Source organism: Amaricoccus solimangrovi (assembly GCF_006385685.1).
In the GTDB taxonomy this organism is placed as follows: Bacteria; Pseudomonadota; Alphaproteobacteria; order Rhodobacterales; family Rhodobacteraceae; genus Amaricoccus; species Amaricoccus solimangrovi.
Genome location: NZ_VFRP01000002.1, coordinates 110,209 through 219,756, shown reverse-complemented (window position 1 = coordinate 219,756; position 109,548 = coordinate 110,209). Strand labels below are relative to the sequence as shown.

Below are 109,548 nucleotides of genomic sequence, written 5' to 3'. Positions count from 1 at the left end.
GCTGCCTCTCCGTCGCCGACGACATGGACGTGCAGGTGATGATCCACACCGACACGCTCAACGAATCGGGCTTCGTCGAGGACACGATCGCCGCCTTCAAGGGCCGCACCATCCACGCCTTCCACACCGAGGGCGCGGGCGGCGGCCACGCGCCCGACATCCTGAAGGTCGCGGGCCTGCCGAACGTCATCCCGTCGAGCACCAACCCGACCCGGCCCTACACCGTGAACACGCTCGAGGAACACCTCGACATGCTCATGGTCTGCCACCATCTCGACAAGTCGATCCCCGAGGACGTGGCCTTCGCCGAGAGCCGGATCCGGAAGGAGACGATCGCGGCCGAGGACATCCTGCACGACATGGGCGCGCTCTCGATCATCTCGTCGGACAGCCAGGCGATGGGACGCATCGGCGAGGTGATCATCCGCACCTGGCAGACCGCGCACAAGATGAAGACCCAGCGCGGGCGCCTCCCCGAGGAGACCGGCGACAACGACAACGCCCGCGTGAAGCGCTACGTCGCGAAATACACGATCAACCCGGCGATCGCGCATGGCGTCAGCCGCGACATCGGCTCGATCGAGCCCGGCAAGCGCGCCGATCTCGTGCTCTGGTCGCCGGCCTTCTTCGGCGTGAAGCCGGAGATGGTGCTGATGGGCGGCGTGATCGTCGTGGCGCAGATGGGCGATCCGAACGCCTCGATCCCGACGCCGCAGCCGGTCTATACCCGGCCGATGTGGGGCGCGATGGGCCGCTCGGTCGAGCGCAACGCGGTCATCTTCACCTCCGCCGCCGCCGCGGCCTCGGACCTGCGCGGCAGGCTCGGCCTCGCGAAGGAGATGCTCCCGGTCGAGAACACGCGCGGCGGCATCGGCAAGGCGGCGATGAAGCTCAACGACGCCTGCCCGGTGCTCGAGATCGACCCCGAGACCTACGAGGTCCGCGCCGACGGCGAATTGCTGACCTGCGAGCCGGCGCGCGAACTGCCGATGGCGCAGCGCTACTTCCTGTTCTGAGCCGGGCGTTCCGAAGGGCGGCGCGGGATCAGCCGCCCAGCGTCCGGTCCTGCTCGCCGAACCAGGCGAGGGCGGATCCGAACTGGTCCGGCTGATAGTCGGGCCAGTATTCGTCGCGCACGTAGATGTCGGCGTAGACGGACTGGACCGGAAGGAAGCCGCTCAGCCTCCGGCCGCCGCCCCAGCGCACGACGAGGTCGATCCGCGACACCGCGGCCGACTTCAGCCCGCCGTCGGCGAGCCCGGCGAGATCCCATTCCCAGCCGTAGTTGACGAGGAGATTGACCTTCATCCCGTCGCCCTGGCGCGTCAGGAAGCATCTCAGCTCCTCGGGAAACTGGGCGGACTCGGGATCCCCCACCACGAGCAGCGCGGCGCCCCGCCGCGAGACCTCGTTCGCGAAGGCGACGCAGGCGGCCCGGAACGCGCGGGACTGCGCGCTCGGGCGGCGGGTATTGTCCTGGGTGAAGCCGTAGATCGAGGCTTCCGGGATCCCGATCCTGCGGCATTCCTCGAAGAGGTGGAGGCCGGGCTCGATGCCATGGGCGTACCCCTCCTCCCGGGCGAGCCCCCGTCCATTGGCCCAGCGTCGGTTTCCATCGGGAATGATCCCGATATGCGTGGGGATCCGAGCTTTCGCCATGGTGAGCCTTCCGTTTCCAGCCCCGTCCAACCCGGCCCTCCCGGAAAGGTTCCCTCGCCCGCTCCGCCTCCGGGCCGATGGCCTGGGATGCCACGATGCCGCCATCGCGCATGCCGGCTATGCGCGATGTTGCGTTGCAGCGAGGGCGCGGACGCGCCATCTTCCGGGTCAAGGGAGGAAATCTCACCTGCCAATCAGGAGGTTTCCAAATGGCATACGAAATCACGTCTTCCGCCGCGCTCCGGCCCGGCATCCTCGCCCGGCTGGGCGACGGCCTCTTCGACGCGCTCGTCAGGATCGCGGAACGCTCCTCGCTCGCGGCCCGCGCCCGGCTCGCCGCGCGGCTCCATGAGAAGAGCGACGCGGAACTCGCGGAACTCGGCATCGACCGTGACCGGATCGCCCATTTCGCCTTCGGCGGCTACGCGATGCTCTGACACGACGGGGGAGCGAAGGGGCTCCGCCCCCTTCCCCCGGCCGAAGCCGCGCGTTTCCCCGTTCCCCGGCGTCGCGGTCCCGCCTATGCTCGAGTCGGTTTCAACGAAGACACCACAGGGGGACATCATGATCCGTCTTCGCATTTCCGCCGGCCGGGGCCTCTCGGCGGGGGCGGCGCTGCTCGCGCTCGGCCTCGTCGCCGGATGCCAGGACCAGCCGGCCGAGCTCGGGGCCGCCGCGCCGGAACAGCCGCAGGGCGGCGGAGCCGCGGCGACGATGGGCCCCGACTTCTGCGAGACGACACCGACCGATCCGACGCTCCAGAACGAATGGGATCGGATGTGCATGCCGAACCGGTAGCAGAGACGCGCTCCGGCGCACGTTTTTGTGCGTGCGCCGAAGTAGTCGCCCTCTCGACCGCGCTCGCTTCCGCTGGAATAATTGCCCGGTCTTTTCCGGAGGGGAATTGAGGATGCGATCCTTTCGATTGGTACTTCTCGGCTGCGTCGCCGCGACCGGCCTCGCGGCCTGCGCGCAGATCACGCCGGTGACCGACGCGGACCGGCAGACGCCGAACAGGGGCGGTTCCGCCGGCCAGATGGGGCCGGGCTACTGCCAGACGCTGCCCGCGGATGTGAGCGACCGCATGCAGTGGAACCAGCTCTGCTTCCCCAACGACTAGGCGCGCTGCCCGCGGGGGTAACGATGATGCCTCGCGGGCTCTCGACCCGGCGGCGGAAGGTTGCGATAGTGCCCCGGTCCCGTCCCAGCCTTCCGGAGCGCGAACAGCCCGCATGACCCGCCAGATCACCCGCCGCGTCGAGCGCGGCCTCGGCCCGCTGCCCGATGCCGACCGCGTCACGCTCGACTACGAGGGCCGCTTCCTGCGCCGCAGGACGCTCGCCACCGCCTCCGGCGCGAGCCTGCTCGTCGACCTCGCCGAGACCGTGTCGCTCGAGGCCGGCGACGCCTTCGTGACCGAGGACGGCGCGCGGATCGCGATCGAGGCCGCGGCCGAGCCGCTGGTCGAGGTCCGGACGGTCCCGGGCGGGCTGGCGCGGCTCGCCTGGCACATCGGCAACCGCCACACGCCGGCCGAGATCGCCGCCGACCACCTGCTGATCCGCCGCGACCACGTGCTCGAGGCGATGCTGACCCGGCTCGGCGCGCGGCTGACGCCGGTGCTCGCGCCCTTCCGGCCGGAGGGCGGCGCCTATGGCACCGGGCGGACCCATGGCCACCACCACGGCGGCGCGACCGACGATCCGCGCGGGACGGGCCACGGCCCCCGCGCCCATGCCTGAGAGCGCGATGGCCGATCCCGCGCCCGACGCGACGCGCGCCCTGCCCGATCCGGCGCAGATCCTCGCGAGCTGGTTCTCGCCCGCCTATCCGGTCGGCGCCTACAGCTATTCGCACGGGCTCGAATGGGCGGTGGAGGCGGGCGAGGTCATGGGCCGCGCCGGTCTCGCCGACTGGGTCGCGGACCTGCTCCGCCACGGCGCGGGCTGGAGCGACGCGGTGCTGCTCGCCGCGACCTTCCGCGCCGGGGATCCCGCCCCGCTCGCCGCGCTGGCCGAGGCGCTGGCGCCCTCCTCGGAGCGGCTCCTGGAGACGATGGCGCAGGGCGGCGCCTTCGCACGGACCACGGCGGCGGTCTGGGGGATCGCGCTGCCGCCGATGGCCTATCCCGTCGCCGTCGGCCGCGCCGCGCGGCTGCTCGGCCTGCCGCTCCGCCCGGCGCTGACGCTCTACCTCCAGGGCTTCGCCGCGAACATCGTCTCGGCCGGCGTCCGGCTCGTCCCGCTCGGCCAGACCGACGGGCAGCGGATCACGGCGGACCTGATGCCGCTCTGCGCGGAACTCGCCGCGCGGGCGGAAGGCGCGTCGCTCGACGAGATCGGCGGCTCGGCGCTCCGCGCCGATCTCGCCGCGATGCTGCACGAAACCCAGTACACGAGGCTCTACCGCTCATGACCGCTCCCGCGAAATCCCCCCACGGCCCGCTCCGCGTCGGCATCGGCGGCCCGGTGGGCGCCGGCAAGACCGCGCTGATGGACCAGCTCTGCAAGCGGATGCGCGACAAGTGGTCCGTCGCGGCGATCACCAACGACATCTACACCCGCGAGGACGCCGAATTCCTGATGCGGAGCCAGGCGCTGCCGCTCGAACGCATCGTGGGCGTCGAGACCGGCGGCTGCCCGCATACCGCGATCCGCGAGGACGCCTCGATCAACCTCGCCGCCGTCGACGACCTGGTGAAGCGCTTTCCCGATCTCGACGTGATCCTGATCGAATCGGGCGGCGACAATCTCTCCGCGACCTTCTCGCCGGAACTCGCGGACATCACGCTCTACGTGATCGACGTCTGCGCGGGCGACAAGATCCCGCGCAAGGGCGGGCCGGGCGTCACCCGCTCCGACCTGCTCATCATCAACAAGACCGACCTCGCGCCCCATGTCGGCGCCAGCCTGGAGGTGATGGAGCGCGACTCCCGCCGGATGCGCGGCGAGCGGCCGTTCCAGTTCTGCGAGATCAGGAACGGCGTCGGCGTGCCCGAGGTGATCGCCTTCATCGAGACCGCCGGCGGCCTCGGCGTCGGCGTCTCCGCCCCGGCGGAGTGAGCGCGGGCGGCTGGATCGCCCCGCCGCGCCCCGAGGCCCGGCCCGGCCCGGCCCGCGGCGCTAGAACGCCTTGAAGGTCAGCGTCGTCAGGCTGCGGTCGATATGGGGGATGTCGAGGATCCTGTCGTTGATGTAGCGGCCCACATCCTCGCCCTCGGGGATGTAGACCTTCATCAGCAGGTCGTATTCGCCCGAGGTCGAATACAGTTCGGAGACGAACTCGCGATCGTAGATGGCATCGGCGACCTCGTAGGTCCGGCCGGGGGCGCAGCGCAGCTGAATGAAGACCAGGGTCATCGAAGCTCTCCTCTCGGCGCCAAACTGCCGGGCCGGGAGGAGGAGTGCAATCGGGATTTCGCCGCTCAGCGCGGGCGTTCGACGCAGAGGCTCACCCGCCCGGTGCCGACGAGCCCGTCGCCGGTCAGCAGCACCTCGACCGGCGCGGGATGGCTGATGAAGCCGAGCGGGCTCGCGGTCGGGCCGTAGGCGCCGCTCTGGTGCACCGCGATCAGGTCGTCCTCCGCGAGCGGCGGCAGCCGCGCCCCGCGCGCCAGCCTGTCGATCGAGGTGCAGAGCGGGCCGGAGATGTCCACTTCCTCCGCCGGCCCCGCGCCGCCGACGACATGCATCCGGTAGTTCCGGGCGATCACCATGCCGAAATGGCCCGAGGCCGGCAGGTGGTCGTTCATGCCCCCGTCGCAGATCGCGAGGCTCCGCCCGCGCGAGCGTTTCACCGCGACGACGCGCGTCAGAAAATACCCCGCCTCGCCCACCAGATAGCGCCCGAGTTCCAGCGCCAGCCGCGTCTCCGCGAAGCGTGGCTTCGCGCGCAGCGCGTCGAGCGCGGGCACGATGCCGGCCGCGACCGCGCCGAGGTCGAGCGGCGCGTCCCCTTCGTGATAGGGAATGCCGAGCCCGGAGCCGAAGACGAGCCGCCGCGGCGCGAGATCGTGGCGCGCGCAGACCCGCTCGAAGATGTCGAGAAAGATCGCGTAGTTCTCGACGATCGCCTCGGCGCGCAGGCATTGCGTGCCGGAATAGATGTGCAGCCCCGCGAGGCGCAGGTTCGGCAGCGCCGCGATCGCGGGCAGCGTCGTGTCGATCTCCTCGACATCGACGCCGAAGGGGCTGGGCCGCCCGGCCATGTGATCGCCGAAGCCCTTCGGCACGCGGTCGGGCGAGATCCGGATCATCACGTCCTGCCGCCGCCCGAGCGCGCCCGCGATGGCATTCGCGCGCCGCGCCTCGCCCGCGGATTCGAGGATGAGTTCGCCGAGCCCGCCCGCGATCGCCTCGCGCAACTCGCCGTCGCGCTTGCCGGGCCCGGTGAAGCTCGCCCGGTCCGGCGCCCAGCCGGCGTTGCGCGCCCGGTGGAACTCCCCGATCGAGGAGACGTCGAGAAAGTCGATCCGCTCGCGCAGCCAGCCGAGCAGCGCCGGGTTCGGATTGGCCTTGACCGCGTAGCTGAGCGCGAACCGCCCGCCGAAGGCGGCGCGGAGCTCCGCGATCCGCGCCTCGATGGCCCGCGTGTCGTAGAGGAACTGCGGCGTGCCGAACCGGCTCGCCGAGCGCGCGAGCATCCGGTCGAACGGCTCGAGCCCGGACGCGGGGAGATCGCCGCCGTCCATCACGCGGCGGCCGCGTTGGCGAAGGCGACGATGCGGCCGGGCGTGTCGAAATTCTCGAGCGTCACCTGATCGGCGCGGACCTGGATCGCCGCCTGTTCCTCGACGAAGGCGATGAGGTTCATCATCGCCACGGAATCGAGCGCGCCGCTGGTGAAGAGCGCGCTCTCGGGCGTCACCTCGCCCTCGACGCGGAGCGCGTCCCTCAGGAACAGGATCAGTCGGTCGGCGGTCAGGCTCATCGGTCCGGTTCTCCCGTGACGGTGGATCGGAGGGGTGGGTCAGAGGGTCGGGTGGCGCGGCGTGTCGGCGGCGCTGCGCCTGATCACCTCGGGCCGGGCGAGCTTGCCGCTCGACGTGCGGGGCATCGCCTCGGGCCAGACATGGACGCGTCTCGGCACCATGTAGCCGGGCATCACCGCGCGGCAGTGCGCCATCAGCCCGGCGAGTTCGAATCCGGGCAGCGGCGTCACCGCGACATGGACGGCCTGGCCCAGATGGTCGTCCGCGACGCCGAAGGCGACCGCGTCGCCCACCATTCCCGAGCGGCAGACCAGATCCTCGACCTCGTCGGGGCTGAGGCGGAAGCCGCTCGTCTTGATCATCGCGTCGTCGCGCGAGACGAACCAGAGATCGCCGTCCTCGTCGACGCGCACCGTGTCGCCGCTGTGGACGACCGGCTCGTCCCCGATCAGCGCGCGCAGCGCCGGGCAGGGCCGGATCCGCTCCGCCGTCAGATCGGGCCGGCCCCAGTAGCCGAGGCTGACGAGCGGCCCGCGGTGAACGAGCTCGCCCTGCTCGCCCGGGCCGGCGAGGCGCCCGTCCTTCGTGATGACATGGACCTCGTTGCCCGGGATCGCCCGGCCGATGGCGCCCATCTTCGCCGCGAAGCGTTTCGGCGAGAGGAAGGTCGAGCGGAAGGCCTCCGTCAGCCCGTACATCAGGTAGATGTCCGCGCCGGGAAAGACCTCCGGCATGCGGTCGAGGATGTTGAGCGGGATCTTCCCGCCGGAATTGGTCACCCGGCGCAGCGCCGGGAAGGCGCGCGGCGCGTCGCCCAGCAGGCGCACGATCTGGCCCCAGAGCGGCGGCACCGCGGCCACGCCGGTCACCTCCTCGCGCGCCATCGTCGCCACCACCTCCGCCGCGAGCGGCACCGGCTGATGCACCACCGTGCCCCCGAGAAGCAGCATGGTGGTGAGCTGGTTCAGCCCGTAGTCGAAACTGTAGGGCAGGACGCCGAGCAGCCGTTCCTCCGCGCCGAGGCGCAGGTAGCGCGCGACCGAGCGCGCGCCGGCGAGGATGTTGCGATGGCTCAGCATCACCCCCTTCGGCCGCCCGGTCGAGCCGGAGGTATAGATGAGCATCGCAAGCTCGCTCTCGAGCCGCCGGACTTCCGGCCCCACGCAGCCCGGCGGCAGATCGGCCCAGCCGTCGAACCCGGGAAGCCGCGGCGCCTCCCCGTGGACGAGCACGCGCATCACCGATCCCGGCAGCCCCTGGCGGGCGAGCCCCGCCGCGGCGCGCGGCTCCACGATCATCACCCGCGCGCCGCAATCCCCGGCGACGAAGGCGAGCTGCTCGGCCGTCCATTGCGTGTTCACGTTGACGACGACGCCGCCGACCTTCGCGACCGCGAGCATGGCCGCGACCTCCGCCCGGCTCTTGCGCAGATGGACGATGACGCGCTCGCCCGGCGGCAGCCGCCAGGCCTTGAGATAACCGGCGAGCCGGTCGACCTCGGCGGCGAGCGCGCCATAGGTGATCCGCGCGTCGGGATCGACGAGCGCGACCTTCTCCGCCCGGTCGGGCAGGTTGTCGGCGAAGAGCTGGTAGAGCGTGGCGCTGAGGGCGTTCTTCATGCGAGGGCGGTGATGAGGGGGAGAAGGAGCGGCGAGAGGCCGGCGAGCGCGGCGGCGGGCGTTCGGAACGGAGTCAACCGGGGGTAGATCCGGGCCGGCGAGCCGACGACGACGCAATCGTCGGGCACATCGGTCGTGACGGCGGTGTTCGCGGCGATCCGCACGCGGTCCCCGATGCGAATCGCGCCGAGCACGGTCGAATTGACGCCGATGAAGACGTCGTCGCCGATCACCGGCGCGCCCTCGCCCATGTTGGTGCCGATCGTGACGTTGTGCATGACGCCGAGCCGCTTGCCGATCACCGCGTCGGGATGGATCGAAAGCGAGCCTTCGGCATGGACGATATGGAACCCCTCGCCCAGCGTCACCTGGGGCGGGATCCATATCTTGGTGATATTGCAGACGAAAATCGCGAGAAGCCCGTAGCTCTTGCTCGCGAGCCAGCGCGCCGGCCGCGTGGCGCGGGCGCGGCCCCAGCGGCCGTAGCGGTAGAGGGCGAGGGAAACGAAGGCGGGATCGGCGAGCGAACGCCCGTGACGCCGGTAGTCGGCCTTGATCTCGGAGAATGGCATTCGTCGTTTCCCGCGCCGGACGTCGCTTCGTCCACGAGAGCGGTGATCGCAGGGCGGCGTTAAAGGAGCGTTACAGACCCCGTCGCCGCGCGATCACGTCGAGCGTCGCCTCGACCTCGGCGGGCGGAACGTGGAACCCCCCGCTCCCGCCCGCGCCGAGGATGAGGGCGAAGCCCTGCCCGCGCCGGTCGGTCACGATCTTCAGGACCGAGGTCACCCGGTCCGGCGGCTGCAGCGTCAGCAGCGTCGCCTCCGGATCCATCGCCACCAGCCCGTGGCAGAGATGGCTGCCCTCGACCCCGGCGATGACGCGCGCGCCGGCGCAGGCCGCGATCAGCCCCCGCGCGTCGTGGGCGAGCGGATCGACGATGGCGAAGCCGTGCCGGTCCCGCAGCCGCGTCGCGATTTCCGCCTCGTTGATCAGGAGCCGCCGGTCGCCGCTCTCGCCCCGCGTCAGGAACACCCCCGGCCGGGGCGGCGCGTCGATCCCGGCGCGGAGCCGCGCGCTCATCCGCTCCGCCCGCGCCCGGCGGTCGGCGTTGTTGGCCTGGTCGTCGAGCAGGATCAGCTCGTCGAACCGGCGACGTGCGAAGCGGCGGGGGCTCTGGCCGAGCAGGTGTTCGTAGTCGCGCGCGTGGCCCGTCGGCGCGGGCGCGGTCGCGACGGGCGGGCCGAAGCATTCCGCGAGCGCGTAGGCGAGGCAATCGTCGGTGAGCCAGTTCCCGAACCAGCGGTTGCCGGCCCAGCTCTCGTAGAGCACGCCGCTGGCATGCTCCTCCGGGACCGGAGGCAGCAGCCGCGCCTTCGCCTCGGGGCGCAGATGGCGCCGGGCGCTCCCGGCGTAGAGCACGCCGTCGACGAGATCGACGCCGCGCAGCGCATGGCCGAGCGTCGGCCCCTCCCGGGTCTCGAACCCGCCCCGCAGGTGTCGGACCACCTCCGGGGCCGTGCCGAAGCGGGTGGCCCGGATCCGCTCGATCTGGCCCTCCAGGAACAGCGCGGGCGGCACGAAGCGGGTCTCGGGCGGCGCGATCTCCCAGCGCTCGCGCGCCAGCGCCTCGATCCCGCTCCCCCCGCCGACCAGCCGCCTCACGAGCCCCATCGCCGGCCGCCAGGACAACATCGCGCACCCTCCGTCTCCGATCCGAGCCGCCGACACTGGCGCCGGAAGCTTGCGGAATGCTTGACGGCCCCGGTCAGTCGTCCCCCTCCGGATGGTAGCAGGCGCTCAGGTGGTCCGCGCGGCCGGGCGCGGAGTCGCGCGGCGGGAAGGCGGTCAGGCAGATGTCGCTCCGCCGCGGGCAGCGGGCATGGAACGGGCAGCCCGGCGGCGGGTGGTAGGGATCGGGCAGTTCCGCCTCCCCCTCCTCCGGCGGCGCCACCGCCCGGCCCGGCGCCGGGACCGAGGCGAGCAGCAGCCGGGTATAGGGATGCCGCGGCCGGGCGAAGACATCCGCCACCCGGCCGATCTCGACCAGATGGCCGAAATACATCACCGCCACCCGGTCGCTCACGCTCTCGATCACGGCGAGGTCGTGGCTGATGAAGACATAGGTCAGGCCGAAACGCTCGCGCAGCCCGTCGAGGATGTTGAGCACCTGCGCCTGGACCGAGACATCGAGCGCGGAGACCGGCTCGTCGAGCACGATCAGGTCCGGCTCGGCGGCGAGGGCGCGGGCGATCCCGATCCGCTGCGCCTGCCCGCCGGAGAATTCGTGCGGATAGCGGTCGAGATGTTCGGGCGCGAGATTGACCGCCTCCATCAGGTCCGCGAGCCGCCTCCCGCGCGCCGCGCCGTCGAGGCCGCGCAGGTGGCGGAGCGGCGCCTCGAGGATGGCGCGGATCGTCCTGCGCGGATTGAGCGAGGCCACCGGATCCTGGAACACGTACTGGATCCGCCGCGCCAGCGCGCGCGGATCGCGCCGCGCCTCCGCGACGAGGTCGCGCCCGTCGAGCGTGATCCGCCCCGCCGTCGGCCGGTCGAGCCCGACGATCATCCGCGCGAGCGTGGACTTGCCGCAGCCCGACTCGCCGACGATGCCGAGCGTCTCGCCCCGCCGCAGGTCGAGCGTCACCTCACGCACCGCGTGCACCCCGGGCCGCGCGCGGCCGAAAAGCGTGCGCCCGCCGCCGAAGACCCGCTCCAGCCGGTCGATATCGAGGAAGGCCGCGCCGCTCACGCCCGCTCTCCCGGCGCGAGCGGGTGAAGGCAGCGCACCGCCCGTCCCCCGCCCCGGCCCCCGAGCGCGATCTCGCCCGCGCGGCAGTCCGCCGTCGCCCGCGGGCAGCGCGGCGCGAAGGCGCAGCCCTCGGGCAGCCGGTTCGCCGGCGGCGGCCGGCCCGGGATCGCGTCGAGCCGCCGGTGAGGCGCGCCGAGCACCGGAACGCAGGCGATGAGCCGCGCGGTATAGGGATGCGCCGGAGCCTCGAGAATCGCCCGCGTCGGCCCTTCCTCCACCACGCGGCCCGCGTACATGACCGCGACCCGGTCGCAGATCGTCGAGACAACGCCGAAATCATGGGTGATGAACAGGACCGCCGCGTCGCGCTCGCGCCGGAGCCGCTCGATCAGCGCGAGGATGCGCGCCTGCACCGTGACGTCGAGCGCGGTGGTCGGCTCGTCCGCGATCATCACCTCGGGATCGTTGGCGAGCGCCATGGCGACGCAGACCCGCTGGCGCATCCCGCCGGAAAGCTCGTGCGGATAGGCCCGCGCCCGCTCGGCCGGGTTCGGGATCCGGACCAGCCCGAGCAGTTCCTCCGCCCGCGCCTCGGCCGCGCGGCGGGTGAGCGGCGCATGGGCGCGGATCGCCTCGACGAGCTGCGCCCCCACGGTGAGGAGCGGATGCAGCGTCGAGAGCGGATCCTGGAACACATGCGCGACGGCCGCGCCGCGCAGCCGCCGGATCGCCTCGTCCGGCATGCCGAAGAGATCCTCGCCGTCGAGCAGCGCGGCGCCGCCCGCGATCCGGCCCGGCGGCGTCGGCACCAGCCCCATGATCGACATCGCCGTGACCGACTTGCCCGAGCCCGATTCCCCGACGAGGCCGAGGCATTCCCCCCGGCCGAGCTTCAGATCGACGCCGCCCGCGGCCCGGTGGACCTCGCCGCCGATCTCGAACTCGGTCTCGAGCCCCCGGACGTCGAGCACCGCCGCCGGGTCGGGCGTCAGGGCGGGCACCCGGCGCCGCGCGACCTTGGTCCGCGCCACCGGCCGCGTCAGAGCGCCCGATCTCAGCCGCGGGTCGAGCACGTCGCGCAGCCCGTCGCCCGCGAGGTTGATGCCCATCACGAGCGCGAAGATCATGAGCCCCGGCACCATCGCCACATGCGGCGCGGTGAAGAGCACGGCCCGCCCCTCCCCCAGCATCGAGCCGAGATCGGCCCGGGGCGGCTGCGCGCCGAGGCCGAGGAAGGAGAGCCCCGCGGTCTCGAGGATCATCCAGCCGATCGTGGTCGAGATGGTGACGACGATGACCGGCATCACGTTCGGGAGGATCTCCCCGAACAGGATCCCGGCGTGCGACCGGCCCGAGAGCCGCGCCGCCGCGACGAAGTCGCGCCGCGCGAGGCCGAGCGTCACGCCCCGGATGTTGCGCGCGAAGAAGGGTATGTTGACGAGCGCGATCGCGTAGAGCGCGTTCAGGAGCCCGGGGCCGAGCACCGCGACGATCGCGAGCGCGAGCAGGATGTAGGGAAAGGCCATCACCATGTCGACGCCCCGCATCAGCAGCCCGTCCACCCGGCCGCCCGCGTAGCCGGCGACGAGGCCGACGAGCGAGCCCGCGACCGCCGCGATCAACGTCGCGGAGAGGCCGACCGCGAGGCTGACGCGCGTGCCCCAGACGAGTCGCGAGAGGATGTCGCGGCCGAGCGCGTCGGTTCCGAGCGGGTGGCCCGGCGCGAGCGGCCGCGCCAGCCGCTCCGCCGGCGCGGTCAGGTCCGGATCCGGCAGCGGGAGAAGCGGCGCGGCGAGCGCCGCGACCACGATGAGGCCGAGGACGAGGAGCCCGGCCGCGGCCAGCCGGTTGGCGAGCAGGAGCCGCCAGAACCCCGGCCGCCCGCCGGTCCGCGCCGGGGCGGCGGTCGCGCCGGCCATCAGCGCAGCCTCGGATCGATGAGGGTCTGGGCGATGTCGGCGGCGAGGTTGAAGAGCACATAGGCCGCCGCGACCACCAGCACGCCCCCCTGCGCGAGCAGGATGTCGCGCGTCGCGATCGCATTGACGAGCATCGAGCCGATGCCCGGCCACTGGAACACCGTCTCGACATAGACCGCGCCGCCGAGCACGAAACCCGCCTGGATGCCGATCACCGGGATGACCGGGACGAGCGCGGCGCGGAACGCGTGGACCCGGATCACCCGCCGCTCGCGCAGCCCCTTGGCGCGGGCGGTGCGGATGTAGTCCTGGCGCAGCACCTCGAGCATCGCGGTCCGCGTCAGCCGCGCGATGACGCCGGTCGCGACGACGGCGAGCGTGAGCGCGGGCAGGACGAGGTGCCAGGCGAGATCCTTCAGATCGCCGCCGCCGTAGATCGCGTACATTCCGCTCGCCGGGAACCAGCGCAGCCGCACGGCGAACACGAGGATCAGCAGCAGGCCGAGGAAGAAGGAGGGCGTCGAGATCCCGATCAGCACGGCGAAGGTGACGGCCCGGTCCGTCCAGCCGAACTGCCGCGCCGCCGATACGACCCCGGCGAGAAGCCCCAGCAGCGAGGCGAGGACGAGCGCCGTCCCCGCGAGAACGAGCGTCGCCTGGAACCGCTCCAGCACCTCGTCGAGCACCGGCCGGTTCAGCGCGTAGGACCGGCCGAGATCCCCGTGGAGGATGTTGCCGAGCCAGATCAGGTACCGCCGCGGCGGCGGCTGGTCGAGGCCGAGGTCGCGGTTGAGCGCCGCGACGTTCTCGGGCGTCGCATAGGCGCCGAGGATCGCGGTCGCCGGATCGCCCGGGATCATCGCCATGATCAGGAAGACGATGACCGAGAGGCCGATCAGCACCGGTATCGCGGCCGCGAGCCGCTTCAGGACATGGAGGCCCATGCGCGCTCCCTTGGGCTGGACCCCGGCCGCGCGGGCCGGGGCGGCTGGCGCGTCAGGGTTTCGACACGTCGTGAAGCAGCAGGAAGAAGGAAGGTTCCAGCGCGAAACCCTCGACCGCCGCCGAGGTCACCGCGCTCTGCTTCCAGTTCGCGACGAAGAGCCAGGGCGCGTCGTCATGCACGATCCGGTCCACCTGACGGTAGAGCGCGCCGCGCGCCTCCTGGTCCGTCGCGCGCCGCGCCTCCGCGAGCAGCCGGTCCACCTCCGGGTTGGAATAGTAGCCGGAATTGAACCCGCCCTCCGCCGGCATCGCCTCGCTCCGGAGCGCGAGATAGGGCAGCGTGTCGGGATCGTTGGTCATCCAGGCCATCTCGGCCATGTCCGCCTGCCCCTCGAGCCCGCCGTTCACCTTGCCGAGGAAGGTGTTCCACTCGTAGGTCTCGATCTTCGCGGGCATGCCGACCGCCTTCAGATCCGCCTGGATCGCCGTTCCCATCGCCACCGGGTCGAGCATGCCCGAACCGCCGTCCGCGACGTAGAAGGTCACTTCCGACCCGTCGTAGCCCGCCTCCGCGAGCAGCGCCTTCGCCTTCTCCGGATCGTGGGGATAGGGCTCCACACCCGGATCATGCGCGAAGGCGAAGGCGGGCGGGATCGGCCCGGCGGCGACATCGGCCGTGCCCTGGAGCACGTTCGCGACCAGCCCCTGCTTGTCGACCGCGTAGTTCACCGCCTGGCGCGCCGCCTTGCTCGCGAAGGGCCCCTCCTTCGTGTTCAGGATCAGGAACCACAGATGCGGCCCGGCCTGCTCGTAGACCTTGACGTTGGGATCGTCGCGGAACTGGGCGAGCCCGTCCGGCGGCACCTCGACCATCACGTCGAGCCCGCCCGACATCATCTCCGCGAGCCGGGTATTGGCATCGGTGATCGGCCGGAAGATCGCCGCCTCCAGCTTCGGCGCGCCGTCCCAGTAATCCTCGTTCCGGCTGACGACGACGCGGTTGTTCGCCTGCCATTCCTCGAACCGGAACGGGCCGGTGCCGCTCGGGTGCCGGCCGAAATCCTTGCCGTATTCCTTCACCGCCGCCGGCGAGACGATGAGCCCGGTCGGATAGGCGAGGTTGGAGAGAAGCGGCGCGTAGGGTTCGGAGAGACGGAACTGCACCGTCAGCGGATCGACGACCGTCACCTCCGCGACCGAGGAGAAGAAGAAGGCGAGTGGAAAGGGCCCCGTATCGTGATAGGGGTGATCCTCGCGCAGCATCCGGTCGAAGTTGAACTTCACCGCCTCCGCGTCGAAGGCGGAACCGTCGTGGAACGTGACCCCGTCGCGCAGGTGGAACGTATAGGTCTTCGCGTCGTCGGAAATCTCCCAGCTTTCGGCCAGCGCCGGCTCGACCTCGAGCGTGCCGGGCCGGTAGCGCACCAGGCCGTCGTAGAGATTGACGAGGATCCGGAAGTCGTTGGAGGCGGTCGCGGCGTGCGGATCGAGCGACTTCGGCTCGGCGATCTGCCCGACGACGAGCACGTTCGGCGGCGTCTGGGCCAGCGCCGGCGCCGCGGCGGCGAGCGCCGACAGGACGGCCGAGGCGACCGCGGCCAGGATCATTCGCATCTTTTCCTCCCTTGACGCGGTTCAGGAGGGCGGCCGCCGCGAACGGAGCCGGCCGCCCGCCCCCCACACTAGGGACTGAGCCCGTCGCGTCCACCCCGGGCGCGGAGGTTTCGCCCGGAGGGCGCGGAAAGGAGGGGCCGCCGCGCCCGCGCCGCGATCAGCCGCGGCGTTCGATCACCGCGATCAGGTCGCCGACGCAGGAAAGCTCCGCGATGTCGCGGGCGCTGAACTTGATCCCGAACTCGTCCTCGATCGCGTAGATCAGTTCGATATGGCTGACCGAATCCCAGGCCGCCACGTCGTCCGCGGTCATTTCGCGGGTCAGCACGATGGCTTCGTCGCCGAAGGTGGATCGGAAGACCTCGGTCAGGCGCTCGACGACATCGGACACCGGGCAATACCCCTCAAGCTTCGGTCCAGTTGATTTCGATCGGAACCTCCGGCCGCGTCAAGGGCTCGGCCGGACCCGCCCAGCGGACCGTTCCGTCCGGGGCGCGTTCGATCTCCGCGAGGCCGAGCCGCGCGTAGAGTTCCGCGACCATGCCGTTGCGCCCGGTCGGGACATGAACCCCCTCGATCCGGGAGCAGCCCGCCGCGAGCGCGATCCGCGCGAGCTCGCCCACCACGGCGTCCTCGACGCCCCGGCCGAGCACGCGGCAGCTCATCAGGAGCGTGTCGATCTCGAGCACGCGCCCGGCGGGATCGTCGCGCTCGATCCCGATCGCGACCGCGATCAGCCCGTGATCGGCGAAGCGGTCGCGGAGCCGCGCCCAGATCCCGTGCGCCCCCGGCCGGCCGAGCAGGCGTTCGAGCTCGGCGGCGTTCCGGCGCCGGGTCGTCAGGTTGAACTGGTTGGTCTTGTTGATGAGCTGGACCACGCGGCTCATGTTGAGCGGATCGACACGGCCGAAGCTCGCCCGCATGTCGAGGCTCGCCTGATAGTCCGCGAGGGAGCCCGCCGAGGCCCTGAGCGTCAGCGCCTCGGCCCGCGCGCGATACTGCTCGGCGCGGGCGCGGTCGCTCGCGGTGAAGGCCGAGGGTTCGAAATACGGATACTGCTCGATCGCGCGGCGGTAGCCGGTCGGATCCTCGGGCAGGATCGGCACGTCGACCTCCGGCAGCGCGCGGCGGACCTCGGCCCGCTCGTAGGGGTTGTCGTCGAAGAAGGCGAGCGAATCGAGGCCGAGGTCGAGCCGGGCGGCCACGCTCCGCAGATTGTCCGATTTCGGCTGCCAGTTCACGACGAAGGCGGCGAAATCCTCCTCCCGGAGCACCATCTCGGGATGCTCCCGGAACGCCGCGCGCGCCACCGCCTCGTCGTTCTTGGAACAGGCCGCGAGCAGGATGCCGCGCCCGCGCAGCTCCTTCAGCGCGAGCTGGAAATCGGCGTAGGCCTCGCCAATGGCATTGCCGCCGAGCGTTATGCCCTCGACGCCGTCGTCGCCGATCACCCCGCCCCAGAGCGTGTTGTCGAGATCGAGCACCAGGCACCGCCGCGAGAAGCCGATCCGCGCCGCCAGCACCGCCGCGGTGTGCCGGGCGAGCAGCGGCAGCGCGTCCGGCCCGTAGGGCATCTTGGCCATGTACCAGCCCCGGTCGTCGAACCAGGCCTCCGCGCCGAGCCGCCCGGCCAGCGCCTGCACGTTCAGGAAGCCCACGTCCTCCGTGGTCGCGCGCTCGGCGAGCAGGCGGTTGACGCGCGCGACGATGGTCCGCCGCGCCCCGGCGAGGCCGGCGGCGTAATGCCCGAGCGGGTCTCCGCCCGAGGTGGCGAAACCGTGCTGGATGATGATCGGCGCGGAGCGCGCGCGCAGCGCCTGCCAGACCGCCGACCAGCGCGCCACCGCCGCCTCGGCATCGGCCTCCGGCGCGTCGGAAAAGGGCTTCAGCCCCAGCGCGCGCTGATCGGGCGCGAGCACGACCGCCTCGGGCTCCCAGGCGTGGAGCGCGGAGCCGGGATCGAGCGTCGCGTTGAAATACTGGCCGAAATCGGGCTCGTATATCTCGAGCGCGAGGCCGAGGCGGGCCGCGGCGAGGCGCAGCATCGCGCCGAAGGCGCTGGTGGTCCAGGTGCCGACCAGCGCGACCCGGAGCCGCCGGCGCACGCGCGGCCAGGTCTCGGGCGGGCAGCGGTCGAGGATCCGGGCCGCGCTGGCCCATGTCCGGAAGCTCGGCGCGGTATCGACGACGGGCATGAGCCAGGCCGCCGCCTCCTCGGGCCGGCCCGCCTCGAGATGCGCGCGCGCGAGGCGCACGCAGAGCCCGCCGCGCGGGATCTCGCTCAGGAGCGCCGCCTCCTCGTAGACGGAGGCCGCCTCGTCGAAGCGCCGCGCGGCGAGGAAACGGTTGCCGGTCTCCTTGAGGGCGGCGAGGGCGGGACGTGGCGCGACCATGCCTCAGCCGCCTCCCGCGGCGCGTTCCGCCCGGCGGGGCGGCGGGGCCATGATCCGGACCGGCGGCGCCGCGACGATGCTGCCGGCGGGCACGTCGCGCATCACGACCGCGTTCGCGGCGATCCTGACGTCGTCCCCGATCCGCGCCGCGCCCGCGACGATCGCTCCGGCGCCGACCTCGACCCGGTCGCCGAGCACCGGCACGCTGCCGGGGCCGCGGCTTCCGGCGAAGCCGATCGTCACGCCCTGGCGGATGACGCAGTCGTCGCCGAGCCGGGCGCGGGCATGGATGACGATGCCGCCCTGGTTCACGATCTTCAGCCGCCGCCCGACGCGCGACGAGGCGGGAAGCGCGATTCCGAAGCAGTTGCGGATGAAATAGACCGGCACCGAGAGCAGGCGGCGGATGATCGCGCGCGGCAGCCACGGCCGGCCATTGGCCCAGACCCCGATCCGGTAGAAGGCGACCGCGAGAAATCCCGGCTTCAGCGCCGTGACCTCGAGCGTGGTCGAATGAGTCGCGTAATCCTCGCGGAGATAGCCCCAGAGCTCGGCGAGCGTGCCGATCACGGGCAACGCGCGCGCGCCCGGGCCATCCGTCCCCCGTCTCTCCCCGCCCTCGGTCATCGACACCCGCTCGAACCGTCCCGATGCCCACAATTGGCGCCACGCGGCGCGAAAGCAAGGGAGCGGCCGATGGGAACGGCGCGGCCTCGGCGGGCGCGGCCGGCGAAACCCGTTGGGAATCCGCGCCGCCGGATGGCCCCGGCGGGACCGGACACGGAGTCTTGAATGATCGGAAAATGGAGGCGACGACCGGAATCGAACCGGTGTGGACGGATTTGCAATCCGCTGCGTCACCACTCCGCCACGTCGCCAACCGGCGGAAGCTATTTCACTTTTCGGAACGTGGCGCAAGGGCGCGATCGATGTTTTGCACATTGTTTTGCACATTCTCGATTCGGCCCGGATTCGTTCCATGGGTAGAGCGCCGGATTAGAAGTCCGCGCATATTTCGTGCGAAGTCAGTAGCTTAACCGTCCGAGAGTATCAGGACATAGCGTGATCGAAGGGAGAATCTGATACCATGGATCAAGGATGGAAATGCCCGGCTTGCGGCGCCGGAAATGCGCCTTGGGTCGCCCAGTGCCCTTGCGCCAAGGCCAAGGGCGCATCCGACGATTGGAAGGCATGGAAGGGCGAAGGGCCCCCTCCGCGCTATTGGTTCGTAACGGATCCGAGCACCGGCTCTCTGACGAAGGTCTATCGATCCTATGATGACTATGTCGGCTAACCCCGCCTAGGCATCAGGACAGCGACAGGGGGAGACCCGATGGACGATACGCGGACCAAGCTGGAGGTGGCGCTGGCGAAACCCCTACCGGGCGATGACGCGCCGATCGACATGGACGAGTTTGACCCGTGGGAGGATGTGATTCACGGCATCTACGGCGGCTACTCCTCGGAGAGCGACGCCATGATGATCGCGGCGCTCAAGGCTGTCCGCGACAAGACGCAGGCGGAGTTCATGGATCAATGGGGTTTCGCCGGGGAGTTCGCGCTTTACGTTCTGGCTGGGCACGGCCTCACCGAATATGGCACGTCTCCGCGCTACGCTTGGCCCTCTCCCGAGATCGCGGGCCTTTGGGATCAGATCATCGCGAAGTGGGAGGCATTCTCGGCAATCAGATGGCCCGCCTGACCCTAGCCCCTCCCCCGCGCCTGTGCTAAGGTGCGGGGGCGCGGAAGGCGGATAAGCTCCGCAGTAGGACTGGTGGGGGCAGGCGTCCGGAAGCCGTTCAATCCGTTGAGGCGAAAGCGACCTTGGCGGCTAAGTGGAAGCCCTCAGAGCCGGAGTAGCGCCCGGCCCGCGCATCACCCCTCGGTACTACCGAGGGTCATTCACACCGCCACCGCTCCACCCGCCACCCAGGCCTGACCTCGCGCGCGATCTCCGGCTGGGCGAGCATGCACGCGAGCATCGACGGCGCCGGATAGCGGTGCTCCTCGCACAGCAGGCCGGCGCAGAGGGTGAGGATCAGGGTCACGCGATCGTCCCTTCATCCTGCGACGGCAGGATCCAGAGCCGCACGTTGTCGACCAGCGCCGTGTCGTCGCGGATGCCGGTCACGCCATCCCACACGAATGTGAAGGTGAGCGTCCCGGCAGTCTCCGGCCGGAAGATGTGCATCCCGTAATACCAGTCGGTGAGGTTGCCCGCGCCGGGGGTGAGCGTCAGGTTGGTGGCGATGTTCTGCGCGTCGGCCGCGACAGAGGGGAACACCGTCGCCGTCCCCGCCGTGACGCGGATGCGGGGCTGCATGGTCCCCGCCGAGCCGAAGGTGGCCCCGACCTGCTTGTAGGCGAGCGCCGTCGTGATGCAGAGGAATTTGCCGACCAGGTGCTTCGGAATGTCGAAGGTCAGCGAGAAATTGGCCGTGCCCGACGAGCCCGTGCCGGTCAGCGCGAGCGCGCTCGTCCCGGAGATGAACTCCCCCGCCGTGCTCGAGATCGCCGCGGTGCAGACGTTGAGCGTGAGGCCCGCCGTTGAAGTCCCGTCGATCAGTTCCTTGACCAGCCGCAGGCCGTCGATGTCGATCGGGAGCCGGCCCTTGGTGAACGGCGTGTCGATGAACAGCTTCCAGTCGGTGAGCGAGAAGGCGTTCGAGTCGTTCGACCGCAGCGGCGGCATGCACGGGAGGGAGATCATCCCCTCGGTCTGCGTGGTGGCGATCCACTTCGATGCCTCGGCCGCGAAGGTCGCGCCGGTCGTGAACGGGATCTGATCGGCCTTCGGCGCATAGACCGTGCCGCTGTCGGTCACGAGGAACCCGCCATGCGAGACGAGCAGGCCGGCGGTAAACGCGGTCGTCGGCGCCTTGTCGACGGTGGCGAGCGCGCCGAGCTGCGACGTGCCGAGCGCGCTGAACTTCACCGCGCCGCCTCGGGGGGCGGAGATCCGCGCGCCGTCGTAGGCGGCCAGGAGGAAGGTGGCCTTCCGCCCCATCAGCTTCGAGCACGCGCCGATGTACATCTCGATGGCGCCCTGCGCGGCGATCGCCGGGCCGAGGCTCGCGTTGTTGACGCCGCCGGCATGGGTCAGGCCCGGGTTCTCGAAATAGCCGTTCGTCACGGTGATGACCGCCGGCACATAGTCGGTCGAGTAATTCGCCGCCATGATCAGGCCCTTGTGCCCGGTCTGGATGCGGCACATGTCGAGCGCGGCGTGGCCTTCCTCCCAGCCCGGCCCGCCGACGATGTAGAGCGAATACCCCGTCGCCGCGCTCATCTCGCATTGGGTGAAATGGTGGAAGCACCGCATCTCGACGCTATGGCTGTCCACGTCGATGATCGAGGCCGAGCCATCGCGATTGCCGGCGCGGCGGAAGATGCAGCCGATGGAGCGCCCGTTGGCATACTCCATGATGAGGCCATTCCGCTTCTTCGCGCCGTAGACGAAAAGCCCCTGCCCGAAATACCGGAGCGTGTCGCCCTCGACGCCGCCGCCGACCTGAAGCAGGATCTCGGCGGTGTAGTCCGACATGATCGAGAAGTCGCGAAGGTTGGTCCCGGTCCCGTCCGCCAGCACGCCCGCCGACGCGCCGGAGCACCAGAGCCCGGACTGCGCGTTGCCCGTGCCGATGATGGCCCGGCCGGCCGGGTTGATCGGGCCGGCGATGTTCGGCCAGCCGTCGAGATAGAGGTCGTACCCGGCGTCGAGAGCCGCCTGAAGCTTGTCCGTGGAATCGGCCGCGCTCACCGCCGCCGCCTGCGTCCGCGCGACCTCGCACCCGAGTTGCGAGGCCGAGACCATGCCATTCGGGTTGCGGACCGGGTTCAGGAGCAGGTTCGGCATGGCGAGGATGCCCGCCGGAGCCGCCGCATAGAAGAACGGCCCGCCGCGCAGCATCTGCCCTTCCGCGACCGCGACGGTATCGCCCGGGGCACTGGCGGCGAGCAGCGCGGCGGGGGTGTCGAAGGTGGTATCCTTCAGCCGATCCACATCCGCGATCGCGCCGTTGATCTTGGCCCGGATGTCCCCGCCGCCCTCGTCGTTTGCAAAGCTGCGGTCGGTCATCCATCGCTCCAGTTCGAGGTATCGTGCCAGGGGGAGTGATCGGACCAGAAGCCGATCGCGATCAGGTCGCCCGCGATGACGGTGAGGGGGTCAGTCTCGCGCACCGTCACGCCGTCCGCTCCGGTCGCTGTGACCTCCAGCGTGATCGCGGCGCCGAACAGCGCATCGGGGATGACCCACGACGCAGGCTTGTCGATCTCGGCGCCATCCGCGAGCCAGCGGAACGCGAGATCGGTCACGCTCCAGAGGCCGAGGTTCGCGCTGATCGTGCCGCCGACGCTGGGCGCCCCGAGGATGCCGGGCGTATAGGGCGTGCTGGGCGCGACGAGGCAGGCCGGCAGCTGCGGCCCCGCCTGCCCGCCGCCCGCCTCCGCGCCCCAAAGCAGGATCTTGCCCGGCCCCTCCGGCCCGCTCGGCAGGCCCTGCCGCAGGTAGCGCGCGAGCCGGTGCGCCGGGACCGGGCGGCCCCAATAGCCGTGCGGCTTCGCGGCGATCATTTCCCCGCGCCCTTCATCCGCGAGATTTCCTCGGCGCGTCGCGCGCTGCCAAGCGAACTCCCGAAATAGAAGTAGATGACCGCTGCCGAGAAGCCGCCGAACTGCCCCAGGATGTACATGGCCGTCGACGAAGGCTCCTTGCCCTCGGGCGTGACCTTGAAGATGTAGACGCTGAGGGCGACGGTGATCGCCAGGACGAGAGGCGCGAGAGCGGCTCGCATCCAGTCATCTACCCCTCGCGTCGCCCGCGCGTCCTGCACATCCGCGGTGGCAATCCGCGCCAGTTCCTCGGCGCTGTCCGCCGCCCGCGCCTCGCGCCGCTCGTCGACCTTCGCCATCTCGACCTCGAGCGCGCGCATCTGCGCCAGCGCCTCCGGGTCCGCCTCGAGCGCGTCGCGGATGACCTCCGGCGAGGCCTCGGCCGCGCCGATGCGCTTGGCGATCTCCTGCCCAGTCGCGAGCACCGCGCCCGGCGCGCCACCTACCAGCGCGCCCCCCACCGCCGACAGGCCGATGCCCCTCAGTTCCTCGCCCAGGTCCTGCCAGTTCATGCCTGCCCTCCGGGGATGGCGCCCAGCCACGCCAGCGCGCCCGGCGGGGCGCTGTTGATCCACGCCGCCCAGGCGCTCGCCTGCGCGTCTCCGGCGGGCTCCGGGGCCTGCGCCGGCTCCGGGCCATCCTCGGGCCAGCCAGCCGCCTCCAGCGCCCCCTCGAACGCCTCCGCGAGCCGCGCGACCTCGGCGGCCCTGTCGGTTCCGTTGATGATCCTGCGGTCGTCCTCGTAGCCGGGGATGCGCTCGGCATCCTCGAGGCTGATCCCGGTGAACCAGCCCTCTTCCATGCCGGAGAAAAGGATCGCGACGGCCGGCCCCATCTGCAGGGCGAGGTCGGGGGTCTGGACGAGCGGCAAGCCGAGCTCGCGCCCGGCGCGGGCGTAGTTGCCCCGCCCGGTCAGCTGCACCAGCCCGCGCCCGAGGAAGGTGTACCCGTCCGCCGGGCCGTTCCCGAGGCGCCCGGAATAGACCCGGTTCGCCAGCGCGCGCGGGTTCCTCACGAATGGCGTCGCGTCGCGGTCGGATTTGAACCGCGCCGGCCAGACTGCCCGGATCCGCTCCGCGCTCGTGTAGTAGAGATTCTCGCGCTTCGGCTTCATGTCGGCGCCGCATTCCCAGCGCGCCGTCGCGAGGATGTAGGCGAGATGCCGCAGCTTGGTCCCGCGCTTCTCCGCCTCGTCGAGGATCGCGTCGCACGTCACCACCGCCGGCGCGGGGATCGCCCGTCCGAACACCGGGCCGCCGCGCAGCGCGTCGAAGAAGGCCTTGCGGTTCATCTCTCGCGCGCCCTGCTTTCCTCGATGGACTTCCGCAGGTCGCGCACGTCAGCGCCGATGCCGGTCAGCTGCGCGCCGAGGCCCTGCAGCTGGGCCGAGACGCCGGCATACTGGTTCTCGGTCGCGCGCACCCGCGCCTCGAGGCCCTCGCGCGCGGCGCGGCCTGCCTTGACCGCCTCGTCGATGTATCGCTGGGTGTCGACCTGGCGCTGGTCCGCGCGCTCCTTGCCCTCGGCCTGCTCGGTCTGGATGGCGGCCGCGCGCTGCTCGAGCGCATCGACCCGGTAATAGAGCTTCGCACCCAGGGCGATGATGGAAACGAGGGCGATGACCGTCCCGACTGTCAGCCGGCGCTCGATCGTCCAGCCGCCGACGTGCCAATCCTGATCGGGGGGCGATTCAATGCGAGATTGCGTCAAGGGGGCTTATCCGGTGCTCACCCCGCGAGGGGAGATCGCGCGCCGCGCTGTCACCGGCTGCATCGGGCGCCGTAGCCCGCGCCGCTGATCCGCGCGGCGCACCCGTAGACCACCGGCGTCGCCGCCGGTCCCTTACCCTTATACCGCGAACCGCCTATCGCGGCAAGCGAAGGGCGGCCGAAGCCGCCCCCTGAGGCTCAGAGCAGGAAGCTATCCGCCCCGTAATCCGCCGCATGCACATCCGCGCCGTCGAGCAGCGCGATCGTCATCTCCGCGCGCCCCGTGTCGAGATGCACGAGCGTGGTGGTCTTGCCCACGTCCTCCAGCCAGACGCGCCCGGTGCCGTGCCAGTCGTCGGGGCCGGCGAACTGCCACTCCTGCGAGCCGGAGCGGTAGCGGTTCGCATCCGCGCCGGAGAGGTCGATCACGTCCTCGCCGATGTGGAAGTCCGCGATCCGGTCGCGCTCGCCGCTCCGGACGTAGCCGAACACGAACTCGTCCTCGCCGCCGTTGCCGGTCAGGTGGTCGTTGCTCTGTCCGCCGATCAGGCGGTCCGCGCCGTCCGAGCCGATGAGCGTGTCCGCGCCCTGGTTGCCGGTGAGGACGTTCCCGTCTCCGCCGGTGACGCTCATCCGGTCATTGCCAGCGCCGCCCTCCAGAGAGGCCAGCCCCGATTCAGTCGTGATGATCTCGACGCTGATCCGGTCGGCCCCTTCGCCGCCAGAGACGAGCACGTCCGCCGTCCGCCCCTCGGCCCGGCCGGAGATCTCATCGTCCCCGTCCCCGCCGTAGAGCGTGAGGTAGGCCCCGCCGCCATGGGCGTTGACCTCGCCGCGCATCACGTCGTCGCCGTTCCAGCCGTTGATGACGCAATCGAGGTAGTTCCCCGGCGCGGCATCGACCCACTCGAACGAGGCCGAGAGATGGTCGTTTCCGGCGCCGCCGAGGACAGATCCGGGGATGGCTACGCCGTCCTCCCCCGGGCCGTCGATCCGAAAGAACATGAAGATCGTATCGTCGCCGTCGCCGCCTCTGATCACTTGGCCCGGGTCGAGAGCCAGAATGTCGTCGTCGCCGTCGGTCCCGTCGAACTCGTTATACGAGCCGGTAATCGTGAACATGGATTCCACCCCAATCATTCAGGGGTAGAATTGTCCCGTGGCGACATGGGGTTGGTCAAGCGCCTTAGCTGGTGAAGTAGCTCGCCGGGACCTCCGTCACGGTCGATTTCCCTTCGACTATGGCAACCGCGCAATCGGCCATCGAAAACCAGGGGAGCAGGCCGTAGAGGTAGCTCGAGCCCAGCACGCGCTCGGTCCACGTCCAGTTCTTCGAATTCGAGCCGTCGCCGCCGTTGCGCGTGTCGTGCGCGAAATCGAGCCATCCGACCTTGTCGCGGGTGATCTCGCGGGTGAAGGCGTTCGCCACCTTCAGGCGGGCGGCGGATTCGATGACCTTGGGGTCGGTGCGCGACATGGCCCCGGAGACGAGCCCGGCGAGCAGCGCGTAGATGCCCGCGCGCCACGGCGAGGCGGCGTATTCCATCGACGAGCGCGGCCCCTCGGCGTCGACCCCGTCCATGTCGTCGTGCATGCCGGTCTGGCCGTCTCCGGCCGTCAGGGCGTTGAGCGCGCCCGTCGCCGTGCCCTTGATCTTTCCCCGGCCGTTGAAATCGCCCTTGTTCGGCTGGACCGGGTTCTGACACTTCTGCCCGAAGCAGTAATCGAGCTCGCGGCAGGTGATGCCGACCAGATCGGTGAGCGCCAGGCCGCCGCTGTCCCACTTCGCGCAGCGGTTCGCGATCTGCGCGTAGGTCGGGGCCGCCTTGCCGTTGTTCGGCCGCGTCGGGGCAAAGCTCTTGGCCGCGTTCGTCAGGCCGGCGTTGTTCAGTTCGTCGTAGAAGGCCTGCACCTTGGCGGTCGTGTTGACCGATTTCAGCACGTCGTCGCCGGCCTTTCCGCCGCCGAAGAAGCAGGCGCCGATGGTGACGAGCCAGCGCGGCGGGCATCGGAAGTTCGCCCGGCTGGTGAAGTTGGTCGGATTCGCATAGCCGAGCATGTCGCCCCAGGTGGCGCTGTCGTCGTCCCGCGCGACCACGGCGCCGGCGATCATCTGCGCCTTGACGAGCAGCGTAACCTTGTTCTTCTCGGCGCTGGTCAGGTCGCCCCACTGGTTCGGATCGTAGCGCGCGAACACCGCGGCGGCCGTGAACGCGATCTCGTGCTGGGCGCCATAGGATGCGACCGCCGGCGGGCAGGCCGACCCGACGAGGCAGGAGCGCAGCCACTTGAGCGCGAGCGCACGGAGGTTCGCATCCCCCGCCAGCGCGGCGTAGCCCGCCACGGGGCCGATGGAGCCTCGCGTCCCGATCCCCGTCGAAGAATCGTAGGCGGTGCGCGTCGAGGCAAACCCGGAGGTATCCCGGTAGAACGAGTTCCGCGCCTGGTTCGTCCCCGTCCCCGTCGCGAACGGCACCGGAAACGACGTCGCCGCCGGCGTGCTCAGCCCGACGATGTCGAACGGCGTCTTTGACCCCGCGAGGCGCATCTGGCCGCTGCTGTCATGCACCCACCAGAGACGCGGATAGGCCTTGCCCCCGACCGGGCGCTTGCCGGTGGTGTAGTAGGTCAGGCTCGCGGTGACGGCCACGCCATCCGCGCTCGGCGCCGGTTCTTCCCCGCTCATGATCTCGCGGCGCAGCGTGAAATCGCCCGAGGCCGTCGTCGCGGTCACGGTGATGTCGGCCGTCGTCGTCATCTTGAGGTGGCCGCTCTCGCCGCCGAAGCCCTGCGCGGTCGCGACGGCGGGATCGGTGACTTCCGAGACCGCCCACTTCGCATCCGGCACGTCGGCGGGCCAGGTCAGCCCGGAGGCGTCCTCGCTGCCCTTGATCTCGACCGCCGCCACGAACTGCACGCCGGAGCCCGCCGTGGTGACGGTGTGCGGCACGTCGTCGGCCGCCGCCCACGCCGTCGCCGGGGCCGCCGTCGAGCGCGAGATGGTCTTGCGGATGCCGTTGGTCGACTGCACGACCAGCGTCGCGTCGGGCCGCAGCCCGGGCGCCTGCGCGGTCTGCGCGGTCGCGTGAAAGGCGATGTCGAGCACGATGGAGTTCGCGCCCTCGAGCGTGAGCCCCGGGTGGTCGAGGTTGAGCCCGCCAGACTGCCAGGTAAGCGCCGACGGCGTGCCCTCGAGCGTGTTCGCGCCGATCGGGTCCGACCAGTCGACGCCATCGATCGAGATGTAGGTCGGGCGCCCGTCGCCCCAATCCCCGAGCGCGCCGTCGGCGCCATCGCTGGCGCAGCGCCGCCACGCGATGGCCTGCGACTGGCCCGAGCTCGTCGCGTTGATCAGCACGTTCCAGAGGTATTGCCCGGAGAAGGAGCCCGAGAGATCCGGCACCGAGAAGCCGCCCGCGCTGTTGAAGCGCACCGCGGCGAGGATCATGGAATCGGTAGCGTAGTCGGTGAAGTCGGCCGACCCGGCGGTATTCGAGCCGCCGACCGCGCGCACGGAGGGAACGGCGGCGGTTCCGACCGCCGTCACCGCGAGGTTGAAGCTGTCGGACACGGAGCCCCCCGAATTGGTCGCGGTGACGGTGACGGCGGTGGAGGCCAGCGCCTCGGAGACGTTGATGCTCAGGGTCTGCTCGTCGGCGTTGTAGGTGACGAGATCCGCGCCCCCGGAATCCTTCGGCCCGGCGACGGAGACGGTGTAACCCGAGCCCGAGAACACGCCCGAAATGTCGACGCTCTCGTAGGATCCGCTCTCCTGCGAAAGCGTCTGGTCCGAGATCGACCCGCCGAGCGTCGGAGCGGCGTAGGTGATCGACACGTCGGCCGTCACATAGGAGGTCGTCCCGGTGGCGTTGGTCGCCTTGACCCGGCAGGCGAGCTTGGTCAGGTCGTCGTCCGGGACCGGGGTATAGCTGCTCGCCGTCGCGCCGGGGATCACGACGCGATCCCGGAGCCACTCATAGGTGTAGCCGGTCGGGCTGTTCGTCCAGGTGCCGTTGCTGACGGCGTGCGCCGTCCCGATCTTGCCGAGCGCGGCGCTGGTGATGGCGGGGGCAGTGACGACCGCCGGGGCGCCCGAGGGGATCAGGCCTTGCACCGTGAACGACTTCTGCTCGCTCGCCTGATGCCAGATCGAGCCACCGGCCTCGCGATAGAGCAGGATGGCGAACTGCGTCTCCCCGACAGCCGCCCCGGTGGCGCCGAGGATGTTGCCGCCGGGCGCGATCGCCACCGCCGCTGCCTGAATCGCGGAGAGGTTCGCGGGCGCATAGGTCAGCGGCCCGAGATAGACGAAGGCCTCCATGTCCGCCGGGATGACCCGGGACACGTCGAGCGTGGCGCGCGGCAGGCCGACGACCGAGCCCGAGATCGTGCCGTCGCGCTCCTCGGCCAGCGTCCAGTCGTCGCCCGGGACGAAATAGCTGTCATCCTGATCGACCGCCACCGTCGAGGCCGCGCTGGCCGCGCCGACGCCCGCGCTCGAAACCGCGGCGACGCGGACATAGGCGTTCCACGACGCGACCGCCCATTGCCAGATCTCGGGGTAGAGCGCGGGGGTGAAGGACAGCGAATAGGGCATCGGCTGGCTCGCCGGGATCTCGACGACGAGCCCCGCGCCGTCGACCATGATCCGGTAGGCCGTGACCGGCTGCGACGAGGCCGGGGCCGCGAAGATGTTCACGTCGATCCGCTGGCCTTCCTCGAACTGCATCGGCGCCGAGAAGTTCGTCCCCGAGACCATCTGCGCGGGGAGGGCCGGGTTCGGCGTATCGACCACGGCCGAGGCGAGCACGGTGCGGCCGTCGTCCGAGACGAGGGAGAAATGGAATTCCGACCCGAGGCCCATGCCCCCGGTGTTCACCTGCAGGATCGCGTAGCCCTCGGCGGCCTTCACCAGATCGACCGGGAGCCCTTCGCCATCGTCGAGCGCGGTCCGCACCGCCTCGCCGCTCACGGTCATCCCGTTGGCCGCGTCGAGCGCGTCCTGCGCCGTCACCTTCGCGTCGTTCGCGACCGACTTCGCCGCGTTCACGTCGGCCAGCGTGGCCTTCTCGAGCAGCTGATCCGCCAGCGCGTCTATGGCCTCGATCGGGAGCCGATCCGACCCGGTGAGCTTGACCAGAGCCGCGCGGATCACCGCGCCGAGTTCGGAAAGCTGGACGATCTCGCTCATCAGGCCCCCACGGAAAGAACGATCGCGACCTGATCCGCCCCGTCGTAGACCTGGGCGCCGGCGGCGAAGACGAAGTAGATGGACGGGTCGCCCGCGACCGGGACCATGACCGGCGCGGACCACGGGCCGGGGCCTAGGTCGCTCACCGCGCGGACCGAGATCGGCAGCACCTGCCCGGCGTCGACGAGCGGGACCAGCACGAGGTATTCGCCCGGAACCGTCGCGCCGAGCGAGAAGGCCTCGCCGCCGTAGGTCCATTCCAGATCGATGATCCGGCCCTTGCCGTCGCCGTAGCGCGCCACGTCGCCCGCGTCCGGCAGGGCGTCGATGCGGATCGTGACCTCGCCGGGGCCGCTCACAGCGCCGGCCTCCCGACCGCGTGGAGCATGGCCGCCGTGACCTGGTTCCCCGCCACGAAATTGGGCGCGCCGAGCACGCGGCTGATGTAGACCTCCACCGTATCGGGATCGACCCAGCGCGAGCGGATGATGCCGAGCGCCGTCGTCTCGACACCGATCAGGGTCGACCCGGTGTTCGCGTCGAGCGAAACCGTCACCTGCGGCCGCTCGGAGAAGCCCTTCATCATGTTCCAGGTGAACACCAGGGAGCCCGCCGAGTTGAACTCGAACACGGCATTGCGGTGCCAGCAGTTCAGCGAGCCGGGCGTGCGCGTGTAGCTCTGGTACGAGCTGTTCGAGCCGGTCTCGTAGTCCCGCTCCCACGCCGACCACTGGCCGCCCTGCAGCGTCCGCCGCCACGGCGACGAGTTGGTCGTTTCGAGCGGGTAGTAGGTCTGATGGATGAAGGAGAAGCCGCGCACGGTCTGGCAGATCCCGCGCCCGGCGCCCGGCGGAACCCCCACCGTCGCGGCGTTCGCGGCCGAGACCAGCTGCCAGCCGGTCGGGATGTTCACGTCGTCGAGCGCCCCCGCGGTGCCCTTCTCCGGCACGGTCGAGCCGAGGCCGAAGGCGCCGACCGCCATCAGAGCGCCCGGCGTCTCGTCGGTGGCCGAGGCCTGCTTCGTGATCCCGAGCGCCGCGCGCGCGACGGAGGGGTCGAGCAGGTCGGTGAGGTTGTTCGCCGCGAGCAGCGCGCCCGGGTTGTCGGCCAGCGTCTCGCGCGTCGTCGAGTTGATCCGGTCCGCGTCGTAGACGATGGCGCCGTTCTGGTCCTTCACGACCATCCGGTAGGGGCCGGACAGGAACACCTCGCAGGAGCCGGCCGCGTCGAGTGTGGCCGGGTTCGGCCCGACGACGGTCCCGGCCTGGTCCGCGTAGACGGTGCGGAGCGTGGTGGTCTGCGCGGCGTAGAACGTGACGGTCCCGAAGCTGACCGGGCGGCCGGTCGCCGGGTTGAGCGCGACGAATCGCGGGGAGCTCAGGCGGGGAAGATTGAGATCAGCCACGGCCGGGGGCGGTGCTCCACTCGGGAGGCGCGCATCGCGCTTTCACCGGCTTTGGCGGGCCGTTGCCGAATTTATACCCGTTCGCAGCCCGCGCGGCAAGCTTGCAAGGCGGGCGGGTCCGGCCGCATAATGTCCGGCATGCGCGCAGCCATCCCCCTCGTCATCGTCGGAAACATCGGCTTCATGCTCGTGCTCGCGCGCGGGCTGAAAGGCCTCCTCGCGGATTACGGCTATGTCGGGATGGCCCTCGGCACCGTCGCGGTCATCGTCGGCTGTTTCAGCCTCGCCATGCTCGCGGACAGCCGGGTGAAGGACATGCGCGAGATGCTCGACCGGATCGAGCGCAAGCACCGCGTCAACCTCTGGGACGAGCGCGCCCGCCTCAATCGGTGACGGCGAGCTCGTTCCGGCCCGTGACCCAGGCGCCGGTCCCGAGCGCCTCCACCACCGCCCCCGCGATCTTCGCCGCCTCGGCGCTCTTGACCGGCTGGCCCTGCAGCAGCTTGTCGATGCCGTCGATCGCGATCCGCGCGCGCTGGCCCTTGACCTGCGTCAAGGCGCGCGCGAGGTCGCGGAAAACCGCGCTCTGGCGCGCCGCCTGCGCCTCCGGGGTCTGCCCGGTCATCAGCTGCGCCAGCCGCTTCACCGCCTCCAGCGGCCGCCCCTGCAGCAGCGTCCCGACCGCGCCGGGCGCCGTGCTGTCCTTGATCGATTCCTGCACCGACTGCCGCACCGCGGTATCGCTGTTCCGCGAGAGGTTCGCGCCGAGCTCGAACGCCGTCGATGCCGCGTCGAGCCGGGCCGCGAGGTGATCGGCCTCGGTCTTGCCGAGGATGAGCGCCAGCTTCTCCCGGGCCGCGCGCGACGAGAGATCCTTCACCGCCTTGATCGCCTCGCCGTTCTCGGTGCCGGGCTGGCTCATGATTCGGCGGACGTTGCCGAGCGCGTCGTCGATGCTCTGGCGGACCGACTGCTTCATGGTCTCGCGCTCGATCCTCGGCGCGCCATGGAGGGCTTCCTCGACGTCCTGCCAGCGCGTGCTTGGCCGCAGCACCATCGCGCCGAAGTCGCCGGCCTCCTTGATGCCGATCTCGGTCCCGGCCGCGTCGAGCGCCTTCGCATATTCCGGGTTCGCCTCGCGCACCGCCGCGCGGATCCTGCCCGCGAGCTTGCCGAAGATGCGGCCCTCGTTCGTGTTCCCGCCGAGCGCGCCCTTGCCGTCTCCCTTCTTCGCCACGTCGTTGAGCGCCCGGGTGATGTAGTCGAGTTCGATGGTGCTCGGCAGTTCGGAGAGCGTCGTTTCCTCCCGGAAGGCCGGGCCACCCCATGCGCCGGGCAGGTTGTCCGGCGTTCCGCCATAGGGGCCGGGCAGGTTCCCGCGGTTCCCGACCACGGCCGGCAGGTTGCCCGGGTTGCCGCCGGCGCGCGCCGCCACGGGCGCGGCGTCATCCACCGGCACGCGCGAGATCTTCGCCAGGATCTGCTTCTTGATGTCGTCGGGAATGTCCGGGTCCATCTCGATCAGGCCCCACGCCTTCCTGAGGTAGCTGCCCGGGACGCGGCTCATCAGCGCCTCGATCTTCTGGCCGGCGCCGGTCGTGTAGTCGATCGGCGTCCGGTACGCCGTGTCATAGAGCGCCTGCAGGTCAGCCTTCGGGCGCGGGAGTGTCGTGGCCGGAAACGCCTGGTCGAGCGCCGAGCGCACATCCGAGGCGCCCTGCGCCATGCGCCGGTCGATGGCGGTCTGCATGATCCGCGTGGCGTCGCCCCCGGACGCCGCGACGGCCTTCCCCATGGCCTGCGTCGCCGGTCCGGCCTCGACGAGCATCGCATCTTCGCCGCCGCGCGCGAGCCGCCGGATGGCCGCCTGCGGGTTCTCCGATGCGAGGCCCGCCTTGACCGCCTTCGCCGCGTCGTCGGAGATGCCGAGGATCTCCGCGATTCCCTTGACGTCGGTCCCCTTGAGCCGCTCGATCAGCGCCGCGCCGCCCTTGGCGAGCAGCGGGCCGGCCGCGCCGAGAGCCCCGCCGAGCGCGCCACCCACGGCCCCGCCGCGCATCGCCGTCTCGCCGCGCGTGTCGCCCTCGCCCGCGCCATAGCCGGAGACCGCGCCCTCGACCGCGCCGCCGACCGCGCCCGCGATGCCGCCCGCCGCCATGAGCGCGCCCGTGCCGCCGCCGAGCGCCGTTGCGACGCCGCCAGCGGCGGGGAGGGCCGCCGGGATGGCCGCCGCCGCGCCCACGAGACCGCCCCCCAGCCGCAGCCCCGCGCTCTGTACCGGGTGCTCGCGGTCCATCGCCGCCTGCACGTCGCGGACGTGCTGCTTCCGGTCCTCGCCGCCGATCGCGCCCACGGCCTCGTCCAGATACTCCCCGACGAAGGGGAAGCCCTGCACGAACTTCGCCGCCCGTGCCATGACCGGCTCCTGGCCGATCAGGTTCTGGTCCGCGCTGCTCTGGATGCCCGCCAGCGCCTGCGCGTTCGCGTCGCTCGGGCTGGGCGAGCGCAGGCCGGCCGCGCGCATCCGCTCACCACCCGGCGCCGAGGATCGGCCGAGCGCCTGATCGGCAACCTGCCGGATCGTCTCGGCGCTGGTGCCGGCCGGGAAGGTGATCGTGGCCCCGTTCGGCAGGGAAACGGTGATGTCGCCCATTACATGCGGTCCAGCGAGCCGGTTTCCGGGTTGTAGCGGTAGGCGCCGGGGTCGAGCGGCGCGGCCCCTCCGCCCGCGTCTGGCGCGCCCTGCGCCGGCCCGGTCGGCGCCAGCGGGTTCTCGACCTGCATCATCGCCGCGCGGCCCTCGGAGGGCGTCATCTCGCGGTTGGCGACGGCGTTCGCGATCGCCACCATCCGGGCATCATACTGGTTGATCTTCCGCATGGTCGCGATGATCTGCTGGTTCCCGCCGGGCTGGTTGATGATGCGCGGGATGCTCGCCTTGAACAGCGCCAGATCGGCGTCGGACATGGTGCCGGAGCCCGGCGCGCGCTGGCCCGGCACCATCTGGTTGATCAGCGCCTGCGCGGCCTGGATGTCGGAGAGCCCATCGGTCGGGATGCCCCACTCGCCCGCCATCTGCTTGAGCGCCGCGCCGCCGCCGGTCGGAACGTTCGCCAGCGTCTGCTCCAGAATGTCGATCTGTCGCCCGGTCCGCATGACCGCGGGGGCGCTCTCCATGATCGCGGCGATGTTCGTCCCGGCGCCCTCGTCGAGCTTCTTGTAGAAGGCCCCGGTCCCGCTCGGGTCCTCGCCCGTGTTCACGTTGATGTTCGTCGGCTGGTTCTTCTGGTTCAGGTAGCCCATGAAGCCCGGGTCGGACAGGCCAGCCTGGTAGTTCTGCATGTCCGCGGTCGGCTTCGGCGCCTCGGCCGGCGTGAACGTCTTGAGCAGTTCCCCGAGCATGGACTTCTGCGCCTCGGTCAGGTTCGGGTCCGCCGCCATCGCCATCAGCTGCGCGACGCGCGGGTTACTCATCGGATCGCCCGCGCCGGCCTGCGCGTCCCGCGCGCCCATGGCGAGGTAGTCGGAGAGCCGCGTCCCGTTCGCGTCGGCCGGATCGTACTGCCCGCCCGACTGGAGGAACTGCGCGAGGCCGCCCTGGCCGCCGAGGTGCGCGACGTTGATCAGGCCCTGTTCCGTCACCGGCACGCCGCCGATCTCCTGCCCGATGAAGCGGTCGAAGCCCCGGTCGCGGATGCCGCGCTTGATGTCGTCGACGTGCCACTGCTCGACGCGCTGCTGGGCGTCGGGCGAGGCCGTGAACTGCTCCGGCGTCATGTCCGCCGGGATCACGCCCGCGCGCTTGGCGTCCTCGAGGCGCCCGATGCTGAACTGCCCCCGGCCGAAGTGCCCGACGCCGCCCGAGCCCGGGACGTTGTTCCGCGCCGAGAAGCTTCCGCCGCTCTCGCTGCCGGCGAGCCCCGCCCCGAGCGGGCTCTGGCTGTCCACCGCGCCGATGATGCGCGGGTCGAGCCCCTTCGGGTTCGCGCTCGGCTGGATGGCACCCTGCGCGCCGCGCGGGTCGACCTGCTGCGGCGCGAAGGCCTCGCGCATCGCCGCCTGCGCCTGATCTGAGCGGCCCTGCGACAGGATGCTGTCGGTGTCCATCGCGCGGGCGAGCATGAAGTCGACGGTGCGCGGGTCGAACTGCTCCGGCAGCTTGTCGCCGCCGTCCAGGTTCTCGCGCGCCATCGCATAGCGCGCCGCCGCCTCGCCCTGATCGCCAGCCGCCTTGACCCACGCCATGGCCTTGCCGACCATCTCCGTCTGCTGGCGCATCTGCTCGACCTCGGCGTCGCGGCCCGCCTTCATGCGCGCGTCGCGGAACTCGGCCAGCGCCGCCGCTTCCTTCGGGTCCATCGTCGCCAGCGTCGCCAGCGATCCCGCGTCGCCCGACCACGCACCGGCCCGGGCCCCGCGCAACCGCTGCTCGTCCGCCAGCGCGCGGGAGCGGTCCTGCTGCGCCAGAGCCCGGTCCTGCTGCTTCCACTCCCGCTCCTGCGCGGCGTTCGCGGCGTCGATCTGCGCCTGCTGCAGCTGGTTGCCGTAGATCTGCTGCCGGAGCCGGGCGGTCTCGGCGTTGTCGATGCCCTCGTAGACCTGTGCGAGGTTGAACATTTCAGCCGGCTCCGTTCCACCAGTTCGAGATCGTGTTACCGATGTTGCCCGTCGAGTACGGGCTACCCGCCCCGCCGCCCTGCGATTCCGGCCGGGCCGACCACGCGGCCCAGTTCCCGGCGGCCCCATCGATCGTGCCGCCGATGTTGCCCCAGGCGTCGGCCGTCGCCTTGCCGGTGAGCAGCGCCGCATTGGCCTGCGCGTCGCCCTGCCGGCCATAGGCATTCGCGATCACGCTGGCGCCGTTCTGGATGGCCCCGTTCGCCGCGTTCGCGACGTTGAGCGCGCCCTGCGCCCGCGCGGCGCCCACGTCGCCGGCCCGCTGCGCCTTCACGTCCCCGCGATAGGTCGCCGCCGTCGAGAGCAGGTTGCCGCGCGTCGTCGCCTGCGTCGCCCGCGCCTGCCCGATCTGCGCCGCCGTGGTCGCGTTGTAGCCGGCGCGCTCCATTCGCCCGGCCGCGTGCGCGTCCCCGATGGCCGTCGTCTCGCCCGCGATCCGGTCGCCGTAGCCCGCGCGGATGGCGTTCGTGTCCCCCGCCGCCTGCTGGCCCCGATCCGCCACCGTCATCAGGTTGTTGAACTGGTTCTGCCGGTCGCTCTGCTCGCGCTGGTAGGCCGCCGCGTATTCCGTGCTCGCGAGGCCGGAGTTGAAATCGGTGAGCGCGGCCAGCTGCTGGCCGCTGAGGCTCGACCCGCGCGCCGCCGCCGAGCGTTCCAGCGCCTGCGCGCCCTGCTCCTTGCGGAACTCGTAGGAGGGATCGGCCTTGAAGTTCCAGCCGTCCATCGAGAAGTCGCCGCCCTTGAGCCCGGACGATACCGACTTGATCGCCTTCGCCCCAGCGTCGCGCCACGGCGCGAGCTCGGCCGTGCTCTGGTCCAGCATCTGCTGGAACATGTCGCGGTTCTTGCCGGCCGCGTAGACCTTCGACCCCTCGGCCTTCTTCGACCCGAAGACCATCGAATCGCGGGCATCCTTCGCCGCGCCCACCGTGGCCTCGGCGGCCTTGTAGTTGCCGCGCAGGAGCGCGTCTTCCGAGGCCAGCGACGCCTTCAGCCGCGAGCGCGCGCCGGTCTTGGCCGCCTTCGTGAGCGCGTTGGTCGCCTTGGTGTTGTACCGCTTCGCGTAGTCGATCGACCGCTCGGTCGCCTTGTCCTGCGCCTCGATCGTGCGGTCGGTGGCGTAGACCTGCGCCGACGCGGCGTCCTTGCCGGCGTTCTCGGTGGCCTTCGCCTGCCGGTTGCCGACGATGACGTTTCCGATGGTCGAGACCGCGGTTGCGACAAATGCCATCAGTCGGCCCCCTCTGCCGTCAGAAGCGCCAGTTCCGCCCGCTCGCGCTGCGAGAGCCAGGCGTCGGTGCGGTCGGTGTAGCGGTCCTCCAGCACCTCGACGTCGGTCTCGTCGTCGGGGTTCGGCAGGATGTTCATCCAGACGGTTTCCTCGAGCACCAGCGCGATCTTCCGGCCTGGCGGCGAGACGAACCGGAACGGCGCGGCGATCTCGCGGCGCACGCCGTCGCCGTCCACGACCGCGATCCTGCCCTTGAGCATGATGTTGAGCGTCGGCCCCCGGTGCGCATGGCCGATCACCAGCGCGCCGGCCGGCATCGTGATCTCGCGCAGGTAGAGGCCCGGCGGGAAATCGTGCGTGGTCGGGATCTCGACCTGCGGCATCTCGAGCAGCGCCGCCTCGGCCGCGTCGAGATCGGCGGCGAGGGTCGCGAGGTCGTTCATGGCTCCCACCCTTCCGGCAGCGCGCCGCTGTCGATCAGCGCCGCCACCAGCGCCGCGAGATAATCCGCGGTCGCGACCTCCGCCTCCGCCTGCCGGCGCATCCAGGCGAGCATCGTCGGGCTCGGCGTGCCGTCCTTGCGGGCGATCACCTCGACGGGTCCGGGCGTGCGGGGCTTTGCCATCGTCACATCTCCAGGTGCATCTGCGCGAGGATCGCGCGGCGGAACGGGTCGGAGATCGTGAAGCGGAAGCGCCAGTCGCGCCGCGCCCCGAGCTTGCGCCAGATCACCCGGCGGACGTAATCGCCCGTCTTGCCGATGCTCATCGGGCGGCGCGTGCTCCAGGCCTTGCCGCCGTCGCCGCTCACCTCCATCACCACCTCGTATTCCGCGCCGAGCGGCGAAAGGCCGGTGTCCATCTCGATCTGCACCGAGCCGATCGCCACATAGGCTCGCTGCCCGTGGATCGGCATCGAGACCACCTGCGCGATCAGCGGTTCGCCCGCGTCCTCGAACAGGTCCAGCGACTGTTCGAGGATCCGCCCGTCATCGGCCCCGACGAAGTGCTTGCCCCACGCCTCGGCATGACAGCGGCCGATCGCGCAGCCGCGCGAGTAGTTCGCGCGCTGGTGCCAGAAGCCGGTCGCGAGGTCATAGGCGAGCGTGAGGTTGCCGACGGTCAGGACGTAGAAGGTATGCCCCTCGTCGGTGTAGCAGTAGGCCCGCGCGCTCGCCCAATCGGCCTTCCGCTCCTTCAGAACGGCCTCGACCTGATCGTCGCTCACGCGCGACGGGCTCATCCCCTGCGCCATCCAGACCGTGCCCCCGGCGGTGAGCCAGAAGACGATGCCGTCGGTCTGCGCGGCGGCGGCGGCCGTGGCGCAGCCCTGCTCGATCGTGCTCCCGGGCACCCGCGCGAAGGGTGAGCCCACCGGGTTCGCGGCGTTGTACCAGATCTCGGTCGTCGTCTCCCCGAAGATGAACAGGGAATCCCCGGCCGCGAGCACGCCGACAGCATCGTCGGGCGATTTCTCGGCCTCCCCGAAGTCGAGCCCGCTGAATGTGCGCGAGCGGATGCCGGAGTTGAACACCTGCCCGGTGTCCGAGCGGTTCAGGATCAGGTAGCCGTCGAGACAGGTCACGCTGTCGGCGGCGTAGAAGGCCGTGGCGGTCGGGTAGACCGGATCGAGCCCGGCCGCGCTGATCCAGATCGCCCGGGCGCGCGAGCCATCGACGGCGATGAAGTCGATGCCGTTGGTCGCAATGCTGACCGGCTCTTGCATCACCCAGGAGCCGAGCCGCGTCACCGTGCCGGCGCTGCTGACCATGTAGACGGCATGCTCGCCCACGACGACGAGGCGGTCGTCCTTGTTCGAGTAGGCCATGGCGAGGATCTTGCCCTCGACCGTCTCGACGCCGGCATCGTTCGAGTATCGCAGCGTCGCGAAGTCCTTCGCGCCCGGAGCGCCGACGAGCACGATGTCGGCCTTCGCCCCGACCGGCGCGGACTGCGCGAAGAAGTTCACGAGGGAGCCCCCGCTCGCGATCGAGATCCGGCCGCGCGCGAAGTTGACGGCGAGGGGAACCGGCGTCGCCATCAGGGGCCGGTCCGGATGTCGTAGCCCCGGCGCCGGCCGGTCAGCACCGGGTCGAGCACCAGGTCGCGCGGCTGGGTGTTGTTGATCTTGATCAGCGCCTTCGCCCGCTCGGCCTGCGCCGCGATGATCGGGTCGAGCACCAGGCCCGCATACTCGGGCGCAAGATGCACCGCGAGGTTGTAGACGATGGCCGCGAGGTAGCCCGGCGGGAAGTCGATAGAGGTCTGGATGCCGGTCATCGTGAAGCCGCTCGGGGAGAGCTTCTCCGGCGCCGCGGTTTCGCTGTAGGCCCGGTCGAAGTTGTCGAGCGCCGCCGCGTCGAACGGCTTCCGGCTTGTCACCAGAACGGCCGGCTCCAGCGGATAGGCGTTGAGTTCGACGAGGTAGAAAAGGCTGTCCTGCGAGCCCACCCACGCCGTCGGACAGCCTTCCTCGACCGTCGGCTGGTCGCGCAGCGCATTCGCGGAAAGCTGGGGGATGAAGCGCGTCCGGTCGTCGTCGGAGAGCATGCGGATCTGCTCGACCCGCGTCGGGCGCGACGTGTCCCAATCGCCTCCCGTGCCCATGGAATAGAACGCCTGCCCGGCGGTGAGGTCGAACCGCTCCGTGACGGTGAACGGGACCAGCAGCGCCTCGAGGCTCCAGGTGTCGAGCATCATCCGCAGGGCCGAAAGCGCCTCGGCGTGCTCGTCGGCGCTGGCCTGCTCGCCAATCCCGACGATGCCGAGCTTCCGGAGGCTCTGGTCGATGATGCTCTTGACGCTCGTCGCCACGCGGGCCTCCGGTTATGAGATGCGGCCGGCCCCGGAGGCCGACCGCGAGAGGGCCGAGGCCCCGGGGTGGAAACCCTTACGAGGACGCGCCGAGAATGCGCCGGGTGAGCTCGGGATAGAGGTTCTTTACCCCCCACAGCACATCGATGCGGTAGACCTCGCGGTAGTTCGTGATGTCGTACTGCGCGGTCATGGCCAGCGAGAGGCCGCTCTCCTCGTCGCGGACGCGCTGCTTGACCGGCGCCGACTGCGGCAGGGCGAGATCGACGATCGCCACCGAAACCGCGTCCTTGTGGATCAGGAAGTTCTGGCGGTAGGTCGAGCCACCGGTGCCCACGACAGTGATCGTCGCGCCGTCGCCCGGCGCCGCGCTCACGTTCTGGTAGGCGGCGAGGCTGACGGTGTTCCCCTCGGCGTCGACGTCGGTCAGCGTGCCGTCGTTGATCGCGGGCGAGATCGGGATGGTGGCCGGGCCGGTGGAGGCGCCGGAGTTCACATCCGCGGTCACGACGAACTGCTGCAGCTGCCCGGTCGACTGGTAGGTCTGCGGGTTGATCGAGTAGACGCCATCGATCGTGATCACGTCGCCGGCCTTCAGGATGCCGGTGATCGAGTTCGTCCAGCCGTCGGTCGCCAGCGAGGCGCCGGTCTGGCCCGCGCCGTTGGTCACGGGCGAGCCCGAGGCGGTGCCGACGGTGTGCGTCGGGATCTGCGCCGTCTCGAACAGCTTGTAGTTCGCCACCTGGCCGAGATAGGCCCGCTCGATCGCCTTGGTGACGAGCGTGTCGGCGGAAACCTGCGTCAGCGCCTTACGGTGCGCGGCGGCGTCGAGCGTGTTCAGGACGATGTTCGTCATCCCGTCGTCGGGGTGGCCGGTCAGCGTCTGGAAGGCGCGCGCGTCGATGATCTCGTTGTAGGTCGTGCCGTTGCCGGGCGTGCCGTTCGTGAAGAACGTCGACTTGGCGAGTTCCTGGTAGATCGAGAGGTCGACGGTGTGCGCGATCTGGACGATGCCGGACTTCAGGTAGCGTTCGGAGAACTCCTGAATCGCCAGAGTGCGGTCGTTCACGGTGAATTCGAGGCCGAAATGCTGCTGCCGGTCGACCTTCATCGCGACGGTCTGATCAACCATCGGCTGCTTGACCAGCACGCGGCCCGACGCGGACTTGGCGCGGTACGGCTTCTCCACGCTGATCGTGTCGCCCAGCTTCTTGTCGAAGTACCGCTCCTTCGAGCGGTTCACCAGCTGCAGGCCGACGAGTTCGTTCTTCAGGAGGCGGAGGGCTTCCTTCGCGATGACGTCATCGGTCAGGAGGATGTTGTTGTTGCCGTTCAGGTTGGGCATTGCGGAGTTCCACGGGATCGGGAAAGCGCGCTCGCGCGTTACCGGCCGTTCGGGCGCCGTGGCCCGCCGCGCTTGCAACCGAGCGCGGCCCCGTGGAAGTCCGAGGGCGAAACGGGCGCCCTCGTGCTCAGGAATATAGCAGGATCAGGCGGCTGCGATCAAGCGTTGAGGCTGACGGCCACCCTCACCACATCGACAGCCCGCGCCGCTTGTCCTCGGCGTTCCGGCGGGCCTCGAAATCGGCGTAGCTGGCCTTGTCGAGCGGCACCTCGCCGGTTCCGGTCCCGCGCACCGGGTCGATCGGCGCGGGCGCGCTGCTCTGGCGCTTGACGAACTTCCCGCTGGCGTCGCGCTCGGGCTCGGCCTTCGCCTCGGGCTCCGGCTCGGCCTTCTTCGGCTTCGGCGCCTCGGCCGCGAGAGCCCGGAGAGCGCGGCGGCGCGCGCGGGGCGGCATGTTCGCCACGTCCTCGCGGTCCTCCGGCGTGAGGTCGAGCCAGGCGCGCATGGCGGCCGGCGCGGCCTCGTCGAGATCCGCCATGGCCATGACCATCTGTTCGCCCAGGAACGCCTCCTCGGCCGGGATCTCGGCCAGCCGCTGCCAGAGCTTGCCATCGACCGAATCCGCCGCCTCGCGCAGATCCGCGATGGCCTCGGCCAGATCCGCGTTCGGCCGTGCCGAAAGCTTCCGCTCGCCCTCGTCCATCGCCTTCTTCGCCGCCTGGTACTCCGCGACCGTCTCGAAATCGTTCGGGTCGAGCCCGCCGTTGCGCTGGCGCCGGAGCTGCTCGATCATCCCCTTCGCGGTCTCGTACTTCTCCGCGAACTCGTCGCGCTCGCGGGCCGCGTCGCTCACCTTGCGCTTCTCGCGCGCGAGGCGCTTGCGAACCCACTCCGGGAGGCGCCCTTCCTCGTCGTCGGCCTTGGCGCCGTCGTCTCCCTTTGCCTCGGCTTCGCCGCCTTCCGCCGCTTCGGCCGCCGGCTTCTCGGCCTCGGGCGCCTCGGCCGGCTGCTGCTGATCGGGAAGGCTCCCGTCCTCGACCACGAAGCCGGCGGTCTCATCCTGCTGTTCCTGCTCGTTGCTCATGCTGGTATCTGTCCTGTGAGGGGTGGTGGTGCGGCCCGAAGGCCGCGCCAGAGGCTCAGGCGGCCGCGAGACGCTCGCGGAGCAGGTAGCCCTCGAACGCCCAGATCTTGTTCCGGGCGTTGTCGCGCGCGATCTTCCGGCCGATCTCCTCGTCGAAGTTCTCCGGCGACGCGGCCGCGCTCTCGCCCGTGACGATGAACCCGTTGCGCAAGGTCAGCGCGCAGACGGTCAAGGTCGTGCCAGGGAAGACATGGTACTGCTCGCCCGCGATCGCGGCATCGATCATCGCGGGGTTGAGGCGCGGGGCGTTGAGGCCCTTCGCCTGAATCTCGGCTTCGATCTTGGCTTCATCATCGGACATGGTGCGTTCCTCTTTGCTGGGGGTGGTCACTGCGCGGGCGGGGCCATCATCGGCCCGGCCGGGGGTCGCGGGGGCTGCGGCGCGCCCATCTCGGGCGGCTGCTCGATCGGCGCCGGGGGCATCGGCGCGGGCGCTCCGGGGGCGAAGCCGAGCGCGGCGAGCTTCGCCATGGCCTCGGCGGCCTTGGCCCGGGCCTCGAGCTTGTCCGCCTCGGCCTTCTCCATCTCGGCCTCGGCCTTGGCCTGCTCGACCCGCGCGCGCATCTGCATCGCCTGCTCGGCCATGGCCGCCTGCTGCTGCTCGGGCGAGGGCTGCGGCTGGCCGTCCGGGCCCGGCTGCTGCCCGGCCTTGGCCTCCTGCTCGATCTCGGCGCGCTCTTCCGGGCTGAGAAGCTTCGGGTCCATCATCCGGCGCATGCGGGCCGCGATCTGCGACGCCTGCGGCCAGTCCATGTTCTCGACCATCTTGTCACCGATGACCGGGAGCAGATCCGGCGCGGTCTGGCTGATCTGCATCATCCCGTCCGCCGCCGCCTCGCGCTGGGTCGCGAAGTTCGGGCCGGCCTTCACGCTCACGTCGAATTCGCCCTTGCCGAGCGCCTGCGAGACCGCGGGGAGGCCATCCGGGCCGGCGATCTGCTGGTTGACCGCGAGCCACACGCCCTTGCCGTCCTCGCCCAGCAGGCGCAGGACGCGCTCGGTGTCGTAGATGCGCGGGATCGCGTCGACGAGCAGCAGCCCGACGCGGCGGATCGCGCGGCCGAGGTTGTCGGGATAGGTGAAGTTCGTGGTCGAGCTCTGAACCTTCCGCGAGTTGATCGCCCGGCCGCTCGTCTCGTTCGAGGCCGCGCCGATGCTGCTGTCGTAGATGCCCGTGGCCGACTTGACGTTGTCGGTCATGATCGCGGCCATCTGGATTTCCGCGGTCGGGATCGCCGGGCCGTGGTCGCGCGTCGGGATCTGCGCGCCGTTGTAGCGCAGGAACGCGCGCTGGCCGCTGTTCGCCTCCTGCCACTCGTGCTCGTAGCCCTCGAACGCCTCGGCCGGCCCGACCCACGGCGCGTTCGAGGCGCGGCCCATGCGCTCGGTCGCCTTCGAATGCCAGTAGTTTTTCATCCGCTGCGGATCCTTGGCGAAGCGGATCAGGCTCGAATAGATCGTCTCGCCGTTGCGGCGGTCGCGCGCGCGGCCGAGCACCGGCACGATGGGGATCGAGCAGAACGGCAGCTCCAGACCCTTCACCCCGCCCTCGAGGATCGTGTGGCCCGTCACCTTGCGCCAAAGCACCTTCCAGGTGACGATCTTGCGCGCGCGGTCGACCCGCACCGGGCCTTCCTGCGTCGGCGGCGCGCCGATCAGCGCCCCGTCCGGCGCGAGCAGATCCTTGAGTTCGTCGCGGTAGAACAGCCGGCCATCGGTGAGCAGCAGGAGTTCCTGCTCGACCGCGACGCGCTCCATGTATTCCGCCACGCGCACGCGGCCGTCCTTCGCCCAGAACAGGCGCTGATCCTCGGGCAGGCCCGCGAACAGGTCGCCCGGCGCGGCGTCGGGATAGCGGCGCTCGAACTCGCGGCGCGGCATGTCCTCGGCCACCAGCGCATAGGGCATGTCCGAGCCGTCGAGTTCCTCGAACGGGCCGGTGAGCACCGACCAGCGGTTGCGAACGCTGGCGATCACCAGCTCCTGGTCGAAGTCCTTCCCGTTGGCATAGCGCGTGTAGACCCGGAGCCAGCCGAACCCGCCGTCGACCGCGTGGTTGAAAGCACGATCATAATGGGCCTCGGCGCCGCTGTTCGCTTCGATCGCGCGCACGATGCCCTCGTAGGCCTCGGCCTGCGACATTTCGACCTCGCGGCCGCTGTCCGTCGTCGCCTTGAGCTTTGCCCCCGAGCCCGCGAGATCCGTCGGCTTGACCGCGATGGCCGGGCGGCTCTGGCGGTTCTCGCCCACCACCTGCTCGACGAGCGTGTGCATGGTCGAGAGCGTGAGCCGGACGTTGTTCTCCGGCGCGCCGTCCGGCCACTGGTTCAGCCCCTCGACGAAATCGACGTCATCCTCGGCCAGGTCGAAATTGACGTCCCAGAGACCTTGCGCCTCGACCGACCGCTCGCGGATCAGCTGGAGCAGTTCCGCCTCGTCCCGCTTCTCGTCGGGCAGCGGCTTGCCCCTCATCGACAGCGCGTCCTTGTGGTCCGGCCGCTCGTAGCCCTGTTCCATGCTCGGTTCCCTCACCAGAATCTCCACCAGCGGCGCCGTCGCTCCGCCTCCCAATCGATCAGCCCGCGCGGCCACCCCGCGTTGATCGCCTCGTATTCGGTCATCGGTTCATCCATTCGTGTTGCCCGGCCGGGGCGCGGGGGGCGTTGACCGGCGGCGGGCTCGCTACCGGGCGGATCAGGTTCGGGAACAGCGCGGTGAGCGCCCACACCAGAGCGTCGAGCCGGTCGGGCGAGCGGTCCCCGAGGTAGCCTTGCGCGGTCATCAGCACCATCTGGTCCTCGAGGTCCGGGAAGGCGCCGACGTGGCTCACCCGGCCTTGCTCGTAGAGCGCCGAGATCGGCTCGGCCCGGACGTGCTTGCCGCGCGTCGCCCGCACCTCGAGGATGCGCGCGGTCGGCCGGACGCTGCGGATGGTCTGCGCCACCATCTCGCCGCCCTGGTTCACCTCGACGACGAGCGCGTCGCCGCCGCGCAGGTCCAGCGTCGAGATGGCGCGCGAGGCCCAGCCCTGCGGCGTGGCGACGAGCGAGGCATCCTCGAGCACGTAGGCCCGGCCGTCCTCCCCGAGCGCGGCGCAGACGATGCCGGTCTCGTCGGCTTCCTCGCCGCTCGTCACCGCGGGATCGACCGCGACGACCACCCGCTTGAAGTCCGGCAGCGCATCCTCGCGCACGCGGCATCCGTCGAGCACGCGGCGCGTCCAGAGCGCGCCCGGCACGTCGTCGACCACCTCGCCGTCGAGTTCCTGCCGGCCGAGGCGCGTCCCGGCGTATCGGTCATGCACGGCCTGCCAGAACGAGGCCGCGAGGTTCGCCCGGTTCTCGCGCGTCCCACCGCGCGTCACGACGACATTCGGCTTGGCGAGCAGTTCCCGGATCAGCGGGACCGGGCGCGGCGTGGTGGTGATCATCAGGCGCGGCTTCGACCCGAGGCGCAGGCCGAACATGATCTGGTCGAACGTCTCCTGCATGTAGCGCCACTTCGCGAGCTCGTCGGCCAGCGCGAGGTCGTGCTGCGGCCCGCGAAGCTGCTCCGGGTCCTCGGCGCTGTAGAGCGTCGCCGTCGCCCCGGTGTGGAAGGTCACGCGGCGCTTGGACGGCTCGTAGAGCGGCTTCTGCGCGGGCGGATAGATCGAGAGCAGGCCCGACGCGCCCTCGACCAGCACGTCGCGCGCGTCGGCCGCCGTGTCGGCCACGATGGCGATGCGGCTTGCCCGCTTGGCGTCCACCTCGGCGCGCACCCATTCGGCGCCGGCGCGGGTCTTGCCGAAGCCGCGACCGGCGAGCACCAGCCATATGTCCCAATCGCCCGGCGGCGGAAGCTGGCTCGGCCGCGACCAGAATTCCCAATCCCAGCGCAGCCGCGCGGCCTTCTCGTCCCCGAGCCGTGCAAGGGCTTCCTCGCGCATGTCCGGCGGCATCGCGGCGAGGCGTTCAGCGAGGGACGGCTCGAAGGTCAAGCTTCCCCCTCCTTCGGCAGGTTCGAGGCCATGCCGGTGAGAATGCCGCGCAGCTCTGCGGCGTCGGCGGAAACCTGAACCGGACCTTTGTCCGGGCCGGAGATCTCCTGCCGATCGGCAAGGCCGAGATCGCGGGCGATGATGCTGGGGACGAGGAGGCCGGCGGAGGCGCCCTCGAACTTCTGGCGCCGGATCACGGCCTCGGCTCGCGTGATGACCCCCGACAAATCCGGGCGCGTGGACCGCCAGTCGCGCCATGTCTGTTCCCCGATGTCGAGAAACATGCACAGGCCCGCGAGCGTCATGGCGCGCATCTTCGGCAAGTCCTCGACGGTAACCGCCCCCTCGTAGGCGAAGGCTTTCGCCTCGTAGAGCGGGTTCTCCGCGTTCCAGGAGAAGTACTCGCAGCAGGCCCTCCACAGTTCGTCAGGGCCAGAGAATTTCGGGTTCGGTCCGCAGGAACTGCGCGCCTCCCAGAACCGGTTGCCCGGGAGGAACCTGCCCGCATCGTCGCGCCAATCGCTCACGCCGACCTCATCATTTCCCGCCGCTGCGCCCGCTTCGCGCGGATCAGAGCGGCCACCCAATCCGGCCCGCCGCGATCGATCACGACGGCCTCCGCGACGGCGATCTGCTCGAGCGGGAGCCCGTGATGCATCGACCAGCGCACGCGGATGATCGACGGCGGCCCGATCTCGCGCGTCACGTCGAGTTCGACCGGCTCGTGACCGGACGCCTCGAGGCGGATGATCAGGATTCGCCGGAACACCTGGATGTTGATGCTGGGCTCGCGGGTCACAGCATCATCCCCGCGCCGATGAGCGCGACGCCGGCCGCGCTGCCGAGCGCCGACCAGACGCCGAAATAGAACGTGTCCGGGTCCATCGTGAGCCAGCACCCCACGATTGCGAGCAGGTAGCTCGCCGCGAGGATCAGCATTCCCAGCGTCATGATCGTCATTCGTCCTGCCCTCCGATGTTGCTGCCGTCGTGCTCCCCCTCGCCCCGCGCCCGATCCATCTGCGCGCGGCGGCTCTCCCGCTCGTCCTCGCGGGCCCTCCGCGCCTTGCGGGCGTCGCGGACGAGATCGGGGCCTGATTTTTTCTCGCTCATGCGCATTTCCCCCTTGCATTGCGCAACGTGGTTGCGTATATTGAGGATATAGAGAGGGAGACACGACGATGACCATCTACACCAAGACCGACACGATGCGGCGCCGGGGCGACCTCCAGGTCGGGGACATCATCAACGAAGACGGCGTGATGACGGTCATCGAGAAGGTCGAGCTTCGCGGCAGTTCTGACGGCCGCAAGCCGGTGGGCTTCTACGCGGCGATCAACGGAGAAACCGACCCGCTGCCCGCTGATTTCGAGCACACGATCTACACCGTAGCCTGAGGGGGACTGGCGATGACCAAGCACCTGCACATCGACACCAACGGATACGCCGACAGCATTTGGTGGACTGACGAGGCTGGCGTGTCCCATCGCCCGCTCCACGAGACCCGGGAGAACGGGATGGTGAGCCGGATGCGGATCGCGAGCCACCGCCTGCCGTTCCGCCTCGAAGACCTCGACTGCAAGCGGACCCCCGAGGGGTCGTTCTACGCGATCACCCCGGAGCACGAGCAGGCTCTCGACGAAATCGTCGCCGCCAAGCTCGCGGCCGGCAACTCCTGAGGCCATGAGATGACGACGATCTACCAGACCCCGAACAACATCATCATCCGCTGGGGACGTGGCCGCGCGTCCGTCGTGATCGGCGCCCGCTACCGCTACACCGAGGTTGACCAGATCACGGTCAGAGCCCCGTCTGTCTACGACGCCGCCGCGCCAAACCGGGTCGGAGGCTCCGGAGCGTTCGGGCGCATCGCCCCAGCCGAGCGCATTGAGGCAGCGGTCGCGACGCTCCGCAAGGCGTTCGGCCCCCTGCCCACGCAGTGCAACCTGCCCGACGATGACCTCGACCGCCCGCTCGCAATCGAGACCGTGGCGGACAGCGCCGCCGAGGCCCGGAAATGAACCGCAGCACCGAAATGCGGCGCCTGACCGAGGCGGGGTGGCAAGCCATCCCGCGCGGCTACCTGCCACCCGATGCGCTACGGCGCGTCGAGCGGCTGATCGCGGAGTGCGCGGACGAGCGGGAGCGCATCCTGGCGGAGCCGAAGCGCCCAGGGAAGCAGAAGCGCGAGAGGTGACGAGATCGGGGCCAGTCTTACGGTCGTCGCTCATGCATCCCCCTCCCCGAACACCACCCCCGTAGCGCCACGGAGCGCAGCGCACAGGCCCATCTCGTCGCAGGGGTCTCCCACTACCGGAAAATCCGCGCTTGCCCGCTCCTGCTGCCCCTGCTCGGCCTGTGGCACCACGCAGAGCGCCCGGCGCTGGAACGGCACCCGGGCGGTGCTCGGCCAGCCTCGGGCGGCGCGCTCGGCTTCGGTCATCATGCGAACCTCCTCGCGGTTGCCTCGAGCGCCCGAATGCGCCTGGCCTGCTCCGGGTCGGGTGGCGCGGCCGCCGGGATTTCGTCGGTCCAGCGACGGTTCTTGAGCCAGTTCGCTGGCTGCGGGATGTAGGTTGGATCCTTGCCTTGCTGAGAGGCCGCGAAGCGCCTGGCCGCCGAGATCACCACCTCGGGGTCGGCGCCGCGCAGCGTGGCCGTGATGAACTCGGCCTCGGCTTTGACCATGTTCGCCTTGAGCGGGTAGGCCCCCCAGAACTCCGGGAACCTCGACTGCTCGCCTGACCTGTCCGGAACCTCGAACGGCTGCTCGGAAACCGGCTCGGAACTTCGCGCGGAAGATTTCTGGGAGAGGGGAATATTCTCTCTTTCTGGCTTCTGGCTTCTGGCTTCTGGCTTCTGGGTTTTATCCCCACCCTTATCCTGAGGGTTATCCGGAGGCGTATTTCCCTTTGAATTACAAAGGATTGGGTTGCCGCCGTTTTTGCCGTTTTTCCGCGCTTGAGCGGACTTCTTGTCGTCCCGGGTCATCCTTCGCGAGTAGATGGCGCCCGATCTGGTGCGGGAGAACACGCCGGCCGATTCCAGTTCGCCGAGCAAGTCGGGGATCTGGTCGGACGGGGCGCCTGCCAACACCGCAAGTTGCGCGTCTGTCGGTGAGATGCCGGAGATCAGAAGGTGGCCATACGGCGTGGCCTCATGCATGAGCGCCAGCATCTCCATCCAGAGACCACGGGCGGCCAGGCTGCACATCCTCAGGCGCGGGTCGGCCCGCCAGTCCGAGGGGTAGAACTTCATCCATGGCTGCGTCACGCTCCGATCCCCCGGACAAAGTTCGTGGCAGGATCGAACCTGACGACCACCGTCCCGGTGTCGCCGTTGCGCTGCTTGTCCACGATGATTTCCATCTTCCCGCGCACGGCATCGAGGGCGGCGTAGTGCGCCTGGATCTCGATGCTCTCCATGTCGTCGGTGCTCTTGCGCGCCAGGTAATGCTCGGCGCGGTAGCAGAACAGGATCACGTCCGCGTCCTGTTCCAGCTGCCCGCTCTCGCGCAGGTCGCTGGTCATCGGCCGGTGGTCGTCGCGGTTGTCGACGCCGCGGTTCAGCTGCGAGAGCGCCAGTACCGGGACGCCGAGCGTCAGCGCCATCGACTTGAGCGCGATCGAGATCTCGGTGACTTCCTCGAACCGGGTTTTCCGGCCGGCGCGCACCAGCTGCACGTAGTCGACGACGAGCAGGCCCAGCGGCGTGCCGCGCGAGGCGAACAGCTTCTGCATGCGCTTCGCGGAGCTGTAGATGCTCTCGAGGTCGCGGCACTGCGGCGGGGTGAAGCTGATCGGCAGCTCGCTGATGTCCTTCGCCGCGCCCCTGAAATCGTCGAACTCGCGATCCGAGACCGTGCCGCGCCTGACAGCCGAATAGGGCACCGGCCGGTTCTGCAGCGCGGTCGCCTCGGAGATCGCCCGGGAGGCGAGGCTGGCCGCGTCCATCTCGAGGCTGATGAACCCGACGCCGTGGCCGCAGGTGGCCGCGTGCGTGGCGATGGAGAGCGCGAGGCTCGACTTGCCCATGCCGGGCCGGCCGCCGAGCACGATGAGCTCGCCCGCGTGGAACCCGCCGAGCATCTCGTCGAGCCGCTCGACGCCGGTCGGGACGCCGGGCAGCGTCTCCCCGGTATGCGCGGCGCTGGCCGCGACCACGGCCAGCCCCGCCGCCTTCATGAAGGAGATGATCTCCGCGCCGCCCCGGCGCTCCTGCGACAGGCCGAACGCCTCGACCTGCCCGAGGATCGCGTCGGCGTCCGCGTCGGCGTCCCCGAGGCCCTCCAGCGCGTCGGAGAGCATGGCCGCGAGCCGACGCTTCTTCGCGAGGCCCGCGATCAGGCGCGCGTAGTCGGGCGCGGCGAAGATCGAGATCGCCGCCCCGGCGAGGCGCGCGAGATATTCCGGGCCGAGATCGGCCAGCCCCGCGTCGTCGGCCATCATCGCCCGGAGCGTCACCGCGTCGGCCAGCTGGTCCTTCGCGGCCCGCGCCTGGATGGCCGCGAAGATCCGGCCATGCACCGGGTCCGCGAAGTCCTCCGCAGTGATCAGCCCGGAGACGCGCGGCAGCACGTCGTTGTTCAAAAGGATCGAGCCGAGCAGGTTCTGCTCGGCGCCGATGTTCTCGAGCGGGCTATCGGCCATCGCGTTGCTCCCCGGCTTTTCTCATGAGGCGGGCGATAACGGCGCCGATCGGCTCGAACCCTTTCGCCCGGCGCTCCGGGTGCATCGGCGGCGGCGTGTCTTCCAGATCATCTTTCGCCATGGTCTTCTCCTTCGGGCGCCCAGACGCCCGCCTCGATCGCGGCTTCGCAGAGCTCGCGCTCGGTCGGGCCCATGTGGCTGCGCCAGTCGGACATGTCGGTTCCCGCGCAGATCAGCGGGTGGATCAGCGCGCGGGCGCGGGCCGCCGGGCGCGCCAGGGCGTAGTTGCGATCGCAGTCCGCGCGGATGGCAGCGAGGAGGCGGTCCATGGTCAGCCTCCCGTGGCGGGTTCGATGGAGACGACCGTCTGCGCGTACTCGCCCCAGAACTTCCGGCACCGCGTGTCCACCACCTGGGCGTCGTCGTGGTAGGCGATGCCGTTGAGCGCGTCCTCGACCTGCTTCGCGATGTTCGAAGCGTCGGGCTTCTGAGCGTGGGGCGCCCCGAGCAGCGCGGCCCGCTTCTTCTTCGACCACGACTTCGGGATCTCGAAGTAGGCGACCACGTCGAGCATGACCGGGCCGTCATGGTGCGGCCCGAGGGGCGCCTCGAGGTTCCCGACGCTCGCCGCCGCGATCGCGTGTTGCGCCGCGACCATGGCGGGGAGCGTGAAGTGCCGGTTGCCGACCTTCCTGGCGCGCTGCCACGCCGTCGGCTTGCCCGGGATCATGAAGACCGAGGGCATGGGTCAATCCATCCCGAGCGCGGCTTTGTAGACTTCGAGGATTGCCTCCTCCTCCGACACGTCGGCCGGATCCTTCTTCCGCAGCGCGATCAGCTTGCGGAGAACCTTGGTGTCGTAGCCGCTCGCCTTCGCCTCGGCCATGACCTCCTTCATGTCCTCGGCGACCCCGGCCCTGTCCTGCTCGAGGCGCTCGTACCGCTCGATGAACTGGCGGAGCTCGGCGGCCGTGACGCGATAGGCCGTCGTCGCGGCCGCGTCGAAATCGGGATCCGCCTTCATGCCCTTGAGCTTGCCGGTCGCGGCCTTGAGATCGTCGAGCGTAAACGGGCCGGTCGTGGTGCCGTCCGGGAGCGTCATGGTCATGGTGGTTTCGTCGGGCATCACGAAATCTCCTACGAAACGAATTTCACGAGGCGCTTGAGGCGAGCGGCCGCGCGGGCCGCCCACCATTCGCCGAGGGCCGCGATCCGCAGACCGATGATGATCTCGTGCGCATAGACCGCGCGCCGCAGCCGTCCTTTAGGCATCGTCAACCCCCCAGGTGCCTCATGGCGCTCGCCGCCATGCTCGGATCCGTCATGGCCTTCGCGACGATGTGCCCGCGCGGGCCGCTGGTTTCGTCAAGCCAGTTCTGTGCTTGACGGGCGGTCACGCCGAAGCAGACCGCGATATGTTCGGGGGAGCGGAAGTTCTCCCGGAGGAAGTCTGCGAATTTACGTCTGAAAAAGGCTTCGTAAGACATTTCGACTTGTCCCCTCTATACTTGCTAGGCACTGCGTAAAGAGTTGGTCTCGGTCGAGTAATGGGTGGGGCATGTATCCGGGGCCGAGGGGGCCGGGCGCTGGGGGGAGCGCCCGGTTTTCGCGCGGGTCATGCCGCGTCTCCGGTGGCGGGCGCCGCCATGAAATGGAGGAGGCGGGCTCGCGTCTTCCCGCGGAGTTCCCGGCCCTTTTCCAGGTCCGAGACGAGGCGGCGGTCTTTCACCGCCTGCTCCCCGAACGCCCACTTGCTCATCCCCTCGCGCTCGCAGAATGCCGCGATGTCGGAGAGGAGTTCCTGGTTCGCCTGTATCGGATCGTACTGCATGGGCAGCACAATAATTGGAAATTGCCAACTCTACAAGCGGAAATTACCTTGTCGCCCACGCCGCGCGCGTAGGCTATTTCCTACTGCATGGAGAAAGACATCGACCCCGTGACGCTCGCCGTGATCCGCAATGTCAGTGCGATCATGGAGGAAAAAGAAATGAAGCCTGCCGACGTCAAGAGGGCCGGCGGGCTTGGCCAATCGACGATGCACGATCTCCTGGTGCGTCACCGGAGTCCCGGGGTTGACACCTTGGGTAGGATCGCGGCCGGCCTAAGCGAGGAGCCGTATGTGCTGCTACTAGAGCCGAGCAAGCGGGATGCGCTCCGCCGAGCTCTTCGCACTTTTGGCAAAGCCGACGCAGACGATCTCCTTCGGATCGAGGCGATGGTGGAGGCTTTTCTCGGCTCATCTGCCGCTCCGCAGCTTGGCGAAGAGCCTCGATCTGGCAAGGCCGCATCTGAATGAGCGACAGGACAATCTTCTTTGGGTTAGGCACTGCGCAGTCTCTCTCCCGGTGGGCAACCAATCGAACCCGGCGCCCTGATTCTGAATTATGCGGCGCAGCACTCATCCCTATGCATACCAGCGCCCCCGGTTCCAGACAGAAGTCGCCTTGCGATAAGGCAAATCGGCACGCGCCGCGCGCAATAATCGCCTCGGTTGCCGCGATAATCGCCTCGTGCGCACCGGTGCCGCCCCCGCCTCCCGATCCGGTCATCATGAAGCTCAACGAGATGTGCCAGGCCGGAGATGTTACCGCCTGCGCCGCGATTCTTGAGAAGAGAGACCGGGACAGCGCAGCCCGTGAAGCTGCGGCTGCGGCGTGGCGTCCGCCCTCGGCCGCCGCCCGGCCAGAGACACCGCCCCAGACCATCGTTTTCCAGCCCGTTTATCAGGCGCCGCGCCAGCCCGCCCTCGTCGCGATGAGCGTACTGCCGCCAAGCATCGGGCGTTAGCGGAGCAGCCACATCCCAGCGCACCAAAGCCCCGCCCCGCGCGGGGCTTTTTCGTGCCAAACCCACGAATCACCCCACATCGCAGAAAATTGGAAATTGCCTCCTCTTTCTTCTTGCAAGTTGGAAATTGCCAACTTATGATCTCCCCATCGCACCCCCGATGGGAGACCCGAGATGCCCAACCTGACCGACATGGACTGGAACTGTCTGCCGGGCGTCGCGCCCAACCCCGGCCATTATCCGGCCGGGTTCGCGGTCGCACCGTGCCGCACGGCGAAGATCGAATTCCGCGGCGTCGAGCAGCCGGAGACGTTGGAATGCGCGGAGGATGATGCCGAGTTCTACACGGTCTTCGGCCTCTGGGATTTCGGCGACGGCGAGGCGCTGCACGACGACACCCGCGAGGAGTGCGAGCGTCGCGCCGAGATGCTGCGGGAGTTCTCCTGATGAACCTCACCCTCAACATACACAACGTCCGCTCGGTCGAGACCCTGGACCTGCACCCGGCCTACGGGAACAGCAACGCGCTCACGATCCGGTTCGTCGGGGGCAGGCATCTCGAATGGCACGAGATCACCCTCTTCGACCTGTCCACGAACATCGCCACCGCGCTCGTCGATGCGATCCGCGCGCTCCCGCAGCCGCAGCCCGAACCCGCACCGCAGCACGACGACACGGAGGTGATCTTCTGATGCTCGACGCCACCCACTCCGAAGCCGCCACGCTCGCCGCGCAGATCCGCGCGTTCCCGACCTCGCGCGACCGCGTGAGCCTCACGCTCGACGCCCTCGCGGAACTGGTCGACGCGGAATGGCGCGATCTGATCACCGCCCTCCGCGACGCCCGCGAATGGGAGCACGACGAGGACGAGGCGGCGTACCACTTCGACCTCGCCGCCGGTGCCGCGACGAAGCTCTACGAGGATTGCCTCTACCACGCGGCCAATCCGGGGGAACGGGTCTGATGGCCCGCCTTACCCTCGCCGCGCTCTGGCTCGCGCTCGCCGGTCTCTACTGCGCCAGCCTCGCCCACGCGCTGCAGTCCGCGCGGACCGCGGTTCAGCAGGAATGGAGGGCACGCTGATGCGCATCGACCCGACCCGCGTCGCCCGGCTGGCGCTGATGCTCGCGAGCGTTGCCGTGGTCGGCGCGCTGATCTGGTGGGCGCTGCCATGACCGAGCAGCAGCAGGCCGAATACGAGGTCCGGGTGGCCGGCGAGACGCTCGAGGCGCGCATGATCGCGCTCGAGATCGCGCTGGGGCGCTACCGGCAGGCCATCGCCCGGCGCGAGAAGATCCGCGAGCGCGCGCCGTCCAACTGAGGTTCCTCCCTCGGCGCGCTGTCCTACTGCCTCGCGCGCCGTCACTGCCGGAGCGGCGATCCCACCCACGCCGCTCCGGCCTTTTCCAGAGGATTTGATCATGCGCATTGACCGCCCCGGCGTCTTCGACCTCAGCGACGAGCAATACCACGCCGACCCGGCTCCGCTCCCGTCGCTCTCGTCCGGGCTCGTCCGCCAGATCATCAATCGCTCGCCGCTCCACGCATGGACGGCCTGCCCCCGGCTCAACCCGGATTTCGCGCCTCGCCAGAGCGACGCTTTCGACGTGGGCCGCGCGGCCCATACGATGCTGCTCGGCAAGGGCGCCGGAATCGCGGTGATCGACGCCGACGACTGGCGCTCGAAAGACGCCCGGGCCGAGCGGGACGCCGCGCGCGCCGCCGGCAAGACCCCGATGCTCGTCGCGCAGTTCGAGGCCGCGAATGCGCTGGTGACAGCCGCGCGCCGGCAACTCGGCGCCTTCGGGATCGACCTGCTTCCGGTGGAGCGGAACGAGCTCGCCGCCTTCGCGCAGATCGATGGCATCTGGTGCCGCGCGCTCGTCGACCACGCGCCGGCCGACCCGCGCCGGCCCCTGGTGGATCTCAAGACCTGCGAGGACGCCTCCCCCGACGCCTGCATCAAGTCGGTGACGAGCTACGGCTACGCGGCGCAGGCCGCGCACTATCAGGACGTTTGGGAGGCCGCGACCGGCGAGCGCCGAGGCTTCCGCTTCGCCTTCATCGAGAAGGCCCCGCCCTTCGGCGTCTCGGTGATCAAGCTCCACGACGACGAGGCCGACGATGCCGACTGGATGCTCGACGCGCGCCACCAGTGCGCCGAGGCCCGCCGGATCTGGGGCGAATGCCTGCGGACCGGGCAATGGCCCGGCTACCCGCCGCGCGTCGCCGTCGTCGGCGCCCCCGCCTTCTACCGCCAGAAATGGGCCGACAAGGCCCCGATAGCCCCGGCGCCGACCCGCGCCGCGATGGAAGCCGCGCGCCAGATGATGGCGCCTCATGGAGACGCAGCATGAACCAGACCACCGCCATCAGCACGCAGACCGCCCCCGCGCCGGCGAAGGCCCCCGTGAAGGCCGGAGGCGCGATCGCGGCCTTCGCGCCGCAGACCATCGAAGAAGCCTTCCGTCTCTCGCAGGCGCTTGCCGGCGCCGGGGATATGGTCCCCAAGGCGTTCCAGAACCGGCCCGAGATGATCATGGCCGCGATCATGAAGGGGTCCGAAGTCGGGCTCGCGCCCATGCAGGCCCTCGCGCACATCGCGGTGGTGAACGGACGCCCGTCGCTGTGGGGAGACGCGATCCCCGGGCTCGTCATGCGCGCCGGGCACCACGTCGACGTCGAGATCTCCGGCGAGGGCGAGAAGATGGTCGCGACCGCGACGCTCACGCGCGGCGACAACGGCCGGGTGATCGTCCGCACCTTCTCCATGGCGGACGCCAAGCGCGCCGGCCTCGCGGGGAAGCAGGGGCCGTGGCAGCAGTACCCCGCGCGGATGCTCTCGATGCGGGCCAGGTCCTTCGCTGTCCGCGATGGAGCGCCCGACGCGCTGATGGGGCTCGAGCTCACCGAGGAAGTGCAGGACTACGGCCCCGACCGCGCGCGCGACGTGACCCCCGCCACACCGCGCCGGGGCGGCGTGATCTACCGCGACGAGCCCGCGCCGCAGCCGGCCGACGAGATCATCGAGCACAACGCGGACGGTGAGGTTGTGGAAGGCGCCCCCACCCCAGAGCAGATCGAGGCCGCGATGGCGGCGGCGAAGGCCGAGGCGGAGCGCCAGGCGCGGGACGAGGACGAGGGGTGATGGACGAGACGACGACACAGGCGGGGCGCCTCGACGGATACCGAAAGGAGATTGCCGCTCTCCGCGCCCAAGCCGCGAGGGACGCGGAGGCGGTGCGGGCGCTGCGGGAGGCGCTGATCGAGGCACGGCACTGGCATGACAGCCGTCGCGACGACCTCGGCAAGCAACCTCCGAACAATGACATCAATTGGCGCCGAATGGAGCACCGAGACGAAATCGATCGCATCGACGCCGCCCTCGCCGCCACGCAACCGGGGGAGCCGCGCGATGAAAAGCCCTAAGCCGGTGAACCTGACGCCGCCCGCTGAGATCCGAGCAGCCGGCTGGGAGGCCGAGGCCCGAGACGACGATGGGCACCTGATGACCACGCACGCGCCATTTTCGAGCGACGCCGAGGCCCTGCGGTATCTCAGGGAAAGCCTCGATGAAGGCTGGACGGTGACGATTTTTCCGAAGGGATCCGCGCGATGACCAACGACGCACTGCGGGAGAAGGTGGCGCGGATCATCGCCGCCGAGATCGGATGGCCGGAACCCACCCCAGAAGATGACTCTGTGATCTGGCAGGACTTCCTCCCCGAGGCAGACGCCGCCATCGCCGCGATCCGAGAGCACGACGCCGGGGCGGGGTGGATGCCGATCGCTACGTTCAGAAGCAACGGCAAGCCAGTGGACCTCTGGTGCGAAGGCCATCGCTGGACCGATATGTACTGGATCGACAGTTCCCCCGCTTACCCGTCTGGGTCGTGGGGGAAAGACCCTCTCGATTGGCCAAACGCCATCGCCCTCAGCCCGACCCACTGGTGTTCCGCCCCAGCCGCCCCCGACGCGGAGACAGAGCGGGAGGGCGGGCGATGACCCTCGCGGAGATCGACGCGCTGCTGGCGAAACTGCGCGGCGTGACCGAGGATGACGCATACGCGCTGCCTTGGACCTTCGGGGAGACGTGCCGATCCGCCGCCGATGCGCTGGACCGACTCCGCGCCCTGCTCGCCGCCGAGACCGAGCGGGCGGAGAAGATCCGCGTCGCGGCCGAGAATTTCGAGCGGTGCGCGTCGGCGGAGATCGAGGACAGCAACGCGGACATTGCCCGACTGAACGCCGCCCTCGCCGAGCGGGAGGCGGAGGTAGCGAGGCTGACTGCGGAGAACGAGCAGCGCGAAGCCTGGAACCGCGAGCACGCCGATCTGCGCCGGATCGAGCGCGGGATCATCCGCATGGCCTGCGGCGAGACCCTGATGTTCTCGACGCGGAATGCCATCAATGGCGCGAGCGGAGCGCCGATCACGATGGAGATGCTGGTAGCGAAGCGGCGCGAAATCCTCGGCGGGTTCGAGGCCGAGCGCATCGCCGCCCTCACCGAGAAGGAACCCCGCGATGCCTCGTAAGAACGCACGTCCAGCCGCTCGGAAGATCCGGGCGCGGCTCAAGGAAAAGATGCGCCCTCTGACGTGTAGGGAGCGGCGAGAGAAGGTGATGGCCGAGGCGGGCATCCGAAGGGCCAACGTCTTCGGCCTCCCCTTGGCTGCGATGGTGCGCCTGATTGAGGAGCCCCGCGATGGCGAGTGAAGCACCGGAGCGGATCTGGCTGGTGCCGGTCGGAGACGACGACGACCTAGCGTGGAATGAGGCCGCGACCGAAAACGGCGGCCGGCTGTTCGGCGCAGAGTACCTCCGCGCCGACCTCGCCTCCCCCCTCCCTCCTCCGGGCAGCGAGGCGGAGGCGGCGATGGTGGAGCTGGCGCTCAAGGCGGCTGTCGAGAGCGCGGGGTGGCCGTCCGCCGGCGAGAACCAGCTTTCCTACGGGGTCGGTGAACTGACCGCGAGAGGCGAGGCGGAATATGCGCGGCGGTTCGTCCTCGCCGCCCTCCGCGCCGCCCTCCGCGCCGCCCTCTCCCCTGCGCGCAAGGAGGGGAGCGACGATGGCGAGTGAGGACGAGCCGGTCGGCATGATCATCGTCTGCGCCGGCCCGCCGGTCTGTGGCCTTGAAGGCGACGAGGCGGTCGAGGCCGCGAACCGGGGCTGCCCGCATTGCAAGCGTCTGGCGATCTACGACGACGGCGAGGAAGTGGACCAGACGATCAAGGGAGGCCGAGCATGACCGACGACCAGAAGCGCGCCGCCGTGGAGGCGATGGCCCGGGCGATGACAAACCCGGAGGCGCAGGAGGAATGGCCCGCGCATGCGTTCCTCGCCGAGAAGCAACTCTCCGCCCTCCTCGCGCTCGGGTGGCGCGCGCCGGAGCCACCGAAGCGCGCCGAGACCCTGCGCGAGACCGTGGACCGCATCCGCGCGGCATCGGTGGACTGGCCCGCCGATCCGATCGGGGAGATAGAGCGGCTCAACGAGGATGATCGGTTCCGAGCCGGGGCGGAGGCCATGCGTGAGGCTGCGGCGAAGGCGTGCGAGGCGATGGAGCAGGAGTACGCGGACAAGATGCCGAGTGGGGCATTCGCGGCCGGGGACTGCGCCGCCGCCATCCGCGCCCTGCCCATTCCGGGAGAGGGAGGCGGGGATGGCTGACGCGCTGATAACCGACTGGAACATCGGCTGGACGATGGAACTCCAGCCCCGCCCGAAGCTGTTCGGGCTGATCCCGCTGCCGGAGCGCGCGGTCTACGTCGTCCGGGCGCAATTCGGCATCTTCAGCCTCACGTCGGAGTGCGCGACCCGCCGCGAGGCTGAGGAGCTGGTCGCGATCATCTCTCAGGCGCACGCCTGCGCTCTCGCCGACGCGCGGCAGGCGCCGAGTTGGGACCGCCCATGACCCCCGCCCCGATCCTCGCGAGCGAGACGACGGCGGCGCGGCCATGACCATGCGCCCCGCCGAACTGAAGCGGATGCTCAAGGCCGTGCGCGACGCGGGCGAGACCATCTACGCCGTCCGCACCATCTGGCGCCAGATCGACGGGCGCGACGTGCAGGAGGTCGAGATCGTGACGCGCGAGACCGGCCGCGAGCCAGACGACACGAAGGTGGAGCTGTGAAGCGCCCGGGCCTTCCCCACCTGTCCCGCACGACCTCGCGGGGCCGGGAATACTGGTACTTTCGCCGCCGGGGCTATCCCCTGGTGCGCCTGCCGGAGCCGACCGACCCGGGTTTCCTCGCGGCCTATGCCGAGGCGCGGGACGGGAAGCCGCAGCGGGCCGCGCCGGGGCGGACGAGCATCGCCGCGCTGATCGACAGCTACCAGTCGAGCCCGCGCTGGGACCGGCTCGCGCCGCGCACCCGGCGGGACTATGACAAGGTGCTGGGTCGCATCCGCCAGAAGGCCGGGCGCCACGACGTTTCGGTGATCACGCGCCCGGCGGTGATCGCCGCGCGGGACGCGAACCGCGAGACCCCGCGCCTCGCGAATTACATCTGCTCGCTCTACTCGATCCTGTGCGAGCACGCGATCGACATAGGCTGGATGCCGCGCAACCCGGTGAAGGGGATCGAGCACCTTCCGCTGACCGGGCCGGGCTATGCCCCGTGGCCCGAGGCCGACATTGCCCGATTCCGCGAGAGCGCGACGGGCCGGGCGCGGCTCATCTTCGAACTGTGCCTCGGGACCGGCCAGCGCATCGGAGACGTGCTGCGGTTCCGCTGGGCCGATCTGGACGCGGACGGGATCACGCTGGTGCAGAGCAAGGGCCGCCGCGCCGGCAAGGCAGACGAGACGATGTGGGTGCCGTTCGCGCCCGCGCTGGAGACCTATCTGGCTACGGTGCGCCGGGATGGCCTGACCATCGTGGCCGAGGCCAAGCACGGGCGCCCGGTCAGCTATCGGGCCGCGAACCAGTCCTTCAGCGACGCGCGGATCGCGGCCGGTCTTTCGGAGGATCGCTTCGCCCATGGGCTCCGCGCCAACCGCGCGTCAGAGCTCTACGAGATGGGGCTGACCGACGCCCAGGTGCAGGCGATCACGGGGCACAAGAGCGCGGTGATGGCCCGGAAATACGGGCGCGGCGCGCGCCAGCGGAAGCTCGCGGAAGCCGCGCGGGGGAAGGGGAAATAGCTTGGCACATTCACGGTTCGTTTCCGGAATGTCCGCCGATGCTGTGCGCGAGATTGGCTTGAGATTCAACGTGGTGCGCCGGATTTGCAATCCGCTGCGTCACCACTCCGCCACGTCGCCCCGGGTAACGTCGGGCAGCTTATAGGGGGCGGCCGGACGGGGCGCAAGGGCCTTCGCGGCGCCGCCCCTAACCCTGTCCGGAAGTCGAGATTGCCCCCCGCCCCGGTAACATGTGATAATTCCTCTCGGGGAAGGGAGGGGACTGGAAATGCGAGGGGATCAGACAATCAGGCCCGGCGGGGCCTTCGGCGGCATCTCGGCGGAACCCGCGGGAGCGCCGGGGGACGTGGTCGCGGCGGCCCGCGCGCGGCTCCGCCGCCGGACGGAGATCGCGATGGAGGCCGCCCGGCTCGTGCGGACGCGCGGACTAGAAGCCGCGCGGTTCATCGGCCGGACGCAGTTCCGGGAAGCGGAATTTCCGCTGTTCGAACGGCTCGCCGAACGCTGCGACCGCCGCCTGCGCGGATAGTCTTCAGGCGCGGGGCATCCGCGCGATCCGGGCGACCTCGGCGATCAGGCCCGGCCAGTCGTCGAGCGCGGCGAGCGGTACCCAGCGCGCCTCGGCGGCGTCGTCGCCCGCGACGGGATCACCCTCGCGCCAGTCGCAGAGCACCGCGACCAGCACGTAGTGCCAGCCGCCCTCCGAGATCGCGTCGAGGCAGTCGAGCACCCGGACCGCGGCGCAGCGCACGCCCGTCTCCTCGAGGCATTCGCGCTCGGCGGCGGCGCGCAGCCCCTCGCCAAGCTCGATCTTGCCGCCCGGAAACCCCCAGGCGCCCGCGTTCGGCGGACAGCCCCGGCGCACCAGCAGCACCGCGTCGCCGCGATGCACGACCGCGATCACGGCGGGAACCGGGCGCGGCTCCATCACTCGCCGAGGATGCCGGGCAGCCGCAGCCCGTTCTCGCGCGCGCAGTCGAGCGCGATCTCGTAGCCGGCGTCGGCGTGGCGCATCACGCCGGTGGCCGGATCGTTCCAGAGCACCCGCGCGATCCGCGCATCCGCCTCCTCGGTCCCGTCGCAGCAGATCACCATCCCCGAATGCTGCGAGAAGCCCATGCCGACGCCGCCGCCATGGTGCAGCGAGACCCAGGTCGCCCCGCCAGCGCAATTGAGCAGCGCATTGAGGAGCGGCCAGTCGGAAACCGCGTCCGATCCGTCCTTCATCGCCTCGGTCTCCCGGTTCGGGCTCGCGACGCTCCCCGAGTCGAGATGGTCGCGCCCGATCACCACCGGCGCCTTCAGCTCGCCGTTGCGCACCATCTCGTTGAAGGCGAGGCCGAGCCGGTGGCGCTGGCCGAGGCCGACCCAGCAGATGCGCGCCGGCAGCCCCTGGAAGGCGATCCGCTCGCGCGCCATGTCGAGCCACTGGTGCAGGTGCGGATCGTCGGGAATGAGCTCCTTCACCTTCTGGTCGGTCTTCAGGATATCCTCCGGATCGCCCGAGAGCGCCGCCCAGCGGAACGGGCCGATGCCCCGGCAGAACAGCGGCCGGATATAGGCCGGCACGAAGCCCGGGAACGCGAAGGCGTCCGAGAGCCCCTCCTCCAGCGCCATCTGGCGGATGTTGTTGCCGTAATCGAGAGTCGGCACGCCGGCGTTCCAGAAATCGACCATCGCCTTGACATGCACCTTCATCGAGGCGCGCGCAGCCTTCTCGACCGCCTTCGGGTCGCTCTCCCGCTTCGCGCGCCACTCGGCCATGGTCCAGCCTTGGGGCAGATAGCCGTTGACCGGATCATGGGCCGAGGTCTGGTCGGTCACGATGTCGGGCCGCACGCCCCGCTTCATCAGCTCCGGGAACACATCCGCCGCGTTGCCGAGCAGCGCGACCGACTTCGCCTCGCCCGCCGCGGTCCAGCGCCCGATCATTTCGAGCGCCTCGTCGAGGCTGTCGGTCTTTTCGTCCACGTACCGCGTGCGCAACCGGAAATCGATCGACTCCGGGTTGCACTCCACCGCGAGGCAGCAAGCCCCCGCCATCACGGCGGCGAGCGGCTGCGCGCCACCCATGCCGCCGAGGCCGGCGGTCAGGATCCACTTGGCCGTAAGGTCGCCGCCGTAATGCTTGCGCCCCGCCTCGGCGAAGGTCTCGTAGGTGCCCTGAACGATGCCTTGGCTGCCGATGTAGATCCAGGAGCCGGCCGTCATCTGGCCGTACATCATCAGCCCCTTGCGATCGAGTTCGTGGAAATGGTCCCAGGTCGCCCAGTGCGGCACGAGATTGGAGTTCGCGATCAGCACCCGCGGCGCGTCCCTGTGGGTGCGGAAGATCCCGACCGGCTTGCCCGACTGCACCAGCAGCGTCTCGTCGGCCTCCAGCGAGCGGAGCGAGTCGACGATCCGGTCGAAGTCGTTCCAGGTCCGCGCCGCCCGGCCGATGCCGCCATAGACGACGAGCTCGTGCGGGTTCTCGGCCACGTCGGGGGCGAGGTTGTTCATCAGCATCCGGAGCGGCGCCTCGGTCAGCCAGCTCTTCGCGGTGATCTCGGTCCCGGTCGGCGGCGTGACGACGCGGGCGTTCCTGCGGGGATCGGACATGGGCGAAACCTCAGAGTTCGGGAAAATCGACGGCCGCGGCGGCGGTCAGCGCGCCGTCGCGCACGAGTCGGGCGGCGGTTGCAAGCTCGGGCGCGACATAGCGGTCGCCCGCGAGGCTCGGCACTTCCTCGCGAAGCCGCGCGATGACGGCCCGGAGCGGCGCGCTGGTCGCAAGCGGCGCGCGGTACTCGACACCCTGCGCGGCGCAGAGTGCCTCGACGCCGAGGATGTGTTCGAGATTGGCCACCATCCGCGCGAGCCTGCGCGCGCCATGAGCGGCCATCGACACATGGTCCTCCTGGTTCGCGCTCGTCGGCGTCGAATCCGTCGAGCAGGGCGTCGCGAGATGCTTGTTCTCGCTCATCAGCGCCGCCGTGGTGACTTCCGCGATCATGTAGCCGGAGTTGAGCCCCGGATCGCGCGTCAGGAACGGCGGCAGGTCGAAGGAGAGCGTCGGATCGACCATGAGCGCCACGCGGCGCTGCGCGATCGCGCCGATCTCGGCGATGGCAAGCGCGATGATGTCGGCGGCGAAGGCCACCGGCTCGGCGTGGAAGTTCCCGCCCGAGACGATGCCGTCGGAGAGCACCAGCGGGTTGTCGGTCGCCGCGTTCGCCTCGGTCCCGAGCGTCGCCGCGACCCCGCGCAGCAGGTCCATCGCCGCGCCCGTCACCTGCGGCTGGCAGCGGATGCAATACGGGTCCTGCACGCGCTTGTCGCCCTCGCGGTGGCTCTCGCGGATCTCCGACCCGCTCATGACCCGGCGCATCGTCTCCGCCGCCTCGATCTGGCCGCGATGGCCGCGCAGCGTGTGGATCTCGGCGCGAAGCGGCGCGGTGGAGCCCATGACCGCGTCGGTCGAGAGCGCGGCGAGCACCAGCGCATTGCGCGCCGCGTTCCAGGCGCCGAAGAGCCCCGCGAGCGCGTGCGCCGTCGAGAACTGCGTGCCGTTGATGAGCGCCAGCCCTTCCTTCGCGGCGAGTTCCACCGGCGCGAGCCCCGCCCGCCAGAGCGCCTCGGCGCCGGGCAGCGTCTCGCCCGCGAACTCCGCCTCGGCCTCGCCCAGCATCACGGCGGCCATGTGCGCGAGCGGCGCGAGATCGCCCGAGGCGCCGACCGAGCCCTGCGCGGGCACGACCGGCGTCACGCCCTTGGCGAGCATCCCCTCGATCAGCTCGACGATCTCCCAGCGCACGCCCGAGGCGCCGCGCCCGAGCGAGAGCAGCTTCAGCGCCATCATGAGCCGCGTCACCGCGCGCGGCGTCGGCTCCCCTACCCCGGCGCAATGGCTCAGGATCAGGTTTCTCTGAAGCGTCGCGGTATCTTCCGGCGCGATCTTCACGCTCGCGAGCTTGCCGAATCCGGTGTTGACGCCATAGACCGCCGCCTCCCCGGCCGCGGCCGCCGCGATCCGGCCCGCCGCCCGCTCCACCGCCGGCCGCGCCGCGCGGTCGAGCATCGCGGGCGCGCCGTCGAGTACCGCCCTGAGCGCGTCGAGTCCGGTCTCGCCGGGGGTGAGCGTGATCATGCGTCTTCTCCGACCATCCGCTCCAGGAGCGGGTTGAAACCGATGCGATAGGCGAGCTCGCGCGGATGCGCGACGTTCCAGATGGCGAGGTCGGCGCGCATGCCAGGGCCGATCACGCCCCGGTCCGTCAGCCCGAGCGCGCGCGCCGCGTGGCGCGTCACGCCGGTCAGCGCCTCCTCGGGCGTCATCCGGAACAGCGTGCAGGCCATGTTCATCGCGAGCAGGAGCGAAGTGAGCGGCGAGGTGCCGGGGTTGCAGTCGGTGGCGACCGCGATCGGCACCCCCGCCGCGCGCAGCGCCGCCACCGGGGGAAGCCTCGTCTCGCGCAGCGTGTAGAAGGCGCCGGGCAGCAGCACGGCCACCGTCCCCGCCCGCGCCATCGCCGCCACGCCCGCGTCGTCGAGCCATTCGAGATGATCCGCCGAGAGCCCCCCGCGGGAGGCCGCGAGCGCCGCGCCGCCGAGGTTCGAAAGCTGCTCCGCGTGCAGCTTCACCGGCAGGCCGAGCGCCTTCGCCGCGTCGAAGACCCGTGCGATTTCATGCGGTTGGAAGGCGATCCCCTCGCAGAACCCGTCCACCGCGTCGACGAGCCCCTCGGCCGCGGCCACCTCCAGCGTCGGCAGGCAGACCTCGGAGAGATAGGTGGCGCTCCTTCCCCTGTATTCCGGCGGCACGGCATGGGCGCCGAGATAGCTGGTCCGCACCGTCACCGCCCGCTTGCGGCCGATGGCGCGGGCGACGCGCAGCATCCGGAGTTCCGCCTCGCGCTCCAGCCCGTAGCCGGACTTGATCTCGAGTGTCGTCACCCCCTCGGCCAGCAGCGCATCCACCCGGGGCAGCGCCTGGGCGAGAAGCTCAGCCTCCGAAGCCTCCCGCGTCGCGCGCACCGTCGAGACGATCCCGCCCCCGGCGCGCGCCACCTCCTCGTAGCTCGCGCCTTCGAGCCGCATCTCGAATTCCCGCGCGCGGTCACCGCCGTGGACGACATGGGTGTGGCAGTCGACCAGCCCCGGCGTCACCAGCGCGCCGCCGAGATCGCGCGCCGGGAGACCGGCGGCCTCGGCCGGCGCCTCGGCCTCCAAGCCGGCCCAGAGGATGCGCCCGCCGCGAATCGCGACCGCCCCCCGCTCGATCAGGCCGTAGCCGTCGGACATGGTCGCGAGTGTCGCGTTCTTCAGAAGGGCATCGGGCGCTTGCATGGCTTTCCTCGGGAGGCGGGCCGTGAGGGGGATGCGAATATGTAAATGCATATACACTTGACGCAGCGAATATGTAAATGCATATTTCGAGGGGAGGCGCGAATATGCATATGCATATCCGACGCGACCTGACACCGTCCGATGGGAGGCGCCGCCGTGGCCCGGAACCTGTTCGCCCCGCTCGCCCTGCTGCCGGAGGGCTGGGTACGCGACTTGAGACTGGAGATCGCGGAGGGGCGGATCCTCGGGCTGACGCCGAATTCCGATCCCCGGCCCGGCGACGATCTGCTGGCCGGGCGCGCGCTGCTTCCGGCGCCCTCGAACCTGCACAGCCATACCTTCCAGCGCGCGATGGCGGGCATGACCGAGCGGCGGGGGCCGAGCCCGGACAGTTTCTGGACCTGGCGCCGGCTCATGTACAAGTTCCTCGACCATCTGACGCCGGACCAGGTCGAGGCGATCGCGGCCTTCGCCTTCGTCGAGATGCTGGAGGCGGGTTTCGCCGCGGTGGCGGAATTCCACTACCTCCATCATCGCCCGGGCGGCGGCGCCTACGACAATCCGGCGGAGATGTCGGAGCGGATCGCGGCGGCGGCGGCGGCGGCGGGAATCGGGCTCACGCTCCTGCCGGTGCTCTACACCTATGGCGGCGCCGGGGCCGCGCCGCTCGACGGCGGGCAACTGCGCTTCGGCTGCGATCTCGACCGCTATCTCGCGCTCATCGCCGCCCGGCCCCGGCTGGCGGCGGACGGCGTCGTCGGGACCGCGCCCCATTCGCTGCGCGCGACGACGCCGGACGAGCTGCGCGCGCTCACCGCCTCGGGCGCGCCGGGGCCGCGCCACATCCACGCCGCCGAGCAGGTCGAGGAGGTGGCACAGATCAAGGCCTGGCTCGGCACGCGGCCGGTCGATTTCCTCCTGTCCGAGATCGGCCTCGATCCGCGCTGGTGCCTCATCCATGCGACGCAGATGACGGAGACGGAAACCCGCGAACTCGCCGTCTCGGGCGCGGTGGCGGGGCTCTGCCCGATCACCGAGGCGAGCCTCGGCGACGGGATCTTCAACGGGCCGGATTTCCTCGCCGCGGGCGGAACCTTCGGGCTCGGCACCGACAGCAACATCCAGATCGGCCTCTCCGCGGAACTGCGCCAGCTCGAATATTCGCAGCGCCTGCGCGACCGCGCGCGCAACGTCCTCGCCCCGGCCGGCGCCTCCACCGGCGCCGCGCTCTACGAAGGCGCGCTCCGGGGCGGCGCGCGCGCGCTCGGGCGCGAGACCGGGGCGATCCGGACCGGCGCCTGGGCCGATCTGGTGACGCTCGACCGGGAGCACGATTCGCTGATGGCGCTCGACGACGGGCAGCTGATCGACGGATTCATCTTCACCGATCCGCGCGGGGCGGTGCGCGACGTCTGGTCCGCCGGCCGCCACGTGGTCCGCGAGGGACACCACGTCGCGCGCGCCCGGATCGAGCGGGGCTGGCGCGAGACGATGACCACGCTCCGCGCCCTGATCTGAGGACGACGAGACATGACGACGACGACGAAACACCGCGCGATCCACGCCGAACTGCTCGGCCGCATCCTCTCGGGCGCCTGGCCGCCCGGCGCGGCGATCCCCCACGAGGCGGAACTCGCGCGTGAATTCGCGGTCACGCGGCCGACCATCGCCCGCGCGCTCGCCGATCTGGTCGGCGACGGGCTGATCGAGCGGCGGCGGCGCGCCGGCAGCCGCGTGGCCGAGCGCCGGCCGGCCGAGGCGGTGCTGCGCATCCCGCTCATCCGCGAGGAGATCGAGGCGGAGGGCCGCGCCTACGGCTACCGGCTCCTCTCGCGCGAGCGGGTCGAAACCCCGCCCGCCGCGATCGGCGCCGTCGTCGGACCCGATCCGGCGCTGCGCCTGCTCTGCCTGCACAGCGCCGACGGCGCGCCCTATCAGTTCGAGGACCGCTGGATCAATCTCGCCACCGCGCCGGCGGCGGAGACGGCGGATTTCGAGCGGGTGAGCCCGAACGAATGGCTGGTCGAGGCGATGCCCTTCAGCCGGGCGGAACAGGCGCTGACCGCGGAGGCGGCGAGCCCCGCGGAGGCGGACCGGCTCGCGATCGGGGAAGGCGCGCCGGTCTTCGTCATCACGCGGAGCACCTGGCTCGACGAGGCGCCGGTGACGCGGGCGCGGCTCGTCCATCCGGGCGCGCGTTTCCGGCTGATCGCGCGGGACCGGGGGCCGGCGGCTTAGCTCCGGATCGCGCGGGCCGCCGTCACGCCGGCGTCCATCAGGTCGAGAAGGCGCGCGACGTAATGCTCGCGCGCCGCGAAGCCGCCGCCCGCGCCATCGACGAACTGCCGATCCAGCGCGTCGATGAGGCGCAGCAAGCGGCGGCGGTGCAGGCCGAGGCCGCGCTGGACCGGATCGGCGATCACGCCGGCGAAGGCGGCGAGCACCGAGGCCGAGAGCATGAGGCCCGCCGTGGTGCTCGCCACCAGCGCGCCGGAGGCGGAGGCAGGGAACATCCCGTACCAGAGCGATCCCGCCGTGGCGCCGAAGGGAAAGGCCGCGATCGCCGCGCTCTGCGCCATCGAGGCGGCGAGCGCGGGGCCGAGGGCGAGCGCGCCGGGAGTGAGCTTGTTCAGGACCGCCGCCCCGGTGCCGAGCGTCGCGAGCGTCGTCGTGATCTCGCCGACGGCGGCGCGGGAGCCGACATATTCGGCGAGGCTGTCGCCGATTCCGTCTCCCGGCGCCTCGGCCAGCAGGCGCCGCACCTCGGGATCGGCCAGGATCGCCGCGGCGAGCGCGTCGCGCTTCGGCGCATGCGGATCGGGCAGTTCCAGCAGTTCGGTCGTCACCAGCCGTTCGACCTCGCGCATCACGTCGGTCTCGAGCAGCACCTGGCGGGTGCCGAGCCAGTCCGCCGCCCCGCGCGCGCCGAGGAGCCGCGCGGCGCCGGCGCCGAGGCGCGTGCCGGCATGGACGACGCCGAGGCCGAGATTGGCGGGCGCCCGGGCGATGTCCCAGCCGAGCGCGTGGCGGTGCAGCCTGAGGCTGCCCCGGACCGAGAACCACCGATCGACGAAGCCGTCCACCTTCGCGCGGCGCGCGTCGAAATAGGCGCGCGAGGCGGCGATGACCGCCGCCCGCGCATCGACCTCCCGGCGCGCCCGCGCCACCTGACCGGCCTTCGCCTGATCCGCCGTCACCTGCTCCGCCCCGTCCGTCTCCATCGCATCCTCCCGGCGGTAAGCGCCGCCGGGGAATATAGGTTGCGCGGACGGCGGTTTCAGCGGGAAGCCGCCGGATCCGCCGGTTGGAGATAGGGCGCGAGCAGCGGGCTCCGGTAGAGCACCGCGCCGACCGCCTTCGCGCCGGCCTCCGTCAGATGGTCGCCGTCGTGGCTGATGAGCGCGCCCTCCGGCGTGAAGAGCGCGCAGCTTCCGTCGGGGCAGAGCATCGCCTCGAGATCGACGAAACGCTCCGGGCCGAAGGCGCGCGCGAGCGCGGGCGTGCCGGCGGTCTGGAACGCGGTCGGCTCCACCCGGACGGCGGCGCGCCCGGCCGCGTCCCGGCCGACATAGCCCGGCAGCAGCACGTCGCCGAACCCCTTCGCGCCGACGACGATGACCTTCGTCGCGGGGGGCAGGCCGAGGTTCGCGACGCTGCCCTCCAGCCGCTCGGCCGCCCAGGGGGTCCAGCGGGTGACGAAGACGACCACGTCCGCCGCGCGCGCCGCCTCCTCGAACATGTCGGCGCGGCGGTAGTAGCGGCAGCGGCGCCGCGAGGTCGGCTCGACGAAGCGGTCGACGTTCTCGCGGCCGAAATAGGTCTGGCAGACCGTCGGAATGTAGCGCGTCGCGACCGCCCAGCCCCGGAAGGCGCCGTTCTCGACCGACATGTTCCAGAAGTCCTGCGAGAAGCTGTCGCCGATGATGAAGAGCCTCGGCTGGCCCGGCGCGGCGCCGGAGAAGTCGTTCGGCAGCGCGTTGTAGCGGTGGCGGACGTATTCGCCCCGGTCCTCGAAGGAGACGTCGAGCTGGGCGTCCTCGGGGGCGAGCGGATGGAGCCGCGCCGCCTCCCGCGCGACGAGCTGACCGAGGGCGGCCGTGGCGACGAGGGCGAGCGCCGCGAGGCCGAGCAGCCGCGTCCGGCTCATCCGCGCGCGCCGCGCCGGCTGTTCCACGAAGCGCCAGCTGAGCACGGCGAGGAGCGCGGAGAGGAGGCCGAGCGCGCCCATGAGCCAGGGCGAGGGTTCGGCGATGACCGAGCGGGCGAAGGCGAAGAGCGGCTGGTGCCAGAGGTAGAGGCTGAAGCTGACGAGGCCGATCCCGACGAGCGGGCGCGAGGCGAGGAAGGCCCGGGCCGGCGTGCCCTCGGTCGCGAAGGCGATGACGAGCGCGGCGCCGAGGCAGGGGATGAGCGAGAGCCAGGAGGGCATCGGCGCGTCGGCCGGGATGAGGAGCACCGCGCCGAGGATGAGCGCCACGCCGAGGAGCGCGAGCGGACCGTTCGCCGCCGAGCGCGGGAGCTCCCGCTCGCGCAGGACGAGCGCGAGGATCGAGCCGATTCCGAGTTCGAATGCGCGGGTCGGGAAGATGAAGAAGGCGACGCCCGGCCAGCGCTGGACGATCAGCGAGGCGCCGATCACGCTGAGCAGGCTCGCCGCGCCGAAGAGCGCCAGCATGATCCGCTGGCGCGCGCCGAGCCGCCAGACGAGCCACATGAGCGGCGGCACGAAGAGGTAGTACTGCTCCTCCACCGCGAGGCTCCACATGTGCAGGAGCGGCATCAGGTCGGCGCGCGGCGCGAAATAGTCGACGTGATCGAGGAAGAAGTGGTTGGCGTAGAAGAGCATCGTCGCCGTGATGCTCCGCCCGAAATCGTGGAGCGCCGAGGGAAGCAGGAAGACGGCGGCGAGCGGCACGCAGGCCAGCACCACGAAGATCATCGCCGGCAGGATGCGCCGCGCCCGCCGCTCGTAGAAGCCGAGGATCGAGAAGCGATCCTGGGCGATGTCGCGCATCACGAGCGAGGTGATGAGATAGCCGGAGATGACGAAGAACACGTCGACGCCGACGAAGCCGCCGGAGAAGGCGGAATAGCCGGCGTGGAAGAGCACGACCGGCAGGATCGCGAGGGCGCGCAGCCCGTCGATCTCGGGGCGGTAGCGGAAGGCGACGCCGGGGCGCGCCCGGGCGCGCTCATGGCCGGTCTCGGGAATGGCCGTTCCGGCCGAGAGGGCGTCGCTCATCGGGGGGTACTCACCTGAACCTTGGAAAGCGTCACGGGCGCGGAGGATACCGCGCGGTTCTCCGGGGCGGAAGGGCCGGCTTCCGCCCCGGAGACGGGGGTGGTCCCCCGGATCAGAAACCCGCCTGGGTGACGAGCTTGGTGTTGAGATAGGCTTCCATCGCCTCGGTCCCGCCCTCCGAACCGTAGCCCGAGTCCTTGATGCCGCCGAACGGGATCTCGGGGAGCGCGAGACCGAGGTGGTTGATCGTGACCATGCCGCTCTCGATGCCCGAGCCGAGCCGGGTCGCGGTGGCGGCGGAGCCGGTGAAGGCGTAGCTCGCGAGGCCGTAGGGCAGCCGGTTCGCCTCGGTGAGCGCGGCCTCGATGTCCTTGAACGGCGCGATCATCGCGAAGGGGCCGAAGGGCTCCTCGTTCATCGCGCGCGCGTTCATCGGCACGTCGGTCAGCACGGTCGGCTCGAAGAAATAGCCCTTGTTGCCGATCCGCCGGCCGCCGGTTCTGAGTTGGGCGCCCTTCTCGGTCGCATCCGCCACCAGCGCCTCCATCGCCGCGACCCGGCGGTCGTTGGCGAGCGGACCCATGGTCGTGCCCTCGGCGAGGCCGTCGCCGACCTTCACCCCGGCGGCCGCGGCCGTGAAGCGGTCGACGAATTCCTCGTAGACGCCTTCCTGCACGAGGAAGCGGGTCGGGGAGACGCAGACCTGGCCCGCGTTGCGGAACTTCGACATGGCGAGCAGCGAACTCGCCCGCGCGACATCGGCGTCCTCGAAGACGATGGCGGGCGCGTGGCCGCCGAGTTCCATCGTCGCGCGCTTCATGTGCTCGCCCGCCAGCGCCGCGAGCTTCTTGCCCACGGGCGTCGAGCCGGTGAAGGAGATCTTGCGGATCACCGGATGCGGGATCAGGTAGGAGGAGATCTCCGCCGGATCGCCGTAGACGAGGCCGATCACACCCGCCGGAACGCCGGCCTCCTCGAAGGCGCGGATGAGCTCGGCGGGCGAGGCCGGGGTTTCCTCCGGCGCCTTCACGATGATCGAGCAGCCGGCGGCGAGCGCGCCGGAGAGCTTGCGCACCACCTGGTTCAGCGGGAAGTTCCACGGCGTGAAGGCGGCGCAGGGGCCGACCGGCTCCTTCACGACGAGTTGATAGACGCCCTCGCGCCGCGCGGGCACGACCCGGCCATAGGCGCGGCGCGCCTCCTCGGCGAACCAGTCGATCGTGTCGGCGGCGCCGAGCGTCTCGCCCTTCGATTCGGCGAAGGGCTTGCCCTGTTCCAGCGTCATCAGCCGCGCGACGTCCTCGGCGCGGGAGCGCAGGATCTCGGCGGCGCGGCGCATGATCGTGTAGCGGTCGAAGGCGGAGACCGCCCGCCAGGTCTCGAACCCCCGCTCGGCGGCGGCGAGCGCCTGGTCGAGATCCTCGATCCCGGCATGGGCGACCTTGCCGATCACTTCCCCGGTCGCCGGATTCACCACCTCGATGACGCGGCCCGAAAGGCTCGGCCGCCATTCGCCGCCGATGAAAAGCTGCGTGTCCTGATACATCGTCCCGTCTCTCTCGTGCCGGCCGGCCCCCCGCGGGGCGGCCGCTGTCAGACCCCGCGCGCACCCTGTCAAACCGGGCGCGCCGGTGCAAGGCGCCGGCCGCGGGATCGGCGGGTGCCCCCTTAACGCCGGGCGCGGGAAGCGGTAGAGTCCCGCGCCCGCCGGAAGTCGGGCCACTGATTCATTGTGGGGTTCCTCCCACCTGCTCGCAGGACAGACCGATGACCTCTCCCGACACGAAGAAACCCGTCCGCTCGCCCGTGTTCGACCGGCTCGCCGCCCTGACGCGCGAGCGCATCCTGATCCTCGACGGCGCGATGGGCACGCAGATCCAGAGCCTCGGCTTCGGCGAGGAGGATTTCACCGGCCATGGCGCCTGCGCCTGCCACGGCCATCCGCAGCAGGGCAACAACGACCTGCTGATCCTGACCCAGCCCGAGGCGATCGAGGAGATCCACTACCGCTACGCGAAGGCGGGCGCGGACATCGTCGAGACCAATACCTTTTCCTCCACCGCGATCGCCCAGGCCGACTACGGGATGCAGGATCGGGTCTACGACCTGAACTTCCACGGCGCGCGGCTGGCGCGCGCGGGGCTCGACCGGGCGACGGCGGAGGACGGCCGGCCGCGCTTCGTCGCGGGCGCGCTGGGGCCGACGAACCGCACCGCCTCGATCAGCCCGGACGTGAACAACCCCGGCTATCGCGCGGTGAGCTTCGACGACCTGCGCCTCGCCTATGCCGAGCAGCTGCGCGGGCTGATCGACGGCGGCGCCGACGTGATCCTGATCGAGACGATCTTCGACACGCTGAACGCCAAGGCCGCGATCTTCGCCTGCGAGGAGATCTTCGTCGAGAAGGGCGTCCGGCTGCCGGTGATGATCTCCGGCACGATCACCGACCGCTCGGGCCGCACGCTCTCGGGCCAGACGCCGACCGCCTTCTGGCATTCGGTGCGCCACGCGGACCCGTTCACCATCGGGCTGAACTGCGCGCTCGGCGCGGCGGAGATGCGCGCGCATCTCGACGAGATCTCGGGCGTGGCGGACACCTTCGTCTGCGCCTATCCCAACGCCGGCCTGCCGAACGAATTCGGCCAGTACGACGAGAGCCCGGAATACATGGCGGCCCAGGTCGCGGAATTCGCGGCCGAGGGGCTCGTGAACATCGTCGGCGGCTGCTGCGGCACCAGCCCCGACCATATCCGCGCGATCGCGGAGGCGGTGTCGAAATACCCGCCGCGCGTGCCGCCGGAGCATAGGGCGCTGATGCGGCTCTCGGGGCTGGAGCCCTTCGTCAAGACGCCGGAAATCCCGTTCGTCAACGTGGGCGAGCGCACGAACGTCACGGGTTCCGCGAAGTTCCGCAAGCTCATCACCGCGGGCGACTTCGCCGCCGCGCTCGTCGTCGCGCGTGACCAGGTCGAGAACGGCGCGCAGGTGATCGACGTCAACATGGACGAGGGGCTCATCGACTCGAAACAGGCGATGATCGAGTTCCTGAACCTGATCGCCTCCGAACCCGACATCGCCCGCGTGCCGCTGATGATCGACTCCTCGAAATGGGAGGTGATCGAGGCGGGCCTGAAATGCGTCCAGGGCAAGCCGATCGTCAATTCGATCTCGCTGAAGGAAGGCGAGGAAGCCTTCGTCCGGCAGGCCCGGCTCTGCCGCGCCTATGGCGCCGCCGTGGTGGTGATGGCCTTCGACGAGACGGGCCAGGCGGATACGAAGGCCCGAAAGGTCGAGATCTGCGCCCGAGCCTACCGGATCCTGACCGAAGAGGTGGGCTTCCCGCCCGAGGACATCATCTTCGACCCGAACATCTTCGCGGTGGCGACCGGGATCGAGGAGCACGACAATTACGGCGTCGACTTCATCGAGGCGGCGCGCGAGATCACGGCCACCCTGCCCCATGTCCATATCTCGGGCGGCGTCTCCAATCTTTCCTTCTCCTTCCGCGGCAACGAGCCGGTCAGGGAGGCGATGCACGCGGTCTTCCTCTACCATGCGATCCACGCCGGCATGGACATGGGGATCGTGAACGCGGGCCAGCTTGGCGTCTATGACCAGATCGACGCGGAACTGCGCGAGGCCTGCGAGGACGTGGTGCTGAACCGCGCGCCGAAGGGCGAGGGCACGGCGACCGAGCGGCTGCTGGCGGTGGCCGAGCGGTTCCGGGGCGCGGGCGGCGGCGCCGCGAAGGAGAAGGATCTCGCCTGGCGCGAATGGCCGGTCGAGAAGCGGCTCGAACACGCGCTCGTCAACGGCATCACCGAGTTCATCGAGGCCGATACCGAGGAGGCGCGCCAGTCCGCCGAGCGGCCACTCCACGTGATCGAGGGGCCGCTGATGGCGGGGATGAACGTCGTCGGCGACCTCTTCGGCGCGGGCAAGATGTTCCTGCCGCAGGTGGTGAAATCGGCCCGCGTGATGAAGCAGGCGGTCGCGGTGCTGCTCCCCTACATGGAGGAGGAGAAGCTCGCGAACGGCGGGGCCGAGCGCCAGAGCGCCGGCAGGATCCTGATGGCGACGGTGAAGGGCGATGTGCACGACATCGGCAAGAACATCGTCGGCGTCGTGCTCGCCTGCAACAATTACGAGATCATCGATCTCGGCGTGATGGTGCCGGCGGCGCGGATCCTCGAGACGGCGAAGGCCGAGAATGTCGACATCATCGGCCTCTCGGGCCTCATCACCCCCTCGCTCGACGAGATGGCGCATGTCGCGGCCGAGATGGAGCGCGAGGGCTTCGACATTCCGCTGCTGATCGGGGGTGCTACGACGAGCCGGGTGCACACCGCGGTGAAGATCCACCCCCGCTACGAGCGGGGCCAGGCGGTCTATGTGACCGATGCGAGCCGCGCGGTGGGCGTGGTCTCGAACCTGCTCTCGCCCGAGCATCGCCCCGGCTATGTCGCGGGGGTGCGGGGCGAATATGCGAAGGTCGCGGAGAACCACGCGCGCGCCGAGCTCGAGAAGAAGCGCCTGCCGCTGGAACGCGCCCGGGCCAACGCGTTCCGGGCGAATTTCGAGGGCTACGCGCCGAAGGCGCCGAGCTTCCTCGGCACGCGGGTCTTCGAGAGCTGGGATCTCGCGGAACTGGCGCGCTATTTCGACTGGACGCCGTTCTTCCAGACCTGGGAGATGAAGGGACGCTTCCCGGCGATCCTGGACGACCCGGCGCAGGGCGAGGCGGCGCGGCAGCTCTACGACGACGCGAAGGCTATGCTGGCCCGCATCATCGGGGAGAAGTGGTTCGCGCCGAAGGCGGTGGTGGGCTTCTGGCCCGCGAACGCGGTCGGCGACGACATCCGGCTCTTCACCGGCGAGGACCGGGAGAAGGAACTCGCCACCTTCTTCACGCTGCGCCAGCAGCGGGCGAAGCGCGAGGGGCCGAACGTGGCGCTCGCCGATTTCATGGCGCCCGAGGGCACGCCCGACTATCTCGGCGGCTTCGTCGTCACGGCCGGAATCGAGGAAGTCGCGATCGCGGAGCGGTTCGAGCGGGCGAACGACGACTATTCCTCGATCCTCGTGAAGGCGCTCGCGGACCGTTTCGCCGAGGCCTTCGCCGAGCGGCTGCACGAATACGTGCGCCGCGAGCTCTGGGGCTACGCCGCCGACGAGGGCTTCACGCCGGAGGAGCTGATCGCCGAGCCCTACAAGGGCATCCGCCCCGCGCCCGGCTATCCGGCGCAGCCAGACCATACCGAGAAGGCGACGCTCTTCCGCCTGCTCGACGCGACGGCGGCGACGGGGGTGGAGCTGACCGAGAGCTTCGCCATGTGGCCCGGCTCCTCGGTCTCGGGCCTCTATCTCTCGCATCCCGACAGCTACTATTTCGGCGTCGCGAATGTGGAGCGGGACCAGGTGGAGGATTACGCGCGGCGCAAGGGGATGGACGTGGCCGAGGTCGAGCGCTGGCTCGGCCCGATCCTGAACTACATCCCCGGTCCCCGGGTCGAGGCGGCGGAGTAGCGCCGCCGCGCCCGCGCCGCTCGGCGCCGGCCCGGCCGCCGGGAGCCGCGCGGGAGAAAACCGGGCGGCCGGCCACGGTTCCGTCTGGTCAGCCTCTTCACCATTGTGCTACCTGAGGTTGAATTCTCGCGTCAGGCCGCGCCGGCATGGCCGCGTGGAGGGAGGCAGCGGAGCGATGGCGAACCCACCCGACCCGAGGATGCTCACCGCGCTGTTCCGGATGCTCGAGCCGCGGCTTCGGCTCCCGGGGCTCGGGCTGCTGCGCCAGCGGGGCGGCCGGGCCGAGCTCGTCCAGGCGACCCCGGCGCTGTCCCGGCTCTGGCCCTCCCCCGGCCCGGTCGCGGCGCCGCCCGCGACGGGCGGCGCGGTCGAGCCGGCGCGCTATGGCCTGCCGCCCGGCTTCGCCGCGCTCTGGCCGCTGGCGCCCCCTTTCGCGCTGATCGCCCATGACGGCCGCGCGCGCCGCCTCACCCCCGCGCTCGGCGCCGCGCTCGACGACGCGGCGCTGCTGCTCGAACCCCTGCTCGGGGCGGCCGCGCCCTGCCCCGCGCCGCCGTCGGCCCCGCCCGGGCATGGCCCGTGCCGGCGCGCGATCCTGCCCCGCGCCGCCGCCCACCGGGTGATCGAGGCCGCGCTCGGCGCCGCTCGCGCGGCGGAGGCGCCGGCGCCCGTGCTCCTGATGATCGGCCTCGACCGCTTCCGCTTCGTCAACGAGGCGCTCGGCCTCGCCGCCGGCGACGCGCTGCTCGCGGTCGTCGCCGCCCGGCTCGAACGCGCGCTCGGGCCGGACGACCGGCTGTCGCGGCTCGAAGGCGACCGTTTCCTCGTCCTCGCGCGGCGCGACGCCCGGACCGCCGACCGGCTCGCCGCCCGCCTTCTCGAGGTGATCCGCCAGCCGATCGCCTTCGCCGGGCGCCGCCTGGAATTGCGCGCGAGCATCGGCGTGATCGCCCCCGGCGGGGCCGTCATTCCGGCGCCCACCCTGCTCCTGCGCGCGGACAGCGCGATGCGGCGCGCCAAGATCGAGGGCCGGGGCCGGATCGCGGTCCACGAACCGGCGCTCGACGAGGCGACGCTCGAGGCGAGCCAGCTCGAGCTCGATCTCGCGAGCGCGCCGGTCACCGGCCAGATGCGCCTCGACTACCAGCCCTTCGTCGACCTTCGCGACGGCGCGTTGGCCGGGGCGGAGGCGCTGATGCGCTGGCGCCACCCGGTCCGGGGCGACATCGGTCCCGCCACCTTCATCCCACTCGCCGAGTCGACCGGGCTGATCCTGCCGCTCGGCCTCTGGGCGCTGCGCTCCGCCTGCCGCGCCGCGCTCCGCTGGCCCCCGGACGCCCTGCTCGCGGTCAACATCTCGGCGCTCCAGTTCCACCAGCGCGGCTTCATCACCGAGGTCGGGCGGACCCTCGCCGAGACCGGCTTTCCCGCCGAACGGCTGGAGCTCGAGATCACCGAGACGGCGCTGATGCGCGACGATCCCGAGACGCATGGCCAGCTCGACGCGCTGATCGCGAGCGGGATCCGCATCGCGCTCGACGATTTCGGCACCGGCTATTCCGCGCTCGCCTATCTCGCCCGGCTGCCGCACCACCGGATCAAGCTCGACAAGAGCTTCGTCGGCGACCTCGCCAATCCCGCGACCGCCGAACTCATCCGCGCGATCATCGCCCAGGCGCGGGCGAATGGCGTCGCCGTGACCGCCGAGGGGGTCGAGCGGCCCGAGCAGGTGGAGCAGGTCCGCGCGATGGGCTTCACCCATGCCCAGGGCTATGCGACCGGCCTGCCCGGACCCGAGCCCTTCCCGGAGCCGACGCGCCTCTCCCGGCAGCGACCATTTTAGCAGTTGGATCGGCCGCCGGTCCGGGAGTAGGAATACCCGCGTCACGCGTAGACCGGGACCAACATCCGGGCGGGACGCAAAAAGGCCGCGCTGCTTGCGCGACATGCGATCATCCTTGGCGCGTCCTCGCGAGGGAAGGCGCCATCAGCGAGGGACAGACTCACATGATGAAGAAACTGGCCGCGGAGCTGGTCGGTACGTTCTGGCTTGTTCTGGGCGGCTGCGGCAGCGCGGTGCTCGCCGCCGGCTTCCCCGAACTCGGCATCGGCTTTCTCGGCGTCGCGCTCGCCTTCGGCCTGACGGTCGTGACCGGCGCCTATGCCTTCGGCCCGATCTCGGGCGGACATTTCAACCCGGCGGTCTCGCTCGGCCTCGCCATCGGCGGCCGGTTCGAGTGGAGCGAGCTCGTGCCCTACTGGATCGCGCAGGTGATCGGCGGCTTCCTCGCCGCGCTGATCCTCTACGTGATCGCCTCGGGCCAGCCGGAATGGGTACCCGGCGGCTTCGCCTCGAACGGCTACGGCGCCAATTCGCCCGGCGGCTACGGCCTCGTCTCGGGCTTCGTGACCGAGACGGTGCTGACGGCCGTGTTCGTCATCGTGATCCTCGGCGCCACCGCGCCGAAGGCGGCGGCGGGCTTCGGCGGCCTCGCGATCGGGCTCACGCTGACGCTGATCCACCTCGTCTCGATCCCGGTCACGAACACCTCGGTCAACCCGGCGCGCTCGACCGCTGTCGCCTTCTTCGCCGAGACGGGCGCGGTGTCGCAGCTCTGGCTCTTCTGGGTCGCGCCGCTGATCGGCGCCGCGATCGGCGCCATCCTCTGGAAGGCGCTGCTCGCCGACGAGTGAGCCGCCTCGGGCGCGCGGCCTCGCGCCGCGCCCCTTTCGGCGCGGCGACCGCGGAGCGCGAGGGGGCGCCCGCGGCCGCTCAGTCGGCCGGGCCCGGCCTGGCCTCCGGTATGGGAACCGAACGGCTCGTCGTCGTCTCCTCCTGCTCGACCGCGTTCAGCAGGAAGAGATAGGCCAGTACCGTCGACATGGTCTTGCCCGGAAAATAGGTCGCGAAGGACGCCTGCGCGTCGGTCCGTCGGGAGAAGAAATCGTAGACCCCGCGCTGGATGACATCCGCGAGTTCGGGATCCTTCCTGAAGAGCAGCGCGTAGGGTTCGTAGGTCAGGATATCGGCTCCGTCGGTGTTCTCGACCGGGCAGTCGCCGTTGAGAATGTTCCAGGATCGGAGCTTGCCCACGATGATGTCCCGGTCCCCCATGTAGACAAGGTTCGTATCCGCGTTGAAACGGGGAGAACACAGCCACGAGATGGCATCGTTGTGGCTTCTCAGTGGACAGAATCGGTAATATATCCGTTCAAATCTCGTCGCGCCGTAGTTGTCGACGACACCGCAGTCCGGATCGTAGCCCAGCGAGAGGAATTCGCTCCTCAACTGCTCGAAACAGGCATCGGAGACGCATCGATCCCCGGAGGTGAGCTCGTCTCGTATGCTCTGCCAGACATGAACGCCTTTCCAGAGGTCGAAGAGCTCGTCCGACCGACGCTTGCCGACCGCCGCCTCAAGATCCACGCGCAGCGCGCTCGACCGCGTCCTCAGCGTATCGTCCCGCCCGCCCGGATCCGCCTCGAAGTTGTCCGCGAGCTTCCTCAGGATCTCCACGCATTGGCTCGACCCGTCGCCCGGACACGCCGACGCGGCGTCGGTGGCGCCGAGTTGCGTCTTCGCCCATCTCAGTTGCAGATCGGCGGCCAGGGCGAGGCCGCTGGCGAGCGCATCGAGATCGTCGTCTCCCCCCGCGTTTCCGCGCGCGTAGACGTAGCGGGCGATCGACCAGCTTGTCGCGCAGATGATCGGCAGGGTGTCGCGCTTCTTCGGCGGAACGATCGCGAACAGATCCACGTCGCAGGCGCGCCGGGCCACCTTGTCCGAGGTCGAGCCCTCGACATAGGCGATCTGCACGCGTGCGCCGGCGGCCCGCTGGAGGACGCGCAGGTAAGAGACGCCGGAGGCGAAGACGATCGGCGAGTAGAGACCCACCCGTTCCGGATCCGAGTAACGCATCGTGACGGGATCGCAGAGCACGTCGATCTTGTCCGGGTCGTTCTCGTGCTTCCGAAGCCTTTCGAAGCGATCCTCGGCCGTGACCGCGGTCTCGGTGACGATGAAGCCGGGTCCCGAGAAGATCCGGTGACACAGGTCGGCCACGAAGCCGGAATAGCGGAATCCGTCGCTGTCGTCCTTGTTGTTGTCACTCTTGAAGGAGAAGGGCTCCGCGTCCGTCCTGAAACCGAGCGTGACGCGCATCGGCTCCTTCGGAGGCTCGCGGCCCGGCGCGGGTGACACCGCCGGCGTTCCGGTGGTCTGGGAGAGCGCCGGCATGGCCGAGAAGGCGAGCGGGGCCAGGACCAGCAGGAGCGCCGTCGTGGCGGCGGAGGCGGGCCGGAGCGAGGCCTGCGCGGTCCTTCGCAGCTGACGCCGCGTCCTCCGCTCCGGATTGCCGAGGAAGACCGTCGTCAGGAACGTCAGCAGAGGATAGACGACGAAATCGAGGCCGCCATAGTTTGCGAAGCAGCCTTCCTGCTGCCAGAAGTCGAACAGGAACCAGCCCTTCGCGGCGCAGGCCTGGAAGCCGTACCAGAGGCCAAGCTGAAGATACTGGGCGGCGAAGACGAAGCCCGCGCCGACAAGGCCGAGGAACATGCCGCGCTTCCATCGCCGTCGCGCCCGGGCGTCGGCGCCGGCCAGCGCGCTCCAGACGGCGGGCGCGGAAATGATGAGCATGCTCGGATAGAACAGCAGGAAGGGCACGGTGCCTTTCAGCAGCAGATCCCGGAACCGCGCCTCGTTGATGGATTGCAGGAAGGCCCACAAGGGCGCGAGCGCGAGCAGCCCGATGAAGGCGGCGACGAGGCCCACCATGATCGCCGCCGTCTGCTCGCGCAGCACCTGCGTCGAATCGTAGCCGCGCCCGAGGTCGTAGATCCACCGGTCCTCGTCGATCAGGTACTGGCGCACCGAGAAGGCCGCCATGATCGGAAGCCAGAGGATGAGCGTGAGCCGCAGCGTCTCCAGGGCCGCCGACGTCAGTATGGTGACCGGCGCGTCGATCGAGGAGGCCGGAGCGAAGGCGGGATGCCATCCCCGCCACACGAAGACGGCGTAGACCGGAAAGAGGCAGAGGATCGCCAGCCCCAGCGCCAGTTCCGGTCCCGCGGTGACGGGGCTCGGTTCGGAGGCCAGGAGCAGGCCGTCGAGCGCCGCGTCCCTGATTTCGGACGCGCCGCGTTCGGTGGCGACCGCGCCGTCCTTCTCGATCTGGATCGGATCGCGTTCGACGAAGACGGCGAGGATGGCCGCCAGTTCGCCGCGAAGCCTTCGCATCTGCTTCAGCTTCGGGCTGAAGGCGGGGATCACGGGCGGGGATCCTCCGCTCCGCGCTTCGCGGAGATTCCGCTCGAACTCGTTGAGAAAGACCTCGGTCTCCTCCAGCACGCGGTTCTCGAGCGAGCGCACGGCCTCCGACACCTCGATCCCCGGCCAGGCGCCGCGCGCGCCCCGCGCCCAGAAGACGAGCGATTCGAGCTGCGTGTGCAGGGCGATGAACTCGTCGCGCCGATCCGCCCGGCCGAGCGCGGCGTCCATCCAGGTGCCGGACAGCCGCGTCCGCAGAAGCTCGCGCTTGTCCGCCAGCAGCTTTCGCAGCGCCCGGTTCTTCTTCCAGGCGTCCCGGTCGATCTTCCTCTTCCGCCCGGTCCTCTCCGCCGGCTCCTCGCTCGACGCGTGATCGAGGGCCGCGACGATCTTGCGCGCGGTCTTCTGGATCCGCGTCGGGATGCCGACCGCGCGATAGGCGCGCTCCCTCAGCCAGTCCTCCGCGATCCGGACGGGCGGGAGCAGCGGCCCCATTCCCGCGAGACCGAAGGCCACGGTGAGCGGCCAGGCGGGCTGGTCGAAGCGGATCTGGTTGAGATCGACGTCGATCCCCGCGACGGGCAGCTGTTTTGTCAGGCTGAAGATCAGCTTTCCGAAAAAGGTCAGGCCGAGATAGATGATGAGGATCACCGAGGCGTAGATCATGTAGGCCTTGCGCAGCGCGCTGGAACCGCCGAGGTCCTGCGCCTCGATCTCGGTCAGGACGAGGAAATTCTCGTCGGGTCCGCCGTTGCGCTGCTGCTCCATGAACCTCTGGCGCGCGAAGATCAGAAGGAACACGGCTCCGAGGCCCGCGGCGAGAAGGAAGCCGTTCGCGAACACGAGCCCCATCATCGGAACTTCCGGCACGGTCTTGAGCTCGAGCGTCTGGTAGGTCCAGAGAGAGGTGGGCACGTTGTCCGGCCAGACATCCGCCATCACAACATCCTCATGAAAAGACATGCGATATCGTGCCCGGCGCGGCGCGCCGCTCCGGTTCGGATCGCGGTCAGGCTCGGATGGTCAGCAGCTCTGGATGTTCGGGTTGCAGGCGCTGCCGGCCCGGACCTGGGATCCCCCAGGCAGCGTGACGAGCGAAAAGGCGGAAGCTAGCAGTATCAATACGGCGAGGCGCATGGCAGTGACCTCCGGTATAATGTTGTAAGAATATCACGCGGATCGCGACGGAACAACCGCCCACTCGCGCCGCGGCCGTGTCCCGCGCGCCACGGCGTCCCGCCCCCTTCCCCCCGGCGCCCCGCTCCGCTAGCTTCCGCGCCATGCCCGAGGATATCCGCACCCCGCCCGCCGACGACGCGCTCTTCCACGATCCGGAGGGCGGCGTGCCCCGGCTCGTCGCGATCATGGCGCGGCTCCGCCATGCCGAGCTCGGCTGTCCCTGGGATCTCGAGCAGGATTTCGCGACCATCGCCCCCTATACGATCGAGGAGGCCTACGAGGTCGCGGAGGCGATCGCCGAGGACGACATGCCGGCGCTGCGCGACGAGCTCGGCGATCTGCTGTTCCAGTCGGTCTATCACGCGCGCCTGGCCGAGGAGCGCGGCGCCTTCGATTTCGCCGATGTGGTGCGCGCGATCTCCGACAAGATGATCCGCCGGCACCCGCATGTCTTCGGCGCGGAGAGCCGGGAGAAATCGACCGAGCAGCAGACGCGGGACTGGGAGAAGATCAAGGCCGCCGAGCGCGCGGACAGGCCGGAGACGCGGAGCGCGCTCGACGGGGTGGCCGCCGGGCTGCCCGCGCTCACCCGGGCGGTGAAGCTGCAGAACCGCGCCGCGCGGGTCGGCTTCGACTGGCCCGATACCGGCGGGGTGATCGACAAGATCGTCGAGGAGGCGGGGGAGCTGCGCGAGGCGCGCGACGCGGGCGAGGAAGCCGCGCGGCTGGCCGAGGAATACGGCGATCTCCTCTTTGTGATGGCCAATCTCGGGCGCCATCTCGGGGTCGATCCCGAAGCCGCGCTGCGCGCCGCGAATGCCAAATTCACCCGCCGTTTCCATGCGATCGAGGCCGCATTGGCCGCGAAGGGGCGCTCGACGGCCGAAAGCGACCTCGCGGAGATGGACGCGCTCTGGAGCGAGGCGAAGGCGCGGGGCCTCTGAGGGGCCGCGCGGCTTCGCCGCGGCTGCGAAGGCGCCTGTTCACCCCGGCCCGGCGGTGCTAGAGAGGCCTCCGGGCAGCGCGGGATCGGCCCGCGGCCACGGCACAGGGACGCGCCATCCGCATGGAGCAATGGATCAACGACATCGTCGGGGCCTTCGGCTATCTCGGCATCTTCCTCCTGATGATGGCCGAGAACCTGTTCCCGCCGATCCCCTCCGAGGTCATCATGCCGATCGCGGGGATCTCGGTCGGCTCGGGCCAGATGAGCCTGTCGCTGGTCCTGATCTCGGCGCTCGCGGGGACGCTGCTCGGCAACCTGCCCTGGTATTTCATCGCCCGCGCGGTCGGACGCGAGCGGTTCATGGAACTCGTCGCGCGCTGGGGCAAGTACGTCGCGCTCAAGGTGAGCGACGTCGAGGCGGCGATCGCCTGGTTCGACCGGCACGGCGGCAAGGCGGTGCTGCTCGGGCGGATGGCGCCCGGCGTGCGCACGCTGATCTCGGTACCGGCGGGGCTGGCGGAAATGCCCCTCACGCGCTTCCTGATCCTCTCGGCGGTGGGCTCGGTCATCTGGATCGGCTTCCTGATCGGCGTCGGCATGTTCCTGCGCGCGAACTGGCACCTCGTCGCGGCGGTGATCGATCCGCTGGGCAAGCTCCTCCTCGTGCTCGCGGTGGCCGGCGCCATCGGCTGGATCGCCTGGCGCCGCTGGCGCGAGCGCGGCTCGGCGCGCGACGAGGCGGACGCCGACTGACGCGCGCCGTCCCGGGGGCGAAAGCGGCCCGCCCGGCCCACGCCCCCGCTTGACGCGCCCCGTTCCGCCGGGACCAATGGCGGCTCCCTTCCCGCCGGAGTCCGTCGATGACCGAATACGCCTTTCCCCCCGCGCCCCGTCCCGCCCTGCCGATCATGGGGTCCGATCTCATGTTCCCGGTCCGCCGGGTCTATTGCGTCGGCCGGAACTATGCCGAGCATGCGCGGGAGATGGGCCATGATCCGGACCGGGAGCCGCCATTCTTCTTCCAGAAGAATCCCGACAATCTGGTGACCGGGGGGATCTTTCCCTATCCGCCCCTGAGCGCGGACGTGCACCACGAGATCGAACTCGTCGTGGCGCTCGGCGCGGGCGGCCGCGACATTCCCGCGGAGGAGGCCGAGGAGAAGATCTTCGGCTACGCGGTCGGGCTCGACATGACGCGGCGCGACCTGCAGTCGCTCGCCAAGAAGGCCGGCCGCCCCTGGGAGGTCGCGAAGGCCTTCGAGGCCTCCGCCCCCTGCGGCCCGATCGTGCCCCGCGGCGCGCTCGGCGCGCCGCTCTCGACCGGGCCGGTGACGCTCGCCGTCAATGGCGAGACGCGGCAGAGAGGCGATCTCGCCGACATGGTCTGGTCGATCCCGGAGACGATCTCGAAACTGTCCGAGCTCTTCGAACTCGCGCCGGGCGACCTGCTGCTCACCGGCACGCCGGCCGGTGTCTCCGCGATCCACCGCGGCGACCGGCTGAGCGGCCGGATCGCCTCGCTGCCGCCGCTGGAGGTGGAGGTGCGATAAGGATCGCGCCGGGAGGCCGACAGGATTCCGGGCGCGATTCCAGCGGGTTGCCGCGCCCGGAAAAAAATCTCGCGCGAAGTGGAAAAAACGCCGGAGGCCCCCTTGTGCTCGTCGCGCGGGACTGTGTATATCCCCCTCCACAGGACGCGGGTGTAGCTCAGGGGTAGAGCACAACCTTGCCAAGGTTGGGGTCGAGGGTTCGAATCCCTTCGCCCGCTCCAGTAAACTCCGGCGGATGCCGGACCGATCCCAGGGCGCCATCCGGCGCCCTGATCCGTTTCAGGCCCATCCCTTCGCCCGGACCCGCCCGGAGCCGGCGCTTCGCGTGGTTCGGCGCGGTGTCACGCCGGAGCGCCGATTTCGGCGCCGCCGCCTTCAAACGCCTCTTGTGCTCGCCGCGCGGGACTGTATATACCGCCGCCACAGGACGCGGGTGTAGCTCAGGGGTAGAGCACAACCTTGCCAAGGTTGGGGTCGAGGGTTCGAATCCCTTCGCCCGCTCCAGTAAACTCCGGCGGATGCCGGACCGATCCCAGGGCGCCATCCGGCGCCCGGATCCGTTTCAGGCCCACCCGTTTTCGAGGGCCACCCGGATCAGACGATCCCGCCGCCTCCGCCGGTGACCGCCGGCCGCTCCCCCGCGACCCTCGCGCGATAGCCGGACCGGCGATAGGCCAGGACAGGATCGAGCGCGGCGCCCTTCCCAAGCCGGGCCATCGCGAGGATCGGCTCCACATCGGTGCGGAACGCCTGCCTGAGCGTCGTGGTCGCCATCAGCGCGTCGTTCGCCTCCTGGAAGCCTTCGAGGGCTCCCCGGTCGACGAGAAGCGCCTGGACATGGGCGCGCTGGATCTCCATCGCGCTCGTCATCAGGCTCTCGATCGGATCGGTCACGTTGTGCGACTGGTCGATCATGTGCGCCGGGTGGAAATCCGGGCCGGCGTGCCGTTCCGCGTCGACGAGTTCGTTGAAGACGAGGAAGAGCCGGTAGGGATCGACCGACCCGGCGTCGAGATCGTCGTCGCCGTATTTGGAATCGTTGAAATGGAAGCCGCCGAGCTTGCCGAACTGGATCAGCCGGGCGACGATCATCTCGATGTTCACGTTCGGCGCGTGGTGGCCGAGATCGACGAGGCAGAGGGCGCGTTCGCCCAATTCCCTAGCGATCAGGTAGTTCGTCCCCCAGTCCTGCACCACGGTCGAATAGAAGGCGGGCTCGTACATCTTGTGCTCGGTGAGGAGCCGCCAGTCATCGGGCAGATCGCGGTAGATCTCGCGCATGGCATCGAGATAACGCTCGAAGGCCCGCGTGAGATTCGACTGGCCGGGGAAGTTCGAGCCGTCGCCGACCCAGACGGTGAGCGCCTTCGAGCCGAGCGCCTGGCCGAGCGCGATGCATTCGAGATTGTGCGCCACCGCCTGGGCGCGCACGCCCGGATCGGTATGGCTGAGCGAGCCGAACTTGTAGCTGAGCTTCTGGCCCGGCGCGTCGGAGAAGGTGTTCGAGTTCATCGCGTCGAAGCCGAGGCCGAGGTCGCCGGCCTTCTGGCGCAGCGCCGCGGGATCGGCCTTGTCCCAAGGGATGTGCAGCGAGACGCGCGGCGTGGCGCCGGTCAGCCGGTGGATCACCGCGCAATCCTCGAGCTTGTCGAAGATGTCGCGCGGCTCGCCCGGACCGGGGAAGCGCGCGAAGCGGGTGCCGCCGGTGCCCACCCCCCAGGAGGGCACGGCGACGGCGAAGGCCGCGGCCTTGTCGCGGATCGCGTCGATCGCGACGCCCCGGCGGGCGAGGCGCTCGCCGAGCGCGTCGTAGTCGCGGCGAAGCTCGGCTTCCTCGACCGAGGTCGCGGCGGGGGCTTCCAGAACGCTCATGGCTTCCCCCTCAGCGCGTGAAGGCCTGGACGTTGCCGGCGTCCACGTTGACGATGTTGCCGGTCGACTTGGCGCTGGCCTCGGAGGCGAAGAAATAGGCGGCCTCGGCGATGTCCCCGGGCAGGACGGAGCGTTTCAGGAGCGAGCGCTGGCGGTACATCTCCTCCAGCCCCTCCTTGTCGGTCCTGTAGGTCGCCGCGCGCTGGTCGAGCCATTCGCCCTCCCAGATCTTCGAGCCCCGGAGCACCGCGTCGGGATTGACCACGTTGACGCGGATTCCGTCCGGCGCGCCTTCCAGCGCGAGGCAGCGCGCGAGATGCAGTTCCGAGGCCTTGGCCGTGCAATAGGCCGAGGCGCCGGGCGACGCGGCGAGGCCGTTCTTCGAGCCGATGAAGACGATGGAGCCGCCGATGCCCTGCGCGCGCAACACCCTGAACGCCTCGCGGGAGACGAGGAAATAGCCGGTCGAGAGGATCGCCATGTTGCGGTTCCAGAGCTCGAGCGTCGTCTCCTCCACCGGCGCCGAGGAGGCGATGCCGGCGTTCGAGACGAGGATGTCGAGCCCGCCGAATTCGACCGCGAGCTCCGCATGGGCCGCCGCGACCGCCTCCTCGGAGGTCACGTTCATCTCGACCGTCCGCACGACGTCGGCGCCGTGGCGCGCCGCGAAGGCCGCCGCCGTCTCGCCAAGCGCCGCCTTGTCGATATCGGCGAGCATGACGCAGGCGCCCTCGGCGAGGAAGCGTTCCGCCGTCGCCGCGCCGATCCCGCCCGCGCCGCCGGTGATGAGCGCGATCCGGCCCGCGAGGCTCTTCGGCCTCGGCATCCGCTGGAGCTTCGCTTCCTCGAGCAGCCAGTATTCGATGTCGAACGCCTCCTGCTCCGGCAGCCCCCGGTATTCCGAGATCGCGGAGGCGCCGCGCATCACGTTGATCGCGTTGACATAGAATTCCCCGGAGATCCGGGCCGTCGCCTTGTCCTTCGCGAAGGTGATCATGCCGACGCCCGGCACGAGATAGACGACCGCGTTCGGATCGCGCAGGCCCGGGCTGTCGGGCCGCCTGCGGCGTTCGTAATAGGCCGCGTAATCGGCGCGGTAGGCCTCCACCGCCGCCGGGAGCCCCGCGAGCGTCGCCTCGAGGTCGGGCGCGGCGGGATCGAAATCGACCACCAGCGGCCGGATCTTGGTCCTGAGGAAATGGTCCGGGCAGCTGGTGCCGAGCGCCGCGAGCGCGCGCATGTCCGTCGCGGTGACGAATTCGAGCACCGCGTCCTGATCGTCGAAATGCCCGACCATCCGGGTTTCCGTCGAGACGAGGCCCCGGATCACCGGCATGAGCCGCGCCGCGATCCGCCGCCGCTCCGCGGCCGGCGCCGCGGTCGTCGCCGGGCCGCCGAAGGCCGGCACGCCGGCGGTCCGCTCCCCGAGCCATTCGATCGCGCGGTTGATCACCGCGATCGTCGTCGCGTAGCAACCGCGCGCATCGTCGCCCCAGGTGAAGAGCCCGTGGCTCTCGAGCACGACGCCCTTCGCCTCCGGATTCTCGGCGCAGAACTTCGAGAGCCAGAGCCCGAGCTCGTAGCCCGGCCGCTTCCAGGGCAGCCAGCCGATCTCGTCCCCGAAGATCTCCCTGGTCAGCGCCCGCGAATCCTTCGAGGCGGCGATGGCGATGATCGCATCGGCGTGCATGTGATCGACATGCCTGCGCGGCACATAGGCGTGCAGCGGCGTGTCGATGGAGGCCGCGCGCGGATTGAGGTCGAAGGTGCAATGCGGCAGGTAGCCCACCATCTCGTCCTCGAATTCGACGCCGCGATAGATGCCGCGCAGCGCCTCGAGCTTCTCCATGTAGAGCGTCGCGAAACCGTCGAGCTTCATCGTGCCGACGTCCCCGCCCGAACCCTTGACCCAGAGCACCTCGACCGTCTCGCCGGTCAGCGGATCCGTCTCCATCACCTTGGCCGAGGTGTTGCCGCCGCCGTAATTGGTGATCCGCTTGTCCGCGCCGAGCAGGTTCGAGCGGTAGAGCAGCAGTTCCGGCTCGCTCATCCCCGCCGCCTTCGCCGCGTCCCACTGGTCCAAGAGCAGCCGAGGGGTCTTTTCGTCCAGCATGCGATCCTCCCAATTCCTGGCGTGGCCGCTTTCCGGCCCTTCGCGCGGCCTTCCGGCCCGGACTGGCCGCGAATTTCGCGCACGCTCCGATCATTGTCAATCATGTTGCGTCGCAATATGATTGATCTTGCACGCATTCGATCATCATATGATTGACAGAGCCCCGGTTCCTCGCCAGATTGACCGGAACGGGAGGCGCGGATGCACGAAAAGGAACGCTGGCGCGTGATACTGGCGGCGATTCAGGATCGCCCCGTGGTCACCGTGCAGGAGATGGTCGAGCTGACCGACGCTTCCGAGGCGACGGTGCGCCGCGACATCGCGGCGCTCCATCTGCAGAAGAAGCTCCGCCGGGTGCGCGGCGGCGCCGAGGCGATCTCGCCGCCGCAGTTCGTCGGCCTCGCCGGCCGGCCGTTCAGTCTCAATGAAGCGAGCCATCTCGCGCAGAAGAAGGCGATCGCGCGCGAGGCGGTGGCGCTTTGCGAGGATGGCGAGTCGATCATCGTCAACGGCGGCACGACGACCTTCCAGATGGTGCATCCGCTCGGCCCCCGCCGGTTGCAGATCCTGACCAATTCCTTTCCGATCGCCGAGCATCTGCTCAGGCATTCGAAGAACACGATCCTGCTGCCCGGCGGCACGATCTACCGCGAGCAGAACATCGTACTCTCGCCCTTCGAGAACGACGTGACGCGGAATTTCTACGCCCGGCGCATGTTCATGGGCGCGCAGGGGCTCGGCGCGCACGGGCTGATGGAGGCCGATCCGCTGCTGATCCAGGCGGAGCGGAAGCTGCTCGACCAGGCGGACGAGCTCGTCGTGCTGGTCGATTCCTCGAAATTCGAGCGGCGCTCGAGCCTGATCCTCTGCGGGCTCGACCGGATCGCCACGGTGATCACCGACGACCGGGTCGGGGACGCCGCCGCGCGGATGCTCGAGGCGGCCGGCGTCCGGCTGATCGTCGCGGAGGCGAAGGCGGAGCGGGTAGAGACCGAATCCGCCGGATAGCGGAGCAAGGGCCGGGAAACGGCCCGGGAACAGAACGAAGAACGAAGCGAACGACGACCAATTGGGAGGTCAGACATGAAACTCTGGAAATCGCTCCTCGCCGGAGCGGCCGCCGCCGTGGCACTCGCCGCCGCGCCCCTCGCCACGACGGCGGCGAACGCCGCCGATCAGACGCGGATCGCGCTGGTCGTGAAGGGGCTCGGCATCGGCTTCTTCGAGGCGGCGAACAAGGGCGCCGAGGAGGCGGCGAAGGAACTCGGCGACGTCGAGATCATCTATACCGGCCCGACCGACACCACCGCCGAGGGCCAGATCGAGGTGATCAACGCGCTGATCGCGCAGAAGGTCGACGCGATCGCGATCTCCGCCAATGACAAGGACGCGCTCGTCCCCGCGCTCAAGAAGGCGATGGACCGGGGCATCACGGTGATCTCGTGGGATTCCGGCGTCGCGCCCGAGGGGCGGGCGATGCAGCTCAACCCCTCCTCGACGCCGCTCATCGGCAACATGATCATCAAGCTCGCCGCCGACAACCTGCCCGATGGCGGCGACGTCGCGGTGCTTTCGGCCTCGGCGACCGCGACCAACCAGAACGCCTGGATCGCGGCGATGAAGCAGGTGATGCCGAACTATCCGAACATCAACCTCGTCGCGACCGTCTACGGTGACGACCTCTCCGACAAGTCCTACCGCGAGGCGCAGGGCCTGATGCAGTCCTATCCCGACCTGAAGGCGATCATCGCCCCGACCTCGGTCGGCATCGTCGCGGCGGCGCAGGCGGTCGAGGACGCGGGCAAGGTCGGCGAGATCAACGTGACCGGCCTCGGCCTGCCCTCCGAGATGGCGGGCCATGTCGAGAGCGGCGCCTCGAAGAGCTTCGCGATCTGGAACCCGATCGACCTCGGCTATTCCGCGACGATGATCGCCTACAACCTCGCCAAGGGGAAGGCGACCGCCGAGCCCGGGGCCGAGATCCCGATGGGCCGCATGGGGTCGGTGAAGCTCGACGAGAACACCGAGGGCGCGATGGCGGATCCGTTCGTCTACGACAAGTCCAACATCGAGCAGTTCAAGTCGATCTTCTGATCCCCTTCCCTCCCGGCCCGCCGGGAGGGATCGTTCCCCGCGAAGGAAGCTGTCCCATGTTGTCCAGTCGTCCCGAGCGCGACGGCCCGACCGCGCTCGTCGATGCGCCGCCGGTGCTGGCCCTCGAAGGCATCGCCAAGAGCTTTCCCGGCGTGAAGGCCCTCGACGGCGTGGCGCTCGCGCTCTACCCGGGCGAGGTCACCGCGCTCGTGGGCGAGAACGGCGCCGGCAAGTCGACGATCGTGAAGATCCTGACCGGCATCCACCAGCCCGACGCCGGCCGGATCCTGCTCGAGGGCGCGGAAACCGCCTTCCCGACCGCCGAGGCCGCGGCCGCCGCCGGCGTCACCGCGATCCATCAGGAGACGGTGCTCTTCGATGATCTCTCCGTCGCGGAGAACATCTTTCTCGGCCATGCCCCGCGCACCCGCTGGGGCCTGATCGACTGGCGGCGGATGAACGCGGAGGCGCGCGAGATGCTCGCCCGCGTCGGGGCCACCATCGCGCCCGAGACGCGGCTGCGCGACCTCGGCATCGCGAGCAAGCATCTCGTCGCCGTCGCCCGCGCGCTCTCGATCGAGGCGCGCGTCGTCATCATGGACGAGCCGACGGCGGCGCTCTCGCACAAGGAGATCGAGGAGCTCTACGAACTCGTCGAGCGGCTGAGGGCCGAGGGCAAGGCGATCCTCTTCATCAGCCACAAGTTCGACGAGATCTTCCGGATCGCCGACCGCTACACCGTCTTCCGCGACGGCGCGCTCGTCGGCGCGGGCCACATGGCCGACGTGACCGAGGACGATCTGGTGCGGATGATGGTCGGCCGCTCGATCGAGGCGATCTTCCCGGTTCGCGCGCACAACGTCGGGGACGAGGTGCTGAGGGTCGTCGGTTACTCCCACCCGACCGAATTCGCCGACATCAACTTCACGCTGCGCAAGGGCGAGATCCTCGGCTTCTACGGCCTCGTCGGCGCGGGGCGGAGCGAGTTCATGCAGGCGCTCTTCGGCGTGACGGAGCCCGCGAAGGGCGCGGTCCGGATCGACGGGAAGGTGGCGGTGATCCGCGACCCGGCGCAGGCGATCGCGAAGGGCATCGTCTATGTCCCCGAGGACCGGGGGGCGCAGGGGGCGATCCGGGCGATGCCGATCTTCCAGAACATTACCCTGCCCTCGCTCGCCCGGACATCGAAGGACGGGTTCCTCCGTCTCGCGGAGGAATTCGCGCTGGCGCGCAGATACGCGACGAGGCTCGACCTGCGCGCCGCGGCGCTCGACCAGGAACTCGGGCAGCTTTCGGGCGGCAACCAGCAGAAGGTGGTGATCGCGAAATGGCTCGCGACGCGGCCCCGCGTCATCATCCTCGACGAGCCGACCAAGGGCATCGACATCGGCTCCAAGGCGGCGGTGCACGAATTCATGGCGGAACTCGCCGCCGAGGGACTCGCCGTCATCATGGTCTCCTCGGAGATCCCGGAGATCCTCGGCATGTCCGACCGCGTGATCGTGATGCGCGAGGGCCGGATCGCCGGGGAATACGAGCGCGCGGGGCTGACGCCCGAGACGCTCGTGCGCGCCGCGGCCGGCATCGGGGAGGCGGCGTGATGGCCGACCGGCTGCTCAGGTCGCGCGAGATGATCCTCGCGGTGGCGATCGGGGCGATGATCCTGCTGATCTCGCTCCGCTTCCCCGCCTTCGCCGAGCCGGCCAACCTCGGCCGCGTCTTCAACGACACCGCGATCCTCGTCATGCTGGCGCTCGGCCAGATGGCGGTGATCCTGACGAAGTCGATCGACCTCTCGGTCGCGGCGAACCTCGCGCTGAACGGCATGGTCGTCGCGATGCTGAACTCCGCCTTCCCCGGCATCCCGATCCCGGCGCTGATCCTGCTCGCCATCCTGCTCGGCGCGGCGCTCGGCGCGGTGAACGGGCTCATGGTCTGGAAGCTCGACATCCCGCCGATCGTCGCGACGCTTGGCACGCTGACGATCTACCGGGGCCTCATCTTCGTCGTCTCGGGCGGCGCCTGGGTCAACGCGCACGAGATGAGCCCGGCCTTCAAGGACCTGCCCCGCGCCGCGCTCGGCCTGCCGGCGCTGAGCTGGATCGCGCTCGGCGTCATCGGGCTCGCCTGGCTGCTCTACACGAGGACCGCGACGGGCCGCGCCTTTCACGCCGTCGGCGGCAATGCGAACGCGGCGGTCTACGCGGGCATCGACACCGGGCGGACCCGCTTCGCGGCCTATGTGCTCTCGGGCGCCATCGCCGGGCTCTGCGGCTATCTCTGGGTCGCGCGCTACGCGGTCGCCTATGTCGACATCGCCGGCGGGTTCGAGCTCGACGTGATCGCCGCCTGCGTGATCGGCGGCGTCTCGATCGCGGGCGGGATCGGCTCGGTCGCGGGCGCGGTCCTCGGCGCGCTCTTTCTCGGCGTGATCAAGAACGCGCTGCCGGTGGTCAACATCTCGCCCTTCTGGCAGCTTGCGATCTCGGGCTCCGCGATCATCATCGCCGTGGCCTTCAACGCCCGGGCCGAACGGAGAAAGGGCCGGGTCATCCTCAGAACGGCGGAGCACAGGGCATGAGCCGCGAAACCCCCGAATCCCGCCTTGAATCCCGCCCCGACTCCCGCCGCGCGATCCCCGACCGGCTGAGCACGCCGGGCGCGCGGCTGCTCCGCAGCTGGGAGGCGCTCCTGCTCGCGGTGGCGGTGGCGATCTTCGTCGCGAACTGCTTCGCCTCGCCCTATTTCCTCGATCCGTGGAACCTCTCGGACGCGACCTTCAACTTCACCGAGAAGGCGATGATCGCCTTTCCGATGGCGCTCCTCATCATCGCGGGCGAGATCGACCTCTCGGTCGCGGCGATCATCGCGCTCGCCTCGACGATCATGGGAATGGCGGCCGAGGCCGGATTCGGCACGCCCGCGCTCGTCCTCGTCGGGCTCGGCGTCGGCCTCGTCTGCGGCGCGGTGAACGGCACGCTCGTCACCCGCTTCGGCCTGCCCTCGATCGTCGTGACCATCGGCACGATGAGCCTCTTCCGGGGCATCGCCTACATCATCCTCGGCGACCAGGCGTATACGAGCTACCCGCCCGGCTTCGACTATTTCGGCCAGGGCTATGTCTTCTGGGTGATCTCCTTCGAATTCGTCCTCTTCGCCGCGCTCGCGGTCCTCTTCGGCGTCCTGCTGCGCCGGACGAGCTTCGGGCGCATGGTCTACGCGGTCGGCAACAATCCGATGGCGGCGCGGTTCTCCGGGCTCCGGGTCGGGCGGATCCGGTTCCTGCTGTTCCTGATGACCGGCCTGCTCTCCGGCGTCGCGGCCATCTGCCTGACCTCGCGGCTCGGCTCCACGCGGCCCTCGATCGCGCTCGGCTGGGAGCTCGAGATCGTGACCATGGTCGTGCTCGGCGGCGTCTCGATCCTCGGCGGCGCGGGCACGATCGCGGGGGTGGTGATCGCGGCCTTCGTGCTCGGCATGGTGACCTTCGGCTTCGGGCTCCTGAACGTGCCCGGGATCGTGATGTCGATCTTCATCGGCCTGCTGCTCATCGCCGTGATCGCGCTGCCCCGGCTCGCCGCGCGCCTCGCGCCCCGGAGGGCCTGATGGAGAAATACGCCTTCCGGATGCGGCTCCTTCCCGGGCGGGAGGAGGAATACCGCCGCCGCCACGACGCGATCTGGCCCGAACTCGCGCGACTGCTGCGCGCCGCCGGGATCTCGGACTATTCGATCCACCTCGACCGCGAGACCGGCGCGCTCTTCGGCGTCCTCTGGCGCGCCGACGGGCACGGGATGGACGAACTCGGCGCCCATCCGCTGATGCGGCGCTGGTGGGACCACATGGCGGACATCATGGAAACCAACCCGGACCATTCGCCCGTGGCGGTCCCGCTCGAGACCGTGTTTCATCTGGAGTGAGCGATGGCGCGCAAGATCCTCGTGATCGACATCGGCAAGACCAATGCGAAGCTCGCGCTGGTCGATCTCGCGACGCGGACGGAGATCGCGACGCGGAGCACGCCGAACACCGTCCTGCCCGGCCCGCCCTATCCCCACGCCGATGTCGAGCGGCTCTGGGCCTTCATCATCGAGGGCGCGCGGAGCATCGGCGCCGCGCACCGGGTCGACGCGATCACCGTCACCACCCACGGCGCGACGGCGGCGCTGCTCTGCGAGGACGGGAGCCTGGCCCTGCCGATCCTCGACTACGAGTTTCACGGCCCCGACACGCTGCGCGCCGATTATGACCGGGCGCGGCCGCCCTTCGCGGAGACCGGCTCCCCCCGGCTGCCGCTCGGGCTCAACCTCGGGGCGCAGCTCTTCTGGCAGACGCGGAACTATCCGCAGGCCGCCCGGGCCACCCGGCTCCTGCCCTATCCGCAGTACTGGGCCTATCGGCTGAGCGGCGTGATGGCGACCGAGGCGACCTCGCTCGGCTGCCATACCGACCTCTGGGCGCCCCGCGCGCGCGGCTTCTCGACGCTGGTCCGGCGCCAGGGCTGGCTGCCGCTGATGCCGCCGCTCCGCGCCGCCTCCGACCGGCTCGCCCCGATCCTGCCCGCCGTCGCCCGGGCCACCGGGCTCGATCCCCGGACGGCGGTCCATTGCGGCATCCACGATTCCAACGCCTCGCTCCTGCCGCATCTGCGCGCGCGTCCCGCGCCCTTCGCCGTGGTCTCGACCGGGACATGGGTCGTGTCGATGGCGGTCGGCGCCTCGCCCGACGGGCTCGATCCCGCGCGCGACACGCTCATCAACGTCGACGCCTTCGGCGCGCCGGTCCCCTCCGCGCGCTTCATGGGCGGGCGCGAATGGGAATTCCTGACCGCGGGCCGCGAGACGGAGATGCGCGAGGCTGACCGCCGCGCCGTGCTCGCCGGGGGGCTCATGCTGCTTCCGGCCGTGCAACCGGGTTCCGGCCCGTTCCAGGGCCGGACCGCGCGCTGGAGCGTGCCCGAGAGCCGGCTCGCCGACGGGGAGCGCGCGGTCGTGGTCTCGTACTATCTCGCGATGATGACCTCGGTCTGCCTCGGCGAGATCTCCGCCGCCGGGCCGATCCTCGTCGAGGGGCCCTTCGCGCGGAACCCCTGCTATCTGGCGATGCTCGCCGCGGCGACCGGGCGCCCTGTCCTGGCACCGGCCGCGGGCGGGACCGGCACCAGCGTCGGCGCGGCGCTGCTCGCCGCCGGGGACGGGGCGCGGGGCGCGCCGCCCAGGGAGGCGGAAGGCCCGCGTCCCGATCCCGCGCTCGCCGCCTACGCGGCGGCCTGGATGGCGCGGGTCTCGCGCGAACCGGCGCGCGCCGGCTGAGATCAGGCCGCCGGGGCCATCTCGGCGGCCCGCGCGAGCAGCGCGGCGACCATCGCCCGCGCGCGCTCCGGCGTCGCCGCCTCGGCGTAGCAGCGCAGTTCCGGCGCGTTGCCGGAGGCGCGCAGATGCGCGATCTCGTCGCCTTCGAGGCTCATCCGCGGCCCGTCCGTCAGGTCGATCCCGGTCACGGAGGCGCCCAGCACGGAGAGGAGCCCGGCCCGCGCCGCGTCATCGGCGCAGAGCGCGGCGAGCAGCGCCTGGCTGCGTTCCGGCGCGAATTCGGTCAGCCGGTCGCTCGCGGTGAACCGCGGCGGCAGGTCGGCGGCGAGCGCCGAGAGCGGGCGCCCCAGATCCGCCGCCATCGCGAGGATCGCGAGGATCGGCAGCATCGCGTCCCGCGTCACGAGCGGCGCCAGCGTCGCGCCCGTCGCCCCGGTGACGGCCCCGCCGAGCAGGAAGCCGCCATTGGCCTCGTAGCCCGCGACGAGATCGGCGCCCTCCTCCGCGAGCGCCTGCATCGCCTCGATCACATAGGGCGAGCCGATGCGGGTGCGCCGGATCCGCGGGAACCAGCCGCTCCGCTCCAGCACGCTGTTCGAGGAAACCGGCGTCGCCACCGCGTCGGCGCCGAGATAGCGGGCGGCGAGCACGCCCACCACGTCGCCGCGCAGGAAGGCGCCGGTCTCGTCGCCGATCAGCGGCCGGTCGCCGTCGCCATCGGTCGAGACCACCGCGTCGAGCCCGTGCTCGGCGCACCAGTCCCGCGCCGCCGCCTCGTCCTCCGGCCGCACCGCCTCGGTATCGATCGGAACGAAGGTCTCCGTCCGGCCAAGCGGGATCACGTCGGCGCCGAGCGCGCGTAGCGATTCGAGCACGATGTCGCGGCCGACCGCGCTGTGCTGATAGACGCCGATCCGCTTGCCCGCGAGCGTGCCGGCGGGGAAGAAGCCGATGCCCCGGCGCAGGTAGAGCCGCTCGGCCGCGCCATCGTCGGAGGTGATCTCGCCCGGCGTCGCGGCCGGGCTCCCGGTGTCGAGGCGGGCGATCATGCCCTCCTCGTCCGCCTTGGTGATCTCGCCATCGGCGCGGTAGAACTTCAGCCCGTTGCGGTCGAACGGGATATGGCTGCCCGTCACCATGATCGCGGGCAGGCCGCGGCCCGCCGAGGCGAGGGCGAGCGCCGGCGTCGGCAGCGCGCCGCAGTCGATCGCGGCCACGCCCCGCGCCGCGACCGCCGCCGCGCAGGCCTTGGCGATCCGGGGCGAACTCGGCCGCAGGTCGCGGCCGATCAGCACCGCCTCCGGCGCCTGACCCGCCGCGCGCAGATGCTCGACGAAGGCCGCGACATAGCGCGCGCAGACCTCGTCCGTCATGTCCGACACCAGGCCGCGCAGGCCGCTCGTTCCGAATTTCATGCCAATCGTCTCCAGGCCAGACCCACGCGCGCGTCACAAGCGCCAACTCCGGGCGCAGACTAACCGTCCCGGCGGAAGGTTCCATCACTAATCGCACCGCCCGCGCATGCCTTGCCAGCCCGGCGCCGATCCGCTAGGCGCGGCGCGATGGAAAGGGAGGTTCCGATGATCACGCTCCACGGGATCAAGACCTGCGACACGGTGCGCAAGGCCCGCGGCTGGCTCGACGCGCGGGGCATCGCGTACCGCTTCCGCGATTACAAGACCGAGCCGCCGGGCGCGGCGGAACTCGCCGCCTGGTCCGACCGGCTCGGCTGGGAGGCGCTGCTGAACCGCAAGGGGACGACCTTCCGCAAGCTGCCCGAGGCGGAGAAGGCCGATCTCGACCGCGCGAAGGCGATCTCTCTCATGATCGCGCATCCCTCGGCGATCAGGCGCCCGCTGCTCGAGAGCGGCGAGACGCTCCGCCTCGGATTCGAGCCGGAGGATTACGCCGCGCTCCTCGCGCCCGGCGCCTGAGGCCTCTCAGAGCACCGAGGCCCCGTGCCGGCCCGGGGGCAGGCCGAGATGGGCGGCGAGCGTCTCGCCCACGTCCGCGAAGCCGATGAGCCCCAGCGCCCGTGGCTCCGCCCCCGGAAGAACCCCGAGCACCGGCACGCGCTCCCGCGTATGGTCGGTGCCCCGGAAGGTCGGATCGTTGCCATGATCGGCCGTGACGATCATCAGATCCCCCGGCCGCAGCGCCGCGATCAGCTCCGGCAGGCGCGCGTCGAAGGCCTCGAGCGCGCGGGCATAGCCCGAGACGTCGCGCTGGTGGCCGTGGAGCGTGTCGAAATCGACGAGGTTGGTGAAGACGAAGGCCCCGTCCGGCGCCTCGGCGAGCGCGGCGAGCGTCGCGTCGATCAGCGCCGCGTCGTTCCCGCCCTTCGCGAGGCGCGAGATGCCGCGATGGGCGAAGATGTCGCCGATCTTGCCGATGGCCCGGGTCTCGCCCCCCGCCGCGCGCACCCGGTCGAGAAGCGTCGGCTCCGGCGGCGGGATCGCGATATCGCGCCGCCGGGGCGTGCGCTGGAACGTCTCGGGGGTCTCGCCGACGAAGGGACGCGCGATCACCCGGCCGACGCGCATCGGATGGACGATCTCCGCGGCGATGGCGCAGATCTCGTAGAGCCGTTCCAGCCCGAAATGCTCCTCATGCGCCGCGATCTGGAGCACGCTGTCGGCGGAGGTGTAGAGGATCGGCTTGCCGGTCGCGATATGCTCGACCCCGAAGTCGCGGAGCACCGGCATGCCCGAGGAATGCGCATTGCAGAGCGTCCCCGGCAGATGCCCCCGGGCGACCAGCGGCGCCGTGACCTCCGCCGGGATCGCCGGATCGGTCCGCGGGAAATAGTGCCAGTCCCAGGGCACCGGCACGCCGGCGAGTTCCCAGTGGCCCGAGGGCGTGTCCTTGCCGCGCGAAACCTCGGTCGCCGCGCCCCAGAGCCCTTCCGGCGCCTCGTACCAGAGCGGCACGGTCAGGCCCGAGGCGAGGCGGATCGCCGAGGCGAGGCCGAGCCGGCGCAGGTTCGGCACCGCGAGCGGCCCGCTCCGCCCCTCCTCCGCCCGCCGCTCGACGCAGGCGAGCGCGATATGGCCGAGCGTGTTGGCGCCCGCGTCGCCGAAGTCCTCCGCGTCGGGCGCGCCGCCGCAGCCGACGGAATCGAGCACGATCAGGACCGCGCGGGGCATCAGACGACCCGCTCGACGACGAGCGGCAGTTCCTCCGGCGCCGTCTCCCCGATCTCGTAGGCCGCCCGGACCCGGGCGCTCGCCGCGGCGAGCCCGGCCTCGGTCGCGGCGTGGACGCGGGCGAGCGGCGTGCCGGGCTCGACCGCGAGGCCAAGCCCTTCGAGCATGTCGAAGCCGACGGCCGGGTCGATCGGGTCGGTCGGCCGCCGCCGCCCGCCGCCGAGTTCGACCACCGCGAGGCCGAGCGCGCGCGCGTCGATCCGGGTCACGAAGCCCTCGCGCTCCGCCAGCACCTCGCCCACCACCGGCGCGCCGGGCAGATGGCCGTCGAAATTGTCGAGGAAATCCTTCGGCCCGCCGAGCGCGGCGACCATCTCGCCGAACTTCTCCGCCGCGGCGCCGGATTCGAGCACCATCCGCATCCGCTCCGCGCCGTCCTCCGGATCGGGCGCGACGCCCACCAGCGCCAGCACCTCGGCGCCGAGCGCGACCGTCAGATCCCAGAGCCGCGAATCGACCGCGTCCCCGCGCAGGAACCGCGCCGCGTTCGCGACCTCGAGCGCGTTGCCGGCGGCCGTCGCCAGCGGCTCGTTCATGTCGGTGATGAGCGCGCGCGTCCGGCAGCCGGCGTCGTTGGCGACATCGACCAGCGTCCGCGCCAGCGCGCGCGACTGCTCGATGCCGGGCATGAACGCGCCGCTGCCGGTCTTGACGTCGAGAACGAGGCCCTTGAGCCCGGCGGCGAGCTTCTTCGACAGGATCGAGGCGGTGATGAGGTCGATCGATTCGACCGTCGCCGTCGTGTCCCGGATCGCGTAGAGTCGCCGGTCGGCCGGCGCGATATCCGCCGTCTGGCCGCAGATCGCGCAGCCGACGTCGCGCACCACGGCCTGGAACCGCTCGGCGCTCGGCCGCGTCGCATAGCCCGGGATCGCGTCGAGCTTGTCGAGCGTGCCGCCGGTATGGCCGAGGCCGCGGCCCGAGATCATCGGGACGTAGACGCCGCAGGCCGCGAGCGCCGGGGCGAGCATGATGCTCGTGTTGTCGCCGATCCCGCCGGTCGAATGCTTGTCCACCACCGGCCCGGGCAGTTTCCATTTCAGCGTCGCGCCGGAATCGCGCATCGCGAGCGTCAGCGCGACCAGTTCCTCGGTCTCCATGCCCTTCAGGAGCACGGCCATCGCGAAGGCGGCGGCCTGCCCCTCGGTCAGCGTCTCGGCCGTGAGGCTCGTGACCAGAAACCGGATCTGGGCGCCGGTGAGCTTCCCCCCATCGCGCTTCAGCGCGATCAGTTCCTGCGGCAACATCGCAGGTCTCCTTCTTCAGTACGGCGAATCGCCGTCCGCCTTCTCGCCCGCGGCGCCGCCTTCGTCCAGCGTCGCGAGCAGCGCGTCGAGCAGGCCGGAGGCGCCGATCCGGAACCGCTCCGGCACCGGCCAGTCCGCGCCCATGACGCGCTCGGCCAGGTCGAGGTAGATCGCCGCGTCCCGCGTCGTCCGCACGCCGCCCGCGGCCTTGAAACCCACCGGGCGCCCCGCGTCGCGGATCGCGCCGAGCATGATCTCCGCCGCCTCCGGGGTCGCGTTGACGGGAACCTTGCCGGTCGAGGTCTTGAGGAAATCCGCCCCGCCCGCGAGCGCCTCGCGGCTCGCCCGCGCGACGAGGTCGGGCGCGCCGAGCTCGCCGGTCTCTAGGATCGTCTTGAGCGGCGCCGCGCCGCAGATCGCCTTGACCGCGCGCGTCAGGTCGCGCGCGCGCTCCCCCTCGCCGCGGGCGAGCGCGCGCCAGGGCAGCACGAGGTCGATCTCCTCCGCGCCGCCGGCGAGCGCGCGGGAGGTCTCCGCGATCACGGTGGCCATCGGATCCTCGCCGCGCGGAAAGTTGACCACCGTCGCGACCCGGACCCCGGAGCCCGCCAGCGCCGTGCGCGCCTGGGTGACGAAGGCCGGCCAGACGCAGACCGCCGCGACCGGACCCCGGGGCGTCCGCGCGCGGGCGCAGAGCGTCTCGACCGCGGCGGCGTCGCAACGCTCGTCGAGATTGGTGAGGTCGAGGCAGGCGAGCGCGCGCCGGGCGATGTCGCGAAGATCCCTCACGACCCGGCCCGCGCCATGTGCGCGGCCGCGAAGGCGCCGGGGAGCAGCGCGCCGAGCGTCGTGCGCGCCCGTTCGCCGCCGAGATCGGCGAGCACGACCACGGTCTCGGCCGCGCCGAATTCCGCGAGCTTCTGCCGGCAGCCGCCGCAGGGCGTCACCGGTTCCGGACTGTCGGCCACGACCCAGACCTCGGCGATCTCGCCCCGGCCCGCGCAGACCATCGCCGCGACCGCGCCGGCCTCGGCGCAGGTTCCCTCGGGATAGGCGACGTTCTCGACATTGCAGCCGCCATGGGCGCTGCCGTCGGCGCAGCGGATCGCGGCGCCGACCTTGAAGCCGGAATAGGGCGCGTAGGCATTGGCGCGCGCGGCGAGCGCGAGTTCGAACAGGTTCATTCGGTGATCCGGAAAATCTGGCATGCGCCCGACTATGAGCCTCCGCCCGGCGCCAATGCAAGCAAGCCGAACATTCCGCCCGCGCTCAGGCCCGCCGCTGGCCGATGCCCCAGGTCTCGAGCTTGCGATAGATCGTCGAGGGCGAGAGTTCGAGCATGCGCGCGGCCCGCGGGATCGAGCCGCCGCAGGCGGCGATCGTCGCCTCGATCAGTTCGCGCTCCACATCCGCGAGCGGCCGGCCGATCAGCGGCTCCACCAGCCCGCGCAATTCCCCCTCCGGCGCGCGCGGCGCCTGCGCCGGCAGGGTCGCGACATTGGTCGCCTCGGGCGCGAGCGGAAGCGGCGCGATCTCGCCGGGCAGCATCTCGGGCCGCACCAGCGCGCCGTCGTGCAGCACGACCACGTTGCGGATCACGTTCAGGAGCTGGCGCACGTTGCCCGGCCAGGGCCGTTCGGTCAGCGCCCGCTCCGCCTCGGCGGTGAAGCCGGTGAAGCCGCGCCCCTCCTCGCGCGAGAAGGACGCGAGGCTCGCCCGGGCGATGTCGAGAATGTCCTCGGGCCGCGCGCGCAGTGGCGGCATGTGGATCGGCACCACGTGCAGCCGGTAGTAGAGATCCTCGCGGAACCGCCCGCGGCGCACCTCCTCCGCCGGATCGCGGTTCGTCGCGCAGACGATGCGCACGTCGACCTGCGTCGGCCGGGGCGCGCCGACCGGCTGGATCGTCGAGGTCTGCAGGAAGCGCAGCAGCTTGGTCTGGAGCGAGAGATCCATCTCGCAGATCTCGTCGAGAAAGAGCGTGCCGCCATCCGCCACCGCCGCGGCGCCGGGCTTGTCGGAGAGCGCGCCGGTGAAGGCGCCCCTGAGATGGCCGAACACCTCGCTCTCCAGCAGATCGCGCGGGATCGCCGCGCAGTTGAGAGGCACGAAGGGATTCCGCGCGCGGCTCGACACGGCGTGGATCGCGCGGGCGCAGACCTCCTTGCCGGTGCCGCTTTCCCCGGTGATGAAGACCGTCGCCGTCGACCGGCCGATCGCGCGCACCATCCGGTAGATCTCGCGCATGGAGGCGGAGCCGCCGATGAAGCCCTCGAACCCCTCGGCGTCGGCCTCGGTCGTGCCGCCGTCGTCGACCTCGGCGGGGCCGCGGGCGGCGAGCGCGTTCTCGACCGCGCCGACCAGCCGCGATTCGTCGAAGGGTTTCACGAGGAAGTCGAAGGCGCCCGCGCGCATCGCCTGTACCGCGCGGTTGATCGAGCCGTTGGCGGTGATCACGATGACGCGGCAGCCGGTCCCGGCGAGGCTCGCGAGCAGTTCCAGCCCGTCGCCGTCGGGCAGCTGCAGATCGAGGAGCATGAGCCGGGGCAGGCCCCGGGCGCAGAAGGCGCGCGCCTCCGCGAGGGTCGCCGCCTGCGCCACCGGATGGCCGGCCCGCGCGAGGACCGCGCTGTAGAGCATCGCCAGCGACGGCGTGTCCTCGACCAGCAGCAGACGTTCCATCCCCTCGCCCTCCCCCTCACCCGTCCTTCGCGAGGAAGGCCAGGACCGCGCCGATTTCCGCGACGCAGCCATCGAGCGCCGCGTCGAGCGGCGCCCGCCCGTGCGCCAGCCCGTTGACCGCGCGCGCCTGGCTCTGCAACCCCACCGCCCCGATCGCGCCCGCGACCGAGATCAGGATATGCGAGGCGGAGCGGATCAGCGCCAGATCCCCCGAGGCCCGTGCGGTCTCCAGATCCGCGCGGGCCGCGCCCAGGTCGGCGATGACCTTCTCCACGAGTTCGCCCATCAGCTCCGTCCCGATCGCCTGCGCCAGAGCGTCGTAGATGGCCTGATCGACCACCGGATCGCCGGCGCCCGGCTCCTGGGGCGCGCGGGCGCGGAACCCGGGCGGCAGATGCGCGACCAGCGCGCGGCCAAGCTGTTCTATCCCGCCGATCGGCTTCGAGACCAGCCCGTTCGCGCCCGCCTTCGCGATCCGCTCCTGATGCTCGCGCATCGCATAGGCGGTCAGCGCCACGATGGGCAGGTTCGCGCGCCTGTCGCCGCGCGCCCGGATCCGCCGGATCACGTCGAGCCCGGAGACGCGCGGCATCTCGATGTCGAGCACCACCATGTCGAAATCCCCTGCCTCGAACACCGCGAGCGCCTCCGCGCCGTCCCCGGCCACGGTCACCTCGGCGCGCAGCGCCCGCAGCATCTGCGCCGCGACCATCTGGTTGGTCGGATTGTCCTCGGCGAGCAGGATGCGCGCGCCGTCGAGATCGGCCTCCGGTTCCGGCGCCACCGGTTCGCAGCGCGAGCAGATCTCCGGCGGCAGTTCGATCAGCGCCTCGAACCCGCCCGCGGCGCGGTCGCGCAGGACGAGCCGCGCCGGGATCAGGTCCGCGAGGCGCCGCGCCCGGCGCAGTCCGGCGTCGCGCGGCGTGGCGGGCGGATCGGTGCCCTCCGGCGCCGCGTCGGCGCGCAGGCGTTCGAGCACCTCCTGCCCGACGCCCGGCCCGGAATCGGAGAGATGCAGCAGCACGCCGCCCCGCCGCGTCGCGCTCGCGACCAGTTCGACGCCGCCGCTCCCGCAATGCCGGACCGCCTCGCCGACGAGATGCCCGAGCAGGCGCGCGAGGGGCAGCGGGTCGAGATCGACGCGGGAGGGCGCGTCCGCCTCCGAGACGACGCGCAGCGACAGGCCCTTGCGCCGCGCCTCCGCCGTCCAGCGCCGGCGCTGCGCATCGAGCAGTTCCGCCACGTTGACGGCGGCGGGTTCCCCTGCCTCCGCCGGCTCCGCGCCGACTTCCTCGAAGACGAGGCCGAGCAGGGCGTTCACCCCCTCGGCCGCCGCGGCGACGCGCTCCAGCTCCTCCCGCGCCTCGCGCGGAAGCGCGTCGGCGTCGATGGAGGCGAGGCCGTCCAGCATGCCCCGCAGCTCCGCGCGCAGATCATGGGCCAGCATGGGCTGGTCGAATTCGCCCCGCCACGCGCGCGCCCGCGCCGTGCGCGCCGGCTCGGCACCGAACGGCGAGGCGATGATGCTCATTCCAGCTCCTCCCGACCCGCGCCGCCGTCGGCCCCGGAGCCGGATAAACCCCAAGTTGCAAACGTTCCGCTGAGTTCAGCGTATGATACGCGGGACCGGGCGGTTTGGCAAAGGCTCATCCTCACGACGCCAGCCGGTCCATGATGCGCGCGCGCAGCCCCTCGAAATCGTTCGGCTCCTCCACCACCTCGTCGAAGGCCGCCGGATGGCCCGGCTGGCCGAGCGCGACGAAGAGCGCCTTCGGATGGCGCGCGCGAAGCTCGCCCATCACCGCCTCCTCCTCCGCCCGCGCCGCGTCCACCAGCACGAGATCGACCGCGCCGGGCCCGGCCGCCTCCTCGAAGATCACGTCGTCGGAGCGCAGCGCCGCGCGATAGATCGCCGCCAGCGCCTTCGAGCGCGTGTCGAGAAAGACCCGGACGCGTTTCAGCGCGAGTTCGCGCGCGGGCACGCTCACCACGATCCGCCGTCCGCCCTCCGCCTCCGCCTCGATCGCGAGCGCGCCCCCGAGCGCGGACAGGAGCCCGCGCGCGATCAGCGGGCGGAGCGCGTCGCTCTGCACCTGTTCCGGATCGCCGGCGTCGAGTTCGCGCAAGAGGTCGAGCTTGCGCTCGAGCCCGGCCCCGTCCGCCAGCCGCAGAACGCCGACGAGCGCGCCGGCGCGGTAGGCGAGCCGAAGCGAGAGCGCGGCCGGGTCGCAGCTTTCGAGCAGGTATTCGGCGAGATGGACGAAGATCTGGCTCAGGCGGTCCGGATCGCCCTGGACGACGCCCGGCGTGTCCTCCGCCACCTCCACCCGGAGATCGGCGCCGGTCGAGCCGCGCACGTGCGTCCGGATCATCTCGGCGAGCGCCGTGACGCGCGTCGGCGCCGCCCGGGCCGCGAGGCCGCCGTCCTGGATCTCCGCGTAGTCGAGCAGGCCCGCGACCATCTGCGACATCGCATTGCCCGACTGGCTCGCCTGCTCGATCAGCCGCCGCTGGCGCGAGCCCATGTCGCTCTGCCCGAGCAGCGCGAGGGGGCCGAGCACGCCGTTGAGCGGGTTGCGCAGCTCGTGGCTCATCATCGAGAGGAAGCGCGACTGCGCCCGGCTCGCCAGTTCCGCCGCCTCCGCCGCGCGCTGGCTCATCCGGGCCATGGCGCGCTGGGACCGGTTGTCGCGCATCAGGAAGAAGAGCGACATGAAGGCCGCGAGCAGCGCGAGACCGCTGATCGAGACGATGACGCGGGCGCTCCAAGAGATCCTGTCGCGCAGCTCCGCCGATATCTCGGCATCGGCCTGCATCACCCTCAGCGTATAGAGACGCAGCGGCCGGTGCAGCGCCTCGAGCCGCCGCAGCATCTCGGCCACGCGCGCGGGATCGTCGGGGCGCAGTTCCGCGATCACGGGATCGATCTCGCGCAGGAGCGCCGCCAGGTCGCGCACCGCGCCCGGTCCCTCGTCGTATTCGCGCAGCCGGGCGCCGATCGCGCCCGTGCCGATCATCGTGACGCGGCTCCAGAGCGCGTTGAAGCTCTGGCGCGCCGCGTCGGCCGCCGCCTCGGTCCGGACCAGGCGCAGGTCGGCGAGCCTGAGTTCGAACTTCAGCATGTCGATCTCGGTCTGCGCCCCCCACCAGAGCATCGCGCCGCGCCCGGTGTCGTCGAGCCGGCCCGCGTCGTGACGCATCGCGTCGTAGCCGAGCGCGGCGACGGCTCCGGCGGCGAGCAGCATGACGACACCGAGGTAGCGGGGGAGCCGGCGCATCCGCTCAGCGCGCCTCGATCCGGATCAGTTGCCAGATCAGGCGCTGGTTGTAGATCGGCGCGTCGAGTTCGGGATGATCGGTCTGCGGATAGATGATCCAGAGCGGGCCCGTCTCCCGCGGCGACAGCGGCGCGCCATCGGCCTCCATGGCGAGGATGACGTCCCAGTCGCGGAAATCCGCGGTCGGGATCTCCACCTCGTAGTCGTTGAGCGCCACGCAGATCACGGAGTCCGCGCCGTCGAGCCCCAGCCGGGCAAGCACGTCGCGCATCAGCGGACCGGCGTAGGCCACGACCCCGTCGTTGTAGAGGTTCCGCGTCGAAACGGTGGTCCAGGGCATCGCGCGCAACTCGGCGAGCGAGAGGCTCGTCTCGGCGCCCGATTCGCCCGGGGAGGCGGTGAGCGCCGCGGTCTCCGCCTCCCGGGCCAGGACCGGCCCCGGACCCGCGAGACCGCCCGCCAATCCCAGCCCGAGAGCGACGGCCAGCGCCATCAAGGACCGTCCGAACCGATGGCCGCCCATCACCGCCATTTCCCCTCACCCGTTCGCGCCATCGCGGGGTGGCATCCCACCCCGCCGCCAGCAAACACCATGCTGGGTTGAAATCAAGATGATTTCAATCGGATAAGCCGCGCTCATCCCCTTTCCCGACGGAATGCCCGGGGAAGGCGTCCGATCAGGTGGTTTCGGCGCGCTTCGCGTAGCCGATCCGGCTCAGGCTCTCGGTGATCTCCTCGAGGATGACGGGATCGTCGATCGTGGCCGGCGCCTTGTAGTCCTGGCCGTCGGCGATGCGGCCCATCACCGCGCGCAGGATCTTGCCGGAGCGCGTCTTCGGCAGCCGGTCGACCACGATCGCCTCCTTGAACGCCGCCACCGGGCCGATCTTCTCGCGCACGAGCTTCACGCATTCGCGCACGATCTCGTCGTGGTCGCGCGCGCATCCCCGATTGAGGCAGAGGAAGCCCATCGGCAGCTGGCCCTTCAGCGGGTCCGCCACGCCGATCACCGCGCATTCCGCGACATCGGGATGGCTCGCCAGCACCTCCTCCATCGCGCCGGTCGAGAGGCGGTGGCCCGCGACGTTGATCACGTCGTCGGTGCGCGCCATGATGTGGAGATAGCCGTCCTCGTCGATGATCCCGGCGTCGCCGGTCTCGTAATAGCCCTCGAAGGTCGTGAGATAGGATTTCACGAACCGCGCCTCGGCGTTCCAGAGCGTCGAGAGCGTCCCCGGCGGCAGCGGCAGCCGGATCGCGACGGCGCCGAGTTCGCCCGCGGCGATCGGCTCGCCCTCCGAGGACAGGATCCGCACGTCATAGCCCGGCATCGGCACGGTCGGCGAGCCGAGCTTCACCGGCAGGCGCTCGATCCCGACCGGGTTGGCGCAGATCGGCCAGCCGGTCTCGGTCTGCCACCAGTTGTCGATCACCGGCACGCCGAGCAGCCGGCCGGCCCATTCGACCGTGTCGGGATCCGCGCGCTCGCCCGCGAGGTAGAGATTGCGCAGGCTCGTCGTGTCGTAGTCCCGCAGCCGGTCGCCGATCGGATCGTCGCGCTTGATCGCGCGGAGCGCGGTCGGCGCGGTGAAGAAGCTCACCACCCCGTACTCCTCGATCACCCGCCAGAAGGCGCCGGCGTCGGGCGTGCCGACCGGCTTGCCCTCGTAGACCACGGTGGTCGCGCCATGAAGCAGCGGCGCGTAGCAGATGTAGGAATGGCCGACGACCCAGCCCACGTCCGAGGCGCTCCAGAACACCTCTCCGGGTTTCACGTCGTAGACGTTCGGCATGGTCCAGAGCAGCGCCACCATGTAGCCCGCCGAGGGCCGCACGACACCCTTCGGCTGCCCGGTCGTGCCGGAGGTATAGAGGATATAGAGCGGATCCATGCCGCCCACCGGCACGCAGGGCGCCGGTTCGGCGGCGGCCACGGCCTCGGCCCAGTCCTCGTCGCGTCCCTCGACCAGCGCGGCGTCTCCCGGCGCGCGCTGGAACACGAGGCAGAATTCGGGCTTCACCTTCGCGAGCTCGATCGCGGCGTCCACCATCGGCTTGTAGGGCACGACCCGCCCCGGCTCGACCCCGCGGGAGGCGAGCAGGATCGCCTTCGGCGCCGCGTCGTCGATCCGGACCGCGAGTTCCGGCGCCGCGAATCCGCCGAAGACCACCGAATGCA

116 protein-coding genes and 3 tRNA genes (2 of these 119 cut by a window edge) are annotated in these 109,548 nt (G+C 70.5%); 49 read left to right on the top strand and 70 right to left on the bottom strand.

Features of this window, described 5'->3' with window-relative positions; all coding sequences use genetic code 11:
- A protein-coding gene (gene ureC, locus FJM51_RS03550) for an urease subunit alpha (RefSeq protein WP_140452732.1) crosses the window boundary here: on the top strand, positions 1-1,016 show its 3' portion. It extends 697 nt beyond the left edge of the window; the window shows 1,016 of its 1,713 coding nt (coding positions 698-1,713); its start codon lies off the left edge, out of view; its stop codon occupies positions 1,014-1,016.
- A 28-nt stretch (positions 1,017-1,044) separates the two neighbouring features.
- Here ureC and FJM51_RS03545 read toward each other — a convergent pair whose 3' ends face one another.
- Positions 1,045-1,659 carry an undecaprenyl diphosphate synthase family protein gene (locus FJM51_RS03545; RefSeq protein WP_140452731.1) on the bottom strand — a complete coding sequence of 205 codons (615 nt, stop codon included), beginning with the start codon at positions 1,657-1,659 and terminating at the stop codon, positions 1,045-1,047.
- A gap of 209 nt (positions 1,660-1,868) precedes the next feature.
- Between FJM51_RS03545 and FJM51_RS03540 the strand changes: the two genes are divergently transcribed.
- From FJM51_RS03540 to ureG, 6 genes are all read left to right on the top strand, one after another.
- Positions 1,869-2,096: a hypothetical protein gene (locus FJM51_RS03540; protein WP_140452730.1), complete on the top strand. Its 228-nt coding sequence runs from the start codon at positions 1,869-1,871 to the stop codon at positions 2,094-2,096.
- A gap of 127 nt (positions 2,097-2,223) precedes the next feature.
- Positions 2,224-2,457 carry a hypothetical protein gene (locus tag FJM51_RS03535; RefSeq protein WP_140452729.1) on the top strand — a complete coding sequence of 78 codons (234 nt, stop codon included), beginning with the start codon at positions 2,224-2,226 and terminating at the stop codon, positions 2,455-2,457.
- A gap of 112 nt (positions 2,458-2,569) precedes the next feature.
- Positions 2,570-2,779 carry a hypothetical protein gene (locus FJM51_RS03530; protein WP_140452728.1) on the top strand — a complete coding sequence of 70 codons (210 nt, stop codon included), beginning with the start codon at positions 2,570-2,572 and terminating at the stop codon, positions 2,777-2,779.
- Positions 2,780-2,891: 112 nt separating this feature from the next.
- Positions 2,892-3,401, top strand: coding sequence for an urease accessory protein UreE (locus FJM51_RS03525; RefSeq protein ID WP_140452727.1), 510 nt, complete (start codon positions 2,892-2,894; stop codon positions 3,399-3,401).
- A 7-nt stretch (positions 3,402-3,408) separates the two neighbouring features.
- Positions 3,409-4,074, top strand: coding sequence for an urease accessory protein UreF (locus FJM51_RS03520; protein ID WP_140452726.1), 666 nt, complete (start codon positions 3,409-3,411; stop codon positions 4,072-4,074).
- On the top strand, positions 4,071-4,721 hold the full coding sequence (ureG, locus tag FJM51_RS03515) for an urease accessory protein UreG (protein ID WP_140452725.1): 651 nt from the start codon (positions 4,071-4,073) through the stop codon (positions 4,719-4,721). The genes FJM51_RS03520 and ureG overlap by 4 nt, the downstream gene beginning before the upstream one ends.
- Before the next feature lie 60 nt (positions 4,722-4,781).
- Here ureG and FJM51_RS03510 read toward each other — a convergent pair whose 3' ends face one another.
- The 14 genes from FJM51_RS03510 to FJM51_RS03445 all read right to left on the bottom strand — a co-directional run bounded on the left by FJM51_RS03510 (position 4,782) and on the right by FJM51_RS03445 (position 18,709).
- Positions 4,782-5,018 carry an Lrp/AsnC family transcriptional regulator gene (locus FJM51_RS03510; protein ID WP_140452724.1) on the bottom strand — a complete coding sequence of 79 codons (237 nt, stop codon included), beginning with the start codon at positions 5,016-5,018 and terminating at the stop codon, positions 4,782-4,784.
- Between the two features lie 65 nt (positions 5,019-5,083).
- Positions 5,084-6,349, bottom strand: a complete 1,266-nt coding sequence (locus tag FJM51_RS03505) for a type III PLP-dependent enzyme (protein WP_140452723.1) — start codon at positions 6,347-6,349, stop codon at positions 5,084-5,086.
- Positions 6,349-6,588 (bottom strand): acyl carrier protein, encoded by a 240-nt coding sequence (locus tag FJM51_RS03500; protein WP_140452722.1) that lies wholly within the window; start codon positions 6,586-6,588, stop codon positions 6,349-6,351. The genes FJM51_RS03505 and FJM51_RS03500 overlap by 1 nt, the downstream gene beginning before the upstream one ends.
- Before the next feature lie 39 nt (positions 6,589-6,627).
- Complete coding sequence (locus FJM51_RS03495; RefSeq protein ID WP_140452721.1) at positions 6,628-8,208, bottom strand: AMP-binding protein; 1,581 nt, start codon at positions 8,206-8,208, stop codon at positions 6,628-6,630.
- Positions 8,205-8,780, bottom strand: a complete 576-nt coding sequence (locus FJM51_RS03490) for a serine acetyltransferase (protein ID WP_140452720.1) — start codon at positions 8,778-8,780, stop codon at positions 8,205-8,207. Before FJM51_RS03490 ends, FJM51_RS03495 begins: the two co-directional genes overlap by 4 nt.
- Before the next feature lie 70 nt (positions 8,781-8,850).
- Positions 8,851-9,903 (bottom strand): glycosyltransferase 61 family protein, encoded by a 1,053-nt coding sequence (locus FJM51_RS03485; RefSeq protein ID WP_140452719.1) that lies wholly within the window; start codon positions 9,901-9,903, stop codon positions 8,851-8,853.
- A 73-nt stretch (positions 9,904-9,976) separates the two neighbouring features.
- On the bottom strand, positions 9,977-10,960 hold the full coding sequence (locus FJM51_RS03480; protein WP_140452718.1) for an ABC transporter ATP-binding protein: 984 nt from the start codon (positions 10,958-10,960) through the stop codon (positions 9,977-9,979).
- Positions 10,957-12,879: a dipeptide/oligopeptide/nickel ABC transporter permease/ATP-binding protein gene (locus FJM51_RS03475; protein WP_140452717.1), complete on the bottom strand. Its 1,923-nt coding sequence runs from the start codon at positions 12,877-12,879 to the stop codon at positions 10,957-10,959. The genes FJM51_RS03480 and FJM51_RS03475 overlap by 4 nt, the downstream gene beginning before the upstream one ends.
- Positions 12,879-13,823, bottom strand: coding sequence for an ABC transporter permease (locus tag FJM51_RS03470; protein ID WP_140452716.1), 945 nt, complete (start codon positions 13,821-13,823; stop codon positions 12,879-12,881). Before FJM51_RS03470 ends, FJM51_RS03475 begins: the two co-directional genes overlap by 1 nt.
- 52 nt (positions 13,824-13,875) lie before the next feature.
- Positions 13,876-15,438: an ABC transporter substrate-binding protein gene (locus FJM51_RS03465; protein WP_140452715.1), complete on the bottom strand. Its 1,563-nt coding sequence runs from the start codon at positions 15,436-15,438 to the stop codon at positions 13,876-13,878.
- Between the two features lie 157 nt (positions 15,439-15,595).
- Positions 15,596-15,829, bottom strand: a complete 234-nt coding sequence (locus FJM51_RS03460) for an acyl carrier protein (protein ID WP_140452714.1) — start codon at positions 15,827-15,829, stop codon at positions 15,596-15,598.
- Between the two features lie 13 nt (positions 15,830-15,842).
- Positions 15,843-17,831 carry an HAD-IIIC family phosphatase gene (locus FJM51_RS03455; protein ID WP_140452713.1) on the bottom strand — a complete coding sequence of 663 codons (1,989 nt, stop codon included), beginning with the start codon at positions 17,829-17,831 and terminating at the stop codon, positions 15,843-15,845.
- A 3-nt stretch (positions 17,832-17,834) separates the two neighbouring features.
- A complete protein-coding gene (locus FJM51_RS03450; protein WP_233712975.1) occupies positions 17,835-18,401 on the bottom strand; it encodes an LbetaH domain-containing protein in 567 nt (188 codons plus the stop codon).
- Positions 18,402-18,635: 234 nt separating this feature from the next.
- Positions 18,636-18,709, bottom strand: a tRNA-Cys gene (locus tag FJM51_RS03445).
- A 455-nt stretch (positions 18,710-19,164) separates the two neighbouring features.
- Between FJM51_RS03445 and FJM51_RS03440 the strand changes: the two genes are divergently transcribed.
- Positions 19,165-19,533: a hypothetical protein gene (locus tag FJM51_RS03440; RefSeq protein ID WP_140452711.1), complete on the top strand. Its 369-nt coding sequence runs from the start codon at positions 19,165-19,167 to the stop codon at positions 19,531-19,533.
- 196 nt (positions 19,534-19,729) lie between these two features.
- Here FJM51_RS03440 and FJM51_RS23685 read toward each other — a convergent pair whose 3' ends face one another.
- The 10 genes from FJM51_RS23685 to FJM51_RS03395 all read right to left on the bottom strand — a co-directional run bounded on the left by FJM51_RS23685 (position 19,730) and on the right by FJM51_RS03395 (position 30,750).
- Positions 19,730-19,879 (bottom strand): hypothetical protein, encoded by a 150-nt coding sequence (locus tag FJM51_RS23685; protein WP_181164432.1) that lies wholly within the window; start codon positions 19,877-19,879, stop codon positions 19,730-19,732.
- Complete coding sequence (locus FJM51_RS03435) at positions 19,876-21,909, bottom strand: hypothetical protein (protein ID WP_140452710.1); 2,034 nt, start codon at positions 21,907-21,909, stop codon at positions 19,876-19,878. Before FJM51_RS03435 ends, FJM51_RS23685 begins: the two co-directional genes overlap by 4 nt.
- Positions 21,906-22,406: a hypothetical protein gene (locus FJM51_RS03430; RefSeq protein ID WP_140452709.1), complete on the bottom strand. Its 501-nt coding sequence runs from the start codon at positions 22,404-22,406 to the stop codon at positions 21,906-21,908. Before FJM51_RS03430 ends, FJM51_RS03435 begins: the two co-directional genes overlap by 4 nt.
- Positions 22,403-22,957, bottom strand: a complete 555-nt coding sequence (locus tag FJM51_RS03425) for a hypothetical protein (RefSeq protein WP_140452708.1) — start codon at positions 22,955-22,957, stop codon at positions 22,403-22,405. The genes FJM51_RS03430 and FJM51_RS03425 overlap by 4 nt, the downstream gene beginning before the upstream one ends.
- Complete coding sequence (locus FJM51_RS03420; RefSeq protein WP_140452707.1) at positions 22,954-23,736, bottom strand: hypothetical protein; 783 nt, start codon at positions 23,734-23,736, stop codon at positions 22,954-22,956. The genes FJM51_RS03425 and FJM51_RS03420 overlap by 4 nt, the downstream gene beginning before the upstream one ends.
- Positions 23,733-24,155 carry a hypothetical protein gene (locus tag FJM51_RS03415; protein ID WP_140452706.1) on the bottom strand — a complete coding sequence of 141 codons (423 nt, stop codon included), beginning with the start codon at positions 24,153-24,155 and terminating at the stop codon, positions 23,733-23,735. The genes FJM51_RS03420 and FJM51_RS03415 overlap by 4 nt, the downstream gene beginning before the upstream one ends.
- Before the next feature lie 197 nt (positions 24,156-24,352).
- Entirely contained in the window at positions 24,353-25,276 is a 924-nt protein-coding gene (locus tag FJM51_RS03410; RefSeq protein ID WP_181164431.1) for a calcium-binding protein, read from the bottom strand.
- A 64-nt stretch (positions 25,277-25,340) separates the two neighbouring features.
- Entirely contained in the window at positions 25,341-29,345 is a 4,005-nt protein-coding gene (locus tag FJM51_RS03405) for a hypothetical protein (protein ID WP_140452704.1), read from the bottom strand.
- Positions 29,345-29,704: a glycoside hydrolase family 43 protein gene (locus tag FJM51_RS03400; protein WP_140452703.1), complete on the bottom strand. Its 360-nt coding sequence runs from the start codon at positions 29,702-29,704 to the stop codon at positions 29,345-29,347. Before FJM51_RS03400 ends, FJM51_RS03405 begins: the two co-directional genes overlap by 1 nt.
- Complete coding sequence (locus FJM51_RS03395) at positions 29,701-30,750, bottom strand: hypothetical protein (protein ID WP_140452702.1); 1,050 nt, start codon at positions 30,748-30,750, stop codon at positions 29,701-29,703. The genes FJM51_RS03400 and FJM51_RS03395 overlap by 4 nt, the downstream gene beginning before the upstream one ends.
- A 138-nt stretch (positions 30,751-30,888) precedes the next feature.
- On the opposite strand from FJM51_RS03395, the gene FJM51_RS03390 reads away from it, so the two are divergent.
- The gene (locus FJM51_RS03390; RefSeq protein ID WP_140452701.1) at positions 30,889-31,143 is read left to right on the top strand and encodes a hypothetical protein; all 255 of its coding nucleotides are present in this window, start codon (positions 30,889-30,891) and stop codon (positions 31,141-31,143) included.
- Here the strand turns inward: FJM51_RS03390 and FJM51_RS23680 are convergent.
- From FJM51_RS23680 to FJM51_RS23670, 16 genes are all read right to left on the bottom strand, one after another.
- The gene (locus FJM51_RS23680) at positions 31,133-33,403 is read right to left on the bottom strand and encodes a hypothetical protein (RefSeq protein ID WP_181164430.1); all 2,271 of its coding nucleotides are present in this window, start codon (positions 33,401-33,403) and stop codon (positions 31,133-31,135) included. The genes FJM51_RS03390 and FJM51_RS23680 overlap by 11 nt on opposite strands.
- Complete coding sequence (locus FJM51_RS03380) at positions 33,403-35,367, bottom strand: hypothetical protein (RefSeq protein WP_140452700.1); 1,965 nt, start codon at positions 35,365-35,367, stop codon at positions 33,403-33,405. The genes FJM51_RS23680 and FJM51_RS03380 overlap by 1 nt, the downstream gene beginning before the upstream one ends.
- Position 35,368: 1 nt before the next feature.
- On the bottom strand, positions 35,369-36,658 hold the full coding sequence (locus FJM51_RS03375) for a hypothetical protein (RefSeq protein ID WP_140452699.1): 1,290 nt from the start codon (positions 36,656-36,658) through the stop codon (positions 35,369-35,371).
- Positions 36,658-37,101, bottom strand: coding sequence for a hypothetical protein (locus FJM51_RS03370; RefSeq protein WP_140452698.1), 444 nt, complete (start codon positions 37,099-37,101; stop codon positions 36,658-36,660). Before FJM51_RS03370 ends, FJM51_RS03375 begins: the two co-directional genes overlap by 1 nt.
- A complete protein-coding gene (locus tag FJM51_RS03365; protein ID WP_140452697.1) occupies positions 37,098-37,283 on the bottom strand; it encodes a hypothetical protein in 186 nt (61 codons plus the stop codon). The genes FJM51_RS03370 and FJM51_RS03365 overlap by 4 nt, the downstream gene beginning before the upstream one ends.
- Positions 37,284-37,285: 2 nt before the next feature.
- Entirely contained in the window at positions 37,286-38,698 is a 1,413-nt protein-coding gene (locus FJM51_RS03360; protein ID WP_140452696.1) for a packaged DNA stabilization protein, read from the bottom strand.
- Positions 38,698-39,471, bottom strand: a complete 774-nt coding sequence (locus FJM51_RS03355; protein WP_140452695.1) for a hypothetical protein — start codon at positions 39,469-39,471, stop codon at positions 38,698-38,700. Before FJM51_RS03355 ends, FJM51_RS03360 begins: the two co-directional genes overlap by 1 nt.
- Positions 39,472-39,547: 76 nt before the next feature.
- Positions 39,548-40,816 (bottom strand): P22 phage major capsid protein family protein, encoded by a 1,269-nt coding sequence (locus tag FJM51_RS03350; protein ID WP_140452694.1) that lies wholly within the window; start codon positions 40,814-40,816, stop codon positions 39,548-39,550.
- Positions 40,817-41,000: 184 nt separating this feature from the next.
- On the bottom strand, positions 41,001-41,900 hold the full coding sequence (locus FJM51_RS03345) for a hypothetical protein (RefSeq protein WP_140452693.1): 900 nt from the start codon (positions 41,898-41,900) through the stop codon (positions 41,001-41,003).
- 55 nt (positions 41,901-41,955) lie between these two features.
- Positions 41,956-42,291: a Gp49 family protein gene (locus tag FJM51_RS03340; protein ID WP_233712958.1), complete on the bottom strand. Its 336-nt coding sequence runs from the start codon at positions 42,289-42,291 to the stop codon at positions 41,956-41,958.
- Positions 42,288-44,492, bottom strand: a complete 2,205-nt coding sequence (locus FJM51_RS03335; protein WP_140452692.1) for a portal protein — start codon at positions 44,490-44,492, stop codon at positions 42,288-42,290. Before FJM51_RS03335 ends, FJM51_RS03340 begins: the two co-directional genes overlap by 4 nt.
- Positions 44,493-44,577: 85 nt before the next feature.
- Positions 44,578-45,939 (bottom strand): DNA-packaging protein, encoded by a 1,362-nt coding sequence (locus tag FJM51_RS03330; RefSeq protein ID WP_233712957.1) that lies wholly within the window; start codon positions 45,937-45,939, stop codon positions 44,578-44,580.
- Positions 45,936-46,466 (bottom strand): DNA-packaging protein, encoded by a 531-nt coding sequence (locus FJM51_RS03325; protein ID WP_140452691.1) that lies wholly within the window; start codon positions 46,464-46,466, stop codon positions 45,936-45,938. Before FJM51_RS03325 ends, FJM51_RS03330 begins: the two co-directional genes overlap by 4 nt.
- Complete coding sequence (locus tag FJM51_RS03320; RefSeq protein WP_140452690.1) at positions 46,463-46,738, bottom strand: hypothetical protein; 276 nt, start codon at positions 46,736-46,738, stop codon at positions 46,463-46,465. Before FJM51_RS03320 ends, FJM51_RS03325 begins: the two co-directional genes overlap by 4 nt.
- The gene (locus tag FJM51_RS23675; RefSeq protein WP_181164429.1) at positions 46,735-46,899 is read right to left on the bottom strand and encodes a hypothetical protein; all 165 of its coding nucleotides are present in this window, start codon (positions 46,897-46,899) and stop codon (positions 46,735-46,737) included. Before FJM51_RS23675 ends, FJM51_RS03320 begins: the two co-directional genes overlap by 4 nt.
- The gene (locus FJM51_RS23670; protein WP_181164428.1) at positions 46,896-47,051 is read right to left on the bottom strand and encodes a hypothetical protein; all 156 of its coding nucleotides are present in this window, start codon (positions 47,049-47,051) and stop codon (positions 46,896-46,898) included. The genes FJM51_RS23675 and FJM51_RS23670 overlap by 4 nt, the downstream gene beginning before the upstream one ends.
- A 68-nt stretch (positions 47,052-47,119) precedes the next feature.
- Here FJM51_RS23670 and FJM51_RS03315 point away from each other — a divergent pair, with 68 nt between their 5' ends.
- The 4 genes from FJM51_RS03315 to FJM51_RS03300 are packed head-to-tail and all read left to right on the top strand — an operon-like array spanning position 47,120 to position 48,135.
- A complete protein-coding gene (locus FJM51_RS03315) occupies positions 47,120-47,335 on the top strand; it encodes a hypothetical protein (protein ID WP_140452689.1) in 216 nt (71 codons plus the stop codon).
- Positions 47,336-47,347: 12 nt separating this feature from the next.
- Positions 47,348-47,617 carry a hypothetical protein gene (locus FJM51_RS03310; protein WP_140452688.1) on the top strand — a complete coding sequence of 90 codons (270 nt, stop codon included), beginning with the start codon at positions 47,348-47,350 and terminating at the stop codon, positions 47,615-47,617.
- Between the two features lie 9 nt (positions 47,618-47,626).
- On the top strand, positions 47,627-47,959 hold the full coding sequence (locus FJM51_RS03305; protein WP_140452687.1) for a hypothetical protein: 333 nt from the start codon (positions 47,627-47,629) through the stop codon (positions 47,957-47,959).
- Positions 47,956-48,135 (top strand): hypothetical protein, encoded by a 180-nt coding sequence (locus FJM51_RS03300; protein ID WP_140452686.1) that lies wholly within the window; start codon positions 47,956-47,958, stop codon positions 48,133-48,135. Before FJM51_RS03305 ends, FJM51_RS03300 begins: the two co-directional genes overlap by 4 nt.
- Before the next feature lie 30 nt (positions 48,136-48,165).
- Here FJM51_RS03300 and FJM51_RS03295 read toward each other — a convergent pair whose 3' ends face one another.
- From FJM51_RS03295 to FJM51_RS03260, 9 genes are all read right to left on the bottom strand, one after another.
- Positions 48,166-48,384 (bottom strand): hypothetical protein, encoded by a 219-nt coding sequence (locus FJM51_RS03295; RefSeq protein WP_140452685.1) that lies wholly within the window; start codon positions 48,382-48,384, stop codon positions 48,166-48,168.
- On the bottom strand, positions 48,381-49,196 hold the full coding sequence (locus FJM51_RS03290; RefSeq protein WP_140452684.1) for an LvrA C-terminal domain-related protein: 816 nt from the start codon (positions 49,194-49,196) through the stop codon (positions 48,381-48,383). Before FJM51_RS03290 ends, FJM51_RS03295 begins: the two co-directional genes overlap by 4 nt.
- 11 nt (positions 49,197-49,207) lie before the next feature.
- Entirely contained in the window at positions 49,208-50,587 is a 1,380-nt protein-coding gene (locus tag FJM51_RS03285; protein ID WP_140452683.1) for a replicative DNA helicase, read from the bottom strand.
- Complete coding sequence (locus FJM51_RS24665) at positions 50,577-50,708, bottom strand: hypothetical protein (RefSeq protein ID WP_267901359.1); 132 nt, start codon at positions 50,706-50,708, stop codon at positions 50,577-50,579. The genes FJM51_RS03285 and FJM51_RS24665 overlap by 11 nt, the downstream gene beginning before the upstream one ends.
- Positions 50,695-50,916: a hypothetical protein gene (locus FJM51_RS03280; protein ID WP_140452682.1), complete on the bottom strand. Its 222-nt coding sequence runs from the start codon at positions 50,914-50,916 to the stop codon at positions 50,695-50,697. Before FJM51_RS03280 ends, FJM51_RS24665 begins: the two co-directional genes overlap by 14 nt.
- Positions 50,917-50,918: 2 nt before the next feature.
- Positions 50,919-51,332: a RusA family crossover junction endodeoxyribonuclease gene (locus FJM51_RS03275; RefSeq protein ID WP_140452681.1), complete on the bottom strand. Its 414-nt coding sequence runs from the start codon at positions 51,330-51,332 to the stop codon at positions 50,919-50,921.
- A gap of 3 nt (positions 51,333-51,335) precedes the next feature.
- Positions 51,336-51,611, bottom strand: a complete 276-nt coding sequence (locus tag FJM51_RS03270) for a DUF2312 domain-containing protein (RefSeq protein ID WP_140452922.1) — start codon at positions 51,609-51,611, stop codon at positions 51,336-51,338.
- 250 nt (positions 51,612-51,861) lie between these two features.
- Positions 51,862-52,074 carry a hypothetical protein gene (locus FJM51_RS03265; protein ID WP_140452680.1) on the bottom strand — a complete coding sequence of 71 codons (213 nt, stop codon included), beginning with the start codon at positions 52,072-52,074 and terminating at the stop codon, positions 51,862-51,864.
- A 128-nt stretch (positions 52,075-52,202) separates the two neighbouring features.
- Positions 52,203-52,418 carry a hypothetical protein gene (locus FJM51_RS03260; protein WP_140452679.1) on the bottom strand — a complete coding sequence of 72 codons (216 nt, stop codon included), beginning with the start codon at positions 52,416-52,418 and terminating at the stop codon, positions 52,203-52,205.
- An 87-nt stretch (positions 52,419-52,505) separates the two neighbouring features.
- Between FJM51_RS03260 and FJM51_RS03255 the strand changes: the two genes are divergently transcribed.
- The 18 genes from FJM51_RS03255 (at position 52,506) to FJM51_RS03175 (ending at position 61,054) form a co-directional block, all read left to right on the top strand.
- Positions 52,506-52,886, top strand: a complete 381-nt coding sequence (locus FJM51_RS03255) for a hypothetical protein (protein WP_140452678.1) — start codon at positions 52,506-52,508, stop codon at positions 52,884-52,886.
- 665 nt (positions 52,887-53,551) lie between these two features.
- Positions 53,552-53,824 (top strand): hypothetical protein, encoded by a 273-nt coding sequence (locus tag FJM51_RS03250; protein WP_140452677.1) that lies wholly within the window; start codon positions 53,552-53,554, stop codon positions 53,822-53,824.
- A complete protein-coding gene (locus FJM51_RS03245) occupies positions 53,824-54,069 on the top strand; it encodes a hypothetical protein (protein WP_140452676.1) in 246 nt (81 codons plus the stop codon). The genes FJM51_RS03250 and FJM51_RS03245 overlap by 1 nt, the downstream gene beginning before the upstream one ends.
- Positions 54,069-54,341: a hypothetical protein gene (locus FJM51_RS03240; protein WP_140452675.1), complete on the top strand. Its 273-nt coding sequence runs from the start codon at positions 54,069-54,071 to the stop codon at positions 54,339-54,341. The genes FJM51_RS03245 and FJM51_RS03240 overlap by 1 nt, the downstream gene beginning before the upstream one ends.
- Before the next feature lie 207 nt (positions 54,342-54,548).
- Entirely contained in the window at positions 54,549-54,698 is a 150-nt protein-coding gene (locus FJM51_RS23665) for a hypothetical protein (RefSeq protein WP_181164427.1), read from the top strand.
- A gap of 100 nt (positions 54,699-54,798) precedes the next feature.
- Positions 54,799-55,734: a PD-(D/E)XK nuclease-like domain-containing protein gene (locus tag FJM51_RS03235; protein ID WP_140452674.1), complete on the top strand. Its 936-nt coding sequence runs from the start codon at positions 54,799-54,801 to the stop codon at positions 55,732-55,734.
- A complete protein-coding gene (locus FJM51_RS03230) occupies positions 55,731-56,525 on the top strand; it encodes a hypothetical protein (RefSeq protein ID WP_140452673.1) in 795 nt (264 codons plus the stop codon). Before FJM51_RS03235 ends, FJM51_RS03230 begins: the two co-directional genes overlap by 4 nt.
- Entirely contained in the window at positions 56,525-56,806 is a 282-nt protein-coding gene (locus FJM51_RS03225; RefSeq protein WP_140452672.1) for a hypothetical protein, read from the top strand. Before FJM51_RS03230 ends, FJM51_RS03225 begins: the two co-directional genes overlap by 1 nt.
- Positions 56,793-56,996, top strand: a complete 204-nt coding sequence (locus FJM51_RS03220) for a hypothetical protein (RefSeq protein ID WP_140452671.1) — start codon at positions 56,793-56,795, stop codon at positions 56,994-56,996. Before FJM51_RS03225 ends, FJM51_RS03220 begins: the two co-directional genes overlap by 14 nt.
- Complete coding sequence (locus tag FJM51_RS03215; RefSeq protein ID WP_140452670.1) at positions 56,993-57,382, top strand: hypothetical protein; 390 nt, start codon at positions 56,993-56,995, stop codon at positions 57,380-57,382. The genes FJM51_RS03220 and FJM51_RS03215 overlap by 4 nt, the downstream gene beginning before the upstream one ends.
- A complete protein-coding gene (locus FJM51_RS03210; RefSeq protein ID WP_140452669.1) occupies positions 57,379-57,912 on the top strand; it encodes a hypothetical protein in 534 nt (177 codons plus the stop codon). Before FJM51_RS03215 ends, FJM51_RS03210 begins: the two co-directional genes overlap by 4 nt.
- 170 nt (positions 57,913-58,082) lie before the next feature.
- A complete protein-coding gene (locus tag FJM51_RS03205) occupies positions 58,083-58,457 on the top strand; it encodes a hypothetical protein (protein ID WP_140452668.1) in 375 nt (124 codons plus the stop codon).
- Positions 58,447-58,626, top strand: coding sequence for a hypothetical protein (locus FJM51_RS03200; RefSeq protein WP_140452667.1), 180 nt, complete (start codon positions 58,447-58,449; stop codon positions 58,624-58,626). The genes FJM51_RS03205 and FJM51_RS03200 overlap by 11 nt, the downstream gene beginning before the upstream one ends.
- Positions 58,623-59,048, top strand: coding sequence for a hypothetical protein (locus FJM51_RS03195; RefSeq protein ID WP_140452666.1), 426 nt, complete (start codon positions 58,623-58,625; stop codon positions 59,046-59,048). The genes FJM51_RS03200 and FJM51_RS03195 overlap by 4 nt, the downstream gene beginning before the upstream one ends.
- Positions 59,041-59,292, top strand: a complete 252-nt coding sequence (locus FJM51_RS03190) for a hypothetical protein (RefSeq protein WP_140452665.1) — start codon at positions 59,041-59,043, stop codon at positions 59,290-59,292. The genes FJM51_RS03195 and FJM51_RS03190 overlap by 8 nt, the downstream gene beginning before the upstream one ends.
- A gap of 43 nt (positions 59,293-59,335) precedes the next feature.
- On the top strand, positions 59,336-59,512 hold the full coding sequence (locus FJM51_RS23660; protein WP_181164426.1) for a hypothetical protein: 177 nt from the start codon (positions 59,336-59,338) through the stop codon (positions 59,510-59,512).
- Positions 59,509-60,525 (top strand): site-specific integrase, encoded by a 1,017-nt coding sequence (locus FJM51_RS03185; RefSeq protein ID WP_140452664.1) that lies wholly within the window; start codon positions 59,509-59,511, stop codon positions 60,523-60,525. The genes FJM51_RS23660 and FJM51_RS03185 overlap by 4 nt, the downstream gene beginning before the upstream one ends.
- Positions 60,526-60,793: 268 nt before the next feature.
- A complete protein-coding gene (locus FJM51_RS03175) occupies positions 60,794-61,054 on the top strand; it encodes a hypothetical protein (RefSeq protein ID WP_140452663.1) in 261 nt (86 codons plus the stop codon).
- A 3-nt stretch (positions 61,055-61,057) separates the two neighbouring features.
- Here the strand turns inward: FJM51_RS03175 and FJM51_RS03170 are convergent, their stop codons facing one another.
- The 4 genes from FJM51_RS03170 to hutI are packed head-to-tail and all read right to left on the bottom strand — an operon-like array spanning position 61,058 to position 65,853.
- Positions 61,058-61,453: an NUDIX hydrolase gene (locus tag FJM51_RS03170; protein WP_140452662.1), complete on the bottom strand. Its 396-nt coding sequence runs from the start codon at positions 61,451-61,453 to the stop codon at positions 61,058-61,060.
- Complete coding sequence (hutU, locus tag FJM51_RS03165) at positions 61,453-63,126, bottom strand: urocanate hydratase (protein ID WP_140452661.1); 1,674 nt, start codon at positions 63,124-63,126, stop codon at positions 61,453-61,455. The genes FJM51_RS03170 and hutU overlap by 1 nt, the downstream gene beginning before the upstream one ends.
- A 10-nt stretch (positions 63,127-63,136) precedes the next feature.
- Entirely contained in the window at positions 63,137-64,654 is a 1,518-nt protein-coding gene (gene hutH, locus FJM51_RS03160) for a histidine ammonia-lyase (RefSeq protein ID WP_140452660.1), read from the bottom strand.
- Positions 64,651-65,853 (bottom strand): imidazolonepropionase, encoded by a 1,203-nt coding sequence (gene hutI / locus FJM51_RS03155; RefSeq protein WP_140452659.1) that lies wholly within the window; start codon positions 65,851-65,853, stop codon positions 64,651-64,653. The genes hutH and hutI overlap by 4 nt, the downstream gene beginning before the upstream one ends.
- 156 nt (positions 65,854-66,009) lie before the next feature.
- Here hutI and FJM51_RS03150 point away from each other — a divergent pair, with 156 nt between their 5' ends.
- Together FJM51_RS03150 and hutC are read left to right on the top strand one after the other, a co-directional pair.
- Positions 66,010-67,371, top strand: a complete 1,362-nt coding sequence (locus FJM51_RS03150; protein WP_233712956.1) for a formimidoylglutamate deiminase — start codon at positions 66,010-66,012, stop codon at positions 67,369-67,371.
- A 12-nt stretch (positions 67,372-67,383) separates the two neighbouring features.
- Positions 67,384-68,091, top strand: coding sequence for a histidine utilization transcriptional repressor HutC (gene hutC / locus FJM51_RS03145; protein ID WP_140452657.1), 708 nt, complete (start codon positions 67,384-67,386; stop codon positions 68,089-68,091).
- Here hutC and FJM51_RS03140 read toward each other — a convergent pair.
- From FJM51_RS03140 to FJM51_RS03130, 3 genes are all read right to left on the bottom strand, one after another.
- On the bottom strand, positions 68,088-69,074 hold the full coding sequence (locus FJM51_RS03140; protein WP_233712955.1) for a DUF6635 family protein: 987 nt from the start codon (positions 69,072-69,074) through the stop codon (positions 68,088-68,090). The two genes, hutC and FJM51_RS03140, sit on opposite strands and share 4 nt — an antisense overlap.
- A gap of 56 nt (positions 69,075-69,130) precedes the next feature.
- Positions 69,131-71,095 (bottom strand): acyltransferase family protein, encoded by a 1,965-nt coding sequence (locus FJM51_RS03135; RefSeq protein ID WP_140452656.1) that lies wholly within the window; start codon positions 71,093-71,095, stop codon positions 69,131-69,133.
- 112 nt (positions 71,096-71,207) lie between these two features.
- Positions 71,208-72,641, bottom strand: coding sequence for an NAD-dependent succinate-semialdehyde dehydrogenase (locus FJM51_RS03130; RefSeq protein WP_140452655.1), 1,434 nt, complete (start codon positions 72,639-72,641; stop codon positions 71,208-71,210).
- 221 nt (positions 72,642-72,862) lie between these two features.
- Between FJM51_RS03130 and metH the strand changes: the two genes are divergently transcribed.
- From metH to aqpZ, 3 genes are all read left to right on the top strand, one after another.
- Positions 72,863-76,621 (top strand): methionine synthase, encoded by a 3,759-nt coding sequence (metH, locus tag FJM51_RS03125; RefSeq protein WP_140452654.1) that lies wholly within the window; start codon positions 72,863-72,865, stop codon positions 76,619-76,621.
- Positions 76,622-76,796: 175 nt separating this feature from the next.
- Positions 76,797-78,464 (top strand): putative bifunctional diguanylate cyclase/phosphodiesterase, encoded by a 1,668-nt coding sequence (locus tag FJM51_RS03120; protein ID WP_140452653.1) that lies wholly within the window; start codon positions 76,797-76,799, stop codon positions 78,462-78,464.
- 164 nt (positions 78,465-78,628) lie between these two features.
- Complete coding sequence (aqpZ, locus tag FJM51_RS03115) at positions 78,629-79,315, top strand: aquaporin Z (protein WP_140452652.1); 687 nt, start codon at positions 78,629-78,631, stop codon at positions 79,313-79,315.
- 79 nt (positions 79,316-79,394) lie between these two features.
- Here the strand turns inward: aqpZ and FJM51_RS03110 are convergent, their stop codons facing one another.
- Positions 79,395-82,829, bottom strand: a complete 3,435-nt coding sequence (locus FJM51_RS03110; RefSeq protein ID WP_140452651.1) for a type 2 periplasmic-binding domain-containing protein — start codon at positions 82,827-82,829, stop codon at positions 79,395-79,397.
- 341 nt (positions 82,830-83,170) lie between these two features.
- Between FJM51_RS03110 and mazG the strand changes: the two genes are divergently transcribed.
- The 5 genes from mazG (at position 83,171) to FJM51_RS03085 (ending at position 86,069) form a co-directional block, all read left to right on the top strand.
- The gene (gene mazG, locus FJM51_RS03105) at positions 83,171-84,013 is read left to right on the top strand and encodes a nucleoside triphosphate pyrophosphohydrolase (protein WP_140452650.1); all 843 of its coding nucleotides are present in this window, start codon (positions 83,171-83,173) and stop codon (positions 84,011-84,013) included.
- A 122-nt stretch (positions 84,014-84,135) separates the two neighbouring features.
- Complete coding sequence (locus FJM51_RS03100) at positions 84,136-84,768, top strand: DedA family protein (protein WP_140452649.1); 633 nt, start codon at positions 84,136-84,138, stop codon at positions 84,766-84,768.
- A gap of 107 nt (positions 84,769-84,875) precedes the next feature.
- Positions 84,876-85,565 (top strand): fumarylacetoacetate hydrolase family protein, encoded by a 690-nt coding sequence (locus FJM51_RS03095; protein ID WP_140452648.1) that lies wholly within the window; start codon positions 84,876-84,878, stop codon positions 85,563-85,565.
- A 146-nt stretch (positions 85,566-85,711) separates the two neighbouring features.
- Positions 85,712-85,786: transfer RNA gene (locus FJM51_RS03090), tRNA-Gly, on the top strand.
- 208 nt (positions 85,787-85,994) lie between these two features.
- A tRNA-Gly gene (locus FJM51_RS03085) sits at positions 85,995-86,069 on the top strand.
- Positions 86,070-86,159: 90 nt separating this feature from the next.
- On the opposite strand, the gene rhaI is transcribed toward FJM51_RS03085, so the two are convergent.
- Together rhaI and FJM51_RS03075 are read right to left on the bottom strand one after the other, a co-directional pair.
- On the bottom strand, positions 86,160-87,437 hold the full coding sequence (gene rhaI / locus FJM51_RS03080; RefSeq protein ID WP_140452647.1) for an L-rhamnose catabolism isomerase: 1,278 nt from the start codon (positions 87,435-87,437) through the stop codon (positions 86,160-86,162).
- Between the two features lie 10 nt (positions 87,438-87,447).
- The gene (locus FJM51_RS03075; protein ID WP_140452646.1) at positions 87,448-89,550 is read right to left on the bottom strand and encodes a bifunctional rhamnulose-1-phosphate aldolase/short-chain dehydrogenase; all 2,103 of its coding nucleotides are present in this window, start codon (positions 89,548-89,550) and stop codon (positions 87,448-87,450) included.
- A gap of 201 nt (positions 89,551-89,751) precedes the next feature.
- On the opposite strand from FJM51_RS03075, the gene FJM51_RS03070 reads away from it, so the two are divergent.
- The 7 genes from FJM51_RS03070 (at position 89,752) to FJM51_RS03040 (ending at position 96,956) form a co-directional block, all read left to right on the top strand.
- Complete coding sequence (locus tag FJM51_RS03070; protein ID WP_140452645.1) at positions 89,752-90,558, top strand: DeoR/GlpR family DNA-binding transcription regulator; 807 nt, start codon at positions 89,752-89,754, stop codon at positions 90,556-90,558.
- Between the two features lie 75 nt (positions 90,559-90,633).
- The gene (gene rhaS, locus FJM51_RS03065) at positions 90,634-91,644 is read left to right on the top strand and encodes a rhamnose ABC transporter substrate-binding protein (protein WP_140452644.1); all 1,011 of its coding nucleotides are present in this window, start codon (positions 90,634-90,636) and stop codon (positions 91,642-91,644) included.
- A 56-nt stretch (positions 91,645-91,700) separates the two neighbouring features.
- Positions 91,701-93,245: a sugar ABC transporter ATP-binding protein gene (locus FJM51_RS03060; protein WP_140452643.1), complete on the top strand. Its 1,545-nt coding sequence runs from the start codon at positions 91,701-91,703 to the stop codon at positions 93,243-93,245.
- On the top strand, positions 93,245-94,225 hold the full coding sequence (locus FJM51_RS03055; RefSeq protein ID WP_140452642.1) for an ABC transporter permease: 981 nt from the start codon (positions 93,245-93,247) through the stop codon (positions 94,223-94,225). The genes FJM51_RS03060 and FJM51_RS03055 overlap by 1 nt, the downstream gene beginning before the upstream one ends.
- Complete coding sequence (locus FJM51_RS03050; protein ID WP_140452641.1) at positions 94,222-95,250, top strand: ABC transporter permease; 1,029 nt, start codon at positions 94,222-94,224, stop codon at positions 95,248-95,250. The genes FJM51_RS03055 and FJM51_RS03050 overlap by 4 nt, the downstream gene beginning before the upstream one ends.
- Entirely contained in the window at positions 95,250-95,564 is a 315-nt protein-coding gene (gene rhaM, locus FJM51_RS03045) for an L-rhamnose mutarotase (protein ID WP_140452640.1), read from the top strand. The genes FJM51_RS03050 and rhaM overlap by 1 nt, the downstream gene beginning before the upstream one ends.
- A gap of 3 nt (positions 95,565-95,567) precedes the next feature.
- A complete protein-coding gene (locus tag FJM51_RS03040) occupies positions 95,568-96,956 on the top strand; it encodes an FGGY-family carbohydrate kinase (protein WP_140452639.1) in 1,389 nt (462 codons plus the stop codon).
- Between the two features lie 2 nt (positions 96,957-96,958).
- Here the strand turns inward: FJM51_RS03040 and FJM51_RS03035 are convergent, their stop codons facing one another.
- Positions 96,959-98,371, bottom strand: a complete 1,413-nt coding sequence (locus tag FJM51_RS03035; protein ID WP_140452638.1) for a phosphomannomutase — start codon at positions 98,369-98,371, stop codon at positions 96,959-96,961.
- Positions 98,372-98,536: 165 nt separating this feature from the next.
- On the opposite strand from FJM51_RS03035, the gene FJM51_RS03030 reads away from it, so the two are divergent.
- Positions 98,537-98,890, top strand: coding sequence for an arsenate reductase (locus tag FJM51_RS03030; RefSeq protein WP_140452637.1), 354 nt, complete (start codon positions 98,537-98,539; stop codon positions 98,888-98,890).
- A gap of 6 nt (positions 98,891-98,896) precedes the next feature.
- Here FJM51_RS03030 and FJM51_RS03025 read toward each other — a convergent pair whose 3' ends face one another.
- The 9 genes from FJM51_RS03025 to FJM51_RS02985 form a co-directional block, all read right to left on the bottom strand.
- A complete protein-coding gene (locus FJM51_RS03025) occupies positions 98,897-100,102 on the bottom strand; it encodes a phosphopentomutase (protein WP_140452636.1) in 1,206 nt (401 codons plus the stop codon).
- Positions 100,102-101,409 carry a thymidine phosphorylase gene (gene deoA, locus FJM51_RS03020; protein WP_140452635.1) on the bottom strand — a complete coding sequence of 436 codons (1,308 nt, stop codon included), beginning with the start codon at positions 101,407-101,409 and terminating at the stop codon, positions 100,102-100,104. Before deoA ends, FJM51_RS03025 begins: the two co-directional genes overlap by 1 nt.
- Before the next feature lie 15 nt (positions 101,410-101,424).
- Positions 101,425-102,198 (bottom strand): deoxyribose-phosphate aldolase, encoded by a 774-nt coding sequence (deoC, locus tag FJM51_RS03015; protein ID WP_140452634.1) that lies wholly within the window; start codon positions 102,196-102,198, stop codon positions 101,425-101,427.
- The gene (locus FJM51_RS03010; RefSeq protein ID WP_140452633.1) at positions 102,195-102,593 is read right to left on the bottom strand and encodes a cytidine deaminase; all 399 of its coding nucleotides are present in this window, start codon (positions 102,591-102,593) and stop codon (positions 102,195-102,197) included. The genes deoC and FJM51_RS03010 overlap by 4 nt, the downstream gene beginning before the upstream one ends.
- Positions 102,594-102,678: 85 nt before the next feature.
- Complete coding sequence (locus FJM51_RS03005) at positions 102,679-104,091, bottom strand: sigma-54-dependent transcriptional regulator (RefSeq protein ID WP_233712954.1); 1,413 nt, start codon at positions 104,089-104,091, stop codon at positions 102,679-102,681.
- Positions 104,092-104,107: 16 nt separating this feature from the next.
- Positions 104,108-105,622: an ATP-binding response regulator gene (locus FJM51_RS03000; RefSeq protein WP_140452631.1), complete on the bottom strand. Its 1,515-nt coding sequence runs from the start codon at positions 105,620-105,622 to the stop codon at positions 104,108-104,110.
- 121 nt (positions 105,623-105,743) lie between these two features.
- The gene (locus FJM51_RS02995; protein ID WP_140452630.1) at positions 105,744-107,369 is read right to left on the bottom strand and encodes a sensor histidine kinase; all 1,626 of its coding nucleotides are present in this window, start codon (positions 107,367-107,369) and stop codon (positions 105,744-105,746) included.
- Between the two features lie 4 nt (positions 107,370-107,373).
- Positions 107,374-107,862 (bottom strand): putative pterin-binding protein, encoded by a 489-nt coding sequence (locus FJM51_RS02990; RefSeq protein WP_181164425.1) that lies wholly within the window; start codon positions 107,860-107,862, stop codon positions 107,374-107,376.
- A gap of 184 nt (positions 107,863-108,046) precedes the next feature.
- Positions 108,047-109,548, bottom strand: partial view of a propionyl-CoA synthetase gene (locus FJM51_RS02985; RefSeq protein WP_140452628.1) — the 3' portion only. It continues 403 nt past the right edge of the window; only the last 1,502 of its 1,905 coding nucleotides appear in the window; the start codon falls outside the window, past its right edge; its stop codon occupies positions 108,047-108,049.

Coding starts and splice junctions, on each gene's coding strand:
- FJM51_RS03545 (WP_140452731.1), bottom strand. CDS start 1,659: ATGGCGAAAGCTCGGATCCCCACGCATATCGGGATCATTCCCGATGGA.
- FJM51_RS03540 (WP_140452730.1), top strand. CDS start 1,869: ATGGCATACGAAATCACGTCTTCCGCCGCGCTCCGGCCCGGCATCCTC.
- FJM51_RS03535 (WP_140452729.1), top strand. CDS start 2,224: ATGATCCGTCTTCGCATTTCCGCCGGCCGGGGCCTCTCGGCGGGGGCG.
- FJM51_RS03530 (WP_140452728.1), top strand. CDS start 2,570: ATGCGATCCTTTCGATTGGTACTTCTCGGCTGCGTCGCCGCGACCGGC.
- FJM51_RS03525 (WP_140452727.1), top strand. CDS start 2,892: ATGACCCGCCAGATCACCCGCCGCGTCGAGCGCGGCCTCGGCCCGCTG.
- FJM51_RS03520 (WP_140452726.1), top strand. CDS start 3,409: ATGGCCGATCCCGCGCCCGACGCGACGCGCGCCCTGCCCGATCCGGCG.
- ureG (WP_140452725.1), top strand. CDS start 4,071: ATGACCGCTCCCGCGAAATCCCCCCACGGCCCGCTCCGCGTCGGCATC.
- FJM51_RS03510 (WP_140452724.1), bottom strand. CDS start 5,018: ATGACCCTGGTCTTCATTCAGCTGCGCTGCGCCCCCGGCCGGACCTAC.
- FJM51_RS03505 (WP_140452723.1), bottom strand. CDS start 6,349: ATGGACGGCGGCGATCTCCCCGCGTCCGGGCTCGAGCCGTTCGACCGG.
- FJM51_RS03500 (WP_140452722.1), bottom strand. CDS start 6,588: ATGAGCCTGACCGCCGACCGACTGATCCTGTTCCTGAGGGACGCGCTC.
- FJM51_RS03495 (WP_140452721.1), bottom strand. CDS start 8,208: ATGAAGAACGCCCTCAGCGCCACGCTCTACCAGCTCTTCGCCGACAAC.
- FJM51_RS03490 (WP_140452720.1), bottom strand. CDS start 8,780: ATGCCATTCTCCGAGATCAAGGCCGACTACCGGCGTCACGGGCGTTCG.
- FJM51_RS03485 (WP_140452719.1), bottom strand. CDS start 9,903: ATGTTGTCCTGGCGGCCGGCGATGGGGCTCGTGAGGCGGCTGGTCGGC.
- FJM51_RS03475 (WP_140452717.1), bottom strand. CDS start 12,879: ATGGCCGGCGCGACCGCCGCCCCGGCGCGGACCGGCGGGCGGCCGGGG.
- FJM51_RS03470 (WP_140452716.1), bottom strand. CDS start 13,823: ATGGGCCTCCATGTCCTGAAGCGGCTCGCGGCCGCGATACCGGTGCTG.
- FJM51_RS03465 (WP_140452715.1), bottom strand. CDS start 15,438: ATGCGAATGATCCTGGCCGCGGTCGCCTCGGCCGTCCTGTCGGCGCTC.
- FJM51_RS03455 (WP_140452713.1), bottom strand. CDS start 17,831: ATGGTCGCGCCACGTCCCGCCCTCGCCGCCCTCAAGGAGACCGGCAAC.
- FJM51_RS03440 (WP_140452711.1), top strand. CDS start 19,165: ATGGACGATACGCGGACCAAGCTGGAGGTGGCGCTGGCGAAACCCCTA.
- FJM51_RS03435 (WP_140452710.1), bottom strand. CDS start 21,909: ATGACCGACCGCAGCTTTGCAAACGACGAGGGCGGCGGGGACATCCGG.
- FJM51_RS03430 (WP_140452709.1), bottom strand. CDS start 22,406: ATGATCGCCGCGAAGCCGCACGGCTATTGGGGCCGCCCGGTCCCGGCG.
- FJM51_RS03425 (WP_140452708.1), bottom strand. CDS start 22,957: ATGAACTGGCAGGACCTGGGCGAGGAACTGAGGGGCATCGGCCTGTCG.
- FJM51_RS03420 (WP_140452707.1), bottom strand. CDS start 23,736: ATGAACCGCAAGGCCTTCTTCGACGCGCTGCGCGGCGGCCCGGTGTTC.
- FJM51_RS03410 (WP_181164431.1), bottom strand. CDS start 25,276: ATGTTCACGATTACCGGCTCGTATAACGAGTTCGACGGGACCGACGGC.
- FJM51_RS03405 (WP_140452704.1), bottom strand. CDS start 29,345: ATGAGCGAGATCGTCCAGCTTTCCGAACTCGGCGCGGTGATCCGCGCG.
- FJM51_RS03390 (WP_140452701.1), top strand. CDS start 30,889: ATGCGCGCAGCCATCCCCCTCGTCATCGTCGGAAACATCGGCTTCATG.
- FJM51_RS23680 (WP_181164430.1), bottom strand. CDS start 33,403: ATGGGCGACATCACCGTTTCCCTGCCGAACGGGGCCACGATCACCTTC.
- FJM51_RS03380 (WP_140452700.1), bottom strand. CDS start 35,367: ATGTTCAACCTCGCACAGGTCTACGAGGGCATCGACAACGCCGAGACC.
- FJM51_RS03375 (WP_140452699.1), bottom strand. CDS start 36,658: ATGGCATTTGTCGCAACCGCGGTCTCGACCATCGGAAACGTCATCGTC.
- FJM51_RS03370 (WP_140452698.1), bottom strand. CDS start 37,101: ATGAACGACCTCGCGACCCTCGCCGCCGATCTCGACGCGGCCGAGGCG.
- FJM51_RS03365 (WP_140452697.1), bottom strand. CDS start 37,283: ATGGCAAAGCCCCGCACGCCCGGACCCGTCGAGGTGATCGCCCGCAAG.
- FJM51_RS03360 (WP_140452696.1), bottom strand. CDS start 38,698: ATGGCGACGCCGGTTCCCCTCGCCGTCAACTTCGCGCGCGGCCGGATC.
- FJM51_RS03350 (WP_140452694.1), bottom strand. CDS start 40,816: ATGCCCAACCTGAACGGCAACAACAACATCCTCCTGACCGATGACGTC.
- FJM51_RS03345 (WP_140452693.1), bottom strand. CDS start 41,900: ATGAGCAACGAGCAGGAACAGCAGGATGAGACCGCCGGCTTCGTGGTC.
- FJM51_RS23675 (WP_181164429.1), bottom strand. CDS start 46,899: ATGACGATCATGACGCTGGGAATGCTGATCCTCGCGGCGAGCTACCTG.
- FJM51_RS23670 (WP_181164428.1), bottom strand. CDS start 47,051: ATGAGCGAGAAAAAATCAGGCCCCGATCTCGTCCGCGACGCCCGCAAG.
- FJM51_RS03315 (WP_140452689.1), top strand. CDS start 47,120: ATGACCATCTACACCAAGACCGACACGATGCGGCGCCGGGGCGACCTC.
- FJM51_RS03310 (WP_140452688.1), top strand. CDS start 47,348: ATGACCAAGCACCTGCACATCGACACCAACGGATACGCCGACAGCATT.
- FJM51_RS03305 (WP_140452687.1), top strand. CDS start 47,627: ATGACGACGATCTACCAGACCCCGAACAACATCATCATCCGCTGGGGA.
- FJM51_RS03300 (WP_140452686.1), top strand. CDS start 47,956: ATGAACCGCAGCACCGAAATGCGGCGCCTGACCGAGGCGGGGTGGCAA.
- FJM51_RS03295 (WP_140452685.1), bottom strand. CDS start 48,384: ATGATGACCGAAGCCGAGCGCGCCGCCCGAGGCTGGCCGAGCACCGCC.
- FJM51_RS03290 (WP_140452684.1), bottom strand. CDS start 49,196: ATGAAGTTCTACCCCTCGGACTGGCGGGCCGACCCGCGCCTGAGGATG.
- FJM51_RS03285 (WP_140452683.1), bottom strand. CDS start 50,587: ATGGCCGATAGCCCGCTCGAGAACATCGGCGCCGAGCAGAACCTGCTC.
- FJM51_RS24665 (WP_267901359.1), bottom strand. CDS start 50,708: ATGGCGAAAGATGATCTGGAAGACACGCCGCCGCCGATGCACCCGGAG.
- FJM51_RS03280 (WP_140452682.1), bottom strand. CDS start 50,916: ATGGACCGCCTCCTCGCTGCCATCCGCGCGGACTGCGATCGCAACTAC.
- FJM51_RS03275 (WP_140452681.1), bottom strand. CDS start 51,332: ATGCCCTCGGTCTTCATGATCCCGGGCAAGCCGACGGCGTGGCAGCGC.
- FJM51_RS03270 (WP_140452922.1), bottom strand. CDS start 51,611: ATGAAGGCGGATCCCGATTTCGACGCGGCCGCGACGACGGCCTATCGC.
- FJM51_RS03265 (WP_140452680.1), bottom strand. CDS start 52,074: ATGTCTTACGAAGCCTTTTTCAGACGTAAATTCGCAGACTTCCTCCGG.
- FJM51_RS03260 (WP_140452679.1), bottom strand. CDS start 52,418: ATGCAGTACGATCCGATACAGGCGAACCAGGAACTCCTCTCCGACATC.
- FJM51_RS03255 (WP_140452678.1), top strand. CDS start 52,506: ATGGAGAAAGACATCGACCCCGTGACGCTCGCCGTGATCCGCAATGTC.
- FJM51_RS03250 (WP_140452677.1), top strand. CDS start 53,552: ATGCCCAACCTGACCGACATGGACTGGAACTGTCTGCCGGGCGTCGCG.
- FJM51_RS03245 (WP_140452676.1), top strand. CDS start 53,824: ATGAACCTCACCCTCAACATACACAACGTCCGCTCGGTCGAGACCCTG.
- FJM51_RS03240 (WP_140452675.1), top strand. CDS start 54,069: ATGCTCGACGCCACCCACTCCGAAGCCGCCACGCTCGCCGCGCAGATC.
- FJM51_RS23665 (WP_181164427.1), top strand. CDS start 54,549: ATGACCGAGCAGCAGCAGGCCGAATACGAGGTCCGGGTGGCCGGCGAG.
- FJM51_RS03235 (WP_140452674.1), top strand. CDS start 54,799: ATGCGCATTGACCGCCCCGGCGTCTTCGACCTCAGCGACGAGCAATAC.
- FJM51_RS03230 (WP_140452673.1), top strand. CDS start 55,731: ATGAACCAGACCACCGCCATCAGCACGCAGACCGCCCCCGCGCCGGCG.
- FJM51_RS03225 (WP_140452672.1), top strand. CDS start 56,525: ATGGACGAGACGACGACACAGGCGGGGCGCCTCGACGGATACCGAAAG.
- FJM51_RS03220 (WP_140452671.1), top strand. CDS start 56,793: ATGAAAAGCCCTAAGCCGGTGAACCTGACGCCGCCCGCTGAGATCCGA.
- FJM51_RS03215 (WP_140452670.1), top strand. CDS start 56,993: ATGACCAACGACGCACTGCGGGAGAAGGTGGCGCGGATCATCGCCGCC.
- FJM51_RS03210 (WP_140452669.1), top strand. CDS start 57,379: ATGACCCTCGCGGAGATCGACGCGCTGCTGGCGAAACTGCGCGGCGTG.
- FJM51_RS03205 (WP_140452668.1), top strand. CDS start 58,083: ATGGCGAGTGAAGCACCGGAGCGGATCTGGCTGGTGCCGGTCGGAGAC.
- FJM51_RS03200 (WP_140452667.1), top strand. CDS start 58,447: ATGGCGAGTGAGGACGAGCCGGTCGGCATGATCATCGTCTGCGCCGGC.
- FJM51_RS03195 (WP_140452666.1), top strand. CDS start 58,623: ATGACCGACGACCAGAAGCGCGCCGCCGTGGAGGCGATGGCCCGGGCG.
- FJM51_RS03190 (WP_140452665.1), top strand. CDS start 59,041: ATGGCTGACGCGCTGATAACCGACTGGAACATCGGCTGGACGATGGAA.
- FJM51_RS23660 (WP_181164426.1), top strand. CDS start 59,336: ATGACCATGCGCCCCGCCGAACTGAAGCGGATGCTCAAGGCCGTGCGC.
- FJM51_RS03175 (WP_140452663.1), top strand. CDS start 60,794: ATGCGAGGGGATCAGACAATCAGGCCCGGCGGGGCCTTCGGCGGCATC.
- FJM51_RS03170 (WP_140452662.1), bottom strand. CDS start 61,453: ATGGAGCCGCGCCCGGTTCCCGCCGTGATCGCGGTCGTGCATCGCGGC.
- hutU (WP_140452661.1), bottom strand. CDS start 63,126: ATGTCCGATCCCCGCAGGAACGCCCGCGTCGTCACGCCGCCGACCGGG.
- hutH (WP_140452660.1), bottom strand. CDS start 64,654: ATGATCACGCTCACCCCCGGCGAGACCGGACTCGACGCGCTCAGGGCG.
- hutI (WP_140452659.1), bottom strand. CDS start 65,853: ATGCAAGCGCCCGATGCCCTTCTGAAGAACGCGACACTCGCGACCATG.
- hutC (WP_140452657.1), top strand. CDS start 67,384: ATGACGACGACGACGAAACACCGCGCGATCCACGCCGAACTGCTCGGC.
- FJM51_RS03140 (WP_233712955.1), bottom strand. CDS start 69,074: ATGGAGACGGACGGGGCGGAGCAGGTGACGGCGGATCAGGCGAAGGCC.
- FJM51_RS03135 (WP_140452656.1), bottom strand. CDS start 71,095: ATGAGCGACGCCCTCTCGGCCGGAACGGCCATTCCCGAGACCGGCCAT.
- FJM51_RS03130 (WP_140452655.1), bottom strand. CDS start 72,641: ATGTATCAGGACACGCAGCTTTTCATCGGCGGCGAATGGCGGCCGAGC.
- metH (WP_140452654.1), top strand. CDS start 72,863: ATGACCTCTCCCGACACGAAGAAACCCGTCCGCTCGCCCGTGTTCGAC.
- FJM51_RS03120 (WP_140452653.1), top strand. CDS start 76,797: ATGGCGAACCCACCCGACCCGAGGATGCTCACCGCGCTGTTCCGGATG.
- aqpZ (WP_140452652.1), top strand. CDS start 78,629: ATGATGAAGAAACTGGCCGCGGAGCTGGTCGGTACGTTCTGGCTTGTT.
- FJM51_RS03110 (WP_140452651.1), bottom strand. CDS start 82,829: ATGGCGGATGTCTGGCCGGACAACGTGCCCACCTCTCTCTGGACCTAC.
- mazG (WP_140452650.1), top strand. CDS start 83,171: ATGCCCGAGGATATCCGCACCCCGCCCGCCGACGACGCGCTCTTCCAC.
- FJM51_RS03100 (WP_140452649.1), top strand. CDS start 84,136: ATGGAGCAATGGATCAACGACATCGTCGGGGCCTTCGGCTATCTCGGC.
- FJM51_RS03095 (WP_140452648.1), top strand. CDS start 84,876: ATGACCGAATACGCCTTTCCCCCCGCGCCCCGTCCCGCCCTGCCGATC.
- rhaI (WP_140452647.1), bottom strand. CDS start 87,437: ATGAGCGTTCTGGAAGCCCCCGCCGCGACCTCGGTCGAGGAAGCCGAG.
- FJM51_RS03075 (WP_140452646.1), bottom strand. CDS start 89,550: ATGCTGGACGAAAAGACCCCTCGGCTGCTCTTGGACCAGTGGGACGCG.
- FJM51_RS03070 (WP_140452645.1), top strand. CDS start 89,752: ATGCACGAAAAGGAACGCTGGCGCGTGATACTGGCGGCGATTCAGGAT.
- rhaS (WP_140452644.1), top strand. CDS start 90,634: ATGAAACTCTGGAAATCGCTCCTCGCCGGAGCGGCCGCCGCCGTGGCA.
- FJM51_RS03060 (WP_140452643.1), top strand. CDS start 91,701: ATGTTGTCCAGTCGTCCCGAGCGCGACGGCCCGACCGCGCTCGTCGAT.
- FJM51_RS03055 (WP_140452642.1), top strand. CDS start 93,245: ATGGCCGACCGGCTGCTCAGGTCGCGCGAGATGATCCTCGCGGTGGCG.
- FJM51_RS03050 (WP_140452641.1), top strand. CDS start 94,222: ATGAGCCGCGAAACCCCCGAATCCCGCCTTGAATCCCGCCCCGACTCC.
- rhaM (WP_140452640.1), top strand. CDS start 95,250: ATGGAGAAATACGCCTTCCGGATGCGGCTCCTTCCCGGGCGGGAGGAG.
- FJM51_RS03040 (WP_140452639.1), top strand. CDS start 95,568: ATGGCGCGCAAGATCCTCGTGATCGACATCGGCAAGACCAATGCGAAG.
- FJM51_RS03035 (WP_140452638.1), bottom strand. CDS start 98,371: ATGAAATTCGGAACGAGCGGCCTGCGCGGCCTGGTGTCGGACATGACG.
- FJM51_RS03030 (WP_140452637.1), top strand. CDS start 98,537: ATGATCACGCTCCACGGGATCAAGACCTGCGACACGGTGCGCAAGGCC.
- FJM51_RS03025 (WP_140452636.1), bottom strand. CDS start 100,102: ATGCCCCGCGCGGTCCTGATCGTGCTCGATTCCGTCGGCTGCGGCGGC.
- deoA (WP_140452635.1), bottom strand. CDS start 101,409: ATGTTGCCGCAGGAACTGATCGCGCTGAAGCGCGATGGGGGGAAGCTC.
- FJM51_RS03010 (WP_140452633.1), bottom strand. CDS start 102,593: ATGAACCTGTTCGAACTCGCGCTCGCCGCGCGCGCCAATGCCTACGCG.
- FJM51_RS03005 (WP_233712954.1), bottom strand. CDS start 104,091: ATGGAACGTCTGCTGCTGGTCGAGGACACGCCGTCGCTGGCGATGCTC.
- FJM51_RS03000 (WP_140452631.1), bottom strand. CDS start 105,622: ATGAGCATCATCGCCTCGCCGTTCGGTGCCGAGCCGGCGCGCACGGCG.
- FJM51_RS02995 (WP_140452630.1), bottom strand. CDS start 107,369: ATGCGCCGGCTCCCCCGCTACCTCGGTGTCGTCATGCTGCTCGCCGCC.
- FJM51_RS02990 (WP_181164425.1), bottom strand. CDS start 107,862: ATGGCGCTGGCCGTCGCTCTCGGGCTGGGATTGGCGGGCGGTCTCGCG.